Annotated in this window: 107 protein-coding genes; 36 read left to right on the forward strand and 71 right to left on the reverse strand. The window is 71.5% G+C overall.

Annotated elements, in window-relative coordinates:
* Positions 1-372: 372 nt before the first annotated feature.
* The 3 genes from VFL99_RS14385 (at position 373) to VFL99_RS14395 (ending at position 2,910) form a co-directional block, all read left to right on the forward strand.
* The gene (locus VFL99_RS14385) at positions 373-1,416 is read left to right on the forward strand and encodes an AI-2E family transporter (RefSeq protein WP_325107060.1); all 1,044 of its coding nucleotides are present in this window, start codon (positions 373-375) and stop codon (positions 1,414-1,416) included.
* A gap of 241 nt (positions 1,417-1,657) precedes the next feature.
* Complete coding sequence (locus VFL99_RS14390) at positions 1,658-2,329, forward strand: RNA polymerase sigma factor (RefSeq protein ID WP_325107061.1); 672 nt, start codon at positions 1,658-1,660, stop codon at positions 2,327-2,329.
* Positions 2,330-2,385: 56 nt separating this feature from the next.
* Complete coding sequence (locus VFL99_RS14395) at positions 2,386-2,910, forward strand: hypothetical protein (RefSeq protein ID WP_325107062.1); 525 nt, start codon at positions 2,386-2,388, stop codon at positions 2,908-2,910.
* A 350-nt stretch (positions 2,911-3,260) separates the two neighbouring features.
* Here the strand turns inward: VFL99_RS14395 and VFL99_RS14400 are convergent, their stop codons facing one another.
* From VFL99_RS14400 to VFL99_RS14420, 5 genes are all read right to left on the reverse strand, one after another.
* On the reverse strand, positions 3,261-4,535 hold the full coding sequence (locus VFL99_RS14400; protein ID WP_325107063.1) for a hypothetical protein: 1,275 nt from the start codon (positions 4,533-4,535) through the stop codon (positions 3,261-3,263).
* Between the two features lie 387 nt (positions 4,536-4,922).
* Positions 4,923-6,362: a carbohydrate-binding protein gene (locus VFL99_RS14405; protein WP_325107064.1), complete on the reverse strand. Its 1,440-nt coding sequence runs from the start codon at positions 6,360-6,362 to the stop codon at positions 4,923-4,925.
* A 67-nt stretch (positions 6,363-6,429) separates the two neighbouring features.
* Positions 6,430-8,049 (reverse strand): chitinase, encoded by a 1,620-nt coding sequence (locus tag VFL99_RS14410; RefSeq protein WP_325107065.1) that lies wholly within the window; start codon positions 8,047-8,049, stop codon positions 6,430-6,432.
* Positions 8,050-8,679: 630 nt separating this feature from the next.
* On the reverse strand, positions 8,680-10,644 hold the full coding sequence (locus tag VFL99_RS14415; RefSeq protein ID WP_200926454.1) for a M4 family metallopeptidase: 1,965 nt from the start codon (positions 10,642-10,644) through the stop codon (positions 8,680-8,682).
* Between the two features lie 440 nt (positions 10,645-11,084).
* On the reverse strand, positions 11,085-12,470 hold the full coding sequence (locus VFL99_RS14420) for a helix-turn-helix domain-containing protein (RefSeq protein WP_055479668.1): 1,386 nt from the start codon (positions 12,468-12,470) through the stop codon (positions 11,085-11,087).
* 457 nt (positions 12,471-12,927) lie between these two features.
* Between VFL99_RS14420 and leuE the strand changes: the two genes are divergently transcribed.
* Together leuE and VFL99_RS14430 are read left to right on the forward strand one after the other, a co-directional pair.
* Positions 12,928-13,584, forward strand: coding sequence for a leucine efflux protein LeuE (leuE, locus tag VFL99_RS14425; protein WP_055479667.1), 657 nt, complete (start codon positions 12,928-12,930; stop codon positions 13,582-13,584).
* 76 nt (positions 13,585-13,660) lie between these two features.
* Positions 13,661-14,539, forward strand: a complete 879-nt coding sequence (locus VFL99_RS14430) for a phosphotriesterase family protein (RefSeq protein ID WP_055479666.1) — start codon at positions 13,661-13,663, stop codon at positions 14,537-14,539.
* Between the two features lie 273 nt (positions 14,540-14,812).
* Here VFL99_RS14430 and VFL99_RS14435 read toward each other — a convergent pair whose 3' ends face one another.
* From VFL99_RS14435 to VFL99_RS14460, 6 genes are all read right to left on the reverse strand, one after another.
* Entirely contained in the window at positions 14,813-16,237 is a 1,425-nt protein-coding gene (locus tag VFL99_RS14435; protein WP_325107066.1) for an NAD(P)/FAD-dependent oxidoreductase, read from the reverse strand.
* Positions 16,238-16,273: 36 nt separating this feature from the next.
* Complete coding sequence (locus VFL99_RS14440; protein ID WP_055479664.1) at positions 16,274-17,083, reverse strand: ABC transporter permease; 810 nt, start codon at positions 17,081-17,083, stop codon at positions 16,274-16,276.
* Positions 17,080-17,946, reverse strand: a complete 867-nt coding sequence (locus tag VFL99_RS14445) for an ABC transporter permease (RefSeq protein WP_055479663.1) — start codon at positions 17,944-17,946, stop codon at positions 17,080-17,082. The genes VFL99_RS14440 and VFL99_RS14445 overlap by 4 nt, the downstream gene beginning before the upstream one ends.
* Complete coding sequence (locus tag VFL99_RS14450; RefSeq protein ID WP_055479662.1) at positions 17,943-19,202, reverse strand: polyamine ABC transporter substrate-binding protein; 1,260 nt, start codon at positions 19,200-19,202, stop codon at positions 17,943-17,945. The genes VFL99_RS14445 and VFL99_RS14450 overlap by 4 nt, the downstream gene beginning before the upstream one ends.
* Positions 19,203-19,264: 62 nt before the next feature.
* The gene (locus tag VFL99_RS14455) at positions 19,265-20,413 is read right to left on the reverse strand and encodes an ABC transporter ATP-binding protein (RefSeq protein WP_055479661.1); all 1,149 of its coding nucleotides are present in this window, start codon (positions 20,411-20,413) and stop codon (positions 19,265-19,267) included.
* Positions 20,414-20,460: 47 nt separating this feature from the next.
* Positions 20,461-21,897, reverse strand: a complete 1,437-nt coding sequence (locus VFL99_RS14460; RefSeq protein WP_055479660.1) for a gamma-aminobutyraldehyde dehydrogenase — start codon at positions 21,895-21,897, stop codon at positions 20,461-20,463.
* A gap of 240 nt (positions 21,898-22,137) precedes the next feature.
* On the opposite strand from VFL99_RS14460, the gene VFL99_RS14465 reads away from it, so the two are divergent.
* Together VFL99_RS14465 and VFL99_RS14470 are read left to right on the forward strand one after the other, a co-directional pair.
* The gene (locus VFL99_RS14465) at positions 22,138-22,626 is read left to right on the forward strand and encodes an Lrp/AsnC family transcriptional regulator (RefSeq protein WP_062414781.1); all 489 of its coding nucleotides are present in this window, start codon (positions 22,138-22,140) and stop codon (positions 22,624-22,626) included.
* 74 nt (positions 22,627-22,700) lie between these two features.
* The gene (locus tag VFL99_RS14470) at positions 22,701-23,450 is read left to right on the forward strand and encodes a type 1 glutamine amidotransferase (protein ID WP_325107067.1); all 750 of its coding nucleotides are present in this window, start codon (positions 22,701-22,703) and stop codon (positions 23,448-23,450) included.
* A gap of 21 nt (positions 23,451-23,471) precedes the next feature.
* On the opposite strand, the gene VFL99_RS14475 is transcribed toward VFL99_RS14470, so the two are convergent.
* A complete protein-coding gene (locus tag VFL99_RS14475) occupies positions 23,472-24,263 on the reverse strand; it encodes a cyclase family protein (protein ID WP_325107068.1) in 792 nt (263 codons plus the stop codon).
* 47 nt (positions 24,264-24,310) lie between these two features.
* Between VFL99_RS14475 and VFL99_RS14480 the strand changes: the two genes are divergently transcribed.
* The gene (locus tag VFL99_RS14480; RefSeq protein ID WP_055479747.1) at positions 24,311-25,066 is read left to right on the forward strand and encodes an ABC transporter ATP-binding protein; all 756 of its coding nucleotides are present in this window, start codon (positions 24,311-24,313) and stop codon (positions 25,064-25,066) included.
* On the forward strand, positions 25,063-25,725 hold the full coding sequence (locus VFL99_RS14485; protein WP_055479657.1) for a hypothetical protein: 663 nt from the start codon (positions 25,063-25,065) through the stop codon (positions 25,723-25,725). Before VFL99_RS14480 ends, VFL99_RS14485 begins: the two co-directional genes overlap by 4 nt.
* Before the next feature lie 3 nt (positions 25,726-25,728).
* Here the strand turns inward: VFL99_RS14485 and rlmN are convergent, their stop codons facing one another.
* Positions 25,729-26,874, reverse strand: a complete 1,146-nt coding sequence (rlmN, locus tag VFL99_RS14490; protein ID WP_083502014.1) for a dual-specificity RNA methyltransferase RlmN — start codon at positions 26,872-26,874, stop codon at positions 25,729-25,731.
* 111 nt (positions 26,875-26,985) lie between these two features.
* Between rlmN and VFL99_RS14495 the strand changes: the two genes are divergently transcribed.
* Positions 26,986-28,014: a suppressor of fused domain protein gene (locus tag VFL99_RS14495; RefSeq protein WP_325107069.1), complete on the forward strand. Its 1,029-nt coding sequence runs from the start codon at positions 26,986-26,988 to the stop codon at positions 28,012-28,014.
* Between the two features lie 30 nt (positions 28,015-28,044).
* Here VFL99_RS14495 and VFL99_RS14500 read toward each other — a convergent pair whose 3' ends face one another.
* The 6 genes from VFL99_RS14500 to VFL99_RS14525 form a co-directional block, all read right to left on the reverse strand.
* Positions 28,045-28,950, reverse strand: coding sequence for a phosphatidate cytidylyltransferase (locus VFL99_RS14500; protein ID WP_325107070.1), 906 nt, complete (start codon positions 28,948-28,950; stop codon positions 28,045-28,047).
* Positions 28,951-29,078: 128 nt separating this feature from the next.
* Entirely contained in the window at positions 29,079-29,636 is a 558-nt protein-coding gene (gene frr, locus VFL99_RS14505) for a ribosome recycling factor (protein WP_062414778.1), read from the reverse strand.
* Between the two features lie 9 nt (positions 29,637-29,645).
* Positions 29,646-30,344, reverse strand: coding sequence for a UMP kinase (pyrH, locus tag VFL99_RS14510; protein WP_235558133.1), 699 nt, complete (start codon positions 30,342-30,344; stop codon positions 29,646-29,648).
* A gap of 123 nt (positions 30,345-30,467) precedes the next feature.
* Complete coding sequence (gene tsf / locus VFL99_RS14515; protein WP_055479654.1) at positions 30,468-31,301, reverse strand: translation elongation factor Ts; 834 nt, start codon at positions 31,299-31,301, stop codon at positions 30,468-30,470.
* A gap of 144 nt (positions 31,302-31,445) precedes the next feature.
* Entirely contained in the window at positions 31,446-32,345 is a 900-nt protein-coding gene (gene rpsB / locus VFL99_RS14520; RefSeq protein WP_055479653.1) for a 30S ribosomal protein S2, read from the reverse strand.
* A 261-nt stretch (positions 32,346-32,606) separates the two neighbouring features.
* Entirely contained in the window at positions 32,607-33,260 is a 654-nt protein-coding gene (locus VFL99_RS14525) for an ArsR/SmtB family transcription factor (RefSeq protein ID WP_325107071.1), read from the reverse strand.
* A gap of 72 nt (positions 33,261-33,332) precedes the next feature.
* Here VFL99_RS14525 and VFL99_RS14530 point away from each other — a divergent pair, with 72 nt between their 5' ends.
* Positions 33,333-34,664 (forward strand): MFS transporter, encoded by a 1,332-nt coding sequence (locus tag VFL99_RS14530; protein WP_325107072.1) that lies wholly within the window; start codon positions 33,333-33,335, stop codon positions 34,662-34,664.
* Here VFL99_RS14530 and VFL99_RS14535 read toward each other — a convergent pair.
* A complete protein-coding gene (locus VFL99_RS14535; protein ID WP_325107073.1) occupies positions 34,552-35,928 on the reverse strand; it encodes a CoA transferase in 1,377 nt (458 codons plus the stop codon). The genes VFL99_RS14530 and VFL99_RS14535 overlap by 113 nt on opposite strands.
* 118 nt (positions 35,929-36,046) lie before the next feature.
* Between VFL99_RS14535 and VFL99_RS14540 the strand changes: the two genes are divergently transcribed.
* From VFL99_RS14540 to VFL99_RS14555, 4 genes are all read left to right on the forward strand, one after another.
* Positions 36,047-36,400 (forward strand): YraN family protein, encoded by a 354-nt coding sequence (locus tag VFL99_RS14540; RefSeq protein ID WP_055479651.1) that lies wholly within the window; start codon positions 36,047-36,049, stop codon positions 36,398-36,400.
* Position 36,401: 1 nt separating this feature from the next.
* Positions 36,402-37,964, forward strand: coding sequence for a YifB family Mg chelatase-like AAA ATPase (locus VFL99_RS14545; RefSeq protein WP_062414775.1), 1,563 nt, complete (start codon positions 36,402-36,404; stop codon positions 37,962-37,964).
* Between the two features lie 17 nt (positions 37,965-37,981).
* Complete coding sequence (dprA, locus tag VFL99_RS14550) at positions 37,982-39,244, forward strand: DNA-processing protein DprA (RefSeq protein WP_083502012.1); 1,263 nt, start codon at positions 37,982-37,984, stop codon at positions 39,242-39,244.
* A gap of 117 nt (positions 39,245-39,361) precedes the next feature.
* Complete coding sequence (locus VFL99_RS14555) at positions 39,362-40,294, forward strand: tyrosine recombinase XerC (protein WP_325107074.1); 933 nt, start codon at positions 39,362-39,364, stop codon at positions 40,292-40,294.
* Here the strand turns inward: VFL99_RS14555 and VFL99_RS14560 are convergent.
* The 14 genes from VFL99_RS14560 to VFL99_RS14625 form a co-directional block, all read right to left on the reverse strand.
* Complete coding sequence (locus tag VFL99_RS14560; RefSeq protein ID WP_063842865.1) at positions 40,257-40,856, reverse strand: M23 family metallopeptidase; 600 nt, start codon at positions 40,854-40,856, stop codon at positions 40,257-40,259. The genes VFL99_RS14555 and VFL99_RS14560 overlap by 38 nt on opposite strands.
* 76 nt (positions 40,857-40,932) lie before the next feature.
* Positions 40,933-41,256 carry a DUF2469 domain-containing protein gene (locus VFL99_RS14565; RefSeq protein ID WP_036327164.1) on the reverse strand — a complete coding sequence of 108 codons (324 nt, stop codon included), beginning with the start codon at positions 41,254-41,256 and terminating at the stop codon, positions 40,933-40,935.
* Positions 41,253-42,023, reverse strand: coding sequence for a ribonuclease HII (locus VFL99_RS14570; RefSeq protein ID WP_325107138.1), 771 nt, complete (start codon positions 42,021-42,023; stop codon positions 41,253-41,255). The genes VFL99_RS14565 and VFL99_RS14570 overlap by 4 nt, the downstream gene beginning before the upstream one ends.
* A gap of 173 nt (positions 42,024-42,196) precedes the next feature.
* Entirely contained in the window at positions 42,197-43,048 is an 852-nt protein-coding gene (lepB, locus tag VFL99_RS14575) for a signal peptidase I (RefSeq protein WP_325107075.1), read from the reverse strand.
* On the reverse strand, positions 43,045-43,635 hold the full coding sequence (gene lepB / locus VFL99_RS14580) for a signal peptidase I (RefSeq protein WP_325107139.1): 591 nt from the start codon (positions 43,633-43,635) through the stop codon (positions 43,045-43,047). Before lepB (VFL99_RS14580) ends, lepB (VFL99_RS14575) begins: the two co-directional genes overlap by 4 nt.
* Positions 43,632-43,991, reverse strand: a complete 360-nt coding sequence (gene rplS / locus VFL99_RS14585; RefSeq protein WP_325107076.1) for a 50S ribosomal protein L19 — start codon at positions 43,989-43,991, stop codon at positions 43,632-43,634. The genes lepB (VFL99_RS14580) and rplS overlap by 4 nt, the downstream gene beginning before the upstream one ends.
* A gap of 184 nt (positions 43,992-44,175) precedes the next feature.
* Entirely contained in the window at positions 44,176-44,961 is a 786-nt protein-coding gene (gene trmD / locus VFL99_RS14590; RefSeq protein WP_325107077.1) for a tRNA (guanosine(37)-N1)-methyltransferase TrmD, read from the reverse strand.
* A 3-nt stretch (positions 44,962-44,964) separates the two neighbouring features.
* Entirely contained in the window at positions 44,965-45,498 is a 534-nt protein-coding gene (gene rimM / locus VFL99_RS14595; protein WP_325107078.1) for a ribosome maturation factor RimM, read from the reverse strand.
* Between the two features lie 205 nt (positions 45,499-45,703).
* Entirely contained in the window at positions 45,704-45,940 is a 237-nt protein-coding gene (locus tag VFL99_RS14600; RefSeq protein ID WP_325107079.1) for an RNA-binding protein, read from the reverse strand.
* A 2-nt stretch (positions 45,941-45,942) separates the two neighbouring features.
* A complete protein-coding gene (gene rpsP, locus VFL99_RS14605; protein WP_325107080.1) occupies positions 45,943-46,530 on the reverse strand; it encodes a 30S ribosomal protein S16 in 588 nt (195 codons plus the stop codon).
* Positions 46,531-46,744: 214 nt separating this feature from the next.
* Positions 46,745-47,644, reverse strand: a complete 900-nt coding sequence (locus VFL99_RS14610) for a GNAT family N-acetyltransferase (protein WP_325107081.1) — start codon at positions 47,642-47,644, stop codon at positions 46,745-46,747.
* Complete coding sequence (locus tag VFL99_RS14615) at positions 47,644-48,741, reverse strand: amidohydrolase family protein (RefSeq protein ID WP_325107140.1); 1,098 nt, start codon at positions 48,739-48,741, stop codon at positions 47,644-47,646. The genes VFL99_RS14610 and VFL99_RS14615 overlap by 1 nt, the downstream gene beginning before the upstream one ends.
* Positions 48,742-48,819: 78 nt before the next feature.
* Positions 48,820-49,302, reverse strand: a complete 483-nt coding sequence (locus VFL99_RS14620) for an SRPBCC family protein (RefSeq protein ID WP_325107082.1) — start codon at positions 49,300-49,302, stop codon at positions 48,820-48,822.
* Entirely contained in the window at positions 49,299-49,616 is a 318-nt protein-coding gene (locus VFL99_RS14625; RefSeq protein ID WP_325107083.1) for an ArsR/SmtB family transcription factor, read from the reverse strand. The genes VFL99_RS14620 and VFL99_RS14625 overlap by 4 nt, the downstream gene beginning before the upstream one ends.
* Positions 49,617-49,737: 121 nt before the next feature.
* On the opposite strand from VFL99_RS14625, the gene VFL99_RS14630 reads away from it, so the two are divergent.
* Positions 49,738-50,262 (forward strand): DUF1360 domain-containing protein, encoded by a 525-nt coding sequence (locus VFL99_RS14630; RefSeq protein WP_325107084.1) that lies wholly within the window; start codon positions 49,738-49,740, stop codon positions 50,260-50,262.
* Here the strand turns inward: VFL99_RS14630 and VFL99_RS14635 are convergent.
* Positions 50,220-51,779: a helix-turn-helix domain-containing protein gene (locus VFL99_RS14635; RefSeq protein WP_325107085.1), complete on the reverse strand. Its 1,560-nt coding sequence runs from the start codon at positions 51,777-51,779 to the stop codon at positions 50,220-50,222. The two genes, VFL99_RS14630 and VFL99_RS14635, sit on opposite strands and share 43 nt — an antisense overlap.
* 116 nt (positions 51,780-51,895) lie before the next feature.
* On the opposite strand from VFL99_RS14635, the gene aceA reads away from it, so the two are divergent.
* Complete coding sequence (gene aceA / locus VFL99_RS14640; RefSeq protein ID WP_414713768.1) at positions 51,896-53,242, forward strand: isocitrate lyase; 1,347 nt, start codon at positions 51,896-51,898, stop codon at positions 53,240-53,242.
* Between the two features lie 129 nt (positions 53,243-53,371).
* On the opposite strand, the gene ffh is transcribed toward aceA, so the two are convergent.
* Positions 53,372-55,015: a signal recognition particle protein gene (gene ffh, locus VFL99_RS14645; RefSeq protein ID WP_325107086.1), complete on the reverse strand. Its 1,644-nt coding sequence runs from the start codon at positions 55,013-55,015 to the stop codon at positions 53,372-53,374.
* The gene (locus VFL99_RS14650) at positions 54,996-56,333 is read right to left on the reverse strand and encodes an ammonium transporter (protein ID WP_325107087.1); all 1,338 of its coding nucleotides are present in this window, start codon (positions 56,331-56,333) and stop codon (positions 54,996-54,998) included. Before VFL99_RS14650 ends, ffh begins: the two co-directional genes overlap by 20 nt.
* A gap of 154 nt (positions 56,334-56,487) precedes the next feature.
* On the opposite strand from VFL99_RS14650, the gene VFL99_RS14655 reads away from it, so the two are divergent.
* Together VFL99_RS14655 and VFL99_RS14660 are read left to right on the forward strand one after the other, a co-directional pair.
* Entirely contained in the window at positions 56,488-57,687 is a 1,200-nt protein-coding gene (locus tag VFL99_RS14655; protein WP_325107088.1) for a zinc-dependent alcohol dehydrogenase, read from the forward strand.
* Positions 57,688-57,698: 11 nt separating this feature from the next.
* A complete protein-coding gene (locus tag VFL99_RS14660; protein ID WP_325107089.1) occupies positions 57,699-58,676 on the forward strand; it encodes an SDR family oxidoreductase in 978 nt (325 codons plus the stop codon).
* Positions 58,677-58,679: 3 nt separating this feature from the next.
* Here the strand turns inward: VFL99_RS14660 and ftsY are convergent, their stop codons facing one another.
* From ftsY to VFL99_RS14695, 7 genes are all read right to left on the reverse strand, one after another.
* Positions 58,680-59,903, reverse strand: a complete 1,224-nt coding sequence (gene ftsY / locus VFL99_RS14665) for a signal recognition particle-docking protein FtsY (RefSeq protein ID WP_325107142.1) — start codon at positions 59,901-59,903, stop codon at positions 58,680-58,682.
* Between the two features lie 97 nt (positions 59,904-60,000).
* Positions 60,001-60,285 carry a hypothetical protein gene (locus VFL99_RS14670; protein WP_325107090.1) on the reverse strand — a complete coding sequence of 95 codons (285 nt, stop codon included), beginning with the start codon at positions 60,283-60,285 and terminating at the stop codon, positions 60,001-60,003.
* Positions 60,286-60,423: 138 nt separating this feature from the next.
* A complete protein-coding gene (gene smc / locus VFL99_RS14675) occupies positions 60,424-64,077 on the reverse strand; it encodes a chromosome segregation protein SMC (RefSeq protein ID WP_325107091.1) in 3,654 nt (1,217 codons plus the stop codon).
* Between the two features lie 149 nt (positions 64,078-64,226).
* Positions 64,227-65,192 (reverse strand): threonine/serine dehydratase, encoded by a 966-nt coding sequence (locus tag VFL99_RS14680; RefSeq protein WP_325107092.1) that lies wholly within the window; start codon positions 65,190-65,192, stop codon positions 64,227-64,229.
* Positions 65,193-65,297: 105 nt separating this feature from the next.
* Positions 65,298-65,480, reverse strand: coding sequence for a hypothetical protein (locus VFL99_RS14685; protein ID WP_325107093.1), 183 nt, complete (start codon positions 65,478-65,480; stop codon positions 65,298-65,300).
* Between the two features lie 116 nt (positions 65,481-65,596).
* Positions 65,597-66,037 (reverse strand): hypothetical protein, encoded by a 441-nt coding sequence (locus VFL99_RS14690; RefSeq protein WP_325107094.1) that lies wholly within the window; start codon positions 66,035-66,037, stop codon positions 65,597-65,599.
* Between the two features lie 74 nt (positions 66,038-66,111).
* Positions 66,112-66,393, reverse strand: coding sequence for an acylphosphatase (locus VFL99_RS14695; RefSeq protein WP_325107095.1), 282 nt, complete (start codon positions 66,391-66,393; stop codon positions 66,112-66,114).
* A gap of 60 nt (positions 66,394-66,453) precedes the next feature.
* On the opposite strand from VFL99_RS14695, the gene VFL99_RS14700 reads away from it, so the two are divergent.
* Complete coding sequence (locus VFL99_RS14700) at positions 66,454-67,470, forward strand: Gfo/Idh/MocA family protein (protein ID WP_325107096.1); 1,017 nt, start codon at positions 66,454-66,456, stop codon at positions 67,468-67,470.
* 12 nt (positions 67,471-67,482) lie between these two features.
* Here the strand turns inward: VFL99_RS14700 and mutM are convergent, their stop codons facing one another.
* The 5 genes from mutM to coaD all read right to left on the reverse strand — a co-directional run bounded on the left by mutM (position 67,483) and on the right by coaD (position 70,612).
* Complete coding sequence (gene mutM, locus VFL99_RS14705) at positions 67,483-68,394, reverse strand: bifunctional DNA-formamidopyrimidine glycosylase/DNA-(apurinic or apyrimidinic site) lyase (RefSeq protein WP_325107097.1); 912 nt, start codon at positions 68,392-68,394, stop codon at positions 67,483-67,485.
* Positions 68,387-69,178 (reverse strand): ribonuclease III, encoded by a 792-nt coding sequence (gene rnc, locus VFL99_RS14710; protein ID WP_325107098.1) that lies wholly within the window; start codon positions 69,176-69,178, stop codon positions 68,387-68,389. Before rnc ends, mutM begins: the two co-directional genes overlap by 8 nt.
* 16 nt (positions 69,179-69,194) lie before the next feature.
* Positions 69,195-69,389, reverse strand: a complete 195-nt coding sequence (rpmF, locus tag VFL99_RS14715; protein WP_325107099.1) for a 50S ribosomal protein L32 — start codon at positions 69,387-69,389, stop codon at positions 69,195-69,197.
* A 1-nt stretch (position 69,390) separates the two neighbouring features.
* On the reverse strand, positions 69,391-70,011 hold the full coding sequence (locus tag VFL99_RS14720) for a YceD family protein (protein WP_325107100.1): 621 nt from the start codon (positions 70,009-70,011) through the stop codon (positions 69,391-69,393).
* 106 nt (positions 70,012-70,117) lie between these two features.
* Positions 70,118-70,612 (reverse strand): pantetheine-phosphate adenylyltransferase, encoded by a 495-nt coding sequence (coaD, locus tag VFL99_RS14725; protein ID WP_325107101.1) that lies wholly within the window; start codon positions 70,610-70,612, stop codon positions 70,118-70,120.
* Between the two features lie 100 nt (positions 70,613-70,712).
* Here coaD and VFL99_RS14730 point away from each other — a divergent pair, with 100 nt between their 5' ends.
* Positions 70,713-70,907, forward strand: coding sequence for a hypothetical protein (locus tag VFL99_RS14730; RefSeq protein WP_325107102.1), 195 nt, complete (start codon positions 70,713-70,715; stop codon positions 70,905-70,907).
* A gap of 98 nt (positions 70,908-71,005) precedes the next feature.
* Here the strand turns inward: VFL99_RS14730 and rsmD are convergent, their stop codons facing one another.
* The 3 genes from rsmD to VFL99_RS14745 are packed head-to-tail and all read right to left on the reverse strand — an operon-like array spanning position 71,006 to position 75,442.
* On the reverse strand, positions 71,006-71,599 hold the full coding sequence (gene rsmD, locus VFL99_RS14735) for a 16S rRNA (guanine(966)-N(2))-methyltransferase RsmD (protein WP_325107103.1): 594 nt from the start codon (positions 71,597-71,599) through the stop codon (positions 71,006-71,008).
* A gap of 7 nt (positions 71,600-71,606) precedes the next feature.
* Complete coding sequence (locus VFL99_RS14740) at positions 71,607-73,820, reverse strand: ATP-dependent DNA helicase RecG (protein WP_325107104.1); 2,214 nt, start codon at positions 73,818-73,820, stop codon at positions 71,607-71,609.
* Positions 73,817-75,442 carry a DAK2 domain-containing protein gene (locus VFL99_RS14745; protein WP_325107105.1) on the reverse strand — a complete coding sequence of 542 codons (1,626 nt, stop codon included), beginning with the start codon at positions 75,440-75,442 and terminating at the stop codon, positions 73,817-73,819. Before VFL99_RS14745 ends, VFL99_RS14740 begins: the two co-directional genes overlap by 4 nt.
* 192 nt (positions 75,443-75,634) lie before the next feature.
* Between VFL99_RS14745 and rpmB the strand changes: the two genes are divergently transcribed.
* Positions 75,635-75,829: a 50S ribosomal protein L28 gene (gene rpmB / locus VFL99_RS14750; RefSeq protein WP_325107106.1), complete on the forward strand. Its 195-nt coding sequence runs from the start codon at positions 75,635-75,637 to the stop codon at positions 75,827-75,829.
* 177 nt (positions 75,830-76,006) lie between these two features.
* On the opposite strand, the gene thiL is transcribed toward rpmB, so the two are convergent.
* Positions 76,007-77,017, reverse strand: coding sequence for a thiamine-phosphate kinase (gene thiL, locus VFL99_RS14755; protein ID WP_325107107.1), 1,011 nt, complete (start codon positions 77,015-77,017; stop codon positions 76,007-76,009).
* A 108-nt stretch (positions 77,018-77,125) separates the two neighbouring features.
* On the opposite strand from thiL, the gene VFL99_RS14760 reads away from it, so the two are divergent.
* Entirely contained in the window at positions 77,126-77,599 is a 474-nt protein-coding gene (locus tag VFL99_RS14760; RefSeq protein ID WP_325107108.1) for a DUF3515 family protein, read from the forward strand.
* Between the two features lie 11 nt (positions 77,600-77,610).
* Here the strand turns inward: VFL99_RS14760 and VFL99_RS14765 are convergent, their stop codons facing one another.
* Positions 77,611-78,777: a D-alanine--D-alanine ligase family protein gene (locus tag VFL99_RS14765; RefSeq protein WP_325107109.1), complete on the reverse strand. Its 1,167-nt coding sequence runs from the start codon at positions 78,775-78,777 to the stop codon at positions 77,611-77,613.
* Positions 78,778-78,909: 132 nt separating this feature from the next.
* Positions 78,910-79,680: a GntR family transcriptional regulator gene (locus VFL99_RS14770; protein WP_325107110.1), complete on the reverse strand. Its 771-nt coding sequence runs from the start codon at positions 79,678-79,680 to the stop codon at positions 78,910-78,912.
* A 113-nt stretch (positions 79,681-79,793) separates the two neighbouring features.
* On the opposite strand from VFL99_RS14770, the gene VFL99_RS14775 reads away from it, so the two are divergent.
* Positions 79,794-82,535, forward strand: a complete 2,742-nt coding sequence (locus VFL99_RS14775) for a beta-N-acetylglucosaminidase domain-containing protein (RefSeq protein WP_325107111.1) — start codon at positions 79,794-79,796, stop codon at positions 82,533-82,535.
* Positions 82,536-82,569: 34 nt separating this feature from the next.
* On the opposite strand, the gene VFL99_RS14780 is transcribed toward VFL99_RS14775, so the two are convergent.
* On the reverse strand, positions 82,570-83,571 hold the full coding sequence (locus VFL99_RS14780; protein ID WP_325107112.1) for an NAD(P)H-dependent glycerol-3-phosphate dehydrogenase: 1,002 nt from the start codon (positions 83,569-83,571) through the stop codon (positions 82,570-82,572).
* Positions 83,568-84,350: a lysophospholipid acyltransferase family protein gene (locus tag VFL99_RS14785; protein ID WP_325107113.1), complete on the reverse strand. Its 783-nt coding sequence runs from the start codon at positions 84,348-84,350 to the stop codon at positions 83,568-83,570. Before VFL99_RS14785 ends, VFL99_RS14780 begins: the two co-directional genes overlap by 4 nt.
* Before the next feature lie 106 nt (positions 84,351-84,456).
* On the opposite strand from VFL99_RS14785, the gene cofC reads away from it, so the two are divergent.
* Together cofC and VFL99_RS14795 are read left to right on the forward strand one after the other, a co-directional pair.
* Complete coding sequence (gene cofC / locus VFL99_RS14790) at positions 84,457-85,092, forward strand: 2-phospho-L-lactate guanylyltransferase (RefSeq protein WP_325107114.1); 636 nt, start codon at positions 84,457-84,459, stop codon at positions 85,090-85,092.
* A 5-nt stretch (positions 85,093-85,097) separates the two neighbouring features.
* Positions 85,098-85,313, forward strand: coding sequence for a hypothetical protein (locus VFL99_RS14795; RefSeq protein WP_325107115.1), 216 nt, complete (start codon positions 85,098-85,100; stop codon positions 85,311-85,313).
* Between the two features lie 95 nt (positions 85,314-85,408).
* Here the strand turns inward: VFL99_RS14795 and VFL99_RS14800 are convergent, their stop codons facing one another.
* The 3 genes from VFL99_RS14800 to leuC all read right to left on the reverse strand — a co-directional run bounded on the left by VFL99_RS14800 (position 85,409) and on the right by leuC (position 88,393).
* On the reverse strand, positions 85,409-86,074 hold the full coding sequence (locus tag VFL99_RS14800) for an HU family DNA-binding protein (RefSeq protein ID WP_325107116.1): 666 nt from the start codon (positions 86,072-86,074) through the stop codon (positions 85,409-85,411).
* Between the two features lie 280 nt (positions 86,075-86,354).
* A complete protein-coding gene (gene leuD / locus VFL99_RS14805) occupies positions 86,355-86,948 on the reverse strand; it encodes a 3-isopropylmalate dehydratase small subunit (protein ID WP_325107117.1) in 594 nt (197 codons plus the stop codon).
* A gap of 53 nt (positions 86,949-87,001) precedes the next feature.
* Positions 87,002-88,393, reverse strand: a complete 1,392-nt coding sequence (gene leuC, locus VFL99_RS14810; protein WP_325107118.1) for a 3-isopropylmalate dehydratase large subunit — start codon at positions 88,391-88,393, stop codon at positions 87,002-87,004.
* Positions 88,394-88,526: 133 nt separating this feature from the next.
* Between leuC and VFL99_RS14815 the strand changes: the two genes are divergently transcribed.
* Together VFL99_RS14815 and VFL99_RS14820 are read left to right on the forward strand one after the other, a co-directional pair.
* Complete coding sequence (locus VFL99_RS14815; RefSeq protein ID WP_325107119.1) at positions 88,527-89,270, forward strand: IclR family transcriptional regulator; 744 nt, start codon at positions 88,527-88,529, stop codon at positions 89,268-89,270.
* Positions 89,271-89,485: 215 nt separating this feature from the next.
* Positions 89,486-90,121 (forward strand): MerR family transcriptional regulator, encoded by a 636-nt coding sequence (locus VFL99_RS14820; protein WP_325107120.1) that lies wholly within the window; start codon positions 89,486-89,488, stop codon positions 90,119-90,121.
* 32 nt (positions 90,122-90,153) lie between these two features.
* Here VFL99_RS14820 and VFL99_RS14825 read toward each other — a convergent pair whose 3' ends face one another.
* A complete protein-coding gene (locus VFL99_RS14825; protein ID WP_325107121.1) occupies positions 90,154-91,584 on the reverse strand; it encodes an MFS transporter in 1,431 nt (476 codons plus the stop codon).
* A 186-nt stretch (positions 91,585-91,770) separates the two neighbouring features.
* Here VFL99_RS14825 and VFL99_RS14830 point away from each other — a divergent pair, with 186 nt between their 5' ends.
* Genes VFL99_RS14830 through VFL99_RS14840 form a run of 3 tightly spaced genes read left to right on the forward strand, consistent with a single transcriptional unit; the run spans position 91,771 to position 94,583 of the window.
* Complete coding sequence (locus tag VFL99_RS14830; RefSeq protein WP_325107122.1) at positions 91,771-93,204, forward strand: ferredoxin reductase family protein; 1,434 nt, start codon at positions 91,771-91,773, stop codon at positions 93,202-93,204.
* 6 nt (positions 93,205-93,210) lie between these two features.
* On the forward strand, positions 93,211-93,747 hold the full coding sequence (locus VFL99_RS14835; RefSeq protein WP_325107123.1) for an FMN-binding protein: 537 nt from the start codon (positions 93,211-93,213) through the stop codon (positions 93,745-93,747).
* The gene (locus VFL99_RS14840) at positions 93,744-94,583 is read left to right on the forward strand and encodes an FAD:protein FMN transferase (RefSeq protein WP_325107124.1); all 840 of its coding nucleotides are present in this window, start codon (positions 93,744-93,746) and stop codon (positions 94,581-94,583) included. Before VFL99_RS14835 ends, VFL99_RS14840 begins: the two co-directional genes overlap by 4 nt.
* 18 nt (positions 94,584-94,601) lie before the next feature.
* On the opposite strand, the gene VFL99_RS14845 is transcribed toward VFL99_RS14840, so the two are convergent.
* The 8 genes from VFL99_RS14845 to VFL99_RS14880 all read right to left on the reverse strand — a co-directional run bounded on the left by VFL99_RS14845 (position 94,602) and on the right by VFL99_RS14880 (position 102,080).
* Positions 94,602-95,531, reverse strand: a complete 930-nt coding sequence (locus VFL99_RS14845; protein WP_325107143.1) for an urease accessory protein UreD — start codon at positions 95,529-95,531, stop codon at positions 94,602-94,604.
* A gap of 2 nt (positions 95,532-95,533) precedes the next feature.
* Positions 95,534-96,286 (reverse strand): urease accessory protein UreG, encoded by a 753-nt coding sequence (ureG, locus tag VFL99_RS14850; protein WP_325107125.1) that lies wholly within the window; start codon positions 96,284-96,286, stop codon positions 95,534-95,536.
* A gap of 24 nt (positions 96,287-96,310) precedes the next feature.
* Positions 96,311-97,045: an urease accessory protein UreF gene (locus VFL99_RS14855; protein WP_325107126.1), complete on the reverse strand. Its 735-nt coding sequence runs from the start codon at positions 97,043-97,045 to the stop codon at positions 96,311-96,313.
* A gap of 17 nt (positions 97,046-97,062) precedes the next feature.
* Positions 97,063-98,781, reverse strand: a complete 1,719-nt coding sequence (gene ureC / locus VFL99_RS14860) for an urease subunit alpha (RefSeq protein ID WP_325107127.1) — start codon at positions 98,779-98,781, stop codon at positions 97,063-97,065.
* Positions 98,778-99,200: an urease subunit beta gene (locus VFL99_RS14865; RefSeq protein WP_325107128.1), complete on the reverse strand. Its 423-nt coding sequence runs from the start codon at positions 99,198-99,200 to the stop codon at positions 98,778-98,780. Before VFL99_RS14865 ends, ureC begins: the two co-directional genes overlap by 4 nt.
* A gap of 19 nt (positions 99,201-99,219) precedes the next feature.
* Positions 99,220-99,522 carry an urease subunit gamma gene (locus tag VFL99_RS14870; protein ID WP_325107144.1) on the reverse strand — a complete coding sequence of 101 codons (303 nt, stop codon included), beginning with the start codon at positions 99,520-99,522 and terminating at the stop codon, positions 99,220-99,222.
* 192 nt (positions 99,523-99,714) lie between these two features.
* Complete coding sequence (locus VFL99_RS14875) at positions 99,715-100,770, reverse strand: urea transporter (protein WP_325107129.1); 1,056 nt, start codon at positions 100,768-100,770, stop codon at positions 99,715-99,717.
* A gap of 104 nt (positions 100,771-100,874) precedes the next feature.
* The gene (locus VFL99_RS14880) at positions 100,875-102,080 is read right to left on the reverse strand and encodes an NAD-dependent epimerase/dehydratase family protein (protein ID WP_325107130.1); all 1,206 of its coding nucleotides are present in this window, start codon (positions 102,078-102,080) and stop codon (positions 100,875-100,877) included.
* Between the two features lie 134 nt (positions 102,081-102,214).
* Between VFL99_RS14880 and VFL99_RS14885 the strand changes: the two genes are divergently transcribed.
* Both VFL99_RS14885 and VFL99_RS14890 read left to right on the forward strand, forming a co-directional pair.
* Positions 102,215-103,375 (forward strand): glycosyltransferase, encoded by a 1,161-nt coding sequence (locus VFL99_RS14885; RefSeq protein ID WP_325107131.1) that lies wholly within the window; start codon positions 102,215-102,217, stop codon positions 103,373-103,375.
* A complete protein-coding gene (locus tag VFL99_RS14890) occupies positions 103,372-104,304 on the forward strand; it encodes a DMT family transporter (protein ID WP_325107132.1) in 933 nt (310 codons plus the stop codon). Before VFL99_RS14885 ends, VFL99_RS14890 begins: the two co-directional genes overlap by 4 nt.
* Here VFL99_RS14890 and speB read toward each other — a convergent pair.
* Positions 104,297-105,304 (reverse strand): agmatinase, encoded by a 1,008-nt coding sequence (speB, locus tag VFL99_RS14895; protein ID WP_325107133.1) that lies wholly within the window; start codon positions 105,302-105,304, stop codon positions 104,297-104,299. The two genes, VFL99_RS14890 and speB, sit on opposite strands and share 8 nt — an antisense overlap.
* On the reverse strand, positions 105,301-106,674 hold the full coding sequence (locus tag VFL99_RS14900; RefSeq protein ID WP_325107134.1) for an MFS transporter: 1,374 nt from the start codon (positions 106,672-106,674) through the stop codon (positions 105,301-105,303). The genes speB and VFL99_RS14900 overlap by 4 nt, the downstream gene beginning before the upstream one ends.
* Before the next feature lie 190 nt (positions 106,675-106,864).
* Here VFL99_RS14900 and VFL99_RS14905 point away from each other — a divergent pair, with 190 nt between their 5' ends.
* From VFL99_RS14905 to VFL99_RS14915, 3 genes are all read left to right on the forward strand, one after another.
* A complete protein-coding gene (locus tag VFL99_RS14905; RefSeq protein ID WP_325107135.1) occupies positions 106,865-108,391 on the forward strand; it encodes a PucR family transcriptional regulator in 1,527 nt (508 codons plus the stop codon).
* A 135-nt stretch (positions 108,392-108,526) separates the two neighbouring features.
* Positions 108,527-108,889 (forward strand): YciI family protein, encoded by a 363-nt coding sequence (locus VFL99_RS14910; RefSeq protein ID WP_325107136.1) that lies wholly within the window; start codon positions 108,527-108,529, stop codon positions 108,887-108,889.
* A 23-nt stretch (positions 108,890-108,912) separates the two neighbouring features.
* The coding region (locus VFL99_RS14915; protein WP_325107137.1) for an RNA polymerase sigma factor at positions 108,913-109,964 on the forward strand (1,052 nt) is incomplete at its 3' end.

Raw genomic sequence — 109,964 nt, forward strand, 5'->3', positions numbered from 1 at the left:
GGTTCCTGTCAAACCAGCCCCACCGGCAACCCGGCCCAGCCACTTGACATCACCCCCGCCACCCGGCGGGAATTCCGACCACCCCTTCCGGGGCAACCCCTCTAACTTACCCGGCCCGACCCCGCCACGCAAACCGCAGCGGACCCAAGATCCGGAAGAAAGAGGAGGCACCGAGACCATACCCGGGCGAACCACACCCCGTCGAAACGACCGGGAGAGGGATCCGCCGGATCACCCGGCTCGACAAGATTACCAGAGCTGGACACCAACCGCGGCCGACCACGCGGTCCGGCCGGGGATGTGGCGGAAACCGGCGGGACACGACCCTCCAGGGGGACTTGCGGGATCTTTTGGAGACGGTAGAAACGATGGGTGATTCAACAGGGATTCCCACGCGCCCTGGTCGTGCTGCTCGGAACGGCCGCCGCCGTGGTCACATTGGCCGGGATTCAGGCGGTCGGGTCGATCCTCGGGCCCGTCGTTCTGGCGCTGACCCTGGTGATCGCCGTGTCACCGGTGCGCAACTGGCTGTCTCGGCATCGCGCCCCCACCTGGATGCAGATCGCCATCCCACTCGCCATCGTGCTGCTGGTCCTGCTCGGCATCGTGGCGATCCTCAGCCTCGCCGCCGCGCAGCTGGCCCTCCTCGCGCCCACCTATGCCACGCAGTTCAACACGATGGTGACGGACCTCCGGCACTGGGCCGCCGGCCTCGGCTACGGCAGCGAGCAGCTCAACCAGGTGCTGTCCTCGCTCGACGCGGGCAAGGTGATCGAGGTCGCCCAGGGTCTGCTGAGCAGCGTGATGAGCGTGCTGTCCAGCCTCTTCCTGATCGTGGTGCTGCTGCTGGCGATGAGCCTCGACGCCCCGTTCTTCTCCCGGATCGTCAACGCGGCCGCCGTCGAGCGGCCCGACCTGACCAGGGCGCTCCAGACCTTCACCTATCGGACCCGCCGCTATCTGATCGTCTCGACGTTCTTCGGCCTGATCTGCGCGGCGCTCGATGTCGCCGCGCTCTACGCGCTCAGCGTGCCCCTGCCGCTGCTCTGGGGAGTGCTAGCGCTGATCACCAACTACATTCCGAACATCGGGTTCGTCCTCGGTCTGATCCCGCCCGCGCTGCTCGGGTTGCTCGAGGGCGGACCGAAGACCATGCTGCTGGTGATCATCGCGTACCTCGCGATCAACGTGGTCGTCCAGTCGTTCATCCAGCCGAAGTTCCTGGGCGACGCCGTAGGCCTGTCCACAACCGCGACGTTCCTGTCACTGATCGTCTGGGCGTGGGTCCTGGGGCCGCTGGGCGCTCTGCTGGCGATCCCGCTGAGCCTGCTCGTACGAGCCCTGCTCATCGACAGCGATCCGAAGAGCAAATGGACAGCGGCCCTGCTCTCTGGCTCGTTACCGGAACCAGAGTAGGCCGCCGGTCCGGCACCCCGCGATGGACGAACACGACTTGTGCACATGACCATTCGAAAGCGCCGGTCTATCCGGCACAAGCATGTCCGAGCCCGTCGTGATCATCTGCCGCCGCACGTGCGGCCACGGGCCGCACCGAACGCCACGGCCAACGCGAACCCGGTCTTGCCGACCACCACCACGTAGCCGGTGCGCGTGCCGCGGTGATCACCTCGCGGCCTGCACGCGGAGCTCGACGCCGGTGATCGAGCGGCTGTCGGGCCTTGAGCACCGGAGGGAACCGGGAGAACCGGGCGGACAGTACCTTTGTGTGGACATGTCAATGCGTGCCCGGATACGGGACGGGGACCCAGCGGCGTTCGAACGGCTCTTCGACGAGAGCGCGAGAAGCGTCTACAACCATGCCTTCCGGCTGACCGGTGACTGGTCCACCGCCGAGGACGTTGTGGCGATGACCTTTCTGGAGGCGTGGCGGTTACGCCGGAGGATCGACGCCGAGGGCGGGTCGCTCCGGCCGTGGCTGCTCGGGATCGCCACCAACGTGACGCGCAACCTGCGGCGCACGTCACGCAGGTACGAAGACGCGGTGGCCAGACTGCCCCGGGGCGAGGTGATTCCGGACTTCGCCGACGAGGTGGTCGGGCGCATCGAGGACGCGGCACGCCTCGTCAGGGTACGGCTCGCGTACGGCAGGCTGCGCCGCCAGGAACAGGACGTGTTCGCGCTGTGCGTGTGGGCGGGGCTGGACTACGCCGAAGCGGCGGAGGCGCTCGGGATCCCGATCGGCACAGTGAGGTCCCGGCTGTCCCGCGCCCGAAGAAAACTCGCGGAATACGGCGAAAACCGGGAACCAGCGCCACGGGGCCGACAGGTAGTAGGTGACCGAGGCCCAGAGAAGGAGGAGATCCGATGAGCTGGCCGGAACGCGATCTTCCTGAGGGCCGTCACCATCTGCTCAAGGAGTTCGTGATGACCGAGATCACACGCGCGCCGCGGCGACGGCGGCTGCTCCGTCCCGCGGTGCTGGCACCCGCGCTGGGCGCTGCTGTGGCCGCAGCGATCGCCTTCCCCTCGCTCACGGGAGGCACGCCCGCTTATGCCGTGACCACAGGGGGCGACGGGCTGGTCCACATCACCATCAACGAGGCCAAGGACCCCAAGCGGCTCCAAGAGGACCTGCGGGCCATGGGCGTCAACGTGGTCGTGGACTACATCCCCATGGGCAAGCGGTGCAGCCCCCAGCCACGCAGCGAGCAGCTCGTGCCGCGGGAGCAGGCCTCCCTGTCTGTGTTCCCGGCCCCCGAAGGGTACGAGGACGGGTTCACGATCGACCCGAAGGTGATCAAGCCGGGTCAGACCGGGGTGTTGGAGTTCAGCGTCGGCGACGGCACCCCCGTGGTCGCGGGCATCTGGGCCGGTGTGTCGGATGGTCCTGTCGCCGACTGCACCTTGGTTGACAGCACGGAAGCGCCCCTGGGACCGCCCAGGAGTTGAGAAAATGCCGGGGCCCGCCACCGCAGCAGGAGGAGCGGGCCCCGCGGCGGGCACCCGCAGGAGGCTCATCGGCTTCCGGCTCCGCGCCGACGACGGCAACCTGGTCGGTGGGCTCCCCGCAGGGCATCCGCGGGACCCGCCGGAAGGCCGCTAGGTGACGATCCGGCGGAACCGGTACGTCCCCGCCGTACGGACAGCAACTCGTAACCCTGGTCCCTGCACGCGCAGGTGTCTCGACGACCCGGCCGACAACCAGGGCAACGGACCGCCCGCTCCCGAACCGAAATCGTCCCTCCCCCGGCGAAGCCCTGACGCCAGGTCCTCGCCGGGGGTCGGCCGCGAGTTGGTCGTCACCTGATCTCTTCGCCCACCTGGGCATGGGCAGGCGAGGCGGCGGCCGCCTCCGCCTGCCTGCGGCTCCACGGCAGGGCCGCGATGATCAGCGGGAACAGCACGATGGAGCTCATCGCCCATGGCTTGTGCAGTTCGTACCACTGCTCCCCGGGGAACTGGGTGAGCACGAGATATCCGACGGCCGCCCACAGACAGCACCCGAGAATCGCCGGCCAGGCCCAGCGGGTGGGCCGGGCGACCAGGAACGGCATGAACCACAGCAGGTACTGCGCGCCGAGCCGCGGCGTGAAGATCATGAACGCCAGCAGGATCGCGATCGTGACGTCGACCGGGTGGGCCTTGCGCCACCAGATCAGGCAGGCGACCAGCGAGGCGTAGATCAGGTACTGGCCGATCCTCGCGGGAGTCGGATCGAGGTTCCACTCTCCCCCGCTCAGCAGGGCCGTCCAGCCCCAGTCGCCCGTGATGGGCCGTACGTCGCTCGGCCGTAGCCCGATGGCGTTGAGCACGTCGTCGAGCTCGCTCCACTTGGTCCAGCCGCCGATCGGCAGCGACAGCAGGAACAGGACCGGCGGTACGCCGGTCGCGACCAGCGAGACCAGGCGGGAGCGCAGTCCCGGGAGAAGCATGAGCAACGCCGGCACGAGGATCACCGGCCAGCTCTTGGCGCACAGCGCGAGCCCCATCAGCAGTCCCGCCCACACCGCTCGGCCGGTGGCAGCGCGGTCCGCTTCCAAGGGGTGTGTGAGGCGGCGCAGGAACTCGCCCGGCCGCAGCCAGGGCAGTGGCTCGGGGCGCCGCCAGCCGTCGGGCCCGCGGGCCACGACGTACGCGGCGACGGCGAAGACCAGGGAGACCGGCTCGACCTGGCCGTGCACGGAGGCGACGAGGATCGCCAGCGGGTTGCACGCGTACTGGAAGGCGCGCAGCCGTGCGGCTGAGCCTCCGGCCAGCCTGCCGACCAGCGGGATCAGCACGATGTCGGCGGCCACGGTCACCAGCCTGCCGGTGACCTCCCAGGGGATGCCCAGCCAGAGCAGCAGGCCGTACATGTAGGGGATCGTCGGCAGGAAGTGCCACCCGCCGTTGCTCTCCAGCACCGGGTCGCGGTGGTTGAGGATCGCCTCGCCGGCCGGCTTGAAGCTGCCGACATAGTCGGGCGGCTGCCATCCGTCCGTGGCGGCGATCACCAGGATCAGTGCGCGGACGCCGACGCCGACCGCCAGGGTCACCGCGAGCGAGGGCTTCCAGCCCTTCCGCTCCGCGACCACCGCGACGACGACTCCGGCTATCAGAACGAGGGCTGTGTGGATTGCGTAATGCATGGCGAAGCCAAGCGTGCCCCACAAACGGTGAAGGAGGCGACTCGATGGAAGATTTCTGCTCCCCCGGTCGCACTCTGTCACTATTCGCGGTATTCTGGCCACTCACAGTAACAAATGGGAGACCTCGATGAAGATGCGGCTCTGGATCACCCTCACTGTGGCGACCTTCGTTGGCATGCTCATCGGCCTGCTGGCCCCCACGCGAAGCGGCGGCCGGCACGACAGGTAACGGGGGGTGATTCCTGTCGTGCCGGCCGCCCGATCACGGGCCGGGCCGGAGCCGGGACGCGTCCCGGCCCGCCCGGCCCCGGTCATCGGAACCGGGCTTCCAGATCAGAAGCCTGCGGTCACCCTGGTGAAGTCCCAGTCGTTCTGGGCGATTCCGCTGCAGTTCTCGGCCACGCCGCCGTTGGGGCAGGGACGGTCCCGGTTGACCGACCAGAAGGCGAGCCTCCCGAGCCCGTTCGACTTGGCGTAGTCCCGGATCCTGGTCCAGGTGTCCACCGAGGTCAGCTCACGCTGGTCGGACAGGCCGTTCATGCCCGAGATGCCCATGTGGGCGTACGCGGTCGCGTCGGACCAGCCCCACGCGGACTTGAGCGCGTTCTTCAGGCCCTCGGCCGCGTTGACCGTGTTCCCGTACATGTCGGCGCCGCCGCCGAAGTCGAACGGCATGATCGTGTAGTTGTCGATGTCGACGCCGAGCGCCTTGGCCTGGTTGATCAGCCGGGTGCCGTAGTACGTCGGCCCGCTGGTGGCGGTGCCGAACGTGACGACGACCTTCACGCTCGGGTTCTTCTGCTTGACGATCTTCAGGGCGTTGAGGATGCGGTCCTGAACAACCGTGTTCTCGAACTCATCGGTGTTCTCGATGTCGAAGTCCACCGCGGCCGGCTGGTGGGCGTCGATGACCTTCTGCACCGCGTCGGCGAAGGCGGCCGGCGTGGAGCAGTTCGGGCCGAGCTTGTTGCCCGACCAGCCACCGAAGGAGATCTGCACGTTGCCGCCGGCGTTCTTGATCTGGGAGATCGCCGCCGCGTCCTGACCGCCCAACAGCGGACGCTGGCCGTCCCAGGCGGGGTTGCATCCGCCGCTGGAGAGGATGAACGCCATGGTGAACTGCTTGATCCCGGTGGCGTTCATGACCGTGGCCGGGCTGGGCGGGTTGCCCCAGCCCGTGTAGAGGTACGGCGCGCCGGGCATCTTGCCGCCGCCGCCCGTGCAGCCGCTCGTGGTGCCGGTGACCGCCGAGCTCGCCACGGACTCGCCGTTGGAGTTGTACGCCTTGACGGTGTAGGTGTGCGTGGTGCAGGCGCCGAGGCCGGAGATCGTGGTGCTGGTCCCACTGGCGGTGGCCGCCACGCCGGTGCCCTCGTACACGCGGTAGCCGGTGACGGTGCCCGAGGAGGCGCCCCAGCTCAGCGAGATCGAGTTGTTGGTGGTCCCGGTGACGCTCGGCGTACCCGGCTTGCCCGGGACTCCCGCCGGAGGCGTCGGGCTCGGGCTGGGGCTGGGGGTTCCGCCGCCGGCGACCTTCCACAGCGCCGGGACATTCGACGGCTCCCAACCGGGCAGCGAGGTGTGGCCCTGGATGCACTCGTACTCGACGCCGTTGTAGGTCACCCGGTCGCCGGTCTTGTAGGCGGTCCACGCCGCCCAGGCCGGGGCGGCCAGAGCCGTGCTCGCGCCGGCGGTCACCTGGCCGTAGGCGACGGGGGCCGTGACGGCGAGACCGGTCACCGACAGCGCCACCGCGGCGAGAGTCGCCGTCATCTTGCGGCTTAATCTCATGACTGTCCTTCGAGGAAGGGAATGGGGGGTGATATCGGGCTTCTCGGGATCAGCCGAGGCCGTTGAGGTACGCCCGATGGTTACGGGAGAACTCGAACCCGTTGTACTTGTCCCAGTTGATGGACCACGCCATCAGGCCTCGTAGGCCGGGGAAGACGCCGTGCGGCCGGTAGGAGCCGCAGCCGGTCCCCTTCGCCAGGCAGCTGAACGCGTTCTGCACCTGAGCCACCGTGGTGAAGCCGTTCCCGGCCCACGGCGCGGCCGGTAGGCCGATCGCCACCTGCTCGGGACGGAGCGCGGGGAAGGTCGCACCACCGGCCACTGGGAAGCCGGTGAGCAGCATGTCGGTCATGGCGATGTGGAAATCGGCCACGCCCATCGTGTGGTACTGGTCGTCGAGGCCCATGATCGGCCCGGAGTTGTAGTCCTGGACGTGCAGCAGCGTCAGGTCGTCGCGCAGCGCGTAGATCACCGGTAGGTACGCACCGGCGCGCGGATCCGCCGTACCGTTCGCACCGGCGCCGTAGAACTGGTAGCCGAGCTGGACGAAGAACGTCTCCGGAGCCATCGTCAGCACGAAGTTCGCGCCGTACTTCGCCTTGAGCGTCTTGAGAGCGGAGATCAGGTTCACGACCACCGGGGTGGTGGGGTTCCTGAAGTCGGTGTCACCCTTGTTCAGCGACAGGGAGTGGCCCTCGAAGTCGATGTCGAGGCCGTCCAGGCCGTACTTATCGATGATCGCGCTGACGGACGCGACGAACTTGTCCCTGGCCGCGGTGGTGGTCAGCTGCACCTGGCCGTTCTGGCCGCCGATGGAGATGAGCACCTTCTTGCCGGCCGCCTGCTTGGCGCGGATCCCCGCGATGAACTCCGCGTCGCTCTCCACATTCGGGCACTCGGCCACCGGGCAGCGGTTGAACCGGATGTCACCGGAGGTGACCGACGTCGGCTCGCCGAAGGCGAGATCGATGATGTCCCATTCGTTGGGCACATCGGCCATCCGCACGTACCCGGAGCCGTTGGCGAACGAGGCGTGCAGATAGCCCACCAGCAGCCGCTTGGTGTTCGGCGTCGGGGTCGGGGTCGGCGTGGGTGTCGGCGTCGGAGTCGGGGTGGGCGTCGGGGTCGGAGTCGGAGTCGGAGTCGGCGTGGGAGTCGGGGTAGGGGTGGGGCTGGGGCTTGGGCCCCCGGGGCCGTCGAGCACGATGTCGTCCGCGTAGTAGGCGCCCTGGCCGTACCAACCGTTGACGTAGACCGTCACGCTGGTCGTCGCGGATCCCGTCGTGAACGAGGTGCTCAGCTGCCGCCACGTGGACCCGGGCGACCCCCAGATCTGCGCGTCGGAGGTGCCCGTGCCGGTCGCGCCGAGGAACACATAGTTGCCCTGGACCCAGGCCGACAATGTGTACGACGTGGACGGACGCACGCTGATGGTCTGTTGGCAGCGTGCGTGATCACTTCCGGCGGGCGTGGCCGACAGCGCCTTCGTCCCACCGTGCACCGGGCTGGACACCGCCTGGGCTCCGGAGGCCGCGGAGCAGGTCCAGCCGGTGAGGCCGGACTCGAATCCGGCATTGGCCACGATATTGGCCGCCGAGGCGCTCCCGGCCCACAGGCCGGTCGCCCCCAGCGCCAGTACGGCTACCGCCGCCAGCTTTCGCACGGACACATTCGTCTCACTTTCACCGTGATCTTGCGAAATCTCGCAGGCATGGTCGATGACCTGGCCCGACACTCATCGTGATCTTGCAGAAATCAGGGGAGCACGGCCATGAGCCGCGCCTTCACCCTCCGTGATCTTGCAGTGCGTCGAGAGCGTGCAAGATCACGGAGGACATTTCACCGGCTCAGGGAAGATGGCCGCGAGATTCTGCAAGATCACGGGCGGCATTTCCGCTGACCAGACCGACCGCGTGCGAGAAATCGCAAGATCACGCGGGGGGTTGGGGAGGGTGATTTCTGGGGGTTCGGGGGGTGGTCATGGAATCCGTACGGCCGGCGCCTAACCGAGGCGGCCGGATAGGACGGCGCCGGCCGTACGGCGCTCTGGGGCGCCTGGTGACGTGACGCGGACGGAGGTTACGGGTCCGAGAGGGCCATGCTGCGACTCCGAGTCGTCTTTCTTTTAGGAAAGTTTCCTAAGAGTTGATCGGATCGTAGCCCCATGTGCGGCGGCCACACAAGACCCAAACCACATGCTTTTCTGACCACGCATGTCAGGCCTCGCCATCCTCCCGGTGAACACGAAGGGGCCCGGCCCAGCCAGGTGGCTGGACCGAGCCCGGTCACCCTTGAAAGATCAGGGCGCGTCGTATCCGAGGGTGTAGGCGCCGGAGCCGCTGTAGGCATGGACGCGGTAGCGGTAGTAGCCGGCCGTGCCGTTGTAGGAGAGGGTCTCGTCTGCGGCCGCGGTGGCGCCCTGGGCGACCGTCGCCCAGGAGAAGCCCGACCACTTCTGCAGGTAAAGGTCGTAGTCGGTGCCGGCGGGGCCGTCCAGGCAGGCGCGGTGCGCGCCGGAGGCGCCGGTGTAGAAGTAGCTGCCGTCGGGCTGGTAGACGCTGGATCCGCTGGTCAGCGTGCCGGTCTTGGTGGTCTCATACCCCTGGCAGGCGCCGGGTCCCGGGGTCGGGCTGGGACTCGGGCTCGGGCTCGGGTCGCCCCCGCAGGAGCCGTCGTTGCCGGACACGTTGACCGCGGTCCAGGCCGCCTGGACGGTCTTGTACTCCGTGGAGCAGTTGCCGTACAGGTCGGTGGCCGCGCGCAGCGTGTAGGCGCGGGCGGTGTTGCCGGGGTTGCCGGAGTTCACGTAGCGGGTGCTGGACGTGAAGTAGTTGGCCAGTGCGCGGAACCAGATCTTCGCGGCCTTGTCCCGGCCGATGCCGGTCACCGCGGGGGCCGAGCCGCACACGGGCGAGTTGCCGTACTGCGTGCTGCCGGAGCCCTCGGCGAGCATGAAGAAGAAGTGGTTGCCGACGCCGGAGGAGTAGTGCACGTCGACGCTGTTGGTGCTGGTCGACCAGCACGAGTGCGAGCGGCCGTCCAGTGAGGGGTTGTACATGTACCGCAACGGGGTGCCGTTGCCGTTGATGTTGATTTCCTCCCCGATGTCGTAGTCGCCGGGGTCGGAGGAGTTGTTGGAGTAGAACTCGACCATCGTGCCGAAGATGTCGCTGGTCGCCTCGTTGAGGCCGCCGGACTCCCCGGAGTAGGTCAGGTTGGCGGTGCGCTCGGTCACGCCGTGGGACATCTCGTGCCCGGCCACGTCGATCGCGACCAGCGGACGGGAGTTGCCCGACCCGTCGCCGTACGTCATCTGGGAGCCGTCCCAGAAGGCGTTCACGTAGTTGCTGCCGTAGTGGACCCGGCTCGGCACGCCCTGTCCGTTGCCGAAGATGCCGTTGCGGCCGTGCACGTTCTTGAAGTAGTCGAACGTGGTCGCCGCACCGTAGTGCGCGTCGACGCCGGCGCTCTGCCGGTTGCTGTTGGAGCCGTTGCCCCAGGTGTTGTCGGGGTCGGTGAACGTCGTGCAGGTGCCGCTGGTGCGGTTGTTCATGTCACACGTACGGCCGTTGCCGCGGTCGACGTCGACCATGCTGTAGGAGCCGCTCGACCCCGAGGTGGAGATCGTGACCGTGCCCGAGTAGATCGAGTTGCCGACGCCGTCCACGTGCATGATCTCGTCGAACGAGGTCAGGACGGCCCCGGTGACCGCATCGGTGATCACGTGTAGCCGCGACGGGGTCTGCCCGTCCTCCGCCATGCCGCTGATCACGGTCTCCCAGGCCAGCCTGCCGTACCCGGAGGAGGCGTCGACGACCAGCTCGGGCTTGGCGATCTCGCCGATCTCCCCCGTGAACGCGTCCTTTGCCTTGGCCGCCGCGTCCGCGGCGCTGATCTTCGGGGTGACGCCGAGCGTGAGCGGCGCCGCGAGACCCACCGATGCCCCGTCGAAGGCGCCGTCCCTGTTCAGGTGGACGACGAAGTCGCCGCCGAGGACCCGCAGGTTGTGATACTTCCGGATGTAGCGCACGTGCGCCGCGCCGTCGCCGTCCACGTTGGCGACCGACACGGTGTACTTGTCCGAGCCGCCGGCGCGCACCGCCTCGCCATGCTGGGCGATGGCCTGGTCGGCCCTGGCGACGACGGAGGGGTCGGGGCTCGGGTCCGTCGCCGTCGAGGCGGCCGCCACCGACATGGGGATCGCGGTCGCGACGGCCGCGGCGGCGATGCCGAACGGGGCCAGTCTTCGGAGGAAACCTCTCATGTTGTCCTCGCTGCTAGACGATGTGGGGGTACGCGGTGCCGGCCGGATGGCCGTACCGCGACATCGACGCGGGACCTGTACCGGTCGTTCATTCGCCCGGACAGGGCAGGAGCGCCGCGACCAGACCGTCCCAATCCCGACAGACCGGGTCAACGATCTGTACGGATCATGCAAACTCTGTCGATCCGTACGGCAGCGCGATCGCGTCCTGCGGGACGCAGGTGACGGATGGTGACGAAGCGACACGCTTCGGGTCACGGTTGGCAAGGAAATCGACAAACCGGTGCACCCCCGATCCGCCCCCGGAGAAGGAGATCCGCCCCCTTGGAGGGCATCGGCGCGCGGCAGGAGAGATCGGCTCGCAGAGAGGGAGATCGGTCCGTGGAAAGGGAGATCGGCTCGCGGGAGAACCGCTCGCGGGAGAACGCCGACCGCGAAGATCAGAAAGGCGGGCCGCCGACTCTGGCGGCGAAATCGCGCACATCGAGCCGGCCGCCCCAGCGGGCCACCAGCCGGTTGCGCAGACCGCGAAGCTCCTGGCTGATCATGGAGGTGGGCATGGCGACCGCCTCGGCGAGCACCGGCTCGGCGACCACGAGGGCGGCCTCGGCGTTGCCCGCGCAGGCGTAGCCGTCGGCCAGCCGCAGCGTGAGCATCACCCGGGTCTGCCGCATGTGCGACGGCAGATGGCGCAGCGACCTCTCGATCGCCTGGACCGCCAGGCCGGCCACCGACCGGCTGGCCGTGACCGCGGCGATGTCGCGCAGCGCGCCGCCGGTGTTCGCCTCGACGCGGAGGTGACCGGCGGTGCCGCACAGCCAGGGCGCCTCGAACTCGTCGCGCTCGCCGAACCGGGCCAGGTGCACCCTGGCGTGCGCGATGTGCCGATGGCACTCGGCCGCGTCACCGCCCAGCGCGTGTCCCCGGGCCTCGTAGAGATCGGCCAGTGCCGCCACCCACTCCCGGCCCGGTCCTGCGGCGCGGATGCCCCGCGCGTACGCCAGGGCGGACTGCGGGTCGTTCTCGAGCCGCGCGAGCGTGCTCATGTCCCCGAGGAGGGACACCCGCGTCTCGAGATCCTCGGCCATCGCGGCCCAGCGCAGGCCCGCGCCGAACCAGGCCGCCGCCATGCCGTGCTGGCCGCGCTGCATCCGCAGCACGGCGGCCAGTTGCCCGTAGCCGGCGGCGAGGCTGAGCAGCGCCCGCCGGTACGGCCCGGCGAGCACCTCCATCCATCGTGCGATCGCGTGCAGCGCGTGCTCGACCACCGTGACCAGCACCGCGGCCGCCCGCTCGTCACCCGCCTGCCAGTACGCCGCCAGGAGCGCGGCCAGCACGTGCACGGCGTCGGCGTCGATGTTCTGCGGGGGCGGGGAGGTCTGGTCGAACGCGCAGGACGCGAGATAGCTCGACAGCGCCTCGGCCGGAACGGGCACCACACAGCCGTCGGCGCCGTGAAGCGGGCACGCGAGCCCGTAACTGGGCAGATGCGACGGCCAGCTCAGCGTTTCGAGGATCTCCATGTCGGCCAGCAGTGCCCTGCCGTCCCCGGGGAGCGGATCGGACGGCGACAGCCCGGCTGGCCCGATCCCGGCCTGCCCCGGCAGGGCGGCGGCCGTGTAGGCCGCCTGCAGTTCCCCGCCCGTGCCCAGCAGGTCGTCGAGCCGGCGCACGAGGCGCGGGGACGGCTCCCGGTTCCCGCCCTCCAGCTTGCTGATCGCGCTGTGGTCGTAGCCGACGTGGATGCCGACCTGCGCCTGGGTGAGCCCGGCCCGCCGCCGCCAGTGCCGCAGGCATCGGCCGAACTCCTCCCATCGTGCCGGCACCCGGACGGCTGGAGGGTTCGCGTGAGCAGTCTCGGCGTCCACCGGGCTCCCAAGGAGTGCGCGGAAATTGCGGGTGACATGACCGTCCGGACGCACACGACGGCGCCGAAGCGTGCGTGCACCGCACGCGTCCGGTGGCCGTGCACGACCGGTGCGCATGCGCGATCGGGTGCGTCGCGCTGATCTGGTAGGCGGCCGCCTCTTTATGGAAACCTTATTGAGATCGGTCGAATCGTAGCTCTGCCCCGCATGCCCGACAAGACCCGATTCGACGCCTTCCGACGCGTTCTCACCCACGCACGTCGACAGAGGCCGCGTAGGTCGTGGATCCGGTCGAGGTCGGAACCGTACCCGGCCTGCTCCGGGGCGGCGGCGGATGTCCCCCAGACCGGGCGAGGACGATCTGTAGATCTTGGTGTGGCTATATGGTGAGACATCATTTTTTGTGGGAGCAACATTGTTCTTTGGCATCACCAACATCTGGGCCTACGTCGTCGGATCGTTCCTCATCATCCTGCTGCCCGGCCCCAACTCGCTGTTCGTACTCTCCGCCGCGGCCCGGCGAGGCGTCAGGTACGGCTACCGCGCCGCGTGCGGGGTCTTCGTCGGCGACAGCGTGCTGATGTTCCTCTCGGCCGCCGGCGTGGCCTCGCTGCTGAAGTCGACGCCGCTGCTGTTCTCGGTGGTCAAGTACGCCGGGGCGGCGTACCTGGCGTGGATCGGCTTCGGCCTGGTGCGCACGGCGTGGAAGTCGCTGCGCTCCCCTGCCGCGCCCCAGGAGGTCGAGGCGGTCGAGGAGCCCATGCCACAGAAGAGCCCGTTCCGCAGGGCTCTGACGATCAGCCTGCTCAACCCCAAGGCGATCCTGTTCTTCGTGGCGTTCTTCGTGCAGTTCGTGGACCCGACGTACGCCGCGCCCGCGCTGTCGTTCCTGATCCTCGCGCTGATCATCCAGGTCTTCAGCTTCGCCTATCTGACGATGCTCATCTTCGGCGGCACCTTCCTCGCCGATCGTTTCCGGCGGCGGCGCAAGCTGTCGGCCGGTCTGACCTCGGGAGCGGGCGTCCTGTTCCTGGGCTTCGGCGCCAAACTGGCCACGGCCACGCTGAGCTGATCGACAGACAGCCACAGAACGTTACAAATTGGCAGGTTAGAGGGCACTGGACGCAAAAATCAGGTAATGTCCGGGCATGTCCGGCGCCTCGTTCCCCCGCATCCAGACCGTCACCGGCGCGGTTCCCGTCTCGGAGCTGAACGGACCGGTGCTGCCCCACGAGCATATGCGCACCGACACCCGCTGGGGCATCGGCGTGGACTCCGATCCGCGCCGCTGGCTGGACGAGGAACGCCACATCATCCCCGAGATCAGGGTGATCGGGCGGGAGCACGGCCTCGCCCTGATCGTCGAGCACACCTGCCTGGGCATGGCGCGGGATCCGGCCGCGCTGGCCCGCGTCGCGATGGACACCCGGGTCCACATCGTGACATCGACGGGCTTCGCGGCCGAGCCGTTCTCCGGCGGACTGATCCGGCACCGCGACGCGGACGAGCTCACCGGCGACCTGCTGCGGGAGATCGGCGCCGGGCTCGACGGGACCGGGACGCGTCCCGGTCTGATCGTGGCGGCGTCCTGGGGCGAGACCCCGACTCCCGCCGAGGAGCGGGCGGTGATCGCGGCGGCGCGAGCCTCGCTGCACACCGATCTCCCGGTGGCCGCCGGAGGCCTCCACCTGCTCGAGCTCCTGCTCTCCAACGGCGTACCCGCGCACCGCCTGAGCGTTCGCGGCGCGGACGCCCCCACGCAGCGTAAGATCGCCGAAACCGGGGCCTACGTCAGCGTCCGTGAGGCCGAGCACGCCCTCGCCCTCCTGGACGCCGGCCACACCGAACAGGTGCTCCTCAGCAGCGGGGTGGAGCGCCAGGAGCACGTCGCCGCCTACGGCGGGCACGGGTACGGCCGGCTGTTCGACACGCTCGTCCCCGCCCTGACCGCCGCCGGAGTCGACGACGACACCCTTCACCTGATCACCAGCGAGAACCCCCTGCGCTGGCTGACCGGCACGCGGTGATCCTCCCCCCTCCCTGGGCGTGATCTTGCGAAAACTCGCAGACATTACCCTTGACCTGCACATACTCCATTCGTGATCTTGCAGAAACTCGCAGGCATCGCACCCCACCTGCGGCTTCGGCGCCCGTGATCTTGCAGTGCAAGATCACGGGTGACATTTACCCAGGTCAAGTGAGGTATGTGCGAGTTTCTGCAAGATCACGGCACGTATCGTCCCAGCTCAATGCACTCATCTGCGAGCAATTACAAGATCACGGTAACTGGGGTGGAGGGATCAGGAGTCGAAGCCGAGGCCCATCGCGTCGAGCAGGCGCAGCCAGGCGTTGCGCCGGCCCCGGCGGGCGTCGGCCCGGGCCATCGACCAGCGGGTGAGCTGGACGACGCCCGACCTGAACGGCTCGGGCGGGAACGGCAGCGGCTTCTCCCTGACCATGCGCAGCCGGGTCCGCTCGGTCTCCCCGCCGCCGAAGCCCGGGCCGCCCAGATCCGGGCCGCCGAGCAGGTCGAGCATCACGTTGGCGCCGAACCGGGTGGCGCCGACGCCCAGCCCCGTGTAGCCCACCGCATAGGCGAGGCGGGAGCCGTACGCGGTGCCGAAGAAGGCGCTGAACCGGCTGCAGGTGTCGATGACCCCGCCCCAGCGGTGGGTGAAGCGCACCCCTTCGAGCTGCGGGAACGTCTCGTAGAAGTGCCTGGCGAGCTTCTCGAACGTGGCGTCCCGCTGGTCGTGGGACGCTTTGATCAGGCCGCCGTTGTGGTAGATCGCGTCGTAGCCGCCCCACAGGATCCGGTTGTCGTCGGTCAGCCGGTAGTAGTGGAACTGGTTGGCGGAGTCGCCGACGCCCTGCCGGTTCCGCCAGCCGATCTCGGCCAGCCGTGCGGGCGGCAGCGGCTCGGTCATCAGCGCGTAGTCGTACACGGGCACGAGGAAGTGCCCGAGCCTGCGCAGCAACGGCGGGAAGACGCCGGTGCCGAGCGCCACCCGCCGGGCCCTGACCCTGCCCCCGGGGGTGTCGAGCTCCAGCGGCCTCCCACCGTCGCGCACCGACCTGACCGGCGTGTGCTCGAAGATCCGAACACCGAGCCGCAGGCAGGCGTCTCTCAGTCCCCAGGCCAGCCGCGCCGGGTCGACCATGGCGGTCCCGTCCCGGTCCCACAGGCCGCCGAGGTATGTCGGGGAGTCCACCTCGGCCCGCGTCTGCTCCCGGTCGAGCCGGTCCAGCCGCAGGCCGAGCGACGCGGCGGCCCGCGCCTCCTCCTCCAGGTCGGCGAGCTGCCACTCCTCGGTGGCGACGTGCAGCTCGCCGGTGCGCTCGAACGAGCAGTCGATGCCGTACCTCGTGACCGTCGCCTCGATCTCGGCCAGATTCCGCCGCCCGAGCCGCTCCAGCGTGGCGATCTCCTCGGGCCAGCGCCGCAGCCCGTTGCCCAGACCGTGGGTGATGCTGGCGGCGCAGAAGCCGCCGTTGCGGCCGGAGGCGGCCCACCCGATCCGACGGCCCTCCAGCAGGACCACGTCGAGCGACGGCTCCCGCTCCTTGGCCAGCAGCGCCGCCCACAGGCCGGAGAAGCCACCCCCGACCACGGCCAGATCGCAGGTCGTCCCGCCCCTGAGCGGGGGCAGCGGCTCCGGCGCGATCGGCCGGTCGAGCCAGTACGGCTTGCGCTCCGCGTCAGCGAGTGCCTTCAGCGGATCCACACATTTCACTTCCCTACAGCGATTCGAACCGCGGAATCAGCCGCGACGGCGGGCCATCAGGGCGTTGACCACGGCGATCAGCACGCCACCCGCGAAGATCAGCGTGCCCATGATGTTGACCTGGGGCGGAATGCCCACCCGCGTGGAGCCCCAGATCCACAGCGGGAACGTCACCGTCCCGCCTGCGGTGAAGTTGGTGATCACGAAGTCGTCGATGGACAGCGCGAAGGCCAGCATCGACCCGGCCAGCACACCCGGGAAGATCATTGGCAGGGTGACCAGGCGGAACGTGGTCCAGGTGCCCGCGCCGAGGTCCCTGGCCGCCTCCTCGAGCGAGCGGTCCAGCGTCATCACCCGGGCCCGGACCGTCACCGCGACGAACGAGATCGAGAACATCACGTGCGAGATCATGATCGTCCAGAACCCCAGCGGCACGGCGAGCGTGACGAACAGCGACAGCAGCGAGGCGCCCATCACGATCTCGGCACAGGCGATGGCGGCGAACATGACGACGTTCGTCGTACCGGACCCGCGGAAGCGGTAGCGGCCCAGCGCCAGCCCGATGAGCGAGCCGAGCACGCCGGCGACGACCATCGTCAGCAGCGCGATGAGCAGCGAGTTCACCAGCGCCTCGGTCAGGTCGCCGATCTCGAACAGCTTGCCGTACCACTTGAGCGTGAAACCCTGCCAGGCGGTGTTGTAGCGGCCCTGGGTGTCGTTGAACCCGAACAGGATCATCACGGCGATCGGCAGGAGCAGCCAGGCGATCACCAGCCAGGTGAAGATCTGCAGCCCGCGACCGCCCAGCAGCGGTCTGCGTCCGGCCGCACGGCCTCGCAGGCTCATCGGGCCGCCACCTCCAGCACGTCCTCGGTGCCCAGCGCCCTGGCGTAGGCGAAGATGCCGACCAGCAGCAGCGCCATGAGCGTGAACGACAGCGCCGAGGCCGTCGGATAGTCCTGGGTGATCAGGTACTGGTTCTGGATGACGTTGCCGATCATCGTGGTGTTCGTCCCGCCGAGCACCGAGGCGTTGACGTAGTCCGACGTGGCCGGCACGAACGTCATGAGCACACCGGCGAACACACCGGGCAGCGACAGCGGCAGCACCACGCGCAGGAACGTCTGGAACCGGCTCGCGTACAGGTCCTGCGCCGCCTCCAGGACCCGCGGGTCGATCCGTTCGAGCGCCACGTACATCGGCAGCACCATGAACGGCAGGAAGTTGTACGCGAGGCCGCCGATCACGGCGTACGGCGTGGCCAGCACCCGGAAGTCCTCCGGCAGCAGCCCGATGCCCTTGAGCGGGCCGAGCAGCATGCCGTTGTCCGACAGCAGGAACTGCCAGGAGATCGTCCGCAGCACGAACGACACCAGGAAGGGCAGCAGCAGCAGGAACAGGTAGACCGACTTGCGCCTGCCGCCCTTGAACGCGATCCAGTACGCCACCGGGAAGCCGATGACGATCTGGATCACGGTCGAGGACAGCCCGTAGATCACCGAACGGATGATCTGGTCGTGGTAGTTCGTCAGCCCGTCGACATAGGAGTGCCAGTTCCAGGTGAAGGCATAGCCGTCCTCCACGCTGCCCGACTGCAGCGAGAGCGACAGCATGACCACCATCGGGACGACGAAGAAGATCGCGAGCCAGATGCCGCCGGGAAAGATCAGCGCGTACGGCGTGAGCGCCGTCCTGAGCCGCCTGCTCATGAGGTGGTGATGGGCTGGAAGACGCTCTCGAACTTCTTGTGCTCCTCACTGTTGGCGAAGGTCACATAGGTTCGCAGCTTGGCGTAGTCGTCCTCGCTCGGGAACACCAGCGGGCTGCCGGCGATCATGTCGAGCGTCTTCTTGTCCTCCCCGGTCGCCTTCGCGGCCTTCTCGACGATGATGTCCTTGGCAGCGGGCACCGGGGTCACGTAGTTGATGTACTCGGCCAGGCTCGCCGCGATGGCGGGCTCGTAGAAGAAGTCGATCATCATGATCGCGTCGACCGGGTTGACGGCCGTCTTCGGGATCATGAAGTTGTCGGTCCAGATGGTGGCGCCCTCGTCCGGGATCACGAACTTCAGGTCGGTGCCGTCGGAGAGGTTCTTCTGGAAGATGTCGCCCGACCACGCCTGGGTGATCCAGATGTCGCCCTTGGCCAGCGGATCGATGTACGACTGGTCGTAATATTTCCGGACGATCCCGGAGTCGCGCTGCTCCTTGAGCTTCTCGGCCGCCTTCTCCCAGTCGGCCTGCGTGGACTTGGCCGGGTCGATGCCGAGCAGGAACATCGCGAAGTTCGCGATCTCCTGCGAGTCGGCCATCATGCCGACCTTGCCCTTGTACTTGGGATCCCAGAGTGCGGAGTAGCTCGTCGGCGGCGTGTCCACGTACTTCGGGTTGTACGCGATGCCGGTCATCCCGGAGGCGTACGGGACGGTGAACACGTTGCCCGGGTCGAAGGACTGGCTCTTGTACCGCTCGCCGACGTTCTTGGCGAAGTTGGGCAGCTGAGCGTGATCCAGCGGCACCAGGTAACCCAGCTTGATCAGCTGGGTGAGCTGGACGCTGTTGGTGACGATCATCACGTCGTAGCCGATGGACTGCCCGGCGGCGAGCTGCGGCTGGATCTTGGCGTACCAGCTCGTGGTCTCCTGGATGGCCTCCTTGTAGTTCACCGTGATCCCGGTCCGCTCGGTGAACTCCTTGAGCTCGGGCAGCTTGGGATCCATGTAGAGCGGCCAGTTGACGAAGTCGACGTGGCCGTTCTTCGTCTTGCCTGACCAGTACTTGTCCACCTCGGACTCCACCTGAGCCGAGGAGGTCGGCTGCGCCACGCTCTTGCCCTGCACACCGCACGCGGCGAGGGCGAGCCCGGCGGCAGACAGGCCGCTCAGGCGCAGGGCGTCGCGGCGGCCGAGGCGCCGTCCGGTCATGCCGCGGAGGAAGGCGAGATCCTGCCTGGAGGGGTCGTTCATGGGGTTGCGCTCCGGGGGAGTTGCTGTGCCTGCTCTGGGGAACCGCGCGGTGATCGGTGTGGTCACCTCAGCGCGTAGGAGTGCCGGGGCTGCCAGGAGAGCCAGACCGTGTCGCCTCGCCCGGCCGTGATGGTGCTGTCGTGCGCGTTCTGCTGGAACACGGTGATGTCGGCTCCGTCGGCGAGCACGACCGTGTAGCTGTTGTAGGTCCCGAGGTACACGACCTCCGCCACCGTGCCGCGCACGATGCTCAGATCGCCCGCCGGCTGCTCCGTCGAGATCGTGATCTTCTCGGGCCGTACGGTGAGGTCCACCGTGTCGCCCACGCCCGCCGTGCCGTCGGCCGGGACCATGATCTGGTCGCCGGCTCCGAACGAGAGCACCGCCGTCGCGCCGGTCACCTGCCGTACCGTGCCGCTGAGCAGGTTGGAGGTGCCGATGAACCCCGCGACGAACTTGGTCGCCGGCCTCTCATAGATCTCGCGCGGGTCGGCCAGCTGCTCCACGAGCCCGTCGTTCATCACGGCGATGCGGTCGCTCATCGTGAGCGCCTCGCTCTGGTCGTGGGTGACGTAGACGAACGTGATGCCCACGTCGCGCTGGATGCGCTTGAGCTCGATCTGCATGGCCTGGCGCAGCTTCAGGTCGAGCGCGCCGAGCGGCTCGTCGAGGAGCAGCGCCCGGGGCCGGTTGACCAGCGCGCGGGCGAGCGCGACGCGCTGCTGCTGGCCGCCGGACATCTCCCTGGGACGGCGCTTCTCCCGGCCGACCAGGTCCACCACTTCCAGGATGTCGCCGACGCGGCGCTTGATCTCGTCGGCGGGGACCTTCTTGCGCTTGAGCCCGAAGGCCACGTTCTCCCACACGCTCATGTGCGGGAACAGCGCGTACGACTGGAAGACCATGTTCACGTCGCGCCGGTTCGGCGGCACGTTGGTCACGTCCTCGCCGCGCAGCCGGACGCTCCCCCGGGTGGGCTCCTCGAACCCGGCGATCATCCGCATCGTCGTGGTCTTGCCGCAGCCGGACGGACCGAGGAGGGAGAAGAACTCGCCTTCGGCGATGGAGAGGCTGACGCCCTTCACGGCCTGAACGACCTCTCCGTGTGACACGTACTCCTTGACGACGCTGTCGAGTTCGATGGCGGGCACGTCGGCTGATACGGGGGCGGCCGCGACGACCGCCCCCGTGCCCGCCTGGATGTCTGTCATTCCAGGCTTATTCCTCTTTGTCGATAGGCCGTACGGCCGAACGTGGCCTATTCGCCGATGTAGTGCATGACGTGCTTGACGCGCGTGTAGTCATGCAGTCCGAAGACCGAAAGGTCCTTTCCGTAACCGGAGTGCTTGAAGCCGCCGTGCGGCATCTCGGACACGAACGGGAGGTGGGCGTTGACCCACACCACGCCGAAGTCCAGCCGCTTGGACATGCGCATGGCCCGGCCGTGGTCGGAGGTCCACACCGAGCCGGACAGTCCGTACCGCACGCCGTTCGCCTTGGCCAGCGCGTCCGCCTCGTCGGTGAACGTCTGGATCGTGATGACCGGGCCGAAGATCTCGTCCTGGATCATCTCGTCGTCCTGGCGGAGGCCGTCGACGACGGTCGGCGCGAAGAAGAACCCCTTCTCGCCGATCCGGTGGCCGCCGGTCAGGACCTTCGCGTGGTCGGGCTTGCGCGCGAAGAATCCCTCCACCCTGGCGAGCTGGGCGGCGTTGTTGAGCGGGCCGAAGTAGGCGTCCTCGTCGTCCAGGCCGCCCACCTTGGTCGCGGCCGCCGCCTCGGCGAGCGCGGCGGCGAGCTCGTCGTGGATGCTCTCCTGGACGAGCACCCGGCAGCCGGCGGTGCAGTCCTGGCCGGCGTTATAGAGACCGGCCTCGGCGATCGCCGCCGCCACGGCCCCGATGTCCTTGACGTCATCGAACACCACGACCGGCGCCTTGCCGCCGAGCTCCAGGTGGACGCGCTTGAGATCGTCGGCCGCCGACCTGGCGACCGCCATGCCCGCGCCGACCGAGCCCGTGATCGCGACCATGTCGGCGCTCGGGTGGCCGACGACCAGCGCACCGGTCTCGCGGTCCCCGGTGACGACGTTGAAGACGCCCGCCGGGAGGATGTCGCCGACGATCTCGGCGAGCTTGAGCGTGGAGGCGGGAGTGGTGTCGGACGGCTTGAGCACGATCGTGTTGCCGGCCGCGAGCGCGGGAGCGATCTTCCAGACCGCCATCATCATCGGGTAGTTCCACGGCGTGACCTGACCGATGACGCCGATCGGCTCGTGCCGGATCATGGACGTGTGGTCGGCGAGGAACTCTCCGGCGGTCGGGCCCTCAAGGGTGCGGGCCGCCCCGGCGAAGAACCGGAAGTGGTCGGCGCCGACCGGCGTCTCGTCCTCGGCCATCCGGGCCCGAGGCTTGCCGGTGTTACGGCACTCCGCCTCATTGATCTCGTCGGCCCGCGCCTCGATCGCGTCGGCGATCTTCAGCAGCAGCGCGGACCGCTCACCCGGCGTCGTCTGGCCCCACGTCTCGAAGGCGGCGGTGGCGGCGGCGTAGGCCGCGTCGACGTCCTCTCGGCCCGACACCGGTGCCTGGGCGTAGACCTCGCCCGTCGTAGGGTCGACCACGTCGGAGAAGCGCCCGCTCACGGCGTCGACGAACTTCCCGTTCACGAAGTTCTGGAGACGGGTGGTCAACATTGACCTCCTGTTGCGGTGGCTGGAGTTGTCGCGACTCTGACAGAGAAAACAGACAACTACAAGGGAATCCGTGGCTAAGATACCAAATCGCTACGAATTCGATTGCCATGAGCAGCAGGGTTGACAACCTGTCGGAGCCTGATCACACGACGTCGGGAACTACCCTGTAACACGAGGTCACACCGGTGACAGCCCGTCTCCCGTCCCACTCCATCCCCCAGAGAGGACACCCCCCCGAGGATGACCAATCCGTCCAAGGTACGCACGCCCGGCAAGGGCGGGCCAGTGATGCTCGACGAGATCTCCAAGCAGATCATCGAGCAGCTTCAGACCGACGGGCGCAAGCCGTACGCCGCGATAGGCAAGGCCGTGGGGCTGTCGGAGGCCGCGGTACGCCAGCGGGTGCAGCGGCTGCTCGACCTCGGTGTGATGCAGATCGTCGCGGTCACCGATCCCCTGTCGCTCGGCTTCCCCCGGCAGGCGATGATCGGCATCAAGTGCGAGGGCGACCTGGACGCCGTCGCCGAGGAGCTCTCCTCGATAAAGGAGATCAACTATGTGGTGCTGACGGCCGGCTCGGTGGACCTCATCGTCGAGGTGGTCTGTGAGGGGGACAGCCACCTGCTGGAGATCCTCGGCAAGATCAGGGCTATCGGCAGCGTGCGGGCGACCGAGACGTTCGTCTACCTGAAACTGCACAAGCAGACCTACTCCTGGGGCACCCGTTAGATCGGGTTCCCCGCAGCTCCTGGGGCACCCGTCAGGCCGGGTTCCCCGAAGCCGATCAGTGAGGCGTACCGTCCGTGAACACTCCCGTGATCCTCATCGTCCAGCACGAGGACGGCGCCGGCCCCGGACTCATCGGCACGCGAATCGCGGCGGCCGGGGTCAGGCCGGATCTGCGCCAGCCGTGGCGGGGCGACCCGCTCCCACGCTCCCTTGAGGGGATCGACGGCCTTCTAGTCCTCGGCGGCGTCCCCGGCGTGGGCGACGTGGACAGGGCGCCCTGGCTGCCCTCGGTGGCCGATCTGCTCCGCCGGGCCGTACGCGCCGAGGTCCCCACGCTCGGCGTGTGCCTGGGCGGGCAGCTGCTCGCCCACGCCTGCGGCGGCGCCGTGGCCAGGGCCTCCGCTCCCCAGATCGGCCTGTTCCCGTTGACGGCCCGGCCGGCCGCAGCGCAGGACGCGCTGTTCGCCGGCCTGCCCGACGGAGCGCCGGCCGTCCAGTGGCACTACGACGAGATCACCGAGCTGCCGCCCGGGGCCGTTCCGCTGCTGTGCTGCCCCGACTTCCCCAACCAGGCGTTCCGGCTTGGCCCGGCGGCCTGGGGCGTGCAGTTCCATCCCGAGGTGCTGGTGGAGTCCGTCGAGCCGTGGGCCCGGGACGATTCCGGCAAATTGGCCGAACTGGGTCTGGACGTTCACGCCATGCTCACCGAGATCGCCGCTGCCGAGCCCGCCCTGCGCACGATTTGGGGCCGCATGGCCGACCGCTGGATCGACCTGGTCGTCCGCCGCGCCTCCGGCGGAGCGGAGACCGCGGCCTCGCCGTGAGCCGGTTCTCCTTCGGTGGCCCTACGGGGCCTCGGCGGTGACGCGGGCGACGGCGCGGATGGGGGCGCCGTCGGCCGAGCCGAGCCGGAGCGGCAGCAGGAAGACCTCGATCTCGTGGCCCGCGGTCTGGGCGGCCAGGAGGTCGTCGAGGCCGCGCAGGTTCTCCGCGATGACGGCGTGCGCCCCGCACAGGACGCGGTGGGCGGGAATCTCACCGGCCGGGGTGGGATCCACGCTCAGCGCGTCGATCCCGACCGTCATGGTCCCCGACCGTACGATCAGCTCGGCCGCCTCCGCGGTGAGCCACGGGTGCGCCAGATAGTGCTCGTCCCCCCAGTGGGCCGCCCAGCCGGTGGCGATCAGCAGGATCGTCCCCGGACGCGAACCCGCCGACGCCAGCGCCGGCGCCAGCGCCTCCGGCGTGATCGGCGCACGCGGCGGCAGGCCCCGCACGTCGGCGACGACCGCCGGGCCGACGAACCGGTCGAGGGGCAGGTCCGCCAGCGTGGGCAGGGCGTCGTCGATGTGGTACGGCGCGTCCACGTGGGTGCCCGACTGCGACCCGAGGTGCAGACGCAGGACGTTGACCCCCTCGGCCGCGACCGTCAGCGCCGGTTCGACCGCCACCTCGGGATCCCCGGGGTAGACCGGCATCCCGGTCGCCATCGGCACCGTCAGGTCGATCAGCATGTCGCCTCCCAGGGCGATGGAGCGCGTTCCGTCCAGGTTCTCGAGCGGCGTGGAGAACGTGTCGTCACCGATCTTCTCGCTCAACGCGCGCCGTGTCGCCATGATCACGGTCACCGCGACCATCGGAATACCCGACGGATGGGGAAATGTGGTTATAGGCTCCTGTGAACATGCGGGTCGCCAACCTCTCGTTCCGCTACGGGCGGCGGGATCCATGGGTGCTGTCCGGGGTGGAGCTGAACCTCGGCGGCGGAGACGTCGTCGAGATCACCGGGATCAACGGCACGGGCAAGTCCACTCTCCTGCGCCTGCTCGCGGGACTGCTCAGACCCGTCAGGGGCGTGATCGAGGATCGGCCGGCCGTGGTCGGATACGCCCCGGAACGCTTCCCGGCGGGGCAGCCGTTCACCGTCGCCGCCTATCTCCGGCACATGGCGGCCGTCCGCCGCGTCGATCCGCGATCCGTGGGGGAATGGGCGGAACGGCTCGGCATGGATCACCTGCTCGACCGGCGGCTGCCGGACCTGTCCAAGGGCAGCGCCCACAAGGTGGGCCTCGCCCAGGCGCTGCTGTGCCGGCCGGGGCTGCTCGTCCTCGACGAGCCCTTCGCCGGCCTGGACACGGCCACCCGGGCCGAGCTGCCGCGCGTCATCGGCGAGGTGGCGGCCGGGGGCGGCATCGTCGTCGTCAGCGACCACCAGGGCGACCTGCGCGCGCTGCCAGGAAGGCGGCGGCACGAGGTGCGCGACGGGGCCGTCCGCGAGGTCCCCGTCGTCGAGGAGCCCCCGGACGACCTGCTCGACGCCGCCGAGCCGGCCACGGTGCTCGAGGTCCGCGTGGCCGCGTCGAAGGCCGCCGACCTGGCCGAGCGCCTGCGGGCCGAAGGCCACGACGTCCGGACGGTCCGTACGGCGGTGGGCCGATGATCGCCCTGGTCCGGTTCCGGCTCGCCGCCTACGCGCGCTCCCACAGGGCCGTCCAGCCCCTCATCGGGCTGCTCCCGCTGCTGGCGATCCTCTACGCGACGCCGGTCCCCCCGGGCGCCGAACTGGGGGCGGCGGCCGACTCGGCCGCCATCCTCGTCCCGGTGTTCGCCTGGGCCGCCCGCGGGCTTCTCGACAGCGAGCCGGACGAGCAGCGGATGATCTCTCGTACGGCCGTCGGCCGGTCAGAGGTGGCCGGCGGACTGCTGGCCGCCGGGGCGTACGACCTCGTGCTGGCCGCCGTCGCCATGACCACGCTGGTCCTGCGGCTGTCGGCCGCCCCGGGCCCGGCCGTGCTCGCCGCCGGCGCGTGCCTGCACCTGCTGTCGGTGATCGCGGGTGTGGCGCTCGGAGCGCTGACGAGCCGCCCGATCATCGCCTCCCCCGCGGTGTCGAGCATGACCCTGATCCTCGGTTACCTGGTCATGCTGCTCATCAGCATGTCGGGAATCCGCTGGCTCGGCGTCCCGCTCCTCACCTGGATGCGCGACGCACACCACGGCGTCCTGCTCGCCGGCCTGCCCCTGCTCACGGTGCAGTCGCTGCTGTGGCCCGCCCTCGGCCTGGCCGTCTACGCGCGCCTTCGCCTGACCCGCCCGTGACGGTCACGACGGGTTCGCGGCGGCGAGCTGGCCGCAGGCGCCGTCGATCTCCCGGCCGCGGGTGTCCCGTACGGTCACGGCGACGCCGTGCGACTCCAGCCTGCGGACGAAGGCCCGCTCGTCCTCCGGGCGGGAGGCCGTCCACTTCGACCCGGGCGTCGGGTTGAGCGGTATGAGGTTGACGTGCACGAGCTTGCCCTTGAGCAGGCGGCCCAGCAGGTCGGCGCGCCACTCCTGATCGTTGATGTCCTTGATCAACGCGTACTCGATGGAGACCCGGCGTCCGGTCGTCCGCGCGTACCGCCAGGCGGCGGCGAGCACCTCGGCCACCTTCCAGCGGGTGTTGATCGGCACGAGCGTGTCCCGCAGTTCGTCGTCGGGCGCGTGGAGGGACACGGCGAGCCTGACCGGCAGGCCCTCGCCCGCCAGCCTGTCGATGGCGGGCACCAGGCCGACGGTCGAGACCGTGACGCCCCTGGCGGAGATGCCGAGGCCGGCGGGCACGGGGTCGACGATGCGGCGGACCGCGCCGATGACGGCCTTGTAGTTGGCCAGCGGCTCGCCCATCCCCATGAAGACGATGTTGCCGACCCGGCCGGGGCCGCCGGGAACGTCGCCGCGTGCCAGCGACCTGGCCCCGGCCACGACCTGCTCGACGATCTCGGCGGTGGACATGTTCCTGGTGAGACCGGCCTGGCCGGTCGCGCAGAACGGGCAGTTCATCCCGCAGCCCGCCTGGGATGACACGCACATGGTGACCCGGTCGGGATAGCGCATGAGCACCGACTCGACGAGTGACCCGTCGAACAGCCGCCACAGGGTCTTGCGCGTCATGCCGCCGTCACAGGTGATCTCGCGTACGGACGTCAGCAGCGGCGGCATGAGCTGCTCGACCAGCCGCTCACGCAGCCCGCCCGGCAGGTCGGTCATCTGCTCGGGGGCGGCCGTGAGCCTGGCGAAGTAGTGCCGCGAGAGCTGATCGGCGCGGAACGGCTTCTCCCCCAGCTCGGCGACCGCCTCCCGGCGCTCGGCCATGCTCAGATCCGCCAGGTGACGCCGCGGCTTGGCCCGGCGGGGCGCGATGAGGGTCAGCCGGCCGGGCCGGTCCTGGCCGGTGGTCGGCTGCGTGGTGGTCGGCTGCTCGCTCACGCGGAAACCTTCCGATCTCGTGGTTGGCGGAACACGGTCTTAACGGCTGCAGCAACCGGGCTTACATTCGGTCTGACGGCCTGTTCGCGGAGGCGACCCGGAGGTTGACGGGTGGACATCACCACCGTGCTCACCAGCCCCAATCCATACCGGAGCCGCACTCTCACAGTCGAAACCGACCGGGAGTCGTCCGTAGCCTACCTGCGCGACGCGCGGGGCGCCGTACGCGGAGCGGTCTGGCTGGCCAACCACCGCCCGGCTCCGGACGCGGCCGACCCGGCCAGAACCGACGCCGGCCTGCCGCCCGTGCTGCCGGTGAACGCCACCGCTCGTCCGGCCGGCACCCCGCCGCTGGACGCGGCCGCGCTGTCCGTGCTCTGGTTCGAGGAGGGTGACGGCGTCGCCCTGTTCGAGAACGGCGAACTCCTGGCCGTCATTCCGAGCTGGGCGGACATGGACCGCGGCATGCCCGGTTACGCGCGGGACGCCGTGGGCGAGTCACCGTTCGCGTGGTCGCTGGCCGAGGCGATGGAAGGGCTGTCGACCCGCGTCGCCGAGGCGCGCGCCTACTGGCGGTGGCGGGAGACGGAGGGAAGCTGGGCCTCGTTCCAGCAGTTCGTGATGGGCCACCTGGACGGCAGGGTCGGCCCGCCGGGCCGCTACTGGGAGATCGGCGGCGGCGGTCTGCCCGTGATCGGCGTGACGGAACGCCCGGCCACGGCCGCACGCGACCACGCCGTCCTGTCGACGGTGGGGATGAGCTGCCAGCGGATGCCGGGAGCCGAGCTCTACGACACGGCCTGCCGGGTGGAGCTCGCCGTCGCGACGCGACGGGATCCGAGGGTGGTCACCCGGCTGTTCGCCTGGCTGGGCCGGTATCCCTGGCGATCGGTGACCTGGCTGGGGCACGGTCACACGGCCCGGTGGCGGGCCGACGCGTTCCCGATGGGCCTGGATTATCAGGGGGTCCTCATGCTCGCCGAGCCACCCGGATTTCCAGACATGTCAGGATTCGCGTTTGGGGGTGAACCGGTCCGCTGGCTGTGGCTGTTCCCGCTCACCGAGGCCGAACTCCGCTTCACCGCGGAGCAGGGGCACGAGGCGCTCGCCGCGCGCCTGGCCGTACGGCACCGCTGCTGACGGCGCCGGGGCTGACGGCGGGGCGAACGGTCATGGGCCGACGAGGAGCGTCAGCAGCAGCCAGACCGGGACGAGCGTGAACAGCAGGGAGTCGAGGCGGTCCATCGCTCCGCCGTGGCCGGGCAGCAGCGAGCTCATGTCCTTGATGCCGAGATCACGCTTGATCACCGACTCGACGAGATCCCCGAGGGTGGCGCAGACGACCACGACCGCGCCGAGGACCGCCCCCTGCCAGTAGCCGGAGTCGAGCCGGAAATGGACGAGTAACGCCCCGGCGACGACGCAGGCGAGCGCCGATCCGGCGAAGCCCTCCCACGTCTTCTTGGGGCTGATGAGCGGCGACATCCGGTGCTTGCCGAAGAAGATGCCGGCGAAATATCCCCCGATATCGCTGCAGACCGTCACGGCGATGAAGATGACGACCCGGTCGGCGCCGTCCTCCGGCTTCAGCAGCAGCGGCACGAACCCGGCGAACAGCGCCGGGTAGACCGCGACGAACATGCTCGCCGTCGCGTCCCTGACGAAGCCGTCGGCGCCCTGGAACATCCGCCAGATCAGCAGGACCATCGCGGTCACCGCGAACGCGCCGACGAGGAAGGGGACCCCGCCCCAGTACGGACCGACGACCATCGCCGCCATGCCGGCGAGCAGCGGCACCACCGGCACCCGGATGCCGTGGATCGCGAGCGCCTTGACCAGCTCGTGCACGCCGACGCCAACGGCGGCCAGGACGACGACCAGGAAGGCCGCCTTGACAATGTAGAGCGAGCCGATGACGACCACGCCGAGCACGACGCCGACCGCCACGGCGGCCGGCAGGTTCCGGCCCGTACGGCTCCCGCCCCCGGCGGCCGCGGCCGCTCCGGAGGCACCGCCGTCGCCGGCGGCCGACTTCCTGTCGGGCCCGTTCTCCGAGGTGGCGGCCGTTGCGTCCAAAACGTCCTACTCCCTATACGCGTGATCCTTGTGCCACGCCGCCGTCGCACGGCGCGGCACAAGGATCACGGTCGTACCGGTCCGTCGGCCCGGGTCGCGTCCGTCGCTCCCCGCCGCCGAGGTGTCGGTCAGACCTCGAGCAGCTCGGTTTCCTTGCCCTTCAGCAGCTCGTCGATCTTCGCGACGTGCCTGTGGGTGAGGTCGTCGAGCTCCTTCACCGCGCGGTGGACCTCGTCCTCACCGGCCTCGCCGTCCTTGACCATCTTGTCCAGGATGTCCTTGGCGTGACGGCGGATGTTCCGCACGGAGACCCGGGCGCCCTCCGCCTTGTTCCGGGCTATCTTGACGTACTCCTTGCGGCGCTCCTGCGACAGCTCGGGGAACACCACGCGGATGACCGCGCCGTCGTTGCCGGGGTTGACCCCGAGATCGCTGTCCCGGATGGCCTTCTCGATCGCGTTCAGCGAACCCTTGTCGTACGGCTGGACAAGGACCATCCGGGCCTCGGGGACGTGAAACGACGCGAGTTGCTGGATCGGAGTTGGCGACCCGTAGTAGTCCACGTTGATCTTGTTGAACATCGAGGGGGTGACGCGGCCGGTGCGGATACCCGAGAAATCCTCCTTGGCGACCGCCACCGCCTTTTCCATCTTCTCCTCCGCCTCGAGGAGGGTTTCGTCGATCACTGCGGCTCCCTATTTCCCTGCCGGACTCACCAGCGTGCCGATCTTCTCACCGCGAACCGCCCGCAGGATGTTGCCCTCGCCCATCAGATCGAAGACCACGATGGGCAGGCCGTTGTCCATGCACAGGCTGATCGCGGTGGCGTCCATGACCCCGAGACCTCGCGTCAGCACCTCACCGTACTCAAGCTGGTCGAACCGTACCGCATCGGGGTTCTTCCGCGGGTCCGCGTCGTAGACGCCGTCGACCTGCGTGCCCTTCAGCAGCGCCTCGGCGCCGATCTCCAGAGCCCGCTGCGCCGCACAGGTGTCGGTCGAGAAGAACGGCGATCCCAGCCCGGCGCCGAAGATGACCACTCGCCCCTTCTCCAGGTGCCGGATCGCCCTGCGCGGCAGGAACGGCTCGGCGACCTGCTGCATCGTTATCGCGGTCTGCACACGGGTGTCGATCCCGCGCTTCTCCAGGAAGTCCTGCAGAGCGAGGCAGTTTATGACGGTCCCGAGCATGCCCATGTAGTCGGCACGGGCACGGTCCATGCCCTGTTCGGACAGGGCGGCGCCGCGGAACATGTTGCCGCCGCCGACCACCACCGCCACCTGCACGCCCTCACGGACGGCCTCGGCGACGGAGTCGGCGAGCTGGGCGACGACGAGCGGGTCGATGCCGAGCGTGTCCCCCCCGGCGAACGCCTCTCCCGACAGCTTCAGCATCACCCGCTTCCAACGCAGCGGCCCGTCGTACGACGAAGCCGCCGGCGTGGCGGGTCTGATGTTTTCCTGCACGGCGGCGGCCTCCTCGAAATATCCCAGGGTCAACGGCTCTTGGCGGTAAGCCTAAGCCTGCCCCACCTTGTACCGGGTGAAGGCCAGAACCTTGACGCCGGCCTCGTCCGCGACCTTGGCGATCGTCTTCTTGTTGTCCTTCACGAACGCCTGCTCCAGCAGCGTGAAGTCCTTGTACCAGCCGTTGACGCGGCCCTCGACGATCTTCGCGATGGCCGGCTCGGGCTTGCCCTCCTCGCGGGTCATCTGCTCGAACAGCGACCGCTCCTTCTCGATCACCTCCGCCGGCACCTCGGCGGGGCTCAGGAACCTCGGCGCCATCGCGGCGGTGTGCTGCGCGATGTCCTTGGCCACCTCGGCGTTCGGCTGGTCGAGCTGGATCAGCACGCCGACCGCCGGCGGAAGCTGCGGGTCGGTCTTGTGCATGTACGACACGATGTACCCGCCGTCGAGCACGGAGAACCGGCGGATCTCGATCTTCTCGCCGAGCGTGGCGTTCGTCTCGTCGAGCAGCTCCTTGACGGTCTTGCCGTTCAGCTGGGACTCCAGCAGGGTCGGCACGTCTCCGGGCTTGGTCGCCAGGACATGGGCGACGATGTCGGCGGCGAGCTGCTGGAAGCGCTCGTTCTTGGCGACGAAGTCGGTCTCGCAGTTGATCTCCAGCAGCGCGGCCAGGGAGTCGCCCTCGTGCTTGACGGCCACCAGGCCGTTCGAGGCCGTGCGCGCCTCGCGCTTGCCGACGTCCTTGGCGCCCTTGAGACGCAGGATGTCGACGGCCTTGTCGAAGTCGCCAGCGGACTCCTCGAGCGCCTTCTTACAGTCCATCATGCCGGCGGCGGTCATCTCGCGAAGCCGCTTGACGTCGGCCATGTTCACGGAAGCCATTGTTCTGATTTCCTCTTCAGGACCAGGATGCGAATCGTCATGGGGGGCGGGCGCCCGCCGGTGTGTTCCAGCGGCCGGGCGCCCGCCCGATGAAGCGTGTCGCCGTTCCCGTACGGCTCGGCCGTACGGCGGCGGGAGCGTGCGTCAGGCCTGCTCGCCCTGAGCGTTCTGCGCGCTCTGGTCGGCCTGCTCCGCAGGCTGCTCGGCGGCCTGCTCGGCGGCGGGGGCCTCGCCGGCCTCGGCCGCTTCGGCGGCGGGGGCGGAGCCTTCGAGCAGCTCGCGCTCCCACTCGGCCAGCGGCTCCGCGACGGCGACACCGGCCGCCGGCTTCTCCTCACCGCGGGAGGCGCCGGCGCGGGTCATCAGTCCGTCGGCCACGGCGTCGGCGACCACACGGGTGAGGAGGCTGACGGCGCGGATCGCGTCGTCGTTACCCGGGATCGGGTAGTCGACCTCGTCGGGGTCGCAGTTGGTGTCCAGGATCGCGACGACCGGGATGCCGAGCTTCTTGGCCTCGTTGATCGCGATGTGCTCCTTCTTGGTGTCCACGACCCAGATCGCGCTCGGGACGCGGGCCATGTCGCGGATGCCGCCGAGGGTGCGCTCCAGCTTCTCCTTCTCGCGGCGGCGCATCAGGAGCTCCTTCTTCGTGAGCCCGGAGCCGGCCACGTTGTCGAAGTCGAGCTCCTCCAGCTCCTTGAGACGCTGGAGCCGCTTGTGCACGGTCGAGAAGTTGGTGAGCATGCCGCCCAGCCAGCGCTGGTTGACGTACGGCATGCCGACGCGCGACGCCTGCTCGGCGATAGCCTCCTGAGCCTGCTTCTTGGTGCCGATGAACATGATCGTGCCGCCGTGCGCGACGGTCTCCTTCACGAAGTCGTACGCGCGGTCGATGTACGACAGCGACATCCGCAGGTCGATCATGTAGATGCCGTTGCGCTCCGTGAGGATGAAGCGCTTCATCTTGGGGTTCCACCGGCGCGTCTGGTGGCCGAAGTGAACGCCGCTCTCAAGAAGCTGCCGCATGGTGACGACAGGGGCCATGGTGCTGTTCCTCCATGGTCGCGTGCCCTCGGGCACTGGCCTCGGTTGGTCACGCGGGCCCGTTGCCCGCGTCCTGACGCCCCGGGCCATCTTCACCGGGCGAGGTCGTGTTCTGGTGAACACGCCCCGGTCCGGACCGAGGAGACGGCCCCTGGTCGTGTCTCGCGCGATCTCGCGATCCGCGCGGACACTCCCGTGAACGGGCGTGCGAATTCGGCCCGCACAAGCAGGCCGTCGAACAGTCTATACGGATCCGCCTTATCAGGTGACGACCGCTTCGTCGGCACCGGCGGCACCGGCGGCTTCGCGGGCGTGCGGCGCGGCCCCGCGCGGCGCCCGCGGGAACAGTCGGAGGTGGACCTCCGCCAGCCGGGCCCCTGTGGGAGCGTCCTCGGCCGCGCGCTCGGTCACCCGGTACGGATGGATGAGCTCGTTGATCCGCTCGGCCAGCGCTCGCAGTTCCTCGGCGTCGACCAGCAGCACCGCATGGGTGAGCCAGGCCGCGGCCCGCCACTCGCGAGACTCCCGGTCAGACTGCGCCAGGTAGTCGGCCAGCCGCTGCGCCGCCGCGGCCAGAACGGTGTCGATCACGGCCCGCTGCGCCTGAACGACGTCTGGGCTCAGCTCACCCTCGGGGTCCTCGAACCCCCAGCCGCGCTGGAGCGCCCGCCACACCCGCTCCCTGCCGTCCCCTCTGGGCGGCGCATCCGCCACGAACCCGTGTTTGGCCAGCGTTCGGAGGTGATAGCTGCACGCGCTGGGTGACAACCCGGTGACCTGGGCGCACTCCGTGGCCGTCGCCGGCCCCTCGGTCTGCAGCCGGGTCAGGATGGCCAGCCGGGCGGGATGCGCCATCGCTCGCAGGACTCCGGTGTCGGTGACCCGCCGGTACTCCTCCGACCGAACGCTCGTCATATCACCCCACGCTACCCGGTTCCAAGATATGAAGCCTTTACTTCACAACTATGAAGCACTAGTTTCACAATTATGTCGATCCCCTCCGTTGAGACCTCCGCCTCTCCCGAGTCAGGCGGCCCCGTCCCGTTACGGCGCCAGCGGGACTACCGGCTGCTCTGGTCGGCCCGCGCGGTCTCGGAGACCGGCAGCGAAGTGGCCCGGCTCGCGCTACCGCTCACGGCGGCCACCGTGCTGGCCGCGTCTCCGATCGAGATGGGCCTGCTCACCGCCGCTTCGACGGTCCCGTTCCTGCTGGTCGGCCTCCCGTCGGGCGCGCTCGCCGACCGCGTGATCCGCCGCAGGCCGGTGATGGCGACGTGCGAGGTCGCCGCCGGCCTCGCCGTACTGTCCGTGCCCGCGGCCTGGCTGGGCGGGCTGTTGAGCATCCCCTGGCTGATCGCGGTCGCGCTGACCGTCGGTGTGTGCACGGTGCTGTTCCGTTCGTTCAACCTTCCCCACCTGACGTCCGTGGTGGCGCCGTCGCAGCGGACAGCGGCCCTGGCGGGTTTCCAGTCCGTGTTCGCCATCGCCCAGATGTGCGGACCGAGCCTGGGCGGCCTGCTCGTCGCCCTGCTGACCGCCCCGGTGGCCGTCGTGGTCAACGCGGTCACGTTCCTGGCGTCCGCCCTCTGTCTCAGCGGCATCCGCGCGCCGGAGCACAGGACGCGCAGCCGACGAAGGGGCATGCTCCGCGAGATCGGCGAGGGCATGAGCGCGCTGGTGAGGCACGGCACGCTGCGCGCGCTCTGCGCCACCGGGATGATCGTCAACTTGCTCGGCGCGGCCCAGCTCGCGCTCTTCGTGCTGTTCGCCGTACGCGTGCTGGGCCTTCCCGGCGCTCTGGTGGGTGTGGCCGCGACCGGGTTCGGCGTCGGCGGGCTGCTCGGCGCCGTGCTCGCATCCCGGCTGGCCCGCCGGTTCGGCGAGAACCGGGTGCTCCTCGGCTCGGTGCTGTTCTTTCCCGTCGGATTCGTCGCGACGGCGGCGGCCGGGGGCCCGGTCTGGCTCGTCGTATGCCAGCTCGGCGCGGCAGAGGTGGTCACGGGTGTGGCCATCGTCTGCTACAGCGTCTGCGCGAGCTCCGTGACGATGCGTGAGGCTCCCGCCGAGTTGCTCGGCCGGGTGAACGCCACGATCGGCTTCGCCACCCAGGGCGTGATGGCGCCGGGCAGCATGCTCGGCGGCCTGCTCGGAGCGTCAATCGGCCTCCGGCCCACGCTGTGGGTGTGCTCGATCGCCGCGCTCCTCGTCATCCCCTGCCTGTGGCTGTCGCCCATTCGGCGCGGTGCTCGCCCCGCCGCGGCGGGCTCGACCAGTGCGGCTCCGCTCCCTCGATCAGCCCCGGCGGCCGCACGTAGGTGAGGGCGCCGAAAGCGCTGGGCATGGTGGCCAGCAGTCCGTCGGCCGACGGCTGCGGAACTCCGGCGCCGTCGACCCTGCCGAGATCGTCGAGCCAGCCGGCCGTGCGCGCCAGGCCCACCTCGACGTGCCACGATCCGCCCTCGGCCCGGCGGCGCAGCAGCGCGGCGACCGCGCCGAAGGCGGCGAGGAAGCCGCTGCCGTGATCGAGCGCCTGGGCCGGCAGTGGAGCAGGCCGGGATCCGTCGCCGTTCTCGTGGGCGATTCCGCAGGCCATCTGGACCAGACTGTCGAAGCCCCGTCTGCCGCCCCAGAGACCGCGGGAGCCGTACGCGGAGATGTCGACGCAGACGATTCCCGGCCGCAGCGCCGCGAGATCGGCCGGCCCGAACCCCCTGGCCGCCAGTGCCCCAGGCCGGTACGCCTGAATGACCACGTCGGCCTCCCGGACGAGGTCGCGCAGTGTCTCGGGCTCCGAGCGGAGATCGATGTGGCACGACCGCTTGCCGAACGCCGTCTCGACGACGAGCCCGGGCACCTCGGGCAGATGGGCGGCGCCGACCCGCAGCACCTCCGCCCCGTGAGCGGCGAGCGTGCGGGCGGCCACCGGCCCGGCGATCACCCGGGTCAGGTCGAGGACGCGCACCCCGCTCAGCGGCCGCTCCCCCTTCGGCGGTTCGTCTCGTCCGGACGGCCCGGCCGCACCCGAGGCGCCGGGCAGGCGGGTGAGCGCGACCAGGGGCCGCTCCGCGACCACGCGCGCCTGCGGGTGCGCGAGCCATTCGGCCCGGCTGCGCATCGCGGCCGCGCCCCCGCCCTCGCGGGTCACCGCCTCCTCGACGTCGAGGGCCGTACGGCTCTCGCAGGCGCGTGCGACGTCCTCCACGGTCGCCCCGGCCGGCAACTCCAGTGCCCGGAGCGCGGCGTCCCGATGGTGTGCGAAGTTGCAGTGCAGCCTGACCCAGCCGTCCCGGGTGCGATGGTCGCCCGACAGGGGCGCCCAGACATCGAGGTGCTCGCCGTCGACCTGGAAGTGTCGCTCGCTCTGGAAGGCCACCGCCGCGTGCCGCATATCGACGAGCACCTCCGGCGGATCGGCGGGCCTCCAGTAGGCGGCCACGGCGGCGGTCGCCGCGCCCACGCACACGGTGGCGGCCGTGCCGACCCGGAAGACGGACGGCAGCACCGGGTCCGCGCCGGTCACGCGGACGTCCGGCAGGGCGACCCCGACTCCCTCGCCGAGTTCCCGGATGAGCTCCCCGATCATGCCCGTCGCCCCCTCCCCCACTTGACCGCGATTCTCCGCGGGGAGTTGTCCACAGAACGCCGTTCGGCCCATCGAGGGTAGCCCTCGGTCGGCGACCGTCGGGGCCGGAGGTGGTCACATGGCCGCGAAAGATCGACTGGGCAGACGCGGCGAGCAGCTCGCCGCGGACTTCCTCGAGGCGGGGGGCATGCGGATTCTCGCCCGCAACTGGCGATGCTCGCAGGGTGAGATCGACATCCTCGCCAGGGACGGCGACACGCTGGTCGTCGTGGAGGTGAAGACCCGCTCCGGCCGCAGCCACGGCACCGCGTTCGAGGCGGTCACCCTCGAGAAGCTGCGGCGTCTGCGGCGCCTGGCGGGCCGGTGGCTGGCCGGGCGGTCCGAGACGTTCGGCGCGATCCGGGTCGACGTGGTCGCGCTGGAGCGGTTCGCCGGCGACTTCGCCGTACGCCACGAGCGCGGAGTGATCTGACATGGCCGTGGCGAGGACCCGGTGCGTCGCGCTGGTGGGCGTCACCGGCCGGATGGTCGAGGTCGAGGCCGACGTGGGGCCCGGAGTCGCGGGCACGCACTTCATCGGCCTCCTCGACACCGCGACCAGCGAGGCACGCGGGCGGGTGCGCTCGGCTTTGATCAACAGTCGCTTCGCCTGGCCCGACACACGGATCACGGTCAGCCTGTTCCCGGCGAGCCTGCCCAAGCGGGGCTCGATCTTCGATCTGGCCATCGCCGTCGCCGTGCTGGGCGCGGCCGGTGCCGTCCCCGCGCACCGCATCGCGGATCCGCTGTTCCTCGGCGAGCTGGGGCTCGACGGCAGGGTGCGGCCGATCAGGGGCGTGCTGCCCGCCGTGCTGGCGGCGGCGGAGGCGGGAATCGGCACGGTCGTCGTGCCCGCGTGCAACGCCGCCGAAGCGGCCCTCGTGCCCGGCCTCACCGTGCTCCCCGTCGCCCGCCTCGGCGAGCTCGTGCGGTGGCTGCGCACCGGCGACCTGAACCGCCTGCCGATCGCCGCCGGACCGCCCGTGCCGCCCACCGGGGCCGCCGATGCCGGGTCCACGACGAGCGGGCCGGAGAGCACGCCGGACCTGCGGGACGTGGCCGGTCAGCCGCTCGCGCGCAGGGCTCTGGAGGTGTGCGCGGCCGGTGGGCACAACCTCTGGATGGTCGGCCCGCCGGGCACAGGAAAGACCATGCTGGCCGAGCGGCTGCCGACCCTGCTGCCCCCGCTCGGCCGCGAAGAGGCCCTGCAGGCGTCGGCGATCCAATCGGTGGCGGGGACGCTCCCGGCCGGTCGGCCGCTGCTCACCCGGCCTCCGTTCGTGGCTCCGCATCACAGCGCGACGGTGGCCTCGATCGTGGGCGGCGGCAGCGGCGGGACGGTGCGTCCCGGCGCGGTGTCGCTCGCGCACCGGGGGGTGCTGTTCCTGGACGAAGCCCCCGAGTTCGCCGCCTCCGTGCTCGAGTCTCTGCGTCAGCCGCTCGAGTCCGGCACGGTGACGATCGCGCGGGCGAGCGGGACGATCACCTTTCCCGCTCGCTTCATGCTCGTCCTCGCGGCCAACCCGTGCCCCTGCGGCCGTCCGGGGACGTCGCGGGAACCCTGCCGGTGCACGCCGGGCGCCCGGCGGCGCTATCTGGCGCGGCTGTCCGGCCCGCTGCTCGACCGGATCGACGTGAAGGTGCGGGTCGGCCGGGCCACCCGGGCCGAACTGCTGGCGGACCGGCACTTCACCGAGTCGACCGAGGTCGTGGCACAGCGGGTCCTGCTCGCGAGGGAACGCGCCGCCCGGCGGCTGGCGGGGACGCCCTGGCGTGCGAACGCCGAGGTGCCGTCCGCCGCCCTGCACGACGAGTTCCGCCTGCCGAGCGAGGCCCTCGCCCCGCTGCATCGTGGCCTCGACCTCGGCACGCTCGGCGCGCGTGGGCTCGACCGAGTGCTCCGCCTGTCCTGGACCCTGGCCGACCTCGCGGACCGGGAGATCCCCGGCGAGCAGGAGACGTCCGGGGCGCTGGCGATGTGGCTGGGGGTGGACTGATGGGGGGACGTGAACCGATGGGTGAACCGCTGGAGGAGACGGGACGAGACGAGGGCCGGGCCGACACCGGGGCTCGGGCGGAGGGCCCGGCGGAGGCCCGGCACGGCGTCCCCGAGGATCACGCCCGGGAGGAGGAGCGGGCGGCCCGGGCCGCGCTCATGCGCATGGCCGAGGCCGGTGATCCGGTGATGGGCCGGCTGATCGCCGCGTACGGCCCGGTGGCCGCGCTGGAACAGGCTCGGCGCGGCGGGCTGGAGCCGGAGTTCGTGCGGCGGGAGGCCGCGCTCGCGTCGGCGTCGCGGCGCCGTCTCGATCTCACCCGGCTCGTCGCGGGTTGGGCCGCCCGCTACACGGACCCCGAGGCCCTGCTCACCGCGGGACTGGAGCAGGGGGCCCGGCTGGTGGTCCCCGGCGACGCCGAGTGGCCCACCCAGCTCGACGACCTCGCTGACCGGCGGCCGTTCGGACTGTGGCTCGATGGGCGGGCCAACCTGCGCTTCGCCTGCCTGCGCTCCGTCTCGATAGTCGGAGCACGGGCCGCGACCGCCTACGGGACGACCGTCGCGAGCGATCTCGGCTCGGGACTCGGCGAGCGCGGCTGGTCGGTGATCAGTGGTGGAGCCTACGGGATCGACGGCGCCGCCCACCGCGGCGCGCTGGCGGCCGGGGCGGCGACGGTGGCCGTGCTGGCCTGCGGTACGGACGTCTGCTATCCAACGGCTCACGAGGAGTTGTTCCGCGCCGTGCGCTCCCATGGCCTCGTGATCAGCGAATGGCCGCTGGGCTTCCATCCCACGAGGCCGAGGTTTCTCGTACGCAACCGGGTGATCGCCGCACTGTCGCGCGGCACGGTCGTCGTCGAGGCCGCGGCGCGGAGCGGAGCGCTCAACACCGGAGGGCACGCCGCCGACCTGAACCGGCATCTGATGGCCGTGCCCGGCCCGGTCACCTCGGAGACCTCGGTGGGCTGTCACGTGCTGATCAGGGAGGGCAGGGCGGTCTGTGTGACCTCCGCCGACGAAGTGATCGATCTGGTCGGCTCCATCGGGACCGACCTCGCCCCACATCCCCGGGGACCCGTGCTCCCCCGGGACGCGCTGAACGACGAGACGAGACGGGTGCTGGAGGCGGTGCCCGCCCGTGGCGGGACGGGGCCCGCCGCGGTCGCCGTCGCGGCCGGGGTGGATCTCACCACGGCCCTCGCCTGCCTCGGCGGGCTGGCCGCCGCCGGATTCGTGGAGCAGTCGAACCGCGGCTGGCGACTCCGCCGCTCTCGGTAGTCCGATTCATCGAGATCACGAAAGGGTCGACGGTTAGCATGCGAATCATGACCGTCCGCATCTCGGCAACGATCGACGTGGGGGACGGCAGGGAGATAACCCTGGGGGTCACCTGAGATGTCGTCCAACGGGTTCGAGCCGGTCCTGGCGGCGTTCGAGCGCCATCTTCGCCTGGAGCGAGGTCTGTCGCCGCACACCGTCAGGGCGTACCTGGGAGACATCGCCTCGCTGTTCGCGCACCTGGCGGCCGCGGAGCGGGAAAGCACCGGTCTGGAGGCGATCGCCGCTCTCGACGTCGCCGCTCTCCGCGACTGGCTGGGAGATCAGCATCGGGCCGGGCTGTCCCGGGCCACGCTGGCACGTCGAACGGCGTGCACGCGGGCCTTCACGGCCTTCTGCCACCGGCGCGGCTGGTCGGACCACGATCCCGGGTTGCTGCTGGGCACCGCCAAGCCGCGCCGGAGCCTGCCCAAGGTGCTGGACCAGGCGGAGGCCCGGGCCGTACTCGACGGGGCCGAGGCCGACCGGACGAGTTCCGGCGATCCCAGGGACCTGCGCGATCAGGCGATCATGGAGCTGCTCTACGCCACCGGTGTGCGGGTGAGCGAGCTGTGCGGTCTCGACCTGGACGACGTCGACCGCGATCGCCGGACCGTGCGGGTGCTGGGCAAGGGCGGCAGGGAGCGAACGGTGCCCGTGGGAGCGCCCGCGCTGCGCGCGCTGGACGCCTGGTGCGTGCGCGGCAGGCCGTCGCTGGTCCGCGAGAGCTCAGGGCCCGCCCTCTTCATCGGAGTGCGCGGGGGCCGGATCGACCAGGGCACGGTCAGGCGGATCGTGCACGCGCGGCTGGCGGAGATCGACGGAGCACCGGACATGGGCCCGCACGGCCTCCGGCACACCGCGGCCACCCATCTGCTCGAGGGCGGAGCCGACCTGCGCAGCGTTCAGGAGATGCTCGGCCACGCGTCGCTGTCCACCACGCAGATCTACACCCATGTGTCCGTCGAACGGCTCAGAGCCGCGTATCGGCAGGCTCACCCACGGGCCTGACCTGACTCTCCCCCGGCCCCGTCTCCGGCCAGGACGGCAGCAGGCGGACCCGGCCGAGGCCGAACAGCGCGAGGGGATCGAGGTAGCTCCTTCCGCGGAGGAGTCCCCAGTGGAGACAGACCCTCCGGCAATGTCCCACGACATCCTCGACCACCCCGATCACGTCGCCCGCTGCCACCCGTCCGCCGGCCACCACCGATGCCCGGACCGGGAGATAGGTGGTGCGCAGCCCGTTCGGGTGCGCGATGACGACGACGCCTCGCCCGGCCACCCGGCCGGCGTATCCGACGATTCCCGGACCGGCCGCGTGGACCTCGTCGCCGGCCCGCGCCGCGAGATCCACCCCACGGTGGCCGGCGAGCCACGGCCGGGGCGGCGGATCGAAGCCTCTGATCACCTGGCCGCGAACACCGAGCGGGCGACGCCATGACATGACCGCCGGGGCCGGCGATCCGCCGTCCGGGCCGTCGCCCGCACCAGTGGGCGGCGGCGGCCGCGACGAGAGGCCGATGCCGGACCAGGTGGTCACGAGGCAGGCGAGCAGGCAGATGACCGAGCGCATGCCCCAACAGTGCGACAGGCGGACGGCGCCCCGGCCCGCCGAACCCGGTTCTGGGGAAAACCGGGCTCGAGATCGGTCAGCTCGAGAATCCCTCCTTGGGCATCTCCAGATCCGGCTTGGCCAGTTCCTCTATGTTGACGTCCTTGAAGGTCACGACTCGCACGTTCTTCACAAAGCGCGCGGGACGGTACATGTCCCACACCCAGGCGTCCTGCATCTTCACGTCGAAGAAGACGTCACCGTTCTCGGCCGTCCGGACGTCGAGATCCACCGAGTTGGTCAGATAGAAGCGCCGCTCGGTCTCTACGACGTAGGTGAACAGTCCCACGACGTCGCGGTACTCCCGGTAGAGCTGCAGCTCCATCTCGGTCTCGTACTTCTCGAGGTCCTCGGCGCTCATCGTGCCCCCCGGGCGTGGGCCGGCACCGGCGCGACCGCCCTGTCCAGCTTCTGATGCACGGGTCCATCTTCGCCCACGTCCGACAGCAGCGACAGGCGGGCGGCCTCGCCCGCGGCCGCCTCGCTCCCGGCAGCCTGGGCTGCCGCCCAGTCGTCCGCAGCCTCATTCCCGGCCTCGGCACCCGTGCCGGCCAGACGCCACGAGCGCCGGTGGTGTGCGCACGGACCGTGCTCGAGCAGGGCCGCGGTGTGTTCGGGACAGCTGTAGCCCTTGTTGTCGGCCCAGCCGTACCGCGGCTCGGTGCGCGCGAGCTCGACCATGATCGCGTCCCGCTCGACCTTGGCCAGCACACTCGCGGCCGCGACGGAGGAACAGCTCATGTCGGCCTTGATGAGGGTGCGCACCGGTGGGGTGGTCGGCCCTCCGTCGAGCGCCAGCAGGCCGACCTTGACAGGGTCGGTCAGCCAGTCGTGGTTGCCGTCGAGGATCACCAGGTCCGGCACCACCTCGACCGCCTGCAGTGCCCGCAGGCCGGCGAGGCGCAGTGCCGCCATGATCCCGACCTCGTCGATCTCGTCCGGGGAGGCGTGCCCGACCGCGAAGGCACGCGCCCAGCGCCGGATCCTCGGCACCAGACGTTCCCGGGCGGCCGGCGTGAGCAGCTTGGAGTCGCGCACGCCCGTCGGCGCGGAGCGGCACTCGAGGTCGATGAGGACCACACCGACCGACACCGGACCGGCGAGCGCACCGCGCCCCACCTCGTCCATGCCGGCGAGCACGGCGTGACCGTCACGCTGCAGCGCCCGCTCCACGCGCAGGCTCGGCCGCCGCGGGCCGGTGCGTCGCGTCGAGCGCCGCGGTGCAGCGCCCGCGCGCGCCGCACTCCCCGCGCGCGCCGGAGCCCCCGCAGACGCCGACGTGGTGCTGGCCTGGCGAGCCGTCACGGGCTTGCCCCCTTCGACGGGTTCGGGACCTTGTCGAAGACGTCATGGTAGTTCCCGAGCCAGGCCCACCGGTTGACCGGCCAGACGATGGCGACGGCACGCCCGACGATCGCCGACTCGGGCACCGAGCCGGTCTTGCCGGTCCCGTTGTCATGGAATCGCGAGTCACCGGAGTCGGAGCGGTGGTCCCCCATGACCCACACCCTGCCGGGCGGCACGGTGATGTCGAAGCGCTTCAGGCTGGGCGCGTCTCCGGGCTTGACGTAGGGCTCGTTGATCGGGGTGCCGTTGATCGTGAGCCGTCCCTTGCGGTCGCAGCAGGCGACGTGGTCACCGGGCAGCCCGATGACGCGCTTGATGAGGTGCTCCCCCTCGTTGGTGGGCAGCAGCCCGACGAAGGTGAGCACGTCGTGCACGACCTTGGCCGGCCCGGTCTGCTGCGGGGTGGGAACGCCCTGGAGCCAGCCGTTGAAGTCGTCGAAGACGACCACGTCCCCGCGCTGCAGCGCGAACGGGCCCGGGGTGAGCTTGCTGACCACGACCCGGTCGCCCTCGATGAGGGTGTTCTCCATGGAGCCGGAGGGGATCCAGAACGCCTGCAGCAGGAAGGTCTTGACGATCAGGGAGATGAGCAGGGCCATGACGACGACGATGACCAGCTCGCGCACGGCATACCCGATGCTGCGGGCGACGCCGCGCGGTGAGCCGGCATGGGGCCCGGCCGTCCCGCGGTCGTCCCGGTGCGAACCCTCCGGCGAGTCCTCCCGCCGCGGCTCCTCCTCGGAAGGGCCCTCCGGCACGGAACCCTCCCGCCCGGGGTCGTCGCGCTCGGGACCGGAGCTGCTCATCGGGCGACCGCCTCAGGTTGGTGACGTGGCGCCGGGCCGAGGCGGTCCGGCGGCCAGTAACGGTATGCCACCCGACCGATCACGTCGTCCAGGGGCACCATCCCGCCACCGGGGTCCCCCAGGTGCGAGCGGGAGTCGTCGGAGTCGCTGCGGTGGTCCCCCATGACCCACACGTGCCCGGGTGGCACCCGCACGTCGAACCGGACGGTGCTGGGGGCGTCACCCGGGTGCAGGTACGGCTCCTTCAGGGGTCGGCCGTCCACGGTCACCCTGCCGTGGCTGCAGCAGGCGACCCGCTCGCCCGGCAGGCCGATGACCCGCTTGACGTAGTCGGTGCTGCCGGCGTCCGGTCCCCAGCCGCTCGGCTCGTGGAACACGATCACCTCGCCACGGTGCACGTCGGCGGCGTGCCACTTGAGCACGAGCACGCGGTCGCCGGGACGCAGGGCCGGGGTCATCGACGCCGAGGGGATGGCGAAGGGCTGGACCACGAAGAGGCCGACCGCCACGACCACCGCGACGGCGAGGACGACGGCGATCGGCCAGAGGTGGCGACAACGGCCGCCACGGCGCGAGGCGCGGCTCAGCGGGCCGGCGTCGTCTCGCGCTTCTCCTTGATCTTGGCAGCCTTGCCGCGCAGCTCGCGCAGGTAGTACAGCTTCGCGCGGCGCACGTCACCGCGGGTGACGACCTCGATCTTGTCGATGATCGGGGTGTGCACCGGGAAGGTGCGCTCGACACCGACGCCGAAGCTGACCTTGCGGACCGTGAACGTCTCCCCCACACCGCCACCGTGGCGGCGGATCACGACACCCTGGAAGACCTGGACGCGGGAGCGGTTGCCCTCGACCACCTTGACGTGGACCTTGACCGTGTCGCCGGCCCGGAAGTCCGGGACGTCCTCGCGCAGGCTGGCCTTGTTGACGTCATCGAGCTTGTGCATGATCGTTCGCTTTCTCGTCGGTGCCACAGGTCACCCACGGCGGTCGGTGTCGTGTGAGTCCATCGCGCGTCCCCGGGTCTGGTCGAGCCTCCGGGCCCACACCGCGTGCAGTGCGGGCGCGTGCTGGCCCCCTGTGGCAGGGAAGCACGAGGCAGGGGCACGATCCGATGGGGGACGCGACAGGTCAGTCTGCCACAGCGGGACGCTCCGCCCGAAATCGGCGCAGCACCTCGTGGTCGGCCGCGTCGAGCCCGTCCTCCCCCAGTGCAGCCAGCATGTCGGGCCGTCGCTCGGCGGTGCGCCGCAGCCGTTCGTCGCGTCGCCACCGCGCGACCTTGCCGTGGTGGCCGGACAGCAGCACCTCCGGCACCGGGTGGCCGCGCCACTCGGCGGGTTTGGTGTAGACCGGGTACTCCAGCAGTCCGTCCTCGTGGGACTCCTCCACCAGCGACTCGGCGTTGCCGACGACGCCCGGCACGAGGCGGGCGATCGCCTCGACCATGGCGAGCACAGCCACCTCGCCGCCGTTGAGCACGTAGTCGCCGAGCGACACCGATGTGACCGGCAGGTGCCGCCGCGCCTCGTCATACACCCGCTCGTCGATCCCCTCGTAGCGACCGCACGCGAAGGCCAGCCACGGCTCGAGCGCGAGCCGACGTGCCATGGCCTGGGTGAACGGGACCCCGCTCGGCCCGGGGACGAGCAGGTGCGGCACGGCTGCGGATGCGTCGTCGGCCGCCCCCGCCGCGAGGACGTGGTCGAGCGCCTCTCCCCACGGCTCAGGACGCATCACCATCCCGGCGCCGCCGCCGTAGGGGGTGTCGTCGACGGTGCGGTGCCGGTCGTGGGTGAAGTCGCGCAGGTCGTGCACGTGCAGGTCGATGAGTCGGTCCCGGCGGGCCTTGCCGATGAGCGACAGGTCCAGCGGGGCCAGGTAGTCCGGGAAGATCGTGATGACGTCCAGGCGCACCCCTCAGCCCCCCTCACCGCTGTCGCGGTCCAGCTCCAGCAGGCCCTCCGGCGGGTCCACCACGACCCGTCCCCCGGCCAGGTCGACCTCGGGGACCAGCTGCTCGACGAACGGGATCCGCGCCTCGCCTCCGTCCTCGAGCGTGAGCACGAGCAGGTCCTGCACCGGCCGCATCTCCAGCGCGCGCACGGTGCCCAGCCGCTCCCCCGAGGGCGTCACCGCGACGAGGCCGACCAGTTCGTCCTCGTACCAGCCCTCCTCGCCACCGGCAGGCTCGTGCTCCGCGGCCTCCAGGTAGAGCTCGGTCCCCCGCAACGCCTCCGCGGCGGTGCGGTCGGTCGCCTCCGCGAAGCCGAGCAACGTGGTCTCCCCGTGCTGGCGCACCGACCGCAGCGTCAGCGGTCCCGCCGACGCGGGCCGGGTGACGAAGCGGGTGCCGGGCGCGAACCGCTCCTCCGGATTGTCGGTGTGCACCTGCACGGTCACCTCACCGCGCAGGCCGTGGGCCTTCCCGATGCGTGCGACCCGCACCTGCATGCTTGTCCTTCCTCGCGGCTCCTGCGACGTCGCCGCTGAGCTGTCTCGCGGCTCCTGCGACGTCGCCGCCGAGCTGTCTCGCGGCTCCTGCGACGTCGCCGCTGGGCTGTCTCGCGGCTCCTGCGACGTCGCCGCTGGCAGACAAAAGGGCGAGGTATGCCGGAACGCGCGTGTCCGGCATACCTCGCCTGTGCTTGTCAGACCCTCAGCGGTCGGTGTCGACGATGTCGACGCGCACCTGCTTGCCACCGGCGAGGGCGCTCATCACCGTCCGCAGCGCGCTGGCGGTGCGCCCGGAACGGCCGATCACCCGGCCGAGGTCGTCGGGGTGCACCCGCACCTCGAGCAGGTCACCGCGCCGCAGCGTCTTGTGGCGCACCACGACGTCGCCGTCGTGGTCGACGATGCCCTTGACGAGGTGCTCGAGCGCCTCCTCCAGCACGATCAGGCCTCGGAGCTCTCGGCGTCCGTCGGCGGCGCCGGCTGCGAGTCGGTCTGGTCGATGTCACCGGGGGCGGTGGGCACCTCGGCGCCGCTGGAGGCCTGGTCGTCCTGCGTCGCGGTGGCCGGCTGCACCTCGGCCTGCTCGCCCCGCTCGGACAGCCCCGCGTGCTCGGTGACGGCCTGCTCCTCCTGCGCCTGGGGCGCGGCCTTCTTCTTCGGCGTGGTGGCCGAGTCCTTCGGCTCCGAGGCGGCCTGCTTGGCGGCAGCCTCGAAGACGGCCTTCTTGTCCGGCTTGGCCTCGGCGGTGCGCAAGGTGCCCTCGGCGCCCGGCTCACCCTTGAACTTCTGCCAGTCGCCGGTCACCTTGAGCAGCGCGGCGACCTGCTCGGTCGGCTGGGCGCCGACGGACAGCCAGTACTGCGCACGCTCGGAGTTGATCTCGATGAACGAGGGCTCCTCGGTCGGGTGGTACTTGCCGATCTCCTCGATCGCCCGGCCGTCGCGCTTGGTGCGCGAGTCCATGACGACGACGCGGTAGTACGGGGCCCGGATCTTGCCGAGGCGCTTCAGACGAATCTTGACGGCCACGTTTGTGGTGTCTCCTGTTTCTGCTTCGGGGGTGAGCCGCGCGGCGCCGCGTGGGGCACGGACCGTGCGAGGGCTCGGGTGGACGCGTCCGGCGCGGTGAGAGGGGCCGCGGACAGACGGGTACGCCGGGTCATTCTGCCAGAGATCACCCCGCGAGCCGAACTCGCGGCCGCCCCGTGGCCACCCGCCCCGTGGCCACCCGGCCCGTGGCTGCTCAGCCGGCGGCCGCTCGCACGGCCAGGGCCGCGCGCACCACCTCTCGGGCGTCGGGGCGATCCGCCGGGCCGACCGCGAACCGGGGCACCTGCGCGAGCTCGGCCGGCAGGTGCACGTCGGCCTCGACGACCGCACCGCCGGACGCGTCCGCCAGCACCGCCTGCAACACCGCGAGGTCGTCGAGGACCGCCTCGCGCAGCAGGGCGACGCCCAGCTCCGCCGCGAGCGCCCGCGCGAAGCCGGTGCGGGCCGGCGAGTCCGGACCCGTCACGACCGCCAGCAGCCGGCGGCGCTGCCGGCGCGTGTAGGGCGGCGCGGGCCACTCCTCCACCGTGACCGCGTAACGGTCGTGGTCGCGCCAGGCGTGGCGCCCCTGGGCGTCGGACAGCCACAGGAACCGCGAGGAGTAGCCCTCGTGCCGGAACCCCAGCGACCGCAACAACCCCGCCGAGGTGGCATTGCCCGGCTGCACGCTCGCCTCGAGACGGTGCAGCCCCATCCCGGCCGGCTCCCGCGCCAGGACGAGCCCGATGACCAACCGGAGGCCCTCGGCGAACAGGCCGCGGCCGGCATACGGGTCGTAGGCGTCGTAGCCCATGCCGGCCGAGCAGGACCGGCCGCGAACGACGTTGGTGACGTTGACCTTTCCCACGATGTCGTGCTCACCCTCCCGCGTGAGCGCGTGCACCAGGAAGGTGCGGTGGTCGCGGGACTGGACCCGCAGGTGGTGCAGCAGGTCCTCGGGGTTGACCGGGTTCCAGGCCGAGAGCCGCGCCCGGGACTGCTCCACGGCGAGCCGGTATGCCGGGAGGTCGCCCTCGGTGACCGTGCGCACGTCCACGTGCTCGCCCTTGGCGCGCAGCGGCCCGACGGGAGCCGCTTCCTCGGCTGGCGCCATCAGGCGCCGGTCGGGTGCGGTCGACCGCGCAGGACCACCTGCTGCGGTGCCGTGAGGACCCGCACGTCTGCGCGCGGGTCGGTCTCGTAGACCACGAAGTCGGCGCTCTCCCCCTCTTCGAGGCCGGGCCTGCGCAGCCAGGCCCGCGCGCCCCAGGTGGCCGCGCTGAGCGCCTCGACCGGCGAGAGCCCGGCGCGGACGAGCTCGCCGACTTCCCGCCCGACCAGCCCGTGGGGCAGCGAGCCGCCGGCGTCGGTGCCGACGTAGATCGGGATGCCGGCCTCGTGGGCGGCGGCGATAGTGTCGTAGCGCCGGGCGTGCAGGGCTCGCATGTGCGCGGCGTAGGTCGGGAACTTGCCCTCCGCGGTGTCGGCGATGCTCGGGAAGGTGTCGATGTTGACCAGGGTCGGCACGATCGCGATGCCTTGCGCGGCAAAGGAACCGATCGTGTCGTCCTCCAACCCGGTGGCGTGCTCGATGCAGTCGGTGCCAGCCGCCGCGAAGTCGCGCAGCGACTGCTCACCGAAGCAGTGCGCGGTCACCCGGGCGCCCTCGGCGTGTGCCGCGGCGATCGCGGGTGCGAGCGCCTCCGCCGGCCAGCAGGGCGACAGGTCGCCGGTGTCCCGGTCGATCCAGTCACCGACCAGCTTGACCCAGCCGTCCCCCCTGCGCGCCTCCTGCCGCACGTAGGCGGTCAGGTCCTCCGGCTCGATCTCCCAGGCGTAGTTGCGGATGTAGCGCTTGGTGCGGGCGATGTGCCGGCCCGCGCGCACGATCCGCGGCAGGTCCTCCCGGTCGTCGACCCAGCGGGTGTCGGCCGGAGACCCGGCGTCGCGCAGCAGCAACGCGCCCGCGTCCCGGTCGGCCTGCGCCTGCCGCTCGCTGGTGGTGTCGTCCACGGCGCCGTGGGCGTCCAGCCCGACGTGGCAGTGGGCGTCGACCAGTCCGGGCAGCACCCAGCCGGAGACCGTCTGGACGTCGGCTCCCGCGGAGGGGGCGGCATACGAGACCCTCCCGTCGACGACCCACAGCTCGTCGCGGACCTCGTCCGGGCCGACGAGCACCGTGCCGACGACGTGCAGCACCGCTGCGCTCATGCGGGGGTGGTTCATGGGACGCGACTGTACCCATCCGTCTGGCGACGTCCCGCCCCGCTCTCGCCGGGCCGGCGCCGTTCAGCTGCCGGAGGCGAACAGCGCGGCGTAGCGCGAGAGGTACAGCGGCCAGCCACCGTCCCCGGAGACGCCCTCCTGCACGGAGCGCCATCCCGGACCGTGCCGGTCGAGGTGGCGGTGCTCCAGCTCCACCCGGGTGCGGTCCGGGGACTCGGCGATGAAGCGGACCTCCACCTCGCTGGTCAGGTCCGGATCGGTCTCGACCTGCCACTGCGGGCCGATGTCCCAGCTGAACACCACCCGGTGCGGCGGCTCGAAGACCAGGACCCGGGCCCAACGGCACTCGCTGCCGTCGGCGGCCCGGTCGTAGATGTGGCCACCGACCCTCGGCTCGAAGACGGTCTCCACGATCGGTTGCCCGAGCAGGTTGTGCTCCGGTGGCTTGACGTCGCCGAAGCGCTCGGTGAAGACGGCGAAGGCGCGCTCGATCGGCGCCTGGACGACGACGTGCTTCTGGACGGAGGTGACGGTGATCTGGCTCATGGGTCTTCCTCGGAGTTCTCGATGGCCTCCTGGAACCGGGTCATGGCCCTGTTCCAGAACGTGTCCAACTGGTCGCGCAGTGCGGCCACTCCCACCGGGTTCAGCCGGTAGATCCGTCGCGTGCCGACCGGCTGCTCGCTCACCAGCCTCGCGTCCTTGAGCACCTTCAGGTGCTGGGACACCGCGGGCCGGCTGACGGGGAGCTCAGCGGCGAGCTCGCCGACGGCACGGGGCCGCTCGGCCAGGCACTCGACGATGGCGCGACGGGTGCGGTCGGCGATCGCGTCCCAGGCATCCCGTTCGTCAGTGGCCACGAACGGTAAGTTACGACTTACCGATGCTCCGGTCAAGAGACCGGAGCAGATCCGTGCGGCGGCCCGACGGCCGGGCCGGTGGACCGCATGCGGGGCGGACGTCGTGGGTACCGAGCGCGACATGGACAACCCCGCCCAGCACGTGCAGCACCGCTATGCCCATGGCGAGCACCGCCCGCTCGGTGGCTACGTGGCGACCGGCCTGACGTATGCCGTCGCCGCGGGTGGGCTGCTCATCGCCGGCAAGCGCAAGGGTGCGGCCGCCGAGACGCGGATCTCGGCCAGCGACCTCGCCCTCATCACCGTGGCCACGCACCGCCTGGCGCGCACCCTGGCCAAGGACGCCGTCACCAGCCCGCTGCGGGCGCCGGTGACGCGCTACCGGGAGACCGGGATGCCCTCGGAGGTGAACGAGGAGGTCGCCCCGGAGGTCAAGGACCGGCCGCTGCTGCACACCATCGGTGAGCTCGTCACGTGCCCGTTCTGCCTCGGTCAGTGGGTGGCCACCGGCCTGGTCGGCGGGCACGTGCTCGCGCCGACCCTGACCCGGCTGGTCACCAGCACGTTGACGGCGGTCGCGGGTGCGGACGCGCTCCAGTTCGCCTACTCCGCTCTCCAGCGGCTGGAGGGTTCGGACGAGGGCTGAGCCGAGCGGGCCGCCTCGCCCGCGTGGTCGGCGACGAACTGCAGCACCTCGGTGTCGTCCACACCGGGGAAGACCCCCGGCGGCAGGACGGCCAGCAGGTGTGAGTGGGCGCGGGCGCTCGGCCAGACCCGCCCTTCCCAGTCGCGCCGCAGGTCGGCCGGCGGCTGGGTGCAGCAGGACGGGTCCGGGCACCCCGAGCGGGCCCGTGCCGTGGTGTCCCGCCCACGCATCCACCGGGCTTGGGCGTAGGGCACGCCCACGCTGACCGAGAACCGCCCGGCCGCCGTGCGCTCGGTGAGCGCCGTGCACCAGTAGCTGCCGCTGCGGGTGTCGGTGTACTGCTCGTAGGAGACGTCGTCGCTGCGCTCGAAGACCTGCCGCGCGGTCCAGAAGCGACACACGCGGGCACCCTCGATGGCGCCGGTGGAGTCCATCGGGAAGCGGACGCCGTCGTTCTCGTAGGCCTTGTAGATGACGCCGTCGGCGCTGATCCGCATGAAGTGGACCGGCACCTCCAGGTGCTGGGTGGCGAGGTTCGTGAAGCGGTGGGCCGCCGTCTCGTAGGACACCGCGTAGGCGTCGCGCAGGTCCTCCACCGAGATGTCCCGCTCCTTCTTGGCCGCGCGCAGCTGCGGCACGACGGTGCGTTCGGGCAACAGCACAGCGGCGGCGAAGTAGTTGATCTCCACCCGCTGGGCGAGGAACTCGGCGTAGTCGCGCGGTGGCTCGTGGCCGAGCACCACGTGCCCGATCGCCTGTAGCGCCAAGGCTCGACCGTCGCGGCTGCCCGGCCCCGGCTGCGGCAGGTAGACGACCCGGTTGGCCAGGTCGGTGACCGTGCGCGTCGAGGACGGCAGCTGACCGGTGTGCACCAGCCGGTAGCCCACGTGCGCGGCGAGCCGCTCCACCTCGGCCCGGGTCACCGGCCCCGAGCGGTAGCCGATGGCGCGGAGCAGCTCCTCGGCGCGCCGCTCCAGCTCGGGGAAGTAGTTGTCCACGGCCCGCATCCGCCGCCGCAGCTCGGCGTTGGCGCTCCGGGCGTACTCCGGGGTGGCCGCCCGCTGCTCCTGGGCCGCCTGCAAACTCTCGTACATCCCGACCAGGGCCTCCAGGGCCTCGTCCGGCAGCCCGGGCCCCATGCGCACCCGGGGGATCCCGAGCGCCTCGAATCCCGCGGAGCGCTGGACCCGCTCCCACTTCACCTCCAACGCGGTCCGCCGCGACGGGGGCGCCGGGGCCAGCAGGTCGGCGACCGGCATACCGAGGGCGGAGGCGAGCTCGGAGAGGACGGACAGGCGGGGCTCCCGCTTGCCGTTCTCGACGAGCGAGAGTGCCGAGGCCGACAGGCCCACCCGCTCGGCGAGCGCCGCCAGGGTCAGGCCGCGTGCGCGCCGGTGGTGCCGCAGCCCGCGGCCCAGGGCGAGCGGATCGGTGCCGTCCGTAGGGGCGGTGGAGGGGACCTCCTCGGCCAGCGGGCGGAACGGAAGCAGGCGACCGGTGGGCGCGGGCGTCGTCATTCCGCGACGGTAGCGCAAATTTCGCGGATCTTTACCAAAGGTTCCCCTGTCATGCGCCGGACGGGCCCGGCAATGTGTCAAGTGCCGCCATCCACCAAACGGACAGGAGCCACCTGATGACCACCGTGACCCGACCCCGCACCGAGCAGTCCACGCCCGACCCCGGTATGCCGGAGCTCACCGCCTTCCAGCGGCAGGCCCGCGACCTGCAGCGCACGTGGGCCACCGACCCGCGCTGGCAGGGCGTCGAGCGCCGCTACACCGCCGAGGACGTCGTCCGCCTGCGCGGCTCCGTGGTCGAGGAGCACACCTTGGCCCGGCGCGGCGCGCAGCGCCTCTGGGAGGCCTTGCGCACCAAGCCGTTCGTCCGCTCCCTCGGTGCGCTGACCGGCAACCAGGCCGTGCAGCAGGTCAAGGCCGGCCTCGAGGCGATCTACCTGTCCGGCTGGCAGGTCGCCGCCGACGCCAACCTCGCGGGGCAGACCTACCCCGACCAGAGCCTCTACCCGGCCAACTCGGTGCCGGCCGTGGTCCGCCGGATCAACAACGCCCTGCAGCGCGCCGACCAGATCCAGTGGTCCACCACGGACGGGGAGGGTGAGCTCATCGACTTCCTCGCCCCGATCGTCGCCGACGCCGAGGCCGGGTTCGGAGGCGCCCTCAACGTCTTCGAGCTGATGAAGTCGATGATCGCGGCCGGCGCCGCCGGCGTGCACTTCGAGGACCAGCTGGCCTCGGAGAAGAAGTGCGGCCACCTCGGCGGCAAGGTCCTCATCCCCACCGCCCAGCACGTGCGCACACTGACCTCGGCACGGCTGGCCGCGGACGTCCTCGGCGTCCCGTCCCTGGTGGTCGCCCGCACCGACGCGCTCGGCGCCGACCTGCTCACCAGCGACGTCGACCCGGTCGACCGGGAGTTCTGCACCGGCGAGCGCACCAGCGAGGGCTTCTACCGGGTGCGCAGCGGGATCGAGCCCGTCCTCGCCCGGGCGCGCGCCTACGCGCCGTATGCCGACCTCATCTGGGTCGAGACCGGCACCCCTGACCTGGGCCTCGCCAAGGAGTTCGCGGACGAGATCCACCGCGACTTCCCGGACCAGATGCTGGCCTACAACTGCTCGCCGTCGTTCAACTGGAAGGCCGCGCTCGACGACGCGGAGATCGCGCGCTTCCAGGACGAGCTCGGCTCGCTGGGCTACAAGTTCCAGTTCATCACCCTGGCCGGGTTCCACGCCCTCAACCACGCGATGTTCGACTTGGCGCACCGCTACGCGCAGCAGGGCATGCCCGCCTACGTCGAGCTGCAGCAGGCCGAGTTCGCGTCCGCCGAGCAGGGCTACACGGCCGTGAAGCACCAGGCCGAGGTCGGGACCGGCTACTTCGACCAGGTCAGCAAGGCGATCAACCCCGATAGCGGCACCCTCGCGCTCGACGGGTCGACCGAGACCGCCCAGTTCCACTGACCGGCCGGGCGCTTCGCAGCGGCGGGCCGCCCGGCCCGGCGGGGCGCCCGACATCGCTTGTTGCTGGTGGTTGGCGACTCCCGAGTCGCGAACCACCAGCAACTAGCGTTCCGAGGGCGGGGCGCCCGCTCAGCCCTTGCCGAGGTACTTCTCGAACCCCTTCGGCAGGTTCGCGGGGTCGAACGCATCCTGGCCGCCGTCGCCACTGCCGCCGTCAGCGCCGTCCTGGCCGGTCGGCATACCGAAGGCGTCGTTGGCCGCGGCGATGCGGGCGTTGGCCTCCCGCTCGGCCGCGGCCCGCTCCTCGGCGGCGCGCTTGGCGGGGTTGCCGCTCTTGGACTTCTTGCGCTGCTGCTGCTTCTTGCCCTTCTTGCCGCCGGGGCCACCCATGCCGGGGATGCTCGGCATCCCGGGCACTCCCCCGCCGCCGCGGCGCATCTGGCGCATCATCTTCTGGGCCTGGCCGAACCGCTCGAGCAGCTGGTTGACCTCGGAGACGGTGACGCCGGAGCCCCTGGCGATGCGGGCCCGGCGCGACCCGTTGATCTGCTTGGGGTGAGTGCGTTCGAACGGCGTCATCGAGCGGACCATGGCCTCGACCCGGTCGAACTCCCGCTCGTCGAGGGAGTCCAGCTGCTGCCGCATCTGCTGCATCCCGGGCATCATGCCGAGCATCTGCTTGAGCGAGCCCATCTTCTTGATGGCCGCCATCTGCTGGAGGAAGTCGTCGAAGGTGAAGTCCTCCTCCGCCATGAACTTCCGCGTCATCTCGGCGGCTTGGGCGCGGTCGAACGCCTTCTCCGCCTGCTCGATCAGGGTGAGCACGTCGCCCATGTCGAGGATCCGGGAGGCCATCCGGTCGGGGTGGAAGACCTCGATGTCCTTCACCTGCTCGCCGGTGGAGGCGAACATGATCGGCTTGCCGGTCACCGTCGCCACGGAGAGGGCCGCACCACCGCGGGCGTCACCGTCGAGCTTGGACAGGACCACCCCGGTCACGCCGACGCCGCGCTCGAACGCCTCGGCCGTCTCCACGGCGGCCTGGCCGATCATCGCGTCGATGACGAACAGCACCTCGTCGGCCGCCGTCTCGATCTTGATGTCGTGGGCCTGCTGCATGAGCTCGACGTCGATCGAGAGCCGGCCGGCGGTGTCGATGATGACGACGTCGTGCTGGTGGTGGCGGGCGTACTCGACGCCGTCGACGGCCACGTCGACCGGGTCGCCGAAGGACCGGGTCCCCTCGCCGGTGTCGAGCGCGGCGTCGTGGCCGTAGACGTTGCCCCGCTCGGGAGCGAACACCGGCACACCGGCACGCTCGCCGACGACCTCGAGCTGGGTGACCGCGTTGGGCCGCTGCAGGTCGGCCGCCACGAGGACGGGCGTGTGGCCCTGGTCCTTGAGCCATTTGCCGAGCTTGCCGGCGAACGTGGTCTTACCGGAGCCCTGCAGGCCCGCCAGCATGATCACCGTGGGACCGGACTTGGCGAACTGGATCGTGCGGGTCTGCCCGCCGAGGATCGAGACGAGCTCGTCGTTGACGATCTTGACGACCTGCTGGGCCGGGTTCAGGGCACCGCTGACCTCGGCGCCGAGCGCCCGCTCGCGCACCTGTCGCGTGAACTGCTTGACCACGGGTAGCGCGACGTCGGCGTCGAGCAGCGCGGTGCGGATGTCGCGGACGGTGGCGTTGACGTCGGACTCGCTCAGGCGCCCCTTGCGCTTGAGGTTCTTGAACGTCAGGGTGAGTCGGTCAGACAGGCTCGTGAACACCGGTCAAGGTTAACTGTCCCGCCGCCTCGCCCCGACCGCGCGGGACCCGCCACGGCGTCCAGCCGTATGCCGTCTCGTCGTGTTCGTGCCGGTCGATCCCCTCGTGCTCCACGCGCCCGGGCACCCGGAAGCCAACCGTCCGCTCCAGCGCCGTGCCGATCAGCCAGGTGGCGGCGAACGACACCGCCGCCACGGTGAACGCGGCGGCGGCCTGCCGCGCCAGCTGGCCGGCGCCGCCGCCGTAGGCCAGCCCGGCCACGCCGGCCGGCGTCGACGGGGCGGCCAGCACGCCGATCGCGACCGTGCCCAGCAGCCCGCCGACGAGGTGGACCCCGACCACGTCGAGGCTGTCGTCCACGCCGAAGCGGTGCTTCAGCGAGACGGCGGCCGAGCAGACCACGCCGGCGAGGAGGCCGAGCAGCACGGCGCCGAGCGGCGTCACCGCGTCGGCGGCCGGGGTGATCGCCACCAGGCCGGACACCACTCCGGAGGCGGCACCGATCGACGACGGCCGGCGCCCGCGCAGCCGGTCGAGCAGCAGCCACCCGAGCGCGGCCGCGGCCGGGGCCACGAAGGTGTCCACCCAGGCCAGGGCCGCAGTGTCCCCCGCGCCGAGGGCCGAGCCGGCGTTGAAACCGAACCAGCCGAACCAGAGCAGCGCCGTGCCGGTCACCACCATGGTGGGGTTGTGCGGGTGCATCGGCTCGGCCCGGAAGCCGAGCCGCCGGCCGAGCACCAGCGCGAGCGCGAGCGCCGCCGCGCCGGCGTTGACGTGCACCGCGGTGCCGCCGGCGAAGTCGAGCGCGTGCAGCCGGTTCGCGACCCACCCGCCGTGCGGTGCCGCGAGACCGTCGAGGGCGAAGACCCAGTGGGCGACGGGGAAGTACACGAGCGTCGCCCACAGCACGGTGAACAGCAGCCAGGTGCCGAACCGGGCACGGTCGGCGATGGCCCCGCTGACCAGCGCCACCGCGATCACCGCGAAGGCGCCCTGGAACCCGGCGAACGCCAGCACGGGAACACCGCCGACCACCTGTCCCGGGCCGAGCAGGTCACCCAGTCCTGCATGCTGCAGCGGGTCGCCCACGAGGCCGTGGACGGACTCGCCGAAGGTCTCGCTGTAGCCCCACAGGACCCAGACCACGCCGACGGTGCCCATCGCGCCGAGGCTCATCATCATCATGTTGAGCACGCTCTTGAGGCGGACCATGCCGCCGTAGAAGAGGGCCAGCCCGGGGGTCATCAGCAGGACGAGTGCCGCGCTGCCCAGGACCCACGCGGTGTTGCCGGTGTCGACCGGCGCCGAAGTCAGCTCCATGTCGCACGAGCGTGCCCGGCTGCTGTTTCACCTCGTCGCTCGTCGTGTTACGGCCGCGTGAAACTTCCACCGCGGGCGCCGCGGAGGTTGCCGACGCCTCCACGCGGGTAGGGGTGGCCCGTTCGCCACGGCCGTGACGACGAAGGGAGACGGCATGAGGGCACTGACCTGGCAGGGCAAGCGGGACGTGCGGGTGGAGAACGTCCCGGACCCACGGATCGAGCAGCCGACCGACGCGGTGGTACGCCTCACCAGCACCTGCATCTGCGGCTCGGACCTGCACCTCTACGAAACCCTCGGCGCCTTCATGGAGCAGGGCGACATCATCGGCCACGAGCCGATGGGCGTCGTGGAGGAGGTGGGGCCCGAGGCCGCCGAGCACGTGCAGGTCGGCGACCGGGTCGTCATCCCCTTCAACATCTCCTGCGGCCGCTGCTGGATGTGCCAGCACGGCCTCTACGCGCAGTGCGAGACCACCCAGAACCCCGACCAGGGCAAGGGCAAGGGCGCCTCGCTGTTCGGCTACACCAAGCTCTACGGCCACGTGCCCGGCGCGCAGGCGGAGTACCTGCGGGTGCCCATGGCGCACTTCGGCCCCGTCAAGGTGCCCGAGGGCTTCCCGGACGAGCGCTTCCTCTACCTGTCCGACGTGCTGCCCACCGCGTGGCAGTCCGTCGTGTACGCCGACATCCCGCAAGGGGGTTCGGTCGCCGTGCTCGGGTTGGGGCCGATCGGGCAGATGGCCGTGCGCGTCGCCCGGTTGCAGGGAGCCGAGAAGGTGTATGCCGTGGACCTCGTCCCCGAGCGCCTCGCCATGGCGCGCCGGCACGGGGCAGAGACGATCGACATCCGGCAGGTGAGCGACCTGCCGGCATACCTCCGGGACCGCACGGACGGCCGGGGGCCGGACGCGGTCATCGAGGCGGTGGGCATGGACGCCCACGGCAGCCCCGTGGCGTGGGCGGGCCAGCAGGTCGTGGCGGCGCTCCCCTCGCAGATCGCGGCGCCACTGGCCAAGCGCTTCGGGGTGGACCGGCTGACCTCGTTGCTCAACGCCATCTACTCGGTGCGCCGCGGGGGCACCGTGTCGATCATCGGCGTCTACGGCGGGGCCGTCGACCCGCTGCCGCTGGTGGACATCTTCGACCGCGGCATCCAGCTGCGGATGGGACAGGCGCACGTGCGGCGCTGGGTGGACGACATCATGCCGCACCTGATGGACGACGCCGACCCGCTCGGCACGGCGGATCTCGCCACCCACCACCTGCCGCTGGAGCAGGCACCGGGCGCCTACGACATGTTCATGAACAAGCAGGACGGCTGCATCAAGGTCGTGCTCCAGCCGGGGTCGTGAGCAGGGCACCGGTGGGACGCCGAGCAGCCGGGACCGACGAGGTCGTCGTCGTGACGGGCGCCTCGAGCGGGATCGCCCGGGCGGCGGCGGTCGCCTTCGCTCGCCGGGGCAGCCGCGTCGTGGTCGCGGCGCGGGACGCCGAGGCGTTGGCCGAGGTGGTCACCGAGTGCGCCGACGCCGGCGGCACGGCGCTCGCGGTGCCGACCGACGTCACCGACGAGGCCGCGGTCCGCGAGCTGGCCCGGCGCGCGCACGAGCGGTTCGGCCGGATCGACGTGTGGGTCAACGCGGCGGCCGTCATCCTCTACGGCGAGTTCCAGCACACCCCCTCGCAGGCCTACCGGCGGGTGATCGAGACCAACCTCATGGGCCAGGTCCACGGCGCACGGGCGGCGCTGCCCTACTTCCGCGAGCACCGCCGAGGGGTGCTGGTCAACATGGCGTCGGTGTGGGGCAGCGTCGGCTCGCCGTACGTCAGCTCGTACGTGGTGAGCAAGTTCGGCGTGCGGGCCTTCTCCGAGTCGCTCCAGGAGGAGCTGCGGATGCACCCCGAGACCCGGGACGTGCGGGTCTGCACGGTGCTGCCGCAGTCGGTGGACACCCCGATCTTCCGGCATGCCGGCAACTACACCGGTCACGAGACCAAGCCGGTGCCGCCGGTGGTCGACCCGGACCGGGTGGTGCGGGCCGTCCTGCGCTCGGTGGACCACCCGCGCCGCCAGCGCACGGTCGGGGTCTTCGGTCGCGCACTGGAGCTGGGGCACGCCGTGGCGCCGGTCGGGTTCAACCGCCTCGTCCCGTCCGTCATGAACGCGACCGCGCTGGGCCGGCGGTCGCCGGCCGACGACGGTCCGGGCAACCTGTTCGCCCCGATGCCGGACTGGAACCGGGTCGACGGCGGCTGGCGCAACCGCCCGCTGCGGGCGGCCCTGGTCGGTGGGGTGGGGCTCGTCGGCCTCCTGGCCGTCCGGACCGCCCGCCGCCGTTGACGGTCAGGCGATCAGGGCGTCGACGAACGCCTCGGGGTCGAAGGGCGCCAGGTCGTCGGGGCCCTCCCCCAGACCGACCAGCTTGACCGGGACGCCGAGCTTGCGCTGGACCGCCACGACGATCCCGCCCTTGGCGGTGCCGTCGAGCTTGGTCAGGACGATCCCGGTGATCTGCACGGCCTCGCTGAAGACCTCTGCCTGGCGCATGCCGTTCTGCCCCGTGGTGGCGTCGAGGACCAGCAGCACCTCGTCGATGGGGCTCTGCTTCTCGATGACCCGCTTGACCTTGGCCAGCTCGTCCATCAGCCCGACCTTGTTGTGCAGCCGCCCGGCGGTGTCGATGAGCACCACGTCGGCCTCCATCTCGACGGCCGACTTGACCGCGTCGAAGGCCACCGCCGCGGGGTCGGCCCCTTCGCGGTCGGAGCGGATGGTCGGCACGCCGACCCGCTCCCCCCACGTCTGCAGCTGGTCGGCGGCCGCCGCGCGGAAGGTGTCGGCCGCGCCGAGCATGACGTCCTTGTCCTCCGCCACGAGGACACGGGCGAGCTTGCCGACCGTGGTGGTCTTGCCCGTGCCGTTGACGCCGACCACCATCACGACGGCGGGTCGGCCGGCGACGCGGGAGGAGGCGATGTCGCGCTCCATGTCGGGCCCCACGAGGGAGAGCAGGTCCTCCCGCAGCCAACCGCGGACCGTGGCCTCGTCGCGGGCCCCCTCGATCTTGACCCGGCGCCGCAACGACTCCATGACCTCGGTGCTGGCCTCCACCCCGAGGTCGGACTGGATCAGGGTGTCCTCGACGTCCTCCCACGTCTCCTCGTCGAGGCCGCCACGGGACAGCAGCGTCAGCAGGCCCTGCCCGAGCGCCGTGTTGGAGCGCGCCAGACGCGAGCGCAGCCGGAGCATCCGGCCCTTGACCGGGGCCGGCTTCTCCGCCAGCCGCTCCTCCGGCTCGACGACCTCCGGCTCGGTGGGTGGTGGCTCGAGGGTGTCGACCCCCGCGGCGGTGTCGATGGTGCGCCGTTCGCTGTCCCGAGGAGTCTCGGCGTCGTCGCCCACCCCGGGGGCGTAGTCGATGCCCGGCCGGGGCCGCTCCTCGGTCTTCGGCAGGGTCGTGTGGCGACCACCTCGGCCGCGCACCAGGCCGACGACGAGGGCGACGACGGCCACGGCGACGCCGACGGCGATGACGATGATCTCGGTCACGGGATCCACGCAGTGAATCCTCTCAGACCCTGATGAGGCGGTTCAGCCCACCGAACCACCCTCGAACTGGCGGCTGTTCGGCATACTTCTGGCGGCCCGATCCGGGGCCGCGCGCTCAGTGGCGGGAGTCGGCGTGCCGCTGGGGGTTGCCGCCTGCATCGGAGCCGGCCCGGCTGCGCACCTCGCTGGCGCGGGACTTCGCGGTGGTGAGCGCGCCCTCGGTGCGCTCCTTGGCGCGGTCCGCGGCCTGCGACGTGCGGTGGCGGACGTGCGCCACGACCTCCTCCCCGTGGGGGGTCAGCACCTCGCGGCCCTCGCGTCGTGCCGGAACGGCCACGACGCCGACCACCACTGCGGCGATGACGACGCACACGAGCATCCCGATCACGAGAGTGAACATGGCACTAGGGTCCCCCGTTCGGGCACTGCACTCCAATCGACCCGCCGTGGCTGTGGCAAAGATCACGTCACGATGTGGTTGCGTGTGGCTGCTCCACGCGAGCGCACCCACCGACCGGAACGCCCGCGAGGACGCGCCTCAGGCGCTCCGCGGGTCCGCCTCCTCGGCCTCACCCGGACCGCCGGGCCCGCTCGGGCCGTCGCCGGGGGCGAGGTCGCGCAGCCGCTGGGAGACGACGGTCGTCACGCCGTCACCACGCATGCTCACGCCGTACAGCGCGTCGGCGATCTCCATGGTCCGCTTCTGGTGGGTGATCACGATGAGCTGGCTGGAGTCGCGCAGCTCCTCGAACAGGGTGATCAGCCGGCCGAGGTTGGCGTCGTCCAGGGCCGCCTCGACCTCGTCCATGATGTAGAAGGGGCTGGGCCGGGCCTTGAAGATCGACACGAGCAGGGCGACGGCCACGAGCGAGCGCTCACCGCCGGACAGCAGCGAGAGCCGCTTGATCTTCTTGCCCGGCGGACGGGCCTCGACCTCGATGCCGGTGGTGAGCATGTTGCCGGGGTCGGTGAGCACGAGCCGTCCCTCGCCGCCGGGGAAGAGCCGGCCGAACACCCCCTCGAACTGCGCCGCGGTGTCGGCGTAGGCGTCGGCGAAGACGCGCTCGACCCGCTCGTCCACCTCCCGGACGATGTCGAGCAGGTCTCGCTTGGAGCTCTTGAGGTCCTCGAGCTGCTCGGTGAGGAACTTGTGGCGCTCCTCCAGGGCGGCATACTCCTCCAGGGCCAGCGGGTTGACCTTGCCGAGCTGGTTGAGCTTGCGCTCGGCACGGCGCAGTCGCTTCTCCTGCTCCTCGCGCACGAACGGCCGGGGCCGCGGCGGCTCAGCATCGGTGCCCTTGCCGTCCTCGTCGGCACCCGGGATGGGCGGGATGAGCTGGTGCGGGCCGTACTCCTCGGTCAGGGCCTCCGGCTCGATGCCCAGCTCCTCGACCGCCTTGGTCTGCAGGGCCTCGATCCGCAGCCGCTGCTGGGTTCGGGCCACCTCGTCCCGGTGCACCGTGTCGGTGAGCTCACGCAGCTCGTCGCCGAGTGACGCGACCTGACGGCGCACCTCGGCCAGCCCGCGCTCCCGCCCGGCACGCTCCTGCTCCGCCCGGGCGCGTGCGGCAGCGGCGAGCTCCAGCGAGGCACCGACCCGCTCGGCGGCGTGCCCGGCCCCCCGCTGCACGGCGGTGGCCACGGCGGCCTCCCGCCGACGGCGCTCGCGCCGGGCCGCCCGACGTTCCCGGGCCTGCAGCTCGGCGCGGGCCGCGGCCTCGAGGGAGTCCGCCCGTCCGTGCAGGGCCCGGGCCCGCTCCTCGCGGGTCCGCAGCGTCAGCCGGACCTCGGTCTCCGTCGCACGGCAGGTGCGGGCCTGCTCGGCCAGGCGGTCACGTTCGGCCGCGTCGGGCTCCTCCTCGCCCGGGTCCTCCTGGGCAGCGGCGAGGCGCTCCTCGAGCTCGGCGAGCTCGGCCTTCCCCGCCTCCAGCGCCTCCCGGGCCTCGGCGACGGCGTGCTCGCTGCGTTCGCGCTCTGCGCGGGCCGCGCGCATCGTCGCGCCGAGCTGGCCGAGCCGTTCGGCGACGGCGGACATCTTCGCGTCGGAGTCGTGCAGCCGCTCCAGGGCCTCCTCGACGACCTCCGAGGCGGCGCGGACCTTCTCCTCCGCAGCCGACTGCGCGAAGGTGGCCTCCTCGCCCCGCCGGACCGCCTCCTGCTGCCGCTCGCGGGCCTCGTCGACCGCGGCCTGGATCTCGATCAGGCTCGGGGCCGAGGAGCTCCCGCCCCGTGCGAAGCCGGGGGCGAAGACGTCGCCCTCGGGGGTGACGGCGGTGTGGCCCTCGGCCACCAGTTCGGAGACCTGCGCCAGCGTGGCGTCGTCCTCCGCCGCGGGCACCAGCACCACACCGGCGAGCAGCTGGGTGATGGCGGGCCGGACCTGCTCCGGGCAGCTGACCACGTCGAGGGCGGCCACGACGCCCTCCGGCAGCGGGCCGCGCGACGACTCCGCACCGGCGTCCCGCGCGGCGGTGGCCCCCACGAGCAACCCGGCCCGTCCCGCGTCGTCGGCCCGCAGTCGCTGCAGCGCCGACCGGGCGTGGTCGAGGGAGTCCACGGCCAGTGCGTCGGCGGCCCAGCCGAGCGCGGCCGCGACGGCCGCCTCGTGGCCACCGTCCACCTGCAGCAGGGCCGACACGGAGCCGACCACGCCGGGTACCTCCTCGCCCGCGGCGAGCAGGGCCTCGGCGCCGTCCTTGCGGCGCAGGCCCAGCTCCAGCGCCTCCAGCCGGGCGCCGAGCGTCTGCCGGTCCCGGTCGGCGGTACGGGCCTTCTCGCGCCACTCCTCCAGCTCGGCCTCGGCCCGCTCGAGCGCGGCGGCCGCGTCCTCGTAGGCGCTGTCGAGGCCCTCCTCCCCCTGCTCGTCGGCGGCGATGCTCGCCTCGAGCCGGGTGAACTCGTTCTCCGCCTCGGTGGCCCGGGCAGTGCTCTGGGCACCGTTCTCCCGCAGCCGTCCGATCTCGGCCTCCCCGGCCTCGATCCGGCTGCGCCGGGCGGCGACCTGGCCGGCCAGCCGGGCCAGGCCCTCACGCCGGTCGGCGGCCGCGCGGGCGAGGCGGGCGAGGCGCTGCTGCTCCTCGGCATGAGCGGACTCGGCTTGCTCCCGGCCGGCAACCGCCTCCTCGAGCGCGGCCCGGGCCTGGTCGATCTCCTCCTCGAGCGCCCGTTCCTGCTCGCGGACCTGCGCGGCCTGGCCCCGCAGCTGTTCGGGGTCACGTCCCTCGCCCTCCGGGTCCTCCTCGTCCTGGCTGAGCAGCCGGACCCGCTCGGCGGCGAGGCTGCCGGTGGAGCGGAGACGTTCCTGCAGCGCGGAGAGGGCGAACCACTCCTCCTGCGCCCGGGTGAGCTCCGGGGCGGCGAGCTCGGCCGCCCGCTCGAGCTCCGTCATACCGCTCTGGGCGCGCTGCAGCGCCTGCTCGACCTCGGTGCGCCGGGCGACCAGGGCGCTCTCGTCCGCGACCTCCTGCTCGAGGGTGCTGGTGAGCTGGACGAGGTCGTCGGCGAGCAGCCGCAGTCGCGCGTCGCGGACATCGGCCTGGATCACCGCAGCCTTGCGCGCGGTCTCGGCCTGCCGGCCGAGCGGGCCGAGCTGGCGGCGGATCTCACCGGTCAGATCGGTGACGCGGGTGAGGTTGGCCTCCATCTGGTCGAGCTTGCGCAGCGCGCGTTCCTTGCGCTTGCGGTGCTTGAGGACGCCCGCGGCCTCCTCGATGAAACCGCGCCGTTCCTCGGGGGTGGCCCGCAGGATGGCGTCGAGCTGGCCCTGCCCGACGATGACGTGCATCTCGCGGCCGATGCCGGAGTCGGACAGCAGCTCCTGGATGTCGAGCAGCCGGCAGGAGGTGCCGTTGATGGCGTACTCCGAGCCGCCGTTGCGGAACATGGTCCGCGCGATCGTCACCTCGGTGTAGTCGATCGGCAGCGCGCCGTCGCCGTTGTCGATGGTCAGCGCTACCTCGGCGCGCCCCAGCGGCGGGCGCCCGGCCGTGCCGGCGAAGATGACGTCCTCCATCTTGCCGCCGCGCAGGCTCTTGGCCCCCTGTTCGCCCATCACCCAGGCGAGGGCATCCACGACGTTGGACTTGCCGGACCCGTTCGGCCCGACGATGCAGGTGATGCCCGGCTCCAGCTTCATCGACGTCGCCGAGGCGAAGGACTTGAAGCCCTTCACGGTCAGGCTCTTGACGTACACGCGTGGTCGGCTTCCTGTGGTGGCGGTGCTGCTGGCTGGTGCTGTCTCGCGGCTCCGACGAGCCGCGAACACCATACCGGCGGGCGCGCACCGCACCGCGGAGGCGAGCGGCCGCTCCCGGCGGGTCGTGACCCGTGTGACAGGAGTGGTCAGAGCGTTGACGGATCGGTGTTCGCGCCGCAGAGCAGGACGCCGACCCGCTCGTCGGTGGCAGGCCGGTAGGCCCCCGTGAGCAGCGCTGCCCACGCGGCTGCCGTGCCGTGCTCGACGACCACCCGGAACCGCTCCCACAGGTTGCGCCGCGCACGGACAACCTGCTCGTCGGGCACGACCACGCTCTCGATCCCGTGGCGGCGCACCGCCTGCCAGGCCAGGCGGCCCAGCCGGCGCGCCCCCAGCGAGTCCGCCGCCACGCCACCCACCGGGACGTCCACCGGCTCACCGGCCGCGAGCGCGGCGTGCAGCGTCGGCGCGCCCTGCGGCTCCACCCCGACCAGCTGCACCGAGTCGCCCACCGCCACGGCACAGCCCCCGATCAGGCCGCCTCCGCCCACGACGACGAGCAGCGTGTCGAGCCCCTGCGGCACCTGCTCCAGCAACTCGAGCGCGATCGTGCCCTGCCCCGCCACGACCTCGGGCTGGTCGTAGGCGTGGACGAAGACCGAGGCGACGTGACCGGCATACTCCTCGGCGGCTGCGAGGGCGTGCGCGTACTCGGTACCCACCTGGCGCACGTCCGCCCCCAGGGCGTGCAGGCGCGCGACCTTGACCGCGGGAGCCGTCTCGGGGACGAAGACGACCGAGCGGTGCCCGAGCTGCGCGGCGGCGTGCGCGACCGCGAGGCCGGCGTTGCCGCCGCTGGCGGCCACGACCTGCAGCTGCCGGTGCCCAGGGCCGGCCGCGTCAGCCGCCGACAGGATCCGGTTGAAGGCGCCCCGAACCTTGAATGAGCCCGTGTGCTGGAGGAACTCACACTTCAGCGACACGGAGGCGGCCGGCGCCGGGCAGTCCGCACCCGTGACGGTCAGCACCGGGGTCGTCCGCAGGTGCCCCGAGAGCCGCTGGGCGGCGGCGCGGACGTCGGACGGCTGCGGGAGGTCGGGCTCGTCGGTCATCCCCCGATGGTGCCGCAGGGCACCGGCGGCGGCGCCGGAGGCATCGCCGAACGGCCGGTCGTGCGTCGACCGACCAGCCCCCCCGACTGCGTGCGCGACCCGGGTTCAGCCGGAGGTTTCGACCACCGACGCGGTGCTGGGTTCCAGCCCCGCTCGGAGACGGTCGTTGTCCTGCTGCAGGTCAGCGATCATGCTCTCGAGGTCCCGCACCCGGATACGCAGACGCGCCGTCTCGCGCAGGAGACGGTCATCTCGCATGGTGCGGTGACCGAGCAGTGCCTTGGCCATGGCCACTCCGTTGTGGGCCCCCGCTGTGGCAGGGGGTGGCGGGTGTCTTGCTCGCGGCGTACGTCCGCCGGGCTCCTCCAGAGTCCCACCCCCGCCGTCGCAGGTCAACGCCGGGGTCAGGGGTGGCGCAGCGCCGACAGGACGAGGCCCACGGGGATGCTCACGAGGACGATGAGGGCGAGCACGCGGTAGCCCCACCACGCCCAGCGCGGCTCCCCGGGGCGGCCGCGCACGGCGAGCAGGAAGAGGACCAGCGCCACCGCCAGGAGCACCCCGCCGATGTCGACCACCCAGGTGCGCGCGACGAGCGTGCCGAGGATGACCAGGGCGCTGCCGAGGTTCCACGTCGCCAGTTCTCCGGTGATCTGGGGCCGCCCGGGCAGCCGGTCCGCCAGCCAGGCCTGACCCACCCCGAGCCCAAGCTGGGCCACCCCCACGACGAGCACGAGGTATGCCGACACCCACGACCCGTGGGCCTCCCACCCGAGCGGGTGGGTCACCGCGGCGACGAGGCCGCCGCCGATGATCCCGACGAAACCCCAAAGGCCGAATGGCATGGCGTGCCAAGCACGTTCGCCCGTCCCGCCCGTGCGTCCGAGTTCCAGCGACGCCGCCACTTCTTCCTCCTGGCTCACTTCTCGACGAACCCCGTCACGTCGACCCGGTCCTCGCCCCACTGCGTCACCGTGGAGTCGACGTGACCGGGACGACTGGAGGTGCTCGGCTGCTCGCGCAGCAGTTGTTCCAGCTGCTGGACCGCGGCGCGGTCGCCCTGCACGCAGACCTCGACGCGACCGTCGGCCATGTTGCGGGCGTGTCCGACCAGGCCCAGCTCCAGGGCGCGAGCCCGGGTCCACCACCGGAATCCCACGCCCTGCACTCGTCCTCGCACGAAGATCGTCGCTCGCGCCATGCTCTCGATCGTAGGCAGCGACCGTGGGCCGGACTCGCCGGGTCGACGTACGCTCGGCCGATGAGCACGTCGACGACCGGGGACACGGAGCGACCGATTCGCTGGGGGTTCCTCGGCGCTGGAGGCATCGCCGACACCATGGCCCGCACCATCGCCCAGACGCCCGGGCACGAGGTGGTGGCCGTCGCGGCGCGCGACCCGGTGCGGGCCCGTGCCTTCGCCGACGAGCACGGCGCCCTCCGTGCCGCCGGCGACTACGCGGAGCTCGTGGAGGACCCGGACGTCGACGCGGTGTACCTCAACACCACCCACGCGGTCCACCACGAGCAGCTCCTCGTCACGATCGCCGCGGGCAAGCCGGTGCTCTGCGAGAAGCCGCTGACGCTCAACGCCGACCAGGCCCACGCGGCGCTCTCGGCCGCCCGGCACCACGGGGTGCTCGCCATGGAGGGCATGTGGATGCGGTGCCAGCCCCTGATCCGCCGGGCGACGCAGGCCGCGGCGGACGGGACGATCGGCGAGGTGGTGTCCGTGCAGGCGCGGCTGGGGGTCCGGTTTCCCTACGACCCCACCCACCGGATCTTCGACGCCGGCAACGGCGGCGGCGCACTGCTCGACCTCGGGGTCTATCCCGCGCACCTCGCGTGGCTCTTCCTCGGCGAGCCGGACACGCTGCAGGTCACCGGGTGCCTCGCTCCGACCGGCGTCGACGCGGCGGTGTCCCTGCAGTGGGGCTATGCCCGGGGCGCGAGCGCGCAGGTGTTCTGCTCCTCCCTGGGGGACGCCGCGCCCTCGGCGCTCGTGGTCGGCACCGCGGGCACCATCACGATCGATGCCTCCTTCCAGGACCCGCCGGCCATCACCATCGCCACCGACGCTGGCGAAGAGCGAGTCACGAGCGGCCGCAACGGTTTCCAGCCTGAACTCGAGGAGTTCGCCCGCTGCCTGCGGGCCGGCGCCGTCGAGAGCGAGCTGGTGCCGCACACGCACACGGTCGGGGTGTTGCAGGTGCTCGACGCGGCCCGGCTCGAACTGGGCGTGAAGTACCCGCAGGAGAGCCAGATCGGTCAGGTCTAGACCAGGTTGGCGTCAGCGGCGGCGGCGCGGGCGCGGCTGGCAGCGCGGGCAGGAGAACGAGGAGCGGTTCATGAACGACTCGCGGCGCAGCGGACGGCCGCAGCGGTGGCAGGGCTGTCCCTCCCGGCCGTAGGCATCGAGGGACCGCTCGAACCAGCCGCTCTGCCCGTTGACGTCGACGTAGAGCGCATCGAAGCTCGTCCCACCCGCGGCGAGGGCATCCGACATCACGTCGCGCGCGGCGCTGAGCACGCGCCCGAGCGCCGGCTTGGTCAGGGAGGCGGCCTCGCGCTCCCCGTGCACCTGGGCGCGCCAGAGCGCCTCGTCGGCATAGATGTTGCCGATGCCGGAGACCAGCCCCTGGTCGAGCAGCGCCCGCTTGATGCCGGTATGCCGTGCCTTCAGTCGCCGGACGACCGCACCCTGGTCGTAGGCCGCCTCGAGCGGGTCGGGGGCGATGTGGGTGATGGTCCCCGGCACGCCCCACTCCCGCGCGGGCCGTCCCGTGGCGGCGGCCGGGTCCGGCACGAGGTCGGCGAGGAACAGCCCGCCGAAGGTGCGTTGGTCGACGAACCGCAGCTGGTTCGGTCGGCGCTCGTCGCCGTCGAGGTCGAAGGTGGCGTGCAGATGCTTCTCGGCAGGGGCGTCGGGGGCTTCGACGCGCAGTTGGCCACTCATCCCGAGGTGCACGACGAGGGCTTCGGGATCGCTGTCGGGGCCCTGGACGACCAGCCAGAGGTACTTGCCGCGGCGCTCGGCGGCGCGCACCACCGCGCCGGTGAGACGGGCGGCGAGGTCGACCGGTCCGGGCAGGTGTCGTCGGGCGACGCGCGCGCCGAGGATGGCGGCTCGGGTGACGGTGCGGCCGACCACGTGGTCGGCCAGGCCGCGGCGGACAACCTCGACCTCGGGCAGCTCAGGCATCCCGGCCGGTGGAGTCCTTCTCGTCGACGGGCGCGGCGGTGAGGACCGCCTCGGCGCGGCGGCTCAGCTCGGTCCAGGCCAGCTGGGCCGCCTGCTGCTCGGCCTCCTTCTTGCTGCGGCCGGTGCCGGTGCCGAGCACTTCCTGGCCGACGAGGGCCTCGGCGGTGAAAACCTTCTCGTGGTCGGGCCCCTCCTCGGTGACGTGGTACTCGGGCACGCCGAGGGCGCCGGAGGCGGTGAGCTCCTGCAGGCTGGTCTTCCAGTCCAGGGCGGCCCCCATCTGGGCGGTGGAGGCCATGAGCGGGTCGAGCAGGTGGTGCACCAGGGTCGCCGCGGCGGGCAGCCCGGCCGAGAGGTAGACGGTGCCGATCACCGCCTCGGTGGTGTCGGCCAGGATCGAGGCCTTGTTGCGTCCGCCGGTGCTCTCCTCGCCGCGACCGAGCATGAGGTAGTCGCCGAGGCCGAGGGTGCGCGCGACGTCGGCGAGCGCCCGACTGTTGACCACGGCGGCCCGCAGCTTGGCCAGCTGGCCCTCGGCGAGGTCCGGGTGCGCGGTGAAGAGGGTGTCGGTGACGACCAGGCCGAGCACGGAGTCGCCGAGGAACTCGAGGCGCTCGTTGTTCGGCAGGCCGCCGTGCTCGTAGGCGTAGGAGCGGTGCGTCAGGGCACGCTGGAGCAGCGACTCGTCGACGCTCTCGCCGACCACGCCCTTGAGGTGGTCGGCAAGCTCGGCGACGGGTCGCTGCGCAGCGCCGTCGGTGCGGGATGAGCGCGCGTTGGCCACGCGATCCTCCGCCCGGTCAGCCCTGGTGCTCGCTGCGCTCCGCGGCGCCGTAGTGGCGGCCGGCGTAGGTGCCGCAGGACGGGCACGCGGTGTGCGGCAGCTTCGGTGCGTGGCACTGCGGGCACGCGGTGAGCGAGGTCGCGCTCGCCTTCCAGTTGGCGCGGCGGGATCGCGTGTTGGAGCGCGACATCTTCCGCTTCGGGACAGCCACGTCAGTTCCTCTTCTCGTCGGTGTTCTCGTCGGACTGCTGGTCCAACCCGCTGCGGCCGCTGGTGCCGCTCGGGGTGCTGCTCAGGTCACGCAGTGCCGCCCACCGGGGGTCCAGCACCTCGTGGTGGTGTGTCGGGTCGTCCGCGAGCCGTGCCCCGCACTCGGAGCACAGGCCCGGGCAGTCGTCCCGGCACACCGGTTGGAACGGCAGGGTGGGCACCACGGCGTCCCGGAGCACGGGTTCGAGGTCGATCAGGTCGCCCTCGAGCTCGCGCAGCTCGTCCTCGTCGTCATCCCCCACCTCTTCGTGGTGGGCGGCGCGGTCGGCGTAGGCGAACAGCTCCTGGAAGGTCGCGTCGACCTCACGGTCGACGGGGTCCAGGCACCGCACGCAGGCGCCGGTCGCATGGGCGTGGACCGAGCCGGTCACCAGGATGCCCTCGACAACCGACTCCAGCCGCACGTCCAGCTCGATGGGCTGGCCGGCTGCGACCGCGATGATGTCGGTGCCCAGGTCCTCCGGTGCCTCGACCGTGCGCTGCAGCGTCAGCATCGTCCCGGGCCGACGGCCCAGCTCCGAGGTGTCGATCACCAAGGGCTGGCGCGGGTCGAGACGACTCATGCTGGTGTGCTGCTCCACAGTGCGGTCGAGGTGGCTCGGCCCGCGCCGGATGGGACGCAGGCCGACACACGAGGTTACCGGAGGGGTGCCCCCGGTCCCAAAACGGTCAACCGGCCGCTCCGGCGCCGAGCCGCTCCTTGAGGGCCGCCTCGACGGCGGGGGTGACCATGCCCGAGACGTCCCCGCCGAGGGAGACGACTTCCTTGATGAGCGAGCTGGACAGGTGCGACAGCTCGGCCGCCCCCGGCAGGAAGACCGTCTCCACCCCGGTCAGCCGCCGGTTCATGAGGGCCATCGGCAGCTCGTAGGCGAAGTCGGTGTCGCTGCGCAGGCCCTTGACGATGGACTGGGCGCCCACCTCACGGCAGACGTCGACGAGGAGGCGGCCGCCGAAGGCCCGGATCCGGATGTTCGGCACGTCATGCAGGGCGTCGGCGAGCAGTTCCTGGCGTTCGTCGACGGTGAAGGTGCCGCGCTTGGCGGGGTTGTGCAGCAGCGCCACGACGACCTCGTCGTGCAGCGCGGCGGCGCGCTCGATCACGTCGACGTGGCCGCGGGTGACGGGGTCGTAGGAGCCGGGGCACACGCAGACTCTGGTCACGCCCTTGACCGTAACAGCGGCGACGTCGCAGGAGCCGCGAGACAGCACAGCGGCGACGTCGCAGGAGCCGCGTCGCAGGCGCCGTTCCTACGATGGACGCATGTCGCCTGACCTGCTGCTCCTGCCCGCTCGGGGCCTCGGCGGCCGCGGGACCGGCCGGCTGATCCGGCTCATCTACCGGATCCTCTTCGTGCGCTTCCTCTTCCACCTGTTCGGCTTCTGGGGAGCGATCGGCATCCTCGTCGCGATCGGGCTGGGGGTCTTCCTCTACAGCCGCTACCGCGGCCGCCGCTGACCGGCGGAACCCATCGGCCCGAGGCCCCGCGCCACCCGCACACCATCCCCGAGACCGGGCCCGACGCACCGGTCAAGGGTCCACCGCAGGAACCGCGTTCAGGCGCTCTCGTCCGGCTCGGGGACCTCGGCGAACCACACCGTCGTCTCGCCGTAGCGCCGCGGCCCGAGGGGGTGCAGCTGGGAGGGCCACAGCGGCTCCGGGGACCGGGTCGAGCGCTCGACGACCACGACCGCATCCCGCGCGAGCCACCGGTGGGCCACCAGCAGGTGCAGCAGGTCCCCGACGGCCGCCTCCCCCACGTCGTAGGGCGGGTCGATCAGGGTCAGGTCGAAGCGACCCTCCTCCCCGCCGTCCAGTGGACCGCCGAGCAGCACGCGTTCGGCCCGGTCGGCCACGACGCGGACCACGTCGCCCATCTCGAGCTCGCGCACGTTGCGGGTGGCGATCGAGGTGACCGGACGGGAGGCGTCGACGAGGACCACCCGCCGGGCACCGCGACTGGCCGCTTCGAGACCCAGGGCGCCGGAGCCGGCATACAGGTCGAGGACCCGGGCACCCGACAGGACGTCGAGGTGCTCCAGGCGCGAGAACACCGCCTCGCGGACCCGGTCGCTCGTGGGGCGGGTGCCGCTGCCCGGCGGGGTGTGCAGGCGCCGGCCGCCGGCGGTGCCGGCGATGATGCGCGTCACGACCGGCTCACCCGCGCTCCAGGAAGGCGGCCTGCTCCTCGTCGAGGGAGGCGGTGACCCGCTCACGCAGGGCGGCGTGGCGTTCGAGGTCCGGGTCGTCGGCGACGACCTCGGCGGCGTCCTCGCGGGCGGCGAGGATGAGGTCCTCGTCGCGCAGCAGGCGGAGCAGCCGCAGCTGGCGGTGGCCGCCGCTCTGGGCGGTGCCGAGCACGTCGCCCTCCTTGCGCTGCTCGAGGTCGAGCCGGGACAGCTCGAAGCCGTCGGTGGTGGAGGCCACCGCGTCGAGGCGTTCACGCCCGGGGCCCTCGCCCGCGCCGGTCATCAGCAGGCACAGTCCTGGTGCGCTGCCGCGGCCGACCCGCCCGCGCAGCTGGTGCAGCTGGGAGACCCCGAACCGGTCGGCGTCCACGATCACCATCACGGTCGCCGCGGGCACGTCGACCCCGACCTCCACGACCGTGGTGGACACCAGGACGTCGACGTCGCCGAGGGCGAAGGCGCGCATGGCGGCGTCCTTCTCGTCGGCCGGCATCCGGCCGTGCAGCACCGCGAGGCGTAGGCCCTGCAGGGCCGGGGTCGCCGCCAGCTCTTCGGCGACGTCGTAGACCGAGCGCATCGGGGGGCCACCCGCGTCGGAGGGGAGGTCCTCCTCGCTGCGTCCGCCGGCCGCCTCGGTCCCGGGCGGGTCCCCGATGCGGGGACACACGACATAGGCCCGGTGCCCGTCGTGAACCTCCTCGGCGACGCGTTCCCAGGTGCGTTCCACCCACCGGGGGCTGTCGGTCGGTACGACGTGCGTCGTGATGGGTGAGCGGCCACCCGGTAGCTCGGAGAGGGTCGAGGTCTCCATGTCGCCGAAGACGGTCATCGCCACCGACCGCGGGATGGGCGTCGCCGTCATCACCAGCACGTGCGGGGGCCGCTCGGCCTTGCCGCGCAGGGCGTCGCGCTGCTCCACCCCGAACCGGTGCTGCTCGTCGACGACCACGAGCCCGAGGTCGGCGAACTGCACGGCGTCCTGGATCAGGGCATGGGTGCCGACGACGATGCCGGCCTGGCCCGAGGCCGCCTGCAGCAGCGCCTCCTTGCGCTGCGCGGTCGGCTGGCTCCCGGTGAGCAGGGCGACGCGGGTGCCGATCTCGCTGCCGCCGAGCAGCCCGCCTTCGGCAAGGTCGCCGAGCAGCGCCGTGATGGACCGGTGGTGCTGGGCCGCCAACACCTCCGTCGGCGCGAGCAGGGCCGCCTGGCCCCCGGCGTCGAGGACGGTGAGCATCGCCAGCAGCGCGACCACCGTCTTGCCCGAGCCGACCTCGCCCTGCAGCAGGCGGTGCATGGGGTGCTCGCGGGCGAGGTCGTCGGTGATCGTCGCCTCGACCTCCTGCTGGCCGCGGGTGAGCTCGAAGGGCAGCCGCTGCTGGAAGGCTTCGCGCAGCCCTCCTGGCCGCACCGGGCGGGCGACCGCGAGGTCACCGGCCGCCCGTTGCCGCCGCATCGCCAGCGCGGTCTGCAGCACGAACGCCTCGTCGTAGCGCAGCCGCCGCAGCCCGCGCTTGACCTCGTCGCGGTCGTGCGGCAGGTGCAGCATCCGGTAGGCCTCGAGCTCGCCGACGAGTCCGCGGTGCAGCCGCACGGCTGCCGGGACCGGGTCCTCGAGGTCGGTGAGGGCGTGGAAGACCAAGCGGGCCAGCTCGGTCACGTGCATCGAGTGCAGGCCCGGGACCTCGAGGTAGACGGGCACGAGGCCGTCGCCGTAGATGTCGAGGGCCCCGGCGCCGGCGTCGCGGCCGTCGAAGAGGACGTAGCTGGGGTGGGCGAGCTGGGGCTTGCCGCGGTAGTACTGGACCTTGCCGGCGAAGACCCCGTGCAGCCCGGGCAGCAGCCGCTTCTCGTGGGCGTAGGGCTTGAAGAAGGTGAGCAGCAGCTCGTGCTGGGGTCGCTCGTGGGGCGGCACGTCGAGCCCGTCGCTCAGGGTGACGGTGAGCATCCGGCCCTTGCGCCGGTGCATGGTGCGGGTGGTCGCGCCGGTGATCTCGGCGACGAGGACGGCGTAGTCGCCTTCGCGCAGGTGGGTGAAGTCGGTGGCGTCGCCGCGCTCCATGTAGCGCCGCGGCAGGAAGTCCAGGAAGTCCCCGACGCTGTGGACGTCACGACTCTTGCCGAACTTCGCGGCGGCCGAGCCCACCACCGCGGACAGGCGGGTGTCGCGACCGACCTCGCTCACTCGACCCCCAGCAGGAGGGTCGGCCGCGGCTGCCCGCCGACGACGGCAGTGACCTCGAGGTCGGGACGGGCGACGTGGACCCGCTCGCTCACGCGGGCCGCGAGCCGGTCGGGGGCGTCGCGGCCGGTGACGAGGGTGAGCAGCTCGCCGCCGGCGGACAGCAGCCGCTCGGCGACCTCGGCCCCGATGTCGGCGAGGTCCGTGCCGGTCGTCACGACCTCTCCCTCGACCAGCCCCCGCACCGTTCCCTCCGCGGGGTCCTCGAGGGCCACGGCGCCCTGGCGGGTGCCGGCCGCCGCCCCCGTCATCGCCAGCAGGTTGTCCTGCGTGCCCGCGGCCGGGTCGAAGACCGCCATCGCCGCGATCGCCTGGACGACCGCGCGAGCGCGCACCACGTGGACGTCGAGCCCGTCGGCACCCGCGGCGCTCGCCGCTGCCTCCGCCGCCAGCAGGGAGTCCGGGCCGTCGGGCAGGAGCAGCACCGAGCCGGCCGCCGATCCGCGGACCGCCTCCAACAGCTGCCCCGCCGAGGCGCGGTGGCCCGGCTCGTCGGGCACCACGTGCGCACCGGCGTCGCCGAACACGGCCGCGAGGCCCGGACCGGCGGCACACGCCACGACGGCCACCTGCCCGGTGCGCTGGTCGGCCCGCGGCGGGCCGGCCTGGCTGGCGAAGTGGGTGACGTTGATCCGGTGCGGCCGCCCGGCGGCCATCCCGGCCTCGACGGCGGCGCCGACGTCGTCGGTGTGCACGTGCGCGTTCCACACGTCCGGTCCGCCCACCACCAGCACCGAGTCGCCCAACACGTCCAGCCGGTCGCGCAGCGCCCGCACGCGCACCTCGTCACTGTCCTCGAGCAGGAACATCACCTCGTATGCCGGCCCCGTGCCTGCCGCTCGGTCCCCACCGTCGTGCCCCGCACGGACGGTGCGGGTCTGTCCGGGCCGCCACCCACCGTCGTCGATGCGGCTCCAGCGCCGGCCGCCGACGACCCGCTCGAGCGCCTCCAGCAGCACGACGTAGCCGGCGCCGCCGGCGTCCACGACTCCGGCGCGCTGGAGCACGTCCAGCTGGTCGCGGGTGCCGACCAGGGCCGTCCGGGCGGCCTCGAGCGCAGCCGAGGTCACGGCATACAGGTCGGTGGTGCGGCAGGCGACGCGCTCGGCGCCGTCGGCGGCGGCCCGCGCCACGGTCAGGATCGTGCCCTCCAACGGCCGGGTGACACCGGCCCGCGCGAGGTCGTGGGCGCGGCGCAGCGCCCGGGCGAGCCCCTTGCCGTCCAGGGAGGCGTCCCCGCCCCGGGCCGCCTGCTCGCGGCACACGTCGCTGATGCCGCGCGCGAGCTGGCTGGCGATCACCCCGGAGTTGCCGCGGGCGGACTCCATGGTGGCCCGGGCGAAGGCCGCGATGACCTCCTCCAGCCGGGTCGACGTGGGGGCGCGGACGGCGTCGACCGCCGCGTCGAGGGTGAGCAGCAGGTTGGTGCCGGTGTCACCGTCGGGCACGGGGAAGACGTTGAGGTCGTCGATCTCGCCGCGGCGTTCAGCCAGCGCGGCGCGCGCGGTCACCGCCCACCGGCGCACGCCGGCGAGGTCCAACCGGGACAGCCGCTCCGCCGCCATCGCCGCCGCACTCCTTCCGGTCCGCCGTCCTCCCTGGTGAAGGCGAGGCTAACGCCCACCCCTGCCAGGACCCACCATTTGGGCGGGACCGCATCCCTCGGCTACGCTGGTGCGGTTCCCGGACCGGTGTGCGCGCCCGCCTGCGCCATCGTGGCCGGCCCACCATCGTCCCTCGAGTTCAGGAGATCACCCGTGGCTGCCACCTGCGACGTCTGCGGCAAGCGACCGAGCTTCGGTCACAACATCTCGCACTCGCACCGCCGCACCAAGCGCCGCTGGAACCCGAACATCCAGCGCGTCAAGGCGCTGGTGGGCGACGCGGGCACGACCCCCAAGCGGCTCAATGTCTGCACCTCCTGCCTCAAGGCCGGCAAGGTCAGCCGCTGAGCTGACCGGTCGCGGCGGCCCGCCGCCGCACTCCTCTCCACCCGGAACCGACCCCGTGACGTCCGTCGCGGCGGTCGGTTTCGTCGTGTCCGAGGCCTCGTCCGGTCGGGAGTGTCCTTCGACCGGTCGGGAGTGTCCTTGGGGCCCCGGAGCTTCCGCCCTCGGGAGGTGGGAGGCTCAGCCGCGGTCGGCGCCGGCGAAGTGGTCCCACCCGCCGCCGTGCAGTGACTGGCCGTCCAGGGTGAGGCCCTCTCCGTCGCGCACCTCACCCAGCGCACGCCAGCCGGTCGGCAGCTCTCGGCCGGCGGGGAAGCAGGCGAGCAGGGAGTGCTCCTCGCCACCGGTGAGCACGCACTCGCGGGCACGTGTGGTCCCGACGGCCGGCGCCAGCGCCGCCACGTCCGCGGCGAGCGCCTCGCCGGACAGGGCGAGTTGCACCCCGCTGGCCCGCGCGATCCGGCGACCGTCGCGCACGAGCCCGTCACTGAGGTCCAGCATGGCGGTGGCCCCCGCCAGGGCGGCCTGCGGTCCCTGGTCGTACGCCGGCCGCGGACGTCGGTGCGCGGCCACCAGGTCGGGGGCGAGCGAGGGAGTGCCCTCCTGCAGCAGCAGCAGCCCCGCGGCGGAGCGACCGAGAGTGCCACAGACTGCGACCACGTCCCCCGGACGGGCCCCGGACCGCAACACCGGTGCGCGCCCCTCGAGGTCCCCGAGGGCGGTGACGGAGACCACCAGCGTGCCGCTGGGCGCCGACGACAGGTCCCCACCGACGACGGGCACCCTCGCGTCGGCCGCGGCCTCGGCGAGTCCTCGGGAGAAGTCCTCCACCCAGGCCACGGGCGTGCGGACGTCGGCGACCAGGGTGACCAGCAGCCCGGTCGGGACACCCCCCATCGCCGCGATGTCAGCGACGTTCTGGGCCACCACCTTGGCGCCGACGTCCTCGGCACTCGACCACCCGTCGAGCCAATCACGCCCGCGCACCATCGTGTCCGTCGTGGCCAGGACGGCGTCGCCCGCCGCCAGCAGCGCGGTGTCGTCACCGGCGGGGACGAGGACGCCGGGGGCAGGGGGAAACAGCGGCAGGATCCGGTCGAGCAGCTCGTCCTCGTCGAGGTCGGCCAGCACGGGTCCGGTGCGCGGCGACGACCGGTCCCCGGACTCCTCGGACCTCACCACGTCGCCCACGCCTGCTCCTCCGCTCCGGCCCTCACCGCAGGCACGGTAGCGTCTGCCGTGCCGGCAGGCCGTGCCGGCAGCAGCGTTCGGAGTGCCAAGGGCTGGAGGGCGAGACTCGTGCGACGCCGGCAGGCCCTGCGCGCCGGCACCCCCGCGGTGCTCCTCGCCCTCGCCGCCGGGCTCGTAGCGGCGTGCAGCTCGGCCGTGCAGGTCACGCCCGCAGCCCGGGCCGACACCGCCGCGTGCGCGAAGGTGGCGCGCCACTGGCCGCAGCGCGTCGGCCACCTCGAGCGCACGAAGACCACCAGTGACTCACCCACGGTCGCGGCGTGGGGCGACCCTGCGGTGATCGCCCGCTGCGGGGTCACCTCACCGGGACCGACGACGGAGCAGTGCATCACCGTCAACGGCGTGGACTGGGTGGCCCACCGGCTCTCCGACGGAGTCCGGTTCGTCAGCTTCGGGCGCGACCCGGCCGTGGAGGTGCTCGTCCCGCACGACTACGCCCCCGAACCGTTGCTGCTACCCGCCTTCGCGCAGGCCGCCAAGCAGGTCCCCCAGGGCCAGCGCCACTGCACCGCCAGCGGCTGAGCCGGACCCGGTCAGCGCAGGCCGGTGCGGCGGGTCAGCGCCAGCTGCAGCAGTTCGTCGATGAGCTCGGAGTAGCCGATGCCGCTGGCCTCCCACACCTTCGGGTACATGGAGTACGGCGTGAACCCCGGCATGGTGTTGACCTCGTTGACGAGGACCTCACCGTTCTCGGTGTAGAAGCAGTCGACGCGCGCCAGACCCTCGCAGCCGGCGGCGTCGAAGGCGGTGGCCGCGACCCGCCGCGTCTCCTCACGAACGCTGTCGGGGACCTTCGCGGGGCAGGTGAGCTCGACGTCGGCCTCGGCGAGGTACTTCGCCTCGAAGTCATAGAAGTCGTGGCCCCGGACGACGGTGATCTCGCCGAGCTCGCTGGTGCGCGGCGGCGCGCCGTCGCGGCCTTCGAGGACTCCGCACTCGATCTCGCGGCCGAAGACGGCCGCCTCCACGATGACCTTGGGGTCGTGCTGGCGCGCGAGCTCGATCGCCGCCTCCAGCGCGTCCGGCCTGCTGACCTTGGAGATCCCCACGCTCGAACCCGCCCGCGCCGGCTTGACGAAGACCGGCCAGCTGAGCGCGGCGACGGCGTCCATGGCGGCGGCCTTGTCACGCTGCCACTCGCGGTCGGTGACCACCACGTAGGGCGAGACGGGGAGTCCGGCACCCGCGAGCACGACCTTCATGTGGTGCTTGTCCATCATGACGGCGGAGGCCAGGACCCCCGAGCCGACGTAGCGGATGTCGGCGAGGTCGAGCATCCCCTGCAGTGTGCCGTCCTCCCCGAAGGGGCCGTGCAGCAAGGGGAAGACCACGTCGACGTCCCCGAGCACCCGGGGGGCCTGACCGGGCTCCAGGACGCTGAGGGCCCGGTCAGTGGTGCTCAGCGGGAGCAGCACGCCCTTGCCGGTGCCGTCGACCTCGGGCAGGTGCCCGGGTGCGAGCTGCAGCGGGGCGGGGTCGTCGGCGACGAGGACCCACCGGCCGTCCCGGGCAATGCCGACCGGGACCACGTCGTACTTGTCGCGGTCGATCGCGCGCAGGACGCTGGCAGCCGTGGAGCAGGACACCACGTGCTCGGAGGACCGCCCGCCGAAGACGAGGGCGACGCGCGGACGCTGCCTCTCACCGGGGGCGGACTCGCCGCTGCTCGCGGCTGGGGAAACCGGTTCGGTGGTGCTCATCGACGGCGAGCCTAGCCGTCGCGGCGGCGCGGCGGCGGGCACCTCTGCCCGACACGCACGGGCCACGGCGTCGGCCGGCAGTGGACGGCCGCTGGCCGGACTTCGGGCGCGACGACCGGCACCCGCAGGAGGTCACTCCACGGACAGGTCGGCCTGCAACCGGCCGTCGCCTCCCGGGGCGAGGGGGAACCAGAGGACGTAGCGGTGCGCGGGCAGGACCGCCTCGGCGTACTCGACCGGGCGCGTGCCGGCATACGCGCGACGGGTGAGGCGGATCACCGGGACCGACGGGTTGATCTTCAGGTGCCGCGACTCGGAGTCGTCCGGCAGGCCGGCGGACACCGACTCCTCGCCCGAGTCGGGCAGGGCGCCACGCTCCTCGAGGTAGCCGTAGAGGCTGACCGGCTCCTCCCCGGCGAGCAGCCCGGCGGCGATCCGCTGGGGCAGCCAGGTGCGCTCGACCGCCAGGACCGAGTCGTCGCCGTGCCGGAGCCGCTCCAGCCGGGCGACGGCCCGCCCCTGCCGGACGCGCAGGTGACGGCGCACCGGTGGCGGCGGGTCGGGGTCGAGGACACAGCACAGGGTGGTCGTCGTCGGGTGCAGGTGCGCCCGACGCACCGCGTCGGCGAACGACCCGAGCCGCACCCGCAGCTCCAGCGGCGGGGACTGCACGAAGGTCCCCCGACCCTGTTCCGACCGCAGCAGGCCTTCGCGCACGAGGGACGCGATCGCGTTGCGCACGGTCATCCGCGCGACCCCGAACTCCGCGGCGAGCGTCCGCTCGGTCGGCAGGGCGCTGCCCGGCTCCAGGTCGGCGATGCGCTCGCGCAGCTGCTGGCGCAGCCACGAGTGCTTCGTGCCCGCCGCTCGATCGGCGTCCGGGCTCCCCCATTCCGCAGTCACATCCGCAGCCTAGCGACCAGCGGGTGGGACGCGGGGGACTTCCGGTTGACACCCCAGGCGGTCGCCACCATGCTCAGGCGAACCACCTTGGTCTAGACCACAGGAGCAGCAGGATGAGAAGAACGCTCGTGCCCTCGGCGCTCGGCCTCGCGGCCGCCGCCGGTCTCGTCGCGCCCCTCGCGGCCGCGCCCGCGCACGGCGCGCCACCGGCTCTGCACTCCGCCGGCGCCGTGGGCGCGGCCAACGACGCCGTCCTCCCTGTCGTGTCCCCCACGCCGCAGCACCTGAGCGGCCTCGGCGCCGACGTGCCGGTGACCTCCCGCGTGCGCCTCGTCGTCGACTCCCGCACCGATGACGCCGCACGACGGGAGGTCGAGCACCTGCTGCGCCAGCACGGCGTGGACCGGATTGACACGGTCTCGCCGGGGACGACCTCGGGCGGTGCGGGGCTGCTCACCGTCCGGCTCGGGCCGGCGGCGCGGCCGGACATCGCCGCGGGGTTGCACGACACGGCGGTGCCCGACCACGCGGAGGGCTATGCCCTGCGGGTCTCCTCCTCCGGTGCGACCAAGCAGGTGGTCCTCGGAGGCGTCGACGCGGACGGACAGTTCTACGCCGCGCAGACGCTGCGCCAGCTGTTCCGCGCCTCCGGCGACGCCAAGCTGGCCTCCGTGTCGGTCACCGACTACCCGTCCATGCCCCTGCGGGGCACGATCGAGGGCTTCTACGGGCCGCCCTGGACCCCACAGGAGCGCCTCGACCAGATGGACTTCTACGGCGACGTGAAGGCGAACACCTACGTCTACGCGCCGAAGAACGACCCCTACCACCGCGACAAGTGGCGCCAGCCCTACCCCGCCGAGAAGCTCGCCGAGCTGGGCACGCTCATCAAGCGGGCCGCGGCCAACCACGTGCGGTTCACCTTCGCCGTGTCCCCCGGTGAGTCGATCTGCTACTCCAGCGAGTCCGACCGGCGGGCCCTGGAGGCCAAGCTGCAGGCGCTCTACGACCTCGGCACCCGGTCCTTCTCCATCCCTCTCGACGACATCAACTACGGCGCCTGGAACTGCGCCGGCGACCGCGCGGCATTCGGGGACCCCGGGCGCGCTGCGGCCGCCCGTGCCCAGGTCGACCTGCTCAACGACCTGCAGCGCAACTGGATCGACCAGCACCCGGGCACCCAACCGCTGCAGATGGTGCCGACCGAGTACGGCGACCTCACCGACACCGCCTACAAGCAGGTGCTGCGTTCCAGCCTCGACCCCCAGGTCGTGGTCCAGTGGACCGGCACCGCGGTCGTGCCCCCGCAGGTGACCAACGACCAGGCCGACGCGGCCTCGAAGCTCTTCGGCCGCAAGGTGTTCCTGTGGGACAACTACCCCGTCAACGACTACGGGGCCACCGCCGGCCGGCTGTTGCTCGCGCCCTACGCGAAGCGAGAGGCGGGGCTGTCGAAGCACCTGTCCGGGATCGTGTCCAACCCCATGAACCAGGCCTATGCGAGCAAGATCGCGGTCTTCGGCGTCGCGGACTTCACCTGGAACGACTCCGCCTACGGCCCCGGCCGCGACTGGCCGCAGGCGATGTCCTACCTCGCACACGGCGACGAGGCCACCGCGCGGGCGCTGCTCGTGTTCGGCGACCTCGAGCACCTCGCGCCGACCTTCGGCCCGAACCCGTGGCAGCCGCAGGCTCCCGAGCTCGCGCGCCGCGTCGCCGCGTTCTGGAAGACGTGGGACGCCGGCTCACCCGAGCAGGCGATCAGCGACCTGCGCCCGTATGCCGAGCGCATCGCGAGCGCTCCCGCCACCATCCGCTCCGGTCACGTCGCTGACGGCTTCCTCAAGGACGCCGCCCCGTGGCTCGACGCGACCGAGCTGTGGGGCAAGGCGCTGGTCACCACGCTGGATTCGCTGTCGGCACGGCTCGCCGGTGACAACGCCACCGGCGAGCGCCTCGGCGCGCAGGCAAAGGACCTCGAGCAACAGGCCGGCAAGGTCGTGGTCGATCCGGTCGAGAACGCCTGGGGCAGCGCCCGGGTGCGGGTCGGTGACGGAGTGCTGGACACCTTCGTGGCCAAGGCGCTCAGCCTGGCCCAGGAACCGGTCGCCGTCAGCGCTCCAGCCAAGGTGGTCTTCGACGCCGACGGGCGCGCCACGGTGCCCGTCACCGTGAGCAACCGCATCGCCGGTCCCGCGACGGACGTGACCGTGCGGGTGACCGTCGACGGCGGCTCTGTCGCGCCGGAGACGGTCGACGTCGGAGCCCTGGGCAACGGTGAGCAGGCCCGTGCCTCGTTCACGCTCAGCTGGCCCGGCGCGCCGCAGGCTCGCGCCGCCACGCTGCACACGAGCGTGAGCTGGACGACGGCGTCCGGCACGGCCTCTGCCTCCAGCGACCACACGGTGCAGGTCACCTGCGCCGAGCAGTCCACGCGACCGGTGGCCGTGACGGACGTGGACAGCCAGGAGACGGCAGCCGAGGACGGCGCGGCGACCAACGCGATCGACGGCGACACCAGCACCTACTGGCACACCGCCTGGTCGACCGGAAACCCGCCTCCCCCGCACCACATCACGCTGGACCTCGGCCGGTCCATGGACGTCTGCGCTCTGCGCTACCTGCCCCGGCAGGACAACGTGAACGGCCGGGTGGCGCGGTACGCGGTCTACCTCAGCGACGACGGGCAGACCTGGGGTCAGCCGGTGGCGACCGGCTCGTTCGCCAATGACACCAGCGAGAAGTGGGTGCCGTTCGCTGGCAGCCACGCCCGCTACGTGAAGTTCGTGGCGCTGCAGGAGGTCAACGGCAACCCGTGGACCTCGGCGGCGGAGCTGTCGGTGGACGCCCGCTGACCGCTCCGCACACTGGCGACCGGCCGGGGCGGGGTCAGCGGGTCTCGGCCTTGCGGGGCCGCGACATCAGGGCCTCGGCCACGTCGTGCGGGGACCGCCCTTCATGCACCACCGCGGCGACGTTCTCCACGATCGGCACGTCGACGTCGTGGCGCCGGGCGAGCTCGAGGATGGACTGGCACGACTTCACGCCCTCAGCGGTCTGCCGCGTCTGGGCAACCACCTCCTCGACCGACATACCCTGCCCGAGCTTGACGCCGAAGGTGTGGTTGCGCGACAGGGGCGACATGCAGGTCGCAATGAGGTCCCCGACACCGGCCAGGCCGGCGAAGGTCGCCGGATCGGCGCCGAGCGCCACGCCGAGGCGGGAGGTCTCGGCCAGCCCTCGAGTGATGATCGTCGCCTTGGTGTTGTCGCCGAACCCCATGCCCTGGGCCATCCCGACGGCGAGCGCGACGGCGTTCTTCACCGCGCCACCGAGCTCGGTGCCGACCACGTCGGTGTTGGTGTAGGGACGGAAGTATGGCGCCGCAGTCGCGGCCGCGACGGCCTCGGCCGTGCGCTCGTCGACCGACGCGACCACCGTGGCTGCCGGCTGCTTGCGGGCGATCTCGGGCGCGAGGTTGGGACCGGAGACGACCGCCACCCGCTCCGTCGGCACGCCGGCGACCTCGCAGATGACCTCGCTCATGCGCAGGGTGGTGCCGAGCTCGACCCCCTTCATCAGCGAGACCATCGTGATGTGCGGTGGCAGCACGGAGCGCCACCGCTCCAGGCTGTGGCGCAGCGTCTGCGAGGGGACGGCGAGGACGAGGATGTCCGCCCCGTCGACCGCCTCAGCGGCGTCGGCCGTCGCCTGCACCGCGTCGGGGATGCGCAGGTCCGGAAGGTACTCCGCGTTGACGCGGGTGGCGTTGATCCGCTCCACCAGCTCGGGACGGCGTCCCCACAGGCGCACCCGTCCCCCGGCGTCGGCGAGGATGGTGGCAAAGGCGGTCCCCCAGCTGCCGGTGCCGAACACGGCGGCTGTTGTCATCGGTCTCCTCCCGTGCCGCGGTCACTGCCGCGGCGACGTCGGTTCGGGTTGCCCGTCTCGGCCACGCCGGCCGCCCGGGGGTCGAAGCGCGAGGCCGGCGCCTGCTCCCCACGAATCTGCTCGAGCAGCTGGGTGATCGCCTCCATGATCCGATCGTTGGCCACGCGCAGCGTCCTCGCGTTGACCGGCTGCTCGTAGAGGTCCGCCAGGTCCACCGGCGGGCCGGCCCAGACGTGCACGGTCCGTCGCGGCAGGAGCCGGATCCGGTGGCCGTACGGCGGCAGGATCCGCTCCGGCCCCCACTGCGCCAACGGGATCACCGGGCACCGGGTCGCCAGCGCCACCCGGGCGGCGCCGGTCTTGCCGGTCATGGGCCACAGGTCGGGGTCACGGGTCAGCGTGCCCTCGGGCAGGATCCCGACGCAGGTGCCCCGTTCGACGGCCTGCACGGCGGCGCGGAAGGCATCTGCGGCTCGGCCGGTGCCGCGGTAGACGGGAATCTGCCCGGCGGCTCGCAGGACCGGGCCGACGACGGGCACCCGGAAGATCGACTCCTTGGCGAGGAAGGAGACCGGGCGCCCGTGGTCGAGCATGTAGTGCGCGAACGTCAGCGGGTCCACGTAGGACAGGTGGTTGACGGCCGCGACGAATCCGCCGCGGGCCGGCAGGTGCTCACCACCGCGCCAATCCCGCTTGGTGAGGGCCATGAGCAGCGGCCGGACCACGGCGATCGCGACGCGGTAGCCCCACGGGAGCCCTCGCGCCACGGACCGACTCACGCCCACCGTTGCTCCGTCCTCTCGCTCCGAACCCGCCTGCGTCATCCTCCCTGTTGGGCCGCCCGGGTGTCGAGGCGACCCGGCGCGCCCTGAGACGATGGCTGCGATGACCCCTCCCCTCGCACCGGGCTGGCAGCTGGTCCTGCCCGTCAAGGCCCGTGCCCGCGCCAAGAGTCGGCTGCTGCCGCCTGCGGGGATCGTGCGCGCGGAGCTGGCCCACGCCTTCGCCCGCGACACCCTGGCCGCGGTGTTCGCGACGATCCCCGGCGAGCAGGTGCTGGTCGTCACCTCCGACGAGCGCGCCCGCGACATGGTGGAGTCGGCCGGTGGACTGGTCGTCGAGGATCCCTCGGCGGGGCTGAATGCCGCTGTGCGAGAAGGGCTGCACCGGCTGCCCACCGCACCGGCGTGCCGGGTCGGCGTCCTGCTGGCCGACCTGCCAGCGCTGCGGCCCTGGGAGCTCGCCCGTGCACTGGCGTGCTGCGAGCTCCACGAGCGCGCCTTCGTGCCGGACGCGGAAGGCACTGGAACCGTCCTGCTGACCGCACGTTCGGCAGCCTTGCTGCACCCGCGGTTCGGCGCCGGGTCGGCCGCCGCGCACGGGCGGGACTCGGTGCGGCTGGACCTGGACCTACCGGGACTGCGCACCGACGTCGACGACGACGAGTCGCTGCGCCTCGCCACCGACCTCGGGCTCGGCCGCGCCACCCGCGGTGTCCTCCGGCACGCCGCGCTACCGTGAGCGCCATGCAGGGCAGCGTGCACCGCTTCGACCACGAGACCGGCACCGGCTCGGTCCTGCTCGACGACGGCCGCGCGATCCCCTTCCCGGCCGAGGTCTTCGCGGCGAGCGGACTGCGACACCTGCGGCTGGGCCAGCGGGTCAGCGTCGAAATCGGGGCCGACGAACAGCTGAGCCGGCTGTGGATCGTGGGGATCGGGGCGGACGAACCCATCCGGTGAGCCGCCCGGCCTCGCGCCGGCGCATCGCAGACGCAGCGAGAGGGCCGGTGTCGACGAGCTCGTCGACACCGGCCCTCCCTGTGCGAAGGCCGGACTCAGCGCTTGCGCGCCGTCTTCTTGGCCGTGCCGCGCTTGGCGGCCGTCTTCGCCGGCGAGGCGGTCTTCGCCGTGCTGCGGGCCGTGGTCTTGCGGGCGGTGCTCTTGGCCGGCGTGGCCTTGTTCGCCGTGCCCCGCGTGGTGGCCTTCTTGGTGGTCGAGCCGGTCGCGGTCTTCTTGGCGGTGCCCCGGCCGGAGGTGCTGGCGGCCTTGGCGGTGCTCTTCTTGGCCGTGGACGCCTTCTTGGCTGTTGTCTTGGCGGCCGTGCTCTTGCTCGGGCTCGCCTTCTTGGTGGTGGCCTTCTTGGCGGCGGTCTTGGTCGGCGTGCCGCCGTTGGCGGAGGCCGCCGAGGCGCGGCCGCCAGCGAGGACGCCGGCCTTGGGCAGCTTCTTCGGGTTGGCCACGACCTGCTTGAACGCCGTGCCGGCCTTGAACTTCGGCACCGCGGTCTTGCGGATCTTCACGGTCTCGCCGGTGCGCGGGTTCCGGCCGGTGCGTGCGGCCCGAGCCACCTTCTCGAAGGTGCCGAAGCCGGTGATGCCGACCTTCCCGCCCTTGGCCACCTCGCGGATGATCACGTCGAGGACCGACTCGAGCGCGTCGCTGGCGGCCTTCTTGTTGCCGAGGCGCCCCTCGAGGGCCTCGATGAGTTCTCCCTTGTTCACGTCTTCCCCTCCAGAGGAAAAGTCCCGGGCTCTGCCCGCTGACAGGTGGTCCGCCGGGCGTACACCCGACTTAAGACATGACGTTAGGCCCCCGGACGGGGGCGAGTCCACCTTAGCGACACTCTTTCACGTTGTGTCGCAACGCCTTTGGAGGGCCGAGCGGAGGTGGTTCGCGTCCGGGGGCTGGCCTCGGGAGGGCCTCAGCGGAGGGTCGTGCGAGTGGTCGTGTTGCGCTGAGTTCCCTTGCTTGTCAACGGCTTTCGTGCAGCAGGAGGGCTGCTCAGCCGACCTCGACGGTCGGCTTCCAGCGCGGCCGACGGCCCTCGTAGGCCGTGATTTCGGCCTCCTGGCGAAGCGTCAAACTGATGTCGTCCAAGCCCTCCATCAGGCGCCACCGGGTGTAGTCGTCGACGTCGAAGGCGGCGGTGATGTCACCGGCGGTGACACTGCGCTGCTCGAGGTCGACCGTCACCTGGGTGCCGGGCTCGTTCTCCAGCAGCTTCCAGAGCAGCTCGACCTCGTGCTGCGGGACCTGGGCGGTGAGCAGTCCTGCCTTGCCGCTGTTGCCGCGGAAGATGTCGGCGAACCGGGAGGAGATGACCACCCGGAAGCCGTAGTCCATCAGCGCCCACACCGCGTGCTCGCGGGAGGACCCGGTGCCGAAGTCCGGGCCGGCGACGAGGACCGAGCCGGACGTGTAGGCAGGGCTGTTGAGGACGAAGGTCTCCTCCTGCCGCCAGGCCGAGAACAGGCCGTCCTCGAAGCCGGTGCGCGTGACCCGCTTCAGGTAGCGGGCCGGGATGATCTGGTCGGTGTCGACGTTGCTGCGGCGCAACGGGACGCCGACGCCGGTGTGCCGGATGAACTTCTCCATGCTGGCTCCCTCAGGTGGCTGGTGCAGTCGGTAGGTGTGGGCCGTCGACCGGTTCAGAGGTCGGCCGGGCTGGAGAGGGTGCCCCGCACGGCGGTGGCCGCCGCGACGAGCGGGCTCACCAGGTGCGTGCGGCCCCCGGCGCCCTGGCGTCCTTCGAAGTTGCGGTTGGATGTCGAGGCGCTGCGCTCGCCGGGCTGGAGCTGGTCGGGGTTCATCCCCAGGCACATGGAGCAGCCGGCCAGCCGCCACTCCGCCCCCGCCTGCGTGAAGACCCGGTCCAGTCCCTCGGCCTCGGCCTGGAGGCGGACCCGGGTCGAGCCGGGAACCACGAGCATCCGGACCGATTGGGCGACCTGCCGGCCCTTGAGGACCTCGGCGGCGGCGCGCAGGTCCTCGATGCGCCCGTTGGTGCACGAGCCGAGGAAGACAGTGTCGACGGCGATGTCGCGGAGCGGGGTGCCGGCACTGAGACCCATGTACTCCAACGCCCGTGCGGCGGCGACGCGGTCGGACTCCTCGCCGAAGGACTCCGGGTCCGGGACCCTCTCCGACAGCGGCAACCCCTGGCCGGGGTTGGTGCCCCAGGTCACGAACGGGGTCAGGGCCGCGCCGTCGAGCCGAACCTCCTTGTCGAAGACCGCGTCGTCATCGCTGCGCAGCTGCGACCACGCCGCGACCGCCTCGTCCCACGCGTCGCCCTGCGGGGCCGCCGGGCGGCCCTTGAGGTACTCGAACGTCGTGGCGTCGGGCGCGATCAGGCCCGCGCGGGCGCCGGCCTCGATCGACATGTTGCAGATGGTCATCCGGGCCTCCATCGACAGCGCCTCGATGGCCGAGCCGCGGTACTCGATGACGTGCCCCTGGCCGCCGCCGGTGCCGATCTGCGCGATCACGGCGAGGATGACGTCCTTCGCGGTGACGCCCTCGGCGAGGGTGCCGTCGACCGTCACCGACATGGTGCGGAACGGCACCAGCGGCAGCGTCTGCGTGGCCAGGACGTGCTCGACCTCACTGGTGCCGATGCCGAAGGCGAGCGCACCGAAGGCTCCGTGGGTCGAGGTGTGGCTGTCACCGCACACGATCGTCATACCGGGCTGGGTGAGGCCGAGCTGGGGCCCGACGACGTGGACGATGCCCTGCTCGGCGTCGCCCATCGGGTGCAGGCGGACGCCGAACTCCGCGCAGTTGCGGCGCAGCGTGTCGACCTGGGTGCGGCTGACCGGGTCGGTGATCGGCCCCGGAGTGGTCGGCACGTTGTGGTCCTCGGTCGCGAGGGTGAGGTCCGGCCGCCGGACGCCGCGGCCGGCAAGGCGCAGGCCGTCGAAGGCCTGCGGGCTGGTCACTTCGTGCAGGAGGTGCAGGTCGATGTAGAGCAGGTCCGGCTCCCCCGGCGTGCGCCGGACCACGTGTGCATCCCAGACCTTCTCGGCCAACGTGCCTGCCATGTCGACTCCCTCGTCGCTCTGTCGCGTTCGCGAGACCCGCGCGCGGCCGCGCGTCGTGTCTCTTGTCACAGCGTCACTCACCACGCCGTGCGGTGATTTGACGTCTCAGGTGCTGAGACGTCAATATCATCCCATGGACAACACCAGTGGAGTCGGCGTTCTCGACAAGGCTGCGCTCGTCCTGGGCGCGCTGGAGCCGGGGCCGTCGACCCTCGCCCAGCTCGTGGCCTCGACGGGACTGGCCCGCCCGACGGCGCACCGCCTCGCGGTCGCGCTCGAGCACCACCGCCTCGTCGCCCGGGACATGCAGGGGCGCTTCGTGCTCGGCCCTCGGCTCGTCGAGCTGGCCTCCGCCGCCGGCGAGGACCGCCTCCTCGCCGCAGCCGGCCCGGTGCTGGGCGCGCTGCGGGACCACACCCACGAGAGCGCCCAGCTGTTCCGGCGCCAGGGTGACCAGCGCATCTGTGTCGCCGCGGCCGACCGCCCGGTCCTCGGCCTGCGCGACACCATCCCCGTGGGCGCCACGCTGTCGATGCTCGCCGGTTCGGCCGCCCAGGTGCTGCTGGCCTGGGAGGAGCCGGACCGGCTGCACCGCGGCCTGCGCGGGGCGAAGTTCACCGCCACCATGCTGTCCGGCGTCCGCCGCCGCGGCTGGGCCCAGAGCGTCGGTGAGCGGGAGGCCGGCGTCGCGTCGGTGTCCGCGCCGGTGCGCAGCCCCTCCGGTCGCGTGGTGGCGGCCGTCTCGATCTCCGGCCCGATCGAGCGGCTCTCGCGCCAGCCCGGGCGGCTCCACGCGGCGACCGTCGTCGCGGGCGCCAACAAGCTGACCGAGGTCCTGGCGCGCGCCCAGGGCGCCCACCAGTCTGCCACGGCCTGACGCTCGGCCCGCGGCCCGGATCGCTCGGTCCGCGCCCCCGGATCGCTCGGCTCGCGGCCCCTCAGGCCGCGGGCCGGATCCCGACCAGGAAGACGACGAGCTCGCCCTCGTGCCCATCGGTCTTCCGCCCCGTCGTGATCCGCATGCCGCCACCTCGCTTGGATAGTTCCGCCACCACTGGATAGCTACACTCTCCAATGTCACGTGGAGGTGGCATGAAGATCTCGGAGCTCGCGGCGGCCACGGGCGTGAGCGTGCCGACGCTGAAGTACTACCTGCGCGAGGGCCTCCTGCCCGCGGGTGCCTCCCGGGGCGCCACCCGCGCGGAGTATGACGACACGCACGTCGCGCGTGTGCGTCTCGTGCGTGCCCTGATCGAGAGCGGCCGGCTGTCGATCGCCAAGGTGCACACGGTGGTCGCCGCGCTCGAGGACCCCCCGGCGACGTGGCACGACCTGCTCGGCACGGCCCAGGCCACGGTCATCGCGGCCGAGCCGGATGCCGCCCCGGACGGGGAGCGGGACCGGCAGACCGACCGCGTGGCACGGCTGCTCGAGCGCCTGGGGTGGCAGGTCCCTGCCAACTGCCCCGCGGCGGCCGAGCTGGGTCGGGCGCTGGCCGGCGCTGCGGCGGCCGGTGTGCTGGACGACGACGCGGTGCTCGACGACTACGCCGCCGCGATGGCGCAGGTGGCCGCCGTCGACGTCGCCAGCGTCCCGGATCACCCGGAGGACGCGGTCCGCCAGGTCATCGTGGGCACCGTGCTGGTCCAACCGGTGCTGCGGGCACTGCGCCTGCTGGCCCAACAGGACGCGAGCGCGCGCCGATTCGCCGGGCGCCGGGCTCCCTGAGCCCGCCGGTCAGCCCCGCGTGAGCCGCCGCGTCAGTCCGCGTCCGGCCCACGTCGTCGCGAGGCCACCACGTCGACCACCGCTGCGGCGAGGGCGATCGCGACGAGCACGAGGGTGACCCGCAACCCGAGGCTGGCGGCGCGCGCGAAGTCGCCGTGGCTGGAGGACACCTCGCCGAAGAAGACGGACCCGATCAGGGCGATGCCCGCGGCCGTGCCGATGCGCTGCGCCGTCTGCAGGACTCCCCCGGCCGTGCCCGCTTGCGCCACGGGCACCTCGGAGACGGTCAGCGTCACGTTCGGGGAGATGACCAGCCCGCTGCCGATCCCGGCGAGCAGCAGCGGCAGGGCGATCCACCAGCTCGGGTCGCCGCCGCGCACGCTGACCACGGTGTCGGTGAGCGCCAGCCCGATGAGCACCACGAGCAGGCCGAGGGCCACGAGCGGCCGGCCGTAGCGGGTGACGATGCGCCCACCGACCGCGGCGGCCCCCGCCGAGCCGACGGCGAACGGCGTCAGCGTCAGACCCGCGAGCAGGGCGGTGTAGCCGAGCCCGAGCTGCAGGTAGAGCGTGAGGATGAAGAAGATGCTCGTGAAGCCGGAGAAGTAGAGCAGCCCGATCGTCACTCCGGAGCTGTAGCTCTCGAGGCGGAACAGGTTGAGGTCCACCAGCGGCGTCCCGCCGCGACCCGCATGGCGCCGCTCCCAGAGGGCGAATCCGGCGAGCAGCACCGCGCCCACGAGCAACAGCCACCACTTCGCCGCTCCGGCCCACTGGCGCTCCTCGACGAGGGGCAGCAACAGGGAGAAGACGGCTGCACCGAGCAGCACCACACCGACCGGGTCGAGGTCCTCGCGACGACGATCCGCGCCGCGTCGGGCGTCCAGGTAGCGGAACGCGAGCAGGACACAGACGATCCCGACCGGCAGGTTGACGAAGAAGATGAACCGCCATCCGGTGTCCGTCCCGAGCAGCTTGATGATCGCGCCGCCGAGCAAGGGGCCGATCGCCGTCGAGACGCCGACGGTGGCGCCGAACAGCCCGAACGCCTTTCCGCGCTCGGCACCGCGGAACAACTGCTGGATCAGGCCGTTGATCTGCGGGCTCAGCAGTCCGCCCCCGATGCCCTGGACGAGCCGCGCCACCACGAGCGCCGTGGGACTCGGTGACAGCCCGGCGGCCACGCTGCTCAGCGTGAACAGCGTGACACCAGCAACGAACATCAGGCGCCGCCCCCGGGCGTCCCCGAGTCGGCCGGAGGGGACCAGGACGAGCCCGAAGGTGAGGGCATAGCCGGAGACGATCCACTGCAGGTCGCTGGTGCTGGCGTGCAGCCCCTCCCGGATCGAGGGCAGGGCGACGTTGACGATGCTCACGTCCATGAGCGCCATGAAGCCGGCGACCAGGCAGACGCCCAGCGCACGCCAGCGGTTGGGGTCGCGACCCTCCTCCGGAGCGCTCACGGGCGGGGAGGAACCGGCGGGCGCCTCACTCACCGGCGGCGGCTGACGAGGGTCCCATCACTCGGTCGAGGCTACCGCCGCCGTCTGGACCCCGCCGACTCACAGCCGGCGCACAGGCCTGACCGAGCACCGTCGCAGGGCACCCGGCGAATCTCTCGGTGATCCCCCCGTCCGAGGAGTGCCCCCGTGAACGACCTCCATTCCAGCGCGGTGCTGGATCCTCGGCGCCCGGCAGGCCTCGCCGGCGGCGCGCCGCTGGGGCAGCGGGCCCGCAGCGACGCGGCCGTGCGCCAGGCAGCAGCAGCCGCCCTGTGGCTGAGCCTGTTGCTGGTCACCTTCTGGTGGGTGACCGGCCGCGGCGTGCAGGACCTCGGCGGGTGGGCCAGCGGCCTGACGTCGGTGGGCCGGGTCAGCGGGCTCACCGGCGCGGTGCTGTTGCTCGCGCAGGTGGTGCTCATGGCGCGGGTTCCGCTCGTGGAGAGGGCGTTCGGGCAGGACCGCCTCGCCCGGCTCCACCGGGTCGTCGGGTTCACGTCGTTCACGCTCGTCCTGGTGCACGTCGTCACGATCACGTGGGGCTACGCCGCGGGCGCGCTGGGTCAGTTCCTCGGGATGCTGTGGACGCTCACCGTGTCCTACCCCGGGATGCTGCTGGCCGCCGCGGGCACGGTCTGCCTGTTCCTCGTCGTGGGGACCAGCCTGCGGCGGGCCCGTCTCCGGCTGCGCTACGAGTCCTGGCACCTGCTGCACCTCTATGCCTACCTCGGCGTGGGGTTGGCGCTGCCGCACCAGCTGTGGACCGGGCAGCAGTTCACCGGCTCCCCTGCACGCACCGTCTTCTGGTGGAGCGCGTGGGCGCTGGCGGCGGGCGCCGTGCTCACCTGGCGGGTGGGACTGCCGGTATGCCGCAACCTGCGGCACCGGCTGCGCGTCGCATCCGTCGTCCGGGAGGCCGAGGACGTGGTCTCCGTCCACCTCACGGGCCGCCGGCTGGACCTGCTCCGGGTGGAGGCCGGTCAGTTCTTCACCTGGCGGTTCCTCGGCCGTCCCGGCTGGACCCGCGCGCACCCGTACTCGGTCTCCGCCGCGCCGGACGGCCAGAGTTTGCGGATCACCGTGCGGGCGGTCGGCACCGGTAGCAGCGTGCCCTTCTCAGTGCGCCCGGGAACGCCCGTGCTGGTGGAAGGTCCCTACGGCCGGCTCAGCGCCCGGGCCCGCAGCCGCCGCAGGGTGGCCCTCATCGGCGCCGGTGTGGGCATCACGCCGCTGCGCGCGCTCGCCGAGGAGCTCCACTACGACCCCGGTGAGGCGGTTCTCCTCCAACGCTGCACGGTCGACCCGCTCTTCCCCCAGGAGTTGGAGGCGCTCACCCGCGAACGGGGGCTGGAGGTGCTGATCCTCCCGGGGCACCGCCGGAGTCCGCACTCGTGGTTGGGCGCCGGGGTCGGACCCATGGACCAGGTGGACGACCTCTGGGCGCTGCGCTGGTGGGTGCCCGACATCGCCGAACGCGATGTCTACCTCTGCGGCCCTCCCCCGTGGGTCGCTCTGGTGCAGCGCACCCTCGCTGCTGCCGGCCTTCCTGCTGACCGCCTCCACCTCGAGACCTTCACCTGGTGATTTCCTTTGAAACGCATCCTGTTCTGGTTCCTCAGCACCGTCTCCGTCGTCCTCCTGCTGTTCGGCTACCACACCTCCACGTCCAGCACCCTCGCCTCCGGCGCCCCGGGCGTGCCGACCACGAGCTCCTCGGGAAGCGCAGCGTCGGGCTCGTCGCGGGCATCCGGCTCGTCCCGTGGAGCGGCCGGCGCGAGCGGCTCGAGTGGCGGGGATGGCGCTGGATCCAGCGGCACCGCCAGCTCCTCGGGCAGTGCCCGGAGCAGCACCGCGTCGACGATCACCGGCGCGGTCGTCCCCACGCAGTGGGGACCGGTCCAGGTCCAGCTCTCCGTCGCCGGGCGCCGGATCACGAAGGTCACCGTCCTGCAGCAACCGAGCGGCAACCCGCGCGACGACCAGATCAACTCCTATGCCCTGCCGATCCTGGTGCGCGAGACGACCCAGGCCCAGTCCGCGCAGATCGACATGGTGAGCGGCGCCACCGTCACGAGCACCGGCTACCTGCAGTCGCTGCAGAGCGCGCTCGACCAGGCCCAGCTGTGATCGGCGAGGAGCAGGTTCCCGCTGCCCTGGCTGCGGACAGCACCCCCGCGCTGCGCATGCACCGTGCCGTCGAGCACGTGATGGGTATGCCGATCAGCCTCGCCCTGCGCGGCCGGCACGCCGACGACCAGCGCGGTCGGTGGGCCTGGGCGGAGGCGCTCGCGATCCTCCGCGAGGCGGATCGCGTGTTCAGCACCTACCGGCCCGGCTCCTGCATCAGCCGCCTCGGCCGCGGCGAGCTGACCCTGCGGGAGTGCCCGGCCGAGGTCGCCGACGTACTCGCCCTCGGCGAGCAGGCGCGCGCCGAGTCCGGTGGTGCCTTCGACATCTGGCGACGATCGCCCGGCGGCGAGCGGGTGTTCGACCCCAGCGGTGTCGTGAAGGGTTGGGCGGTCGAGCGTGCCGCCAGGCGTCTGGCGTCCTTGCCGGAGACGGACTTCTGCCTCTGCGCGGGTGGCGACATGGTCTGCCACGTCGCGGATCCGGAGGCTGCACCGTGGCGGATCGGGGTCGAGGACCCGCACCACTGGGACCGTGTGGTGGCCGTGATTCCGGTCTGGCGCGGCGCGGTGGCCACCTCCGGGCTGAACCGCCGCGGCGCGCACATCACCGATGCCCGCACCGGAGCGGTGCCTGCCGGCGTGGCGTCCGTGACCGTGGTCGCCGACAGCCTCACCTGGGCCGACATCGACGCGACGGCCGCCTTCGCCCAGGGCGAGCAGGCCCTCTCCTGGCTCGCGCACCGGCCCGGTCGCCGCGGCGTCGTCGTGTGGGCCGACGGCAGCGCAGAGGTCTACGACTCCGTGAGCCCGCGCGACTCCGTGGCCCCGCGCTGAGACCACTCGCTGCGGGGATCAGTCCCGGCGCAGGTCGGGAGCAGGGCACCCCACGAGGTGTCGCCGGGCGGTGTCCCAAGCCAGGCCCACGGCGTGGCGGACGGGGATGGACGTCGGCCCGAGGAGCCGCACCACCAGACCACTGGCGAACGGCAGTGCCGTCACGCCGGCCACGACGTCCGGGCACTGCTCCAGCCGGTCGCGCAGCGCGGAGGCGAGCCCGTCCGCGCGGTCGGGGGGCGCGAGGGCGAAGAAGGCGGCGTGGACACCGTGCCGGCCCAGCCGGGCGGGGGTGTCGGCTCGGGCGCCCGTGCCCTCGAACGACAGTGTGTCGAGCGCGAGTTGGCGCCCGTGGGGGCGCTGCACCCGGGTGCTCGCGTGGTAGACGTCGTAGTCGTGCCACTCGCCGTGGGAGACCCGCCCCGGCAACAGGATGTCGCCGAACAGCACGATGGACTGGGGGTGTGCGGTCACGGTGAGCCGCCCGAGGAAGCGCGAGTGCCGGAACGGGATGACCGGCTCGGGAAGGTACTCCACGAACGCCCCGGCGGCGGCGGTGATGTTGACCAGCTGGGAGGCGTAGCCGGTCTCCATGCCGTAGAGCTTCGTGGCCGCCTGCGTGGTCAGGTGGACCGCCGCCGCCTCCCCGACCTCGACGTCCACGCGGCACCGGTCCCCCTGCAGCAGACCGTCCCCCTGCTGTTGGAGGTAGACGAAGGCCATGTCGGGTCGGGCGGCGTCGAGGTGGATGGGCTGCAGTACGTACAGCGGCGTCTGGTGGAAGTGGCGCACCGCGCGCGTGGCGCCGGCCACGACGGCGAACTCCATGTCGAGCAGCCCCACGCTGCCGCGGCGTCGGCCGTCCTCGTCGTCGAAGGCACGCACCGCGGCGGGCACCCGCGGTGCTGTCCACCACCGGGGCTCGTGCCGCTCGGCGGCACGGGTCATCGTCAGCACGAGGGCGACACCGGTGCTGGCCGGGTGAGGACGCCGGCGGCCCTGAGGTGCTCCAGCACCGTGTCGAGGCCCTCGCCGGAGAAGCAGTTGGTGAAGACGAACGGCTTGTCGCCCCGCACCGCGCGCGCGTCGCGCTCCATCACGGACAGGTCGGAGCGCACGTAGGGAGCGATGTCGACCTTGTTGATGACCAACAGGTCCGAGGACGTGATCCCCGGGCCGCGCTTGCGCGGGATCTTGTCGCCCTCGCCCACGTCGATGACGAAGACGAAGAAGTCGGCGAGCGCCCGGCTGTAGGTGAGGGTCAGGTTGTCGCCGCCGGACTCCAGCAGCACCACGTCCGTGTCGGGAAACCGGTCGGTGAGCTGCTGCACGGCATCGAGGTTCATCGTCGGGTCGTCGCGCACCGCGGTGTGCGGGCACGACCCGGTCTCGACGCCGACGACCTTCTCGGTCTCGAGCACTCCGGACAGCGTGGTCCGCACGTGGCGGGCGTCCTCCTCGGTGAAGATGTCGTTGGTGACAACCACCGGACGGTGGCCGCCCTGGACCAGGCGCGGCACGAGCGCCTCGATCAGGGTCGTCTTCCCCGATCCGACCGGCCCGCCGATGCCCACGCGCGGCACCGGTCCCCCGAGCCGCTCCAGCCCGGATCCGGCCAGCTCCTCATTGATCTCGTGCGAGTGGTCGTGCCCGGCTGAGGGGCCCTGCCGGTGCGGTGGTTGGTGGAGGTCCTGTGTCGTCATCTGTGCCCTGCCCTTCCTCGTCGATCAACTCATGAACAGCCGCAGGGTGGCCTGCTCGTGGCGCATCGCCATCACGTCGACCAGCGGCGTGCAGCTGGCCAGGTCCTCGAGCTCCGTCTCGCCGGCCGCGCACGCCGCGCGCTCGATGACCGGACCGCACCGGTGCAGCACCGCCTGTGCCGTGCGGTGGTCGGCGACAGCGAGCCGGACCGCGGCGTTGAGCCAGCCTGCGGCGAACGCGTACAGCTCGGCGGCCACGGCCTGCGCCAACGGCACCTGCTGCTCGGCGGTGAGCAGGCCCATGACCACGGCCGCGTGTCCCGGTGCGGTGCCCTCGCGCACCAGCCGGTGGTATGCCGTGAGCGCCGGTCCCGCGAAGGAGCCCGCCACGGTGCCCAGCAGCCCGCGGCCGGTGCGCCGCGAGGCGCGCCGCGCCTCCTGCACCATCTTGACCGACGACAACCGCAGGTCGGCCTCGACCGCGAGCTGCTCGTCATACTCCTCCGGACAGGACGCCTGCGACACGGCACGGTGCGCCCAGGCCAGGGCCACCCCGTCGGCGGGGGCAATGCCGTGTTCGAGCTGGTCGGCCAGCAGGCCGCCGAGGCCGGCCACGCCACTGTCCCCCGTGACGGCGCCGGACTGCACGAAGCTCTCCAAGCCGTGGGACAAGGTGTAGCGCCCGCTGGGGAAGGCCGAGTCGGCCAGCTGCAGGGTGGTCAGCAAAGGGACCAGCCCCGAAGTCGTCGCCGTGGTCATGGATACCTCGTCGTGCCTCAGACGATGTAGTACAGCTGCCCGAGCGAGACGTCCTCGGCCGCGGGCACCGAGGCGAGCTCGCCGTCGACGTAGACCTGGTAGGTCTCGGGGTCGATGCGGATGTCCGGGGTGGCGTCGTTGCGCACCATCTGCTGCTTGCCGATCGTGCGACAGCCGTGGACGGCTTCCACCCAACGGTCGAGGCCTAGTTCCTCGGGCACCCCGGCCTCGATGGCCGCTTGGGACATGAAGGTCATCGACGTGCGTGCGACGGCCTTGCCGCGCGTGCCGAACATGGGTCGCATCAGAACGGGTTCAGGTGTCGGGATCGACGCGTTCGGGTCGCCCATGATCGACCAGGCCACGAAGCCGCCCTTGACGACGTACTTCGGCTTGACGCCGAAGGTGTTGGTCGGCCACAGGGTGATGTCGGCGACCTTGCCGGGCTCCAGCGACCCCACCAGGTGGCTGATCCCGTGGGTGATGGCGGGGTTGATCGTGTACTTCGCCAGGTAGCGCAGGATCCGGTTGTTGTCGTTCTGCTCCGGGTCGCCCTCGAGCTTTCCTCGCTGCTGCTTCATCTTGTCGGCCGTGCGCCACACCGTGGCGACGGTGTCCCCGATCCGACCCATCGCCTGGGAGTCCGAGGAGAACATCGACAGCACCCCCATGTCCTGCAGGACGTCCTCGGCGGCTTCGGTCTCGCCGCGGATCCGGGACTGGGCGAACGCCACGTCCTCCGGGTTCTGCGGGTTGAGGTGGTGGGTCACCGTCGTCATGAAGAACAGGTTGTCGGTCGTGTCGGTGGTGTACGGCTTCGTCGGATTCGTCGAGGACGGAAGGATGTTCGGCAGCGCCGCGATCGCCATGATGTCCGGCGCGTGGCCTCCGCCAGCGCCCTCGGTGTGGTAGGTGTGGATCGCGCGACCGTTGATGGCGTCGATCGTCTCGGCGAGGTAGCCGCACTCGTTGAGGGAGTCGGTGTGGATGGCGACCTGCACGTCGTACTCGTCGGCGACTGTGAGGGAACAGTCGATCACGGCCGGTGTGGCGCCCCAGTCCTCGTGCACCTTCAGACCGCAGGTGCCCGCCTCCAGCTGTTCGGCGAGGGTCTCCGGTCGGCTGCTGTTGCCCTTTCCCAGCAGCCCGACGTTGACGGGCAGGGTGGCCGTCGCCTCGAGCATCCGGGCGATGTTGAACGGGCCCGGGGAGCAGGTGGTGCCCTTCGAGCCGTCGGCCGGCCCGGTGCCGCCGCCGAGCAAGGTGGTGATCCCGTTGGACAGCGCGTGCGGCACCTGGTCCGGGGTGAGGAAGTGCACGTGCGGGTCGATCCCCCCGGCGGTGGCGATCAGGCCCTCGCCGGAGATCACCTCGGTGCCGGCTCCGACCACGAGGTTGGGGTCGACGCCGTCCTGCAGGTTCGGGTTCCCCGACTGGCCCACCCCGGCGATACGGCCGTCCTTGATCCCGATGTCAGCCTTGATGATGCCGAGGACCGGGTCCATGAGCACCGCGGAGGTGATGACCGTGTCGAGCGCACCGTCCTCATTGCGGACCCCAGGGGTCTGCCCCATCCCGTCGCGGGCTGTCTTCCCTCCGCCGTAGACCAGCTCCTCCCCCGGCGTGAGCAGGCTGTCCTCGACCTGGGCGATGAGCTGGGTGTCGGCCAGGCGGAAGCGGTCCCCGGTCGTCGGGCCGTAGAGCGAGGCGTAGGTGCGCCGCGAGATGCTCGTCATTCGGGGTCCTCCTGCTGCTCACCGGGGTCGGTCCTCGCCGGCTCCCAGTTCTCCATGCCGCGGTAGCCCCGTTCCTGGGCGCGGCGCATCGCCTGACGCCTGGTGTGTTCGGCGTCGACACTGCCGTCGACCACGTCGTCGAACCCGAGGATGCGCCGCATGCCGCCGAACTCGACCAGCTCGACGTCCTTCTCGTCCCCCGGCTCGAAGCGGATCGCCTTGCCGGCCGGCACGTTGAGCCGCATCCCGAAGGCGCTGGGGCGATCGAACTCGAGCGCCCGGTTCGCCTCGAAGAAGTGGTAGTGCGAGCCCACCTGGATCGGTCGGTCCCCCGTGTTGTGGACGCGCAGCGTGCGGGTGGGTCGTCCCGCATTGATCTCGACCGGCTCGTCGGACAACAACCATTCGCCTGGAATCATCACGGCACCTCGAGGACGTTCACGGGATCGGGTTCGACACGGACACGAGCTGGGTGCCGGTGCGGAAGGTGGCCTCGACCTGGACCAGCGTCACCATCTCGGGCACGCCGGGCATGACGTCCTCGCGGGTGAGCACCTCCTTGCCGAGCTCCTGCACATCGGCCACCGACTTCCCGTCCCGGGCCCCCTCCATGACCGCCTCGCAGATCAAGGCGATCGACTCCGGGAAGTTCAGCTTCACCCCCCGCTCCTTGCGCCGCCGGGCCAAGTCCGCCACCTGGTAGATGACCAGCTTCTCGGTCTCCCGAGGGGTCAGCATCAGCGAGGAGATCCACGTCTCGGTGCCGGGGGCCGAGGCGTCCTGCATCGTTCCCCCGCCCTGATGCGGCTCGTCCTGCGCGGTCTGACGCTCCTGGCCCTTGCCCTCAGCCATGGAACAGCCCCTTCGATCGAGGAACGGCGTGCGGGAGCCGGTCTTCGACCAACGCCCATGTCCTGCCTCACTACCCCCGCTTCAGGTGCCGAAACGGTGCGGCTCCGTGCTGTCCCAGGTGCGCCCGGCGTGCTGGAGGTTGTGCTCCGGCGTGCCGGCGTCGTCAGGGTGGATGGGGCGCAGCCCCGTCAGGGACGAGGCGGCGAACAGGCAGATCCACGTCGTCACGACGAATGGCGCCGTCACGATGGGCAGCCCGACGGGGGCGAGCACTGTGGCCAGCGCGCCGGAGACCACCACGCTGAGGATTCCCCCGAAGACGGCGAACAGCGCCGACCGGATGCTGAGCAGGTAGTAGAGCCCGCCGAGCGCGATCAGCGTCAGCACGGAGTTATAGCCGCTCAGGCCTCCGGCCATGACCTGCACCGGGAATCCGAGGACCCATGCCGTACCGAAGCCGACCAGGCTGCCCACCGCCGCGGCCGCCGCCGAGATGCGCGAGTTGACCAGGATGCCCAGGAGGATCACGATGCCCGCCCACACTCCGGACTGCAGCAGGACCTCCGCAAAGCCGTTGAAGAAGCCCGTGAGCAGGTCCTGCGGGTGCAGGCTCGCGGCCGTCGGCGTCGCCTCGTGCGGCAGGTGGGCCCGGATCACCGCGGTCCGGGAGCCGCTCAGGTTGGCGAACTGCTTCAGCCCGGCGAGGAACAACCAGGTGGTGGCGACGAAAGCAGCCGTCAGGCTGGGGACGTGGTTGGAGTTCAGGAAGTTCTGCAGAGTCGCGGTGAGGACCGAGGACGCTGCGGACGCGAGGACGACGAAGGCGAGCAGGTGCCAGTCGTGCCGCAGGTAGAAGGTCAGGTCGATCGCCGTCAGCGTGCCGTTGAAGCCGAACAGGCCCCGGGCGAGCGAGTCCCGCGGCACGCCCAGCAGCATGGCAGTGCCGGTCGCGCAGACCGTGCCGATCACCGCAAACACGCCGGCAACCCAGCTGCTCAGGGAGATCCCCAGCAGGAACAGCGCCCCCGTCAGCGGGTTGTTCTGCAGGAAGACCTGACCGATCCCGCGCAGGACCCACTCCGCGAAGCTGCCGACGCTCGAGGCCCTCAGCGCTGCTCCTGCTCCGTGGCCGCCCACCGGTTCGCCGCCTCCTGCCGCGTCGGGGCACCGGCGTTCGGGCCGTCAACCGGCGCGTGCGGCATACCCGCACCGCGCCGGAGCGAAACCTGCGGTGCGCTCGCCTACCGGCCGGCAGCGTCAGTGGACTGAGGGCCACGGCCGTCGGCCGCCAGCGGACGGCCTACCGCGCCGGTCCACCGGATTGCTGGCTGCAACGCCTGCCGGTCCACCCGGTGCGCGTGCTGCCGCGCGAGGGGCAGGAGCGACTCGATCACCGTGTCCGACAGCAGGTGGGGACGCAGTCCCAGTGCGGGCAGGGCCGTGTGGACCACGTTGTAGTAGTGCGACTCGCGCTCCACCCGGGGGTTGTCCAGCGTGACGATCTCCACCTCGTCGGTGCAGACCCGGGCTACCGTGCGGGCGAGCTGGGCCACCGAGAAGGTCTCGGTGAGCTGGTTGAACACACGGAACTCGCCCCGGTCCGCTGGGTTCTCGACGGCGAGCCGGAGGCATTCGCACGTGTCCCGCAGGTCGATGAACCCCCGCACCTGTCCCCCGGACCCGTAGACCGTCAGTGGCTCGCCGAGCGCCGCCTGGATGATGAAGCGGTTGAGGACGGTCCCGAAGACGGCGTCGTAGTCGAAGCGGGTCTCGAGCCGGTCATCCTGGACCGTCTGAGCGGTCGACTGGCCGTAGACCACCCCCTGGTTGAGGTCCGTGGCGCGCAACGCCCAGACGCGACAGGCGAACTCGATGTTGTGCGAGTCATGCACCTTGGACAGGTGGTAGAAGGACCCCGGCCGCTTGGGGAAGAGGACGCGGTCGCGGCGGCCCCGGTACTCCACGTCCAGCCAGCCCTCCTCGATATCGATGTCGGGCGTGCCGTACTCGCCCATCGACCCCAGCTTGATGAGGTGGATGTCCGGGTCGACCTCGGCGATCGCATAGAGCAGGTTGAGCGTGCCCACCACGTTGTTCTGCTGGGTGTAGACCGCGTGCTCACGGTTCATCATCGAGTACGGCGCGGACCGCTGCTCGGCGAAGTGGATCACGGCGTCCGGGTGCACCGTGGCCAGCAGGTCCTGCAGCGCGTCCGCGTCACAGACGTCGACGTCGCACCAGCCGATGCGCTTTCCGGAGACCTCGCGCCAGGCGGCGACCCGTTCGTCGGGGGAGGCGATCGGCACCAGGCTGCGGACCCCCAGCTCGGTGTCGATCCGGCGCCGCACGAGGCTGTCGGCGATCGTCACGTCGTGTCCGGCGTCGGAGAGGTGCAGCGATGTCGGCCACCCCAGGTACCCGTCACCGCCGAGGACGAGAACCTTCATCTGCGCCTCATCTCCCATTCGGCTCCGCCGCTGCATTCAGCGTGGGATCAGGCAACCATGATCACCTGAGTGAACGGTGGCCGCGAGCCGTCCGCACGCTGGACGGGAGAATGCTGAATGGGAGGTGAAGACCGGTGCGCATCGCGTTCGTGACCGAGACGTGGCTTCCCGCCACCGACGGCATCGTGACGCGGCTGCACGCGACCATCACGGCCTTGCTCGACGAGGGGCACCAAGTGCTCATCGTCTGCCCCAGATCGCGGCTGGGGAATCGGGCCGACTCCCGCTCGGACCCCAGGGCCACGGTGCGCACCGTGCCGACGATCGGCTTCGACTTCCTGTATGGCGGCCAACGGTGGGGGCTGCCCCTCCCGACGGTGGCCGGCTACCTGCGCCACTTCCGGCCGGATGTCGTCCACCTCGTCAACCCGGTCCTGCTCGGCATCGCGGGGGCGCTCGCCGCGCGGTACCAACGCATCCCGGTGGTCGCGTCGTACCACACGAACGTCTCGACCTATGCCGGCTACTACCACCTCGGCGTGCTGCGGCCGCTCATCGAGTTCACCCTGCGTTCCCTGCACCGCCAGGCGAGCCTGAACCTGGCCACCTCCGGCGTCGGGGAGCAGGAGTTGCACCGGCTGGGAGCACGCAACGTGCGCCGGTGGCCCCGTGGCGTCGACCTGGACCTGTTCCATCCGAGCCCCGAACCCGCACGCCTCGATGGTCGTCCAGTGGCGCTGTACGTCGGGCGGCTGGCCGCCGAGAAGGGCCTGCACCGCCTGCGCCCGTTGAGCACCACCGAGGGTGGCTTCGACCTCGTCCTCGTCGGTCACGGCCCCCAGCGGGACGAGCTGCCCGACCTGCTCGGACCCACGGCACGGTTCACCGGGCTGCAGCACGGTGAACGGCTGGCGCGCACCTACCGCGCGGCCGACGTGTTCGTCTTCCCGTCCACCACCGACACCCTCGGGCTGGCGGTTCTCGAAGGGCTCGCCAGCGGGCTGCCGGTGGTCGCCGTCGACAGCAGGTCCAGTCGCGAGCTGCTGGCCGGGTGTCCCGCAGCGCGGGTGGTGCCCGCGGACGACCCGGCGGCCCTGGCGCGCGCCGCGCGCGAGCTGGTGGGGCTGCGCCGCACGAACGAGGGCCCGGAGCTCTCCAAGGTCGCCCGGCAGCTGGCTGAGGGGTGCGGCTGGGGCGAGGCCACGGCATACCTCGTGGACTGCTACGAGGAGCTCGTGAGCGCCGCGCGTGCCACCGACCCGCGGCCACCACCGTCGCACCGGCCCACGCGATGATCACGGTGACCGCGGGCTTCGCCGTGCTGGCCGCGCTGGGGTCGGCGGGCTGCGCCGCGGTGGCCGGCACGATGCAACACACCACGGCGAAGCGCGGGCGACGCGCGGACGGCACGGCCACCAGCCACGTCGCGGACTTCGCCCGGCACCAGCTCGCGCAAGCCCTGTGGTGGCTGTCCCTGTGCGTGCAGGCCGGGTCCCTGCTGCTGCACGCCACCGCGCTGCGCTTCGGCTCCCTCGCTCTGGTCCAGCCCGTGCTCGCACTCGTCGTGGTCCTCGCGCTGCCCCTGAACCACCGCCTGAACCGGACCCGGCTCACCCGGACCGAGATGGTGTGGGCCGCCGTCGTGACCGCGGGCATGGCCGGCTTCCTGCTCACAGCGTCGTCGGGGTCCGGCGCGGCGCCCATCCCGCTACGGGGTCTCCTCCTGCCCGCCATCGCGGCCGCCCTGCTCGTGGGCCTGTGCCTGTTGCTCGCCCGCCGGACGTCCCCGCACCTCGCCGCCCTCTGCCTGGGGGTGGCCGCCGGTGTCGCGTTCAGTCTCGAGGCAGCGCTGCTGCAGACCACGACCGGAGAGCTCGTGACCAATCCGCTCTCCGCACTGGCCACGCCCACGCCCTACGCCCTGGTGCTGACCGGCGCGGCCGGTGTCGCCCTGACCCAGCTGGCGTATCGGGCCGGGCCGCTGTCCTCGGCGCTGCCGGCGATCGTGACGGTCAACCCGGTGGCCAGCGTCCTGCTGAGCGCCCTGGTCGGCGCGGGCGGCATAGCCACGTCCCCCGGCGCGCTCGCCGCCGAGGTGTGCACCTTGGCGTGCCTGGTAGTGGGCGTCGGCGCGCTCGCCCGGATCATCGAGCAACCCGATGAGGGTGCGCGCCAGCCGACGCCCGTCGCCACCGGCGCACCGCCCCGTTCACGGTCTAGCTGAGCGCAGCCATGGCGTTCTCGGGCTCCGGGCGGGCACTGAGTTCGTGGTTGGCCATGAGGGAGACCACGTCGTACACCACGGTGGCGGCGGCGATCGTGGTGATCTCGCCGTGGTCATAGCCGGGAGCGACCTCGACCACGTCCGCACCGACCAGGTTGAGCCCGTTCAGGTTGCGCAGGAGTGCAAGCAGCTCACGGCTGGTGAGGCCGCCCGCCTCAGGCGTTCCGGTGCCGGGCGCGAAGGCGGGATCCAACACGTCGATGTCGATGGACAGGTAGACCGGGGTGTCCCCGACGCGCTGGCGGATCTGTTCGGTCGCAGCCTCGATACCGAGCCGGTCCAGATCACTGGCGCGGATCGTCCTGAAGCCGAAGTCGGCGTCTTCCTTCAGGTCGATCCGGTCATAGATCGGACCACGGATTCCCAAGTGCATGCAGTGGTCCTCGGCCAGGAGCCCCTCTTCGAAGGCCCGGCGGAAGACGGTGCCGTGCGTGGTGGGCGCGTTGAAGTAGGTGTCCCACGTGTCCAGATGGGCGTCGAGGTGGACGAGGGCCACCGGCCCGTGTTGCCGAGTCACCGACCGCAGCATCGGCAGGGCGATGGTGTGGTCGCCGCCGACCGCAATGATCCGGCGATCGCCGCTGCTCCCCTGCACGTCGTGCGCGTGGTCCTCGATCTGGGCGACGGCCTCGCTGATCGAGAAGGGGGTGCAGGCCACGTCGCCCGCATCGACGACCTGAACCCGCTCGAAGGGGGCGACGTCGAGCTCGACGTGGAAGGCGGGACGAAGGTGCCGCGAGGACTTGCGCACTTCCATGGGCCCGAACCGGGCACCGGGACGGTAGGACGTGCCTCCGTCGAAGGGCACCCCGAGGATGGCGATGTCGTAGTCGCTGACGGTGTGGATCTCGGGGATCCGGGCGAACGTTGAGGCGCCGGCGTAGCGGGGCACCTTCGTACCGTCGACGGGTCCGACGGGGTCGGGGACACGGATGCTCATGGCTGTACCTCCATGGTGGGCGTGGTGGCTGTGGTGAGCGGGGTGGTGGGGCGGCCGCGGACGCCGGCCGCATCGGAGAGGGAGCGTCCGGCGGTCTCGACACCCCAGGCAAGGGTGACGGCCAGACCGACGAGGGAGATGATGCCGCCGACGATGAGCACCGTGTTGATGCCTCGGTTGAGGGCGAACGGCATCAGGTAGGCGGCGACGGCCGCGCCGATCCTGCTGACGGCGGTGCCGATGCCCACAGCCGTGGCGCGGACATGGGTCGGGAACAGCTCGTTCGGGTAGACGATCTCCAGGAAGTTCGAGGCTCCGGACAGGAGGGCGAAGGCCAGGACGGCGGCGAAGCCGACCATGACCGGAAGGCCGGGAACGAATCCGGCAACGCACCAGATGACGCCGATGGCGCCGAAGGTGTAGACGAGCAGGGCCTTGCGGCCGATCCGGTCCACGAGCAGCAGGCCCGGAATCCCGCCGGCGACGAAGAGCGCAGCGAGGAACACCTCTGCCCCGTTCCCGGTGATGCCGACCTCCTTGAGGATGTCGAACGAGAAGGAGTAGATCGACAACAGCGGAATGACCTGGCACATCCAGAACAAGCTCACGAACAGGGTGCGGCGCAGGTACGGCGGTCGGAGGACGGTGAGAAGGCTCGTCTTGCCGGCTTGTTCGGCCTCACCGAGGTCCTCCACGCCGTAGCCGGGCCCGAAGACCTGCTTGATCGAGCGGTCGGCCTCGGCGACGCGGCCCTTGCTGATGAGCCATCGCGGTGACTCGGGAGTGCCCAACCGCAGGACCAACGTCACCATCGCGAACACGGCCGAGCTGGCCAGCATCCAACGCCAGGCGGCGTCGCCGGTGTACTTGGTGCACAAGATCCCCACCACCGGCGCCGCGGTGGCACCGATGGCCCAGACGACGAAGGTGGCACCGAGCATGCGGCCGCGGTACTTGGAGGGCAGGTACTCGGCCAGCAGCGAGGTGGCGATCGGGTAGTCGGCGCCGATGGCCACGCCGATGAGGAACCGCAGCACCACCAGGTGCCACACCTCGGTGGCGAAGAAGGACAGGAGCGAGAAGGCCGCCAGGGCCAGCAGGTCGACGATGTACATCACGTGTCGGCCGACCCTGTCTGTGACCCACCCGAAGACTCCCCCACCGACGAAGATGCCGATCAGGATCGCGGCGGCGATCAGGCCCTGATCCGAGGCAGTGATGTGGATCGAGCGACTCATCGTCGTCCACGTGAACCCGATGATCGCGATGGCGAAGCCGTCGATGAACGGCCCGCCCGAGGAGTAGAGCGTGAGCTTCTTGTGGAACGACGTCAGTGGGGCGTCGTCGATCAGGCCACTGTGCGCGGTCATACCGGCTCCTTCCGGGTGGGGCGGGGCAACGGCGCCGGCGGCTGGCGACCGCGTCTGCCCTTGGTCACCGAGCCTGCGTGACGCAGGACCGGGCGGCCAAGAGGATCAGCGCTCGAAACTCCGCAGACGTCTCTGTGCAAATGCACAAGGCGGGTACGACGAAGGGCCAAGCAGGGCGATACGGTGAGGCGTGGGCATCACGGTGGAGCAGCTGCTCGACACGCCCCACCTGCGCCTCCGGCTGCACTCCGGACGGGCGGGTCTGTCGCGGGACGTCACCTGGACGCACACCTCCGACTTGCCCGAGCCGTGGCAGTGGCTCACCGGTGGTGAGCTGCTGATGACCAATGGCATGTCCTTCCCCAGAGACGCTGCCGGCCAAGAGCAGCTGTTGGAACAGCTCGCCCAGGTCGGCGCCAGTGCCCTCGCCATCGGGGAGCAGATGTACTGCCCGCCCCTGACGCGCCGGTTCGCCACCGCCAGCGACCGGCTCGAGCTGCCCGTGCTGTGGATCCGGTACCCCATGCCGTTCGTGGCGATCTCGCGGGCGGTCGCCGAGGCCTCGCTGGGTGAGCAGTCCCAACGGCTCATGCGCACGGCACGGATCTACGACAGCCTCCGTCGGGCGGTGCCCGAAGAGCTCGACCGTTCCCGCATTTGCGAGGTACTCGCCAAGGAGTTCGGCTGTCCCGTGCACGTGTGCGACCGGGAGACCGGCGCAGCCTTCTTCCCCCACGGACCAGCAGTCCCCGACGAGCTGGAAGCAGCCGTCAGGCGGGCGCGCCGCGGCACCCTCACCGCTGGCGCCCGCGCCGTACCCGTCGCCGAGTTGTCGGTGGAGGCGCTCGTCGCGGACATCCCCACCCATGAGGCCGCTGTGCTCGTGGTGGCACGACCCGAGCACCGGCCGCTGGACGGCATACTGCTGCAGCACGCCGCGACGGTGGTCGCCGTGGAGCTGTCCCACACCAGGCTGGCCCTGGAACACCACCGACGCGCCGGTGCCGAACTCATGGCACAGCTGCTCGACGGGCGGGTCGAGGCGCGCAGGGCGCGCCGGCAACTCGTCGGCCAGGGCCTGAAACCGGATGCGTGCGTCGTCGTGGTGGCGACGGCAGCCCCCGCCGACCGCGTCCGTGAGCTGCACGTCGCGTTGTGGCGCCAGAACGTGCCACACCTGCTCGCCGTTCGCGCGGACACCGCACACCTGCTGGTTCCCGCCGACTCCGAGGTGTTCGACGCGATGGCCCATGCACTCGGCACGCACGGCCGCGTCGGTGTCAGTGGTCTCCTTCGTGATGTGCGGCGCATCCCGGAGGCCAACCGAGAGGCGGTGTGGGCGCACGGCATCGCCGGCCGGCAGCACCTCGCCATCGCTCGATACGGCCACGTCACCACCGCGCTCACCGGCCTGGCTGGCCCGGACGACGCCACTGCCCTCGTGCGACAGTGGCTCGGCCCCCTCATCGACCACGACCGACAGCACCAGACCGACCTGCTCCCCACGCTCGAGACCTTTCTGGCGCACCGACGCTCTTGGCAGGAGTCCGCCAACGCCCTGCACATCCATCGGCAGACCGTGCTCTACCGCATCCGACGCATCGAACAGCTCACGGGCCGCAGCCTGAGCGAGACCGCCGACATCGCGCAGTTCTGGCTCGCACTGCAGGCGAAGGACCTTCTGAGCGAGGGTGGGCCAAGTCGGCACGAGCGGTGACCGGTCCGATTCGAAGGGCGCCCATAGCGGTCCACATCGCAACGCTTGTCCGGCACGATGTCGTATCAGGACGATGCCGTTCGTGGTGACGGTGAAGGCGGTCGGCGTGACCGCCCCGACTCGAGGAGAACTGAGATGGCGCACTACCTGCTGAGCGTGCACGGCCCTGCCGAGAGGAACGAGTTCGGCAGCTACGGCTCCCAGGAGGAGATGGAGGAGGCGTTCGCCGCGACCGGCGCGTTCAACGACAGGCTGCATGCGGAGGGCTACTGGGTCTTCGCAGGCGGGCTCCAACCGGCGTCGACCGCGACCGTCGTCGACGGCCAGGGTGAGACGCCGGTGCTGACCGACGGTCCCTACCTGGAGACGAAGGAGGTCATCGGGGGCTTCTGGGTCATCGACGCACCCGACCTCGACGTCGCGCTCAAGCTCGCCGCGGAGGGATCGAAGGCGTGCCGGGGCAAGGTCGAGGTCCGCCCGTTCGAGGGTCTGGCCTGACCGGCCCGAACGACGATCGACGGATGCAGAGCGAAACGGGGGCCGTCGAGCGGGTCTTCCGTGAGGAGTACGGCCGCCTGATCGCCTCGCTCGTCCGCCGCTTCGGGGACATCGACATCGCCGAGGAGGCGGCGAGCGAGGCCCTCGTCGTTGCGCTGGAGAAGTGGCCGCAGTCCGGCACGCCTCCCAACCCCGGTGGTTGGCTCACCACCACCGCGGGCAACCGCGCGATCGACCGGATCCGCCGCGAGAGTCAGCGCGACGCCAAGCAGCAAGCGGCCCTCATGTCCTACGACGACACGCCCCACGAGCCCACCGGGCCGGTCCAGGACGACCGTCTCCGGCTGCTCTTCACCTGTTGCCACCCGGCGCTGGCGCCGGAAGCGCGCATCGCGCTGACGCTCCGGCTCCTCGGCGGGCTGACCGTGCCCGAGATCGCGCAGGCTTTCCTCGTGCCGGAAACCACCATGGCGCAGAGAATCACCCGGGCGAAGAAGAAGATCGCAGCGGCGAAGGTGCCCTATCGAGTGCCCGAGGTGACAGACCTGCCCGAGCGGCTCGGCGGAGTGCTGACGGTGCTGTTCCTCATCTTCAATGAGGGCTACCTCGCCACTGGCGACGGCGACCCGGTTCGCGCCGAACTCACCGGCGAGGCAGTCCGCCTCACGCGGGCCCTGCGCCAACTGCTCCCTCATGAGCCGGAGGTTGCCGGGCTGCTCGGGCTGCTGGTGCTCATCGAGGCTCGACGGGAGACCCGCGTGCGCCATGGGCAGTTGGTCCCGCTCGAGGAGCAGGACCGCGCCAGCTGGGACCGCGCGCTGATCGCCGAGGGGCACCGCCTGGTCCGCGAGTGCCTCGCGATCAACCGGCCCGGCCGCTACCAGATCCTCGCCGCCATCAATGCCGTTCACACCGACGCACCCGCGGCGCACGACACGGACTGGTCGCAGATCGTCGCGCTCTACGACCAGCTGACCCAGATCGACCCGTCACCGATCGTGGCACTCAACCGCGCCGTCGCGGTTGCCGAGCTGGACGGCCCGATGGTCGCCCTGACCTTGGTCGATCGGCTACC

It is taken from the genome of Segeticoccus sp. (assembly GCF_035708005.1).

What these genes read in the sequence shown, in the direction of transcription:
- rpsB (WP_055479653.1), bottom strand. Translation starts at nt 32,345, where the DNA reads ATGGCCCCTGTCGTCACCATGCGGCAGCTTCTTGAGAGCGGCGTTCAC.
- VFL99_RS14535 (WP_325107073.1), bottom strand. Translation starts at nt 35,928, where the DNA reads ATGATCGGGGAGCTCATCCGGGAACTCGGCGAGGGAGTCGGGGTCGCC.
- VFL99_RS14455 (WP_055479661.1), bottom strand. Translation starts at nt 20,413, where the DNA reads ATGACAGACATCCAGGCGGGCACGGGGGCGGTCGTCGCGGCCGCCCCC.
- VFL99_RS14690 (WP_325107094.1), bottom strand. Translation starts at nt 66,037, where the DNA reads ATGCCATTCGGCCTTTGGGGTTTCGTCGGGATCATCGGCGGCGGCCTC.
- VFL99_RS14890 (WP_325107132.1), top strand. Translation starts at nt 103,372, where the DNA reads ATGATCACGGTGACCGCGGGCTTCGCCGTGCTGGCCGCGCTGGGGTCG.
- speB (WP_325107133.1), bottom strand. Translation starts at nt 105,304, where the DNA reads ATGAGCATCCGTGTCCCCGACCCCGTCGGACCCGTCGACGGTACGAAG.
- VFL99_RS14780 (WP_325107112.1), bottom strand. Translation starts at nt 83,571, where the DNA reads ATGACAACAGCCGCCGTGTTCGGCACCGGCAGCTGGGGGACCGCCTTT.
- dprA (WP_083502012.1), top strand. Translation starts at nt 37,982, where the DNA reads ATGGGTGAACCGCTGGAGGAGACGGGACGAGACGAGGGCCGGGCCGAC.
- VFL99_RS14555 (WP_325107074.1), top strand. Translation starts at nt 39,362, where the DNA reads ATGTCGTCCAACGGGTTCGAGCCGGTCCTGGCGGCGTTCGAGCGCCAT.
- VFL99_RS14680 (WP_325107092.1), bottom strand. Translation starts at nt 65,192, where the DNA reads ATGACCGACGAGCCCGACCTCCCGCAGCCGTCCGACGTCCGCGCCGCC.
- VFL99_RS14560 (WP_063842865.1), bottom strand. Translation starts at nt 40,856, where the DNA reads ATGCGCTCGGTCATCTGCCTGCTCGCCTGCCTCGTGACCACCTGGTCC.
- VFL99_RS14700 (WP_325107096.1), top strand. Translation starts at nt 66,454, where the DNA reads ATGAGCACGTCGACGACCGGGGACACGGAGCGACCGATTCGCTGGGGG.
- leuD (WP_325107117.1), bottom strand. Translation starts at nt 86,948, where the DNA reads ATGGAGAAGTTCATCCGGCACACCGGCGTCGGCGTCCCGTTGCGCCGC.
- mutM (WP_325107097.1), bottom strand. Translation starts at nt 68,394, where the DNA reads ATGCCTGAGCTGCCCGAGGTCGAGGTTGTCCGCCGCGGCCTGGCCGAC.
- VFL99_RS14910 (WP_325107136.1), top strand. Translation starts at nt 108,527, where the DNA reads ATGGCGCACTACCTGCTGAGCGTGCACGGCCCTGCCGAGAGGAACGAG.
- VFL99_RS14630 (WP_325107084.1), top strand. Translation starts at nt 49,738, where the DNA reads ATGGACAACCCCGCCCAGCACGTGCAGCACCGCTATGCCCATGGCGAG.
- VFL99_RS14565 (WP_036327164.1), bottom strand. Translation starts at nt 41,256, where the DNA reads ATGAGCGCCGAGGACCTCGAGAAGTACGAGACCGAGATGGAGCTGCAG.
- VFL99_RS14650 (WP_325107087.1), bottom strand. Translation starts at nt 56,333, where the DNA reads ATGGAGCTGACTTCGGCGCCGGTCGACACCGGCAACACCGCGTGGGTC.
- VFL99_RS14530 (WP_325107072.1), top strand. Translation starts at nt 33,333, where the DNA reads ATGTCGATCCCCTCCGTTGAGACCTCCGCCTCTCCCGAGTCAGGCGGC.
- VFL99_RS14465 (WP_062414781.1), top strand. Translation starts at nt 22,138, where the DNA reads ATGACCAATCCGTCCAAGGTACGCACGCCCGGCAAGGGCGGGCCAGTG.
- VFL99_RS14845 (WP_325107143.1), bottom strand. Translation starts at nt 95,531, where the DNA reads ATGACCCGTGCCGCCGAGCGGCACGAGCCCCGGTGGTGGACAGCACCG.
- VFL99_RS14445 (WP_055479663.1), bottom strand. Translation starts at nt 17,946, where the DNA reads ATGAGCAGGCGGCTCAGGACGGCGCTCACGCCGTACGCGCTGATCTTT.
- VFL99_RS14485 (WP_055479657.1), top strand. Translation starts at nt 25,063, where the DNA reads ATGATCGCCCTGGTCCGGTTCCGGCTCGCCGCCTACGCGCGCTCCCAC.
- VFL99_RS14610 (WP_325107081.1), bottom strand. Translation starts at nt 47,644, where the DNA reads ATGGCGCCAGCCGAGGAAGCGGCTCCCGTCGGGCCGCTGCGCGCCAAG.
- tsf (WP_055479654.1), bottom strand. Translation starts at nt 31,301, where the DNA reads ATGGCTTCCGTGAACATGGCCGACGTCAAGCGGCTTCGCGAGATGACC.
- VFL99_RS14900 (WP_325107134.1), bottom strand. Translation starts at nt 106,674, where the DNA reads ATGACCGCGCACAGTGGCCTGATCGACGACGCCCCACTGACGTCGTTC.
- VFL99_RS14670 (WP_325107090.1), bottom strand. Translation starts at nt 60,285, where the DNA reads ATGTTCACTCTCGTGATCGGGATGCTCGTGTGCGTCGTCATCGCCGCA.
- rplS (WP_325107076.1), bottom strand. Translation starts at nt 43,991, where the DNA reads ATGCACAAGCTCGATGACGTCAACAAGGCCAGCCTGCGCGAGGACGTC.
- VFL99_RS14865 (WP_325107128.1), bottom strand. Translation starts at nt 99,200, where the DNA reads ATGATTCCAGGCGAATGGTTGTTGTCCGACGAGCCGGTCGAGATCAAT.
- aceA (WP_414713768.1), top strand. Translation starts at nt 51,896, where the DNA reads ATGACCACCGTGACCCGACCCCGCACCGAGCAGTCCACGCCCGACCCC.
- VFL99_RS14855 (WP_325107126.1), bottom strand. Translation starts at nt 97,045, where the DNA reads ATGACCACGGCGACGACTTCGGGGCTGGTCCCTTTGCTGACCACCCTG.
- VFL99_RS14475 (WP_325107068.1), bottom strand. Translation starts at nt 24,263, where the DNA reads ATGGTCGCGGTGACCGTGATCATGGCGACACGGCGCGCGTTGAGCGAG.
- rimM (WP_325107078.1), bottom strand. Translation starts at nt 45,498, where the DNA reads ATGCAGGTGCGGGTCGCACGCATCGGGAAGGCCCACGGCCTGCGCGGT.
- VFL99_RS14440 (WP_055479664.1), bottom strand. Translation starts at nt 17,083, where the DNA reads ATGAGCCTGCGAGGCCGTGCGGCCGGACGCAGACCGCTGCTGGGCGGT.
- VFL99_RS14655 (WP_325107088.1), top strand. Translation starts at nt 56,488, where the DNA reads ATGAGGGCACTGACCTGGCAGGGCAAGCGGGACGTGCGGGTGGAGAAC.
- VFL99_RS14765 (WP_325107109.1), bottom strand. Translation starts at nt 78,777, where the DNA reads ATGAGCACCACCGAACCGGTTTCCCCAGCCGCGAGCAGCGGCGAGTCC.
- VFL99_RS14635 (WP_325107085.1), bottom strand. Translation starts at nt 51,779, where the DNA reads ATGACGACGCCCGCGCCCACCGGTCGCCTGCTTCCGTTCCGCCCGCTG.
- pyrH (WP_235558133.1), bottom strand. Translation starts at nt 30,344, where the DNA reads ATGCTGAAGCTGTCGGGAGAGGCGTTCGCCGGGGGGGACACGCTCGGC.
- VFL99_RS14405 (WP_325107064.1), bottom strand. Translation starts at nt 6,362, where the DNA reads ATGACGGCGACTCTCGCCGCGGTGGCGCTGTCGGTGACCGGTCTCGCC.
- VFL99_RS14415 (WP_200926454.1), bottom strand. Translation starts at nt 10,644, where the DNA reads ATGAGAGGTTTCCTCCGAAGACTGGCCCCGTTCGGCATCGCCGCCGCG.
- VFL99_RS14525 (WP_325107071.1), bottom strand. Translation starts at nt 33,260, where the DNA reads ATGACGAGCGTTCGGTCGGAGGAGTACCGGCGGGTCACCGACACCGGA.
- VFL99_RS14720 (WP_325107100.1), bottom strand. Translation starts at nt 70,011, where the DNA reads ATGAGTCGTCTCGACCCGCGCCAGCCCTTGGTGATCGACACCTCGGAG.
- ureC (WP_325107127.1), bottom strand. Translation starts at nt 98,781, where the DNA reads ATGACGAGCATCTCGCGGCGCACCTACGCCTCGCTCTACGGCCCGACG.
- ureG (WP_325107125.1), bottom strand. Translation starts at nt 96,286, where the DNA reads ATGACGACACAGGACCTCCACCAACCACCGCACCGGCAGGGCCCCTCA.
- VFL99_RS14745 (WP_325107105.1), bottom strand. Translation starts at nt 75,442, where the DNA reads ATGGCGGCGGAGCGGCTGTCCCGGTTGGACCTCGCCGGCGTGCGCCGG.
- VFL99_RS14620 (WP_325107082.1), bottom strand. Translation starts at nt 49,302, where the DNA reads ATGAGCCAGATCACCGTCACCTCCGTCCAGAAGCACGTCGTCGTCCAG.
- VFL99_RS14430 (WP_055479666.1), top strand. Translation starts at nt 13,661, where the DNA reads ATGTCCGGCGCCTCGTTCCCCCGCATCCAGACCGTCACCGGCGCGGTT.
- lepB (WP_325107075.1), bottom strand. Translation starts at nt 43,048, where the DNA reads ATGAGCAGCTCCGGTCCCGAGCGCGACGACCCCGGGCGGGAGGGTTCC.
- VFL99_RS14395 (WP_325107062.1), top strand. Translation starts at nt 2,386, where the DNA reads ATGACCGAGATCACACGCGCGCCGCGGCGACGGCGGCTGCTCCGTCCC.
- VFL99_RS14880 (WP_325107130.1), bottom strand. Translation starts at nt 102,080, where the DNA reads ATGAAGGTTCTCGTCCTCGGCGGTGACGGGTACCTGGGGTGGCCGACA.
- VFL99_RS14730 (WP_325107102.1), top strand. Translation starts at nt 70,713, where the DNA reads ATGTCGCCTGACCTGCTGCTCCTGCCCGCTCGGGGCCTCGGCGGCCGC.
- VFL99_RS14820 (WP_325107120.1), top strand. Translation starts at nt 89,486, where the DNA reads ATGAAGATCTCGGAGCTCGCGGCGGCCACGGGCGTGAGCGTGCCGACG.
- VFL99_RS14695 (WP_325107095.1), bottom strand. Translation starts at nt 66,393, where the DNA reads ATGGCGCGAGCGACGATCTTCGTGCGAGGACGAGTGCAGGGCGTGGGA.
- VFL99_RS14480 (WP_055479747.1), top strand. Translation starts at nt 24,311, where the DNA reads ATGCGGGTCGCCAACCTCTCGTTCCGCTACGGGCGGCGGGATCCATGG.
- VFL99_RS14545 (WP_062414775.1), top strand. Translation starts at nt 36,402, where the DNA reads ATGGCCGTGGCGAGGACCCGGTGCGTCGCGCTGGTGGGCGTCACCGGC.
- leuC (WP_325107118.1), bottom strand. Translation starts at nt 88,393, where the DNA reads ATGGCAGGCACGTTGGCCGAGAAGGTCTGGGATGCACACGTGGTCCGG.
- VFL99_RS14815 (WP_325107119.1), top strand. Translation starts at nt 88,527, where the DNA reads ATGGACAACACCAGTGGAGTCGGCGTTCTCGACAAGGCTGCGCTCGTC.
- VFL99_RS14795 (WP_325107115.1), top strand. Translation starts at nt 85,098, where the DNA reads ATGCAGGGCAGCGTGCACCGCTTCGACCACGAGACCGGCACCGGCTCG.
- VFL99_RS14775 (WP_325107111.1), top strand. Translation starts at nt 79,794, where the DNA reads ATGAGAAGAACGCTCGTGCCCTCGGCGCTCGGCCTCGCGGCCGCCGCC.
- VFL99_RS14685 (WP_325107093.1), bottom strand. Translation starts at nt 65,480, where the DNA reads ATGGCCAAGGCACTGCTCGGTCACCGCACCATGCGAGATGACCGTCTC.
- VFL99_RS14570 (WP_325107138.1), bottom strand. Translation starts at nt 42,023, where the DNA reads ATGGACGAGGTGGGGCGCGGTGCGCTCGCCGGTCCGGTGTCGGTCGGT.
- VFL99_RS14540 (WP_055479651.1), top strand. Translation starts at nt 36,047, where the DNA reads ATGGCCGCGAAAGATCGACTGGGCAGACGCGGCGAGCAGCTCGCCGCG.
- VFL99_RS14450 (WP_055479662.1), bottom strand. Translation starts at nt 19,202, where the DNA reads ATGAACGACCCCTCCAGGCAGGATCTCGCCTTCCTCCGCGGCATGACC.
- VFL99_RS14460 (WP_055479660.1), bottom strand. Translation starts at nt 21,897, where the DNA reads ATGTTGACCACCCGTCTCCAGAACTTCGTGAACGGGAAGTTCGTCGAC.
- VFL99_RS14615 (WP_325107140.1), bottom strand. Translation starts at nt 48,741, where the DNA reads ATGAGCGCAGCGGTGCTGCACGTCGTCGGCACGGTGCTCGTCGGCCCG.
- cofC (WP_325107114.1), top strand. Translation starts at nt 84,457, where the DNA reads ATGACCCCTCCCCTCGCACCGGGCTGGCAGCTGGTCCTGCCCGTCAAG.